Source organism: Bacteroidota bacterium, assembly GCA_016711505.1.
In the GTDB taxonomy this organism is placed as follows: Bacteria; Bacteroidota; Bacteroidia; order AKYH767-A; family 2013-40CM-41-45; genus JADKIH01.
On record JADJSV010000001.1, the window covers coordinates 634,387 to 749,729 of the forward strand.

The following is a 115,343-nucleotide window of genomic DNA, read 5'->3' on the forward strand; positions in this document are numbered from 1 at the left end:
GGTCCCCAGGTAAAAGTATCATGTGCTGCACAATTCATGATGGCACTTTTAAAATCTGCCCAGGTTGCTGTCGGATTCTGTTGTAGAAATAATGCAGCAATGCCGGCCACAACAGGAGCAGATGCAGATGTGCCGCCACCTGTCTGATGCAATCCTCCCGGAGCAACTTTATAAGGCTGTGCTCCAATTAATCCTGGCATTAAAGTCATCACACCGGTTGAAACAATATGATGTCCGGGACCTGCAATCTCAGGTTTGATACGATTATCCCGTGTCGGACCTCTGCTGCTGTTCTCTGCAAGATCTCTTGGCCTGTCAGTAGGTGTGATCTGCACGGTATTGTTATAATCCAAATGTCTGTCAGTGTTATAATAATTTCCAACAGTAACAACATTATCCAGACAAGCCATACCACTCACGATGGATTGATTCGTATCCGGTGCCCAGTAATTTACAATATCAGGAAAGGTTGCAACATTAGGTACGTTTTGCCATTCATAATCGAAAGACCAGCTATCATATCTTCCATTTCCTGTAGTTGTAAACCGCCAGTTGTAAGCAGTTGAATCGGGTATAACATATATTTCAAGTTGGTACACTCCTTCATTTACGGATGTATACATCTGAACTACTCCCAGTCTTTTTGTATTTACAATCAGACTTCTTGTTAAAAGTGTATTGATCGTTGGAGTAACACTTATAAAAGGAAGAGCACCTCTGTGTTCGAAGTATGGTGAAATTTTATCAGCTCCAACTGTGAATTGGATCTGATTGAACTGAGCTGAATCTGCATAAATAGAAACGTAAGCCCCGGGAATTCCTGAATTATATCTGAACCAGGTAAAGACCGTATCACTTGCAACGGAATTTCTACCTACATGAAATGGATAAACAATTCCAACATTTCCGGCAGCAGCTACAAGTATTCTTCCACTTTGTGCATCGATCAGATTACTGATATATTGAGCTTCCAGGTCTTGTCCGTCATGTGATCCTTCATACGATCCCAACGAAGCATTGATCACACATGGTTTCCCTAATTGCTGTGCTTTGTCAAAAATATATTCTACTGCATGCGCAAGTCGGGGAACATTATCATTTGCTGCAAAATCATAACCTACAATTATCAGATCAGATTTTGGGGCAACTCCTTGAAAGTGTCCGACAGCACTTCCATTTCCTGCTGCAATTCCTGTAACATAAGTTCCGTGACCATACTGATCTTCTCCTGTATGTGAAGCAGCAAGTCCGCCCATAATATCAACATCATTCCACTCTTGTCCGTATGCATATGGCTGCGGAGTATTAGGTGCAGTGGGTTTTGTCATGTCCCACAAATATTTGATGCGTGTATATCCGGTGCTGTCTTTGAAATCAAGATGATTGATATCAATTCCTGAATCGATAATTCCCATGATCACACCTGTTCCATCATACGCTTGCGGTAAAGGCGTTTGTCCGTTATGAACCTCATCAACTCTTGACAACATCCTCATTGTATCATTCATCACTTTTACACGATTCAAATTTCCCTGAATGATCTTTACAAATGGCTTGTCAATTAACTCAGCAATTGTATTTAGTGAAAGACGTGCTGAAATAATTTTTCCGGAAGTTCCGATGATCTTTTCATTTCTTGATGAAATAAAATTTGAAATCTCATTGACATCTCCTTTTATCAATACATCGGTTATAGATGTTCTAGATAATTTCGTTGAATTGATTTTCTCCCGTAAAGCCATATTTACCGATGTCTGTGCAAAAGACAAAGTAGTTGTTACAAAAAGCAGAATTGTGAATAGGTAGTTCTTATTCATTAAATTTAATTTAAATTCGGAAATAAAGGTCGGATCCGGTTGAAACCTGGCATCCAAACTTTTCAGGGTTAAATCCTAACCAAAGATGCCACTCCTTCCTTTCTTATCTACAAAAGTCACGAAAAATTATAAAATATGTGTTGTGAATAAGTAATTTAATGAATTCGGCCTGTTTTTCCTGATGAATCTACAGAGCAGGTATGTTATTTTTATTGTTTTCCAGGATTAAATTAAGTGGTAAATAAATTTTTAATCCAAAATTTCATATATTTGAGAAACAGAAGTCGAAAAGTCAATTCAATTTTTGTTCTCCCAAAAAATCTTTCTTATCCACCCCACCTCTGGATTTGTTAAAACAATAAGCCGATGCAAAGCTCAGTGTTTCAATATCCATATGAAAAAGTTCTTCGCAGAACTCACGGTGTTTTGTCCAAACTTGGATTGAAAGTTACCGACTTTGATAAAAAGAAAGGAAGTATAAAAGCACGTTCTAATTTTTCTTTCTCCCGTCCTACTGTAAATGTTGATCTGATCATTGAAGAAATGGAGAATCACAATACAAAAGTGACAGTAACAGGACTTCAGGTAAAGCGACATTTTTTCAACGTAAATACGATGCACAAGTCAGAGAGTCGGAGATTCTGGATGCTATTACGACGGTAATTTAGTGAGTGGTAAGTGATGAGTAGCAATACATAGTATTGTAAGAGCTTACATTTTTGAATTTTGTCTTGAACTTGCTTTACTTCGGTAGTGCTACTCACTACTTACTACTTACCACTTACCTCTTATTACTTTCCAAAAAATCACTACTTTCGCTCCTATATGTACACCCGACGACAACAATTCCTCCAACACGTTGCTCAAACCAGTCCTAGTCCGCCGGGGTTGGATATTGAAAGTGCAAAAGGAGTTTATCTTTTCGATCATAATGGGAAGAAATATCTTGATCTTATCTCCGGAATTTCTGTTTCAAGTCTCGGGCATGGACATCCTGAAATACTTGCCGCTGCAAAAAATCAGATCGATAAACATATGCATCTGATGGTATATGGCGAATATGTAATATCACCACAAGTTGCTTTAGCAAAACGATTAAGTGAATTGCTTCCTGAAAATTTATCGACAACCTATTTTACGAATAGCGGCACTGAAGCTGTTGAAGGTGCAATGAAACTTGCAAAACGTTTTACAGGAAGAACTAATTTTGTTTCGTTCAAAAATTCGTACCACGGAAGTACACAAGGTGCTTTAAGTTTAAGCGGAAATGAATGGCTGAAAAATGCTTATCGTCCGCTTTTGAATGGTACAACAATTATAAATTTCAATGATGAATCGCAATTCGATTCTATCGATCAGAATACTGCAGCAGTTTTTGTTGAACCAATTCAGGCAGAAGCAGGAATTCTGATTCCTGAAAATGATTTCCTGAAAAAACTTTCAGTGCATTGCAAAAAAGTCGGAGCACTGCTGGTCTTTGATGAGATCCAGACAGGAATGGGACGCACAGGAAAATTATTTTCATTCCAACATTTTAATGTAGTACCTGACATCTTGCTTTTAGGGAAAGCACTTGGCGGTGGAATGCCATTAGGTGCATTTATTTCTTCTCAGGAAATTATGCAGACGCTTTCTTATGAACCGATCCTTGGACATCTCACTACTTTCGGCGGACATCCGGTTTGTTGTGCTACTGCAAGTGCAGCATTGGAAATTATAGTTCGTGATAAACTAGCTGAAAATGTCATAGAAAAGGAAAAATTGTTCAGAAAACTGCTTGTTCATGAAAACATCAGAATTATTAGAGGAAAAGGTTTGTTACTTTGCATTCAATTTCAAAGTGAAAAATTCAATCAGGATGTGATCTCAAAATGTTATGATAAAGGCTTGATAAGTGACTGGTTTTTATTTGCAGCCGATTGTCTGAGAATTGCACCGCCATTGATCATCAGTGAAGAAGAAATCAGAGAATCATGTAGCATTATCCTGAATTCAATAGAAGAAGTAAAAAGTAAAAATTGATCTTGTAATAAAACTAAAATATGAATGTACTGATTGTAGAAGACGAAAGACAATCATCGCATGAAATTGAAATCTTTCTTACCAAGCAAGGATATCATTGCGATGTCGCTTTCAATGGCAAAAGTGCTTCAGAAAAGATCTTCGTTAACTCATACGATTTTGTTTTACTTGATATCGGATTACCTGAACACAATGGATTTCAATTGCTGAAAGAAGCGAAAGAGGCCGGGAAAGACGGAGCTTTTATAATACTTACTGCACGAGGATCAATTGATGACAGGATTACAGGACTGGATCTTGGAGCAGATGATTATCTGGCGAAACCATTTTCACTTCTTGAACTTCAGGCAAGGATGCAAGCCATCTTAAGAAGAAAACACGGATTGAAAAATAATATGATTCAGATCCATGAATATTCTATGGACATTCAGAATCGTACTGTTTACTTCGAAAAAAATGCAATCAGTCTGACAAAAAAGGAATTTGATATTCTCCATTACATGGCACTCCACAAGAACCGTGTGATCACAAGAATGCAACTTACAGAACATATCTGGGGCGATGTCCTGGAAGAAGATTATGAATCGAATTACATCGACGTGCACATGAAAAATCTCCGGAAAAAATTATCTGCATATGGTAATTCTGATTTTATAGAAACGGTTCGTGGAATCGGTTACAGGTTGAATATGGCATAACTTAGTTTAAGGTTGCAGGTTAAAAGTTCCAGGTTAACCTCGTAGTCGACTACAATGCTAACCTGCAACCTTAAACCTGCAACCTGTTACTCACTAACCACTCCTTACTTAAAAAGTGAAGATCCAAGTCAAACTTTCTTTATACAATGCCATCTCCAAAGTAGTCATCATTTTGGCCTTTGGCGCTATTATACCAATTCTGATTCAGAAGGTAGCTTATAATCATCTGGATCGAAGACTTGTTGCACGTCTTGAGAAGACTATGCGAATGGTGGCTGTGGGCGGATTGGATGAGATTGCTCTTGATCAGGATTGTAGTTTTGACAGTTACAATATCTTCAAAGAAGAATTTGTTTCCATTGCACCGATTGCTGTGCTTCCACCCGATTTCGGCAGATATCATATTGAAAACGCTGAAAGGAAAATTGATGATGAGATCATTAAACACCGAGTTCTGACACAGGCATTTGTTTATGACAACCAACTCTACTCTATTGATATAGGTGAAGGATTAAATGCCTACGATCAGCTGAACGTGACGATCAGGAAATTTACCATCTGGATAATGGTCGCTGTGGTCGTGATCTCTATCTTTTTCGATCTACTTTTTGCAAGATTGCTTCTACGCCCTTTCAATAAAATTGTGAATGAAAAACTAAGGGATGTACAGCATCCATCGACATTTGATCCGCTTCCTGTCAAAACAACGACGACCGAATTTTCGCATCTGGATAAAAGTATCAATGAAATGATGGTCAAGATTCGCGAGACTTTTGAGACAGAAAGACAATTCATCATGAATGTATCGCATGAGATCCTCACTCCTATTTCAATTCTGAAAAACCGGATAGAGAATATGATCTCTGATCCCGGAATTCCGGATGCAGTGGTTGAACGAATGGTTGATTCACAAAAAACGTTAAGTCGTCTTACAAAAGTCGTCAGAAATTTATTGTATATCAGTAAAATTGAGAATGCACAATATGTAAAAAATGAAAGCGCCGATCTACAGATGATCGTTCGCGAGATCTTCGAAGAACTCGAAGAGCTGACTCAGGGAAAAGGGATCACAATTGTAAATGAATGGAAGGATGATTTTGTTTTCTCACCGTGTAATTTATCGCTCATTCATACGATGCTTTTCAATCTTATCACGAATGCGATAAAATATAACTGCGAAGAAGGAAAGATAACAGTTACCGGAATGTGGGAAGGAGAACATTATGTTGTAAAAGTTTACGATACCGGCGATGGAATTTCATCAAACCAATTACCGTATATCTTCGACCGCTTCAAACGTTTCCGTCCGGAAGACGATATGAGCTATGGACTCGGCCTACCAATAGTAAAAACCATTGCCGATTTCCACGGGATCAAAGTCAGCGCCGAATCGACCTTAAATCAAGGAAGTTGTTTTACGTTGAGGTTTCCGGGGAGTGGGGTTGGGTGAGGTTGTAGGTAGTAAGTAGTAGGGCAAGGGTCTAAGGTCAATGGTTATAGGTCAAAGGTCATAGGTCACGCCGCTTGCCTGTAAACAGCGTGACCTTTGACCTTTGACCTTTGACCCTTGACATCGGTTGACAATACTCAGTTTAAGTGCCAACGACCATGACAAAGAATTACTAATTAAGACCCGATTGTTCAAAAAACATCGAATTTTATCCTCCAATAAGTATTTGTAAATAAAAAGATTCTTATATATTTGTGCACCAAGCAAAATTTTGACAAAAACAGCTAAAGTTTATAGTGGGAATGCCTAACGAATTGACTATCAGGCAGGTAATTCTTGTATAAAAAACTGAAAATGAGTAACACCCAATATCCTAAATTTACCCTCGGCAATAAACTGACTGAGGAGCAAATTTCGTTTTTCGATAAAAACGGATTTATCCATTTTAGCGGAGCTGCTACACCTGAAGAGGTGAAAAGCATTATCGCTTCAACTGAGGACCTTCAAAAGAAGTGGATCTCAAGTGGAATCAAGAAGATCAACGGCGTGCCTATTAAATTCGGTCACGACGAAAACGGCACTCCAATCGTTCACCGCTTTCCTTTTACAAGCCAATACAGCGAAACTGTACATGGTTTTGTGACTAGCGAAAGAATTCAAAGCCTGAAGGTATTAATGCCAAAAGGTTCCAGAATTGCAGAAAACGAAAAAGATGGCGTGATCGTAAATCATTACGTGAATACTTCAAACAGTAACTTCCGTCAGATGGGCTGGCATACAGACAGTATGCGCGACATTTTCTACGGAAAGAAAGTTATGCCAATGTTGAATGTTGGTCTTTACCTTGATGATTCATCATCAGATAAAGGCGGACTTCGTATTATTCCCGGAACTCATAAGCAAAACATGTTCTCCATGTTGTTCAAGAAAGCATATTTCATGAATAATGATGAAGACAAAAATGAAATGCTTGTTGATGCAAAAGCCGGAGATGTTGTAGTACATGATGGCCGTATCTGGCATCGCGTGGCTATGTCACCGCTTACAGGTGCAGCAAGTCGTCGTCGTGTAATGTACATTCCGGTTATCATCGGAAAATACATGCCGAAATCAGAAGAGAGTACTACTCCATTCTATCACCATTTCCAAAAACTGGTAAAATAATTATTTTACTAAAATCACATTTAAATGGAATCAGACCTCTGATTCCATTTTTTATTTAATCCCATTCCCAAATGAATTACGCTTTGATCACCGGTGCAAGTAAAGGCATTGGAAAAGAAATGGCACTGGAATTAGCATCACGTAAATGCAATTTAGTGCTTGTAGCGCGCTCGGAAGATGCGCTCAACAAACTTTCAACCGAGATTAAATCATTGCATGGTGTTGAATGTAGTTACGTTTTAGCTGACTTGACTGATCAGCAAGGTATCGACAAGGTTGTCCAATTTATTGAAGAGAAAAAACTGCCAGTCAATATTCTGATCAACAATGCCGGGTATGGACTTTGGGGAAGTCTGGAGCAAACTGCATTGAAGAAAACGAAGGATATGATGCAGATCAATATGATGACTCCGGTCGAAATGACTTACCGGATGATCCCAATTTTGAAAAGCTCCGGACAACAAGCTTATATCATGAATGTAGCCAGTACTGCCGCTTACCAGGCTGTTCCAACTTTATCTGTGTATGCAGCTTCGAAAGCGTTCATGGTACTTTTCACTCGCGGACTACGTTTAGAATTAAAGAAAGAAAACATTTCTGTCACTTGTTTAAGTCCGGGTACAACTGAAACTAATTTCATGAATGCAGCCGGTATGACTGCTTCGCCTTCTATAATTAAAAAAGCATCGAAGGTAATTATGAAAGCAGATGTTGTAGCAAAGTTTGCAATAGACGGAATGTTTGCGAAAAAGAATGAGATCATTCCGGGTTGGCTCAATAAAATTTCTGTTGCAATGACTTACTTTGTTCCAAAGGCATTGACGGAGAAGATTGCCGGGGACATTTATAAATAATGAAGTGAAATGAAGTGGAATGAAGTGGAATGAAGTGGAATGAAGTGGAATGAAGTGAAATGAAGTGAAAAGTGAAAAGTGAAATGAAGCTTCGTAGTCAATTGGTCGGCTTTCTTTTTTCTTTTTTCTTTTTTCTTTTTTCTTTTTTTTCATATTTTCATTAATAAAAGAACCTCCTTTTAATGGTTGTACTTCCCTTGCTGGTCTTCCGATATTTGCAGGATGAAACAACTATTTGCTTTTACATTATTAATTCTTGGATGTATCAATTCATTTGGATGGGGTTTCTACGGCCACCGCGCTGTAAACAAATTCGCCTGCTTCGCTTTGCCAAAAGAAATGTTTGGGTTCTATAAATCGAATATCGATTATCTCATCAATCATTCTATAGACCCCGACAAACGCCGGCATTCCGATCCGGCTGAAGCACCACGGCATTTTATTGATGCAGATCATTATGGAGAAAATCCTTTCGACACTTTGCCTATCTATTGGAAGGATGCTGTAGAAAAATTCACAGAAGATACATTACAGGCATATGGAATTGGTCCGTGGTACATCAATAAAATGTTTTACCGGCTTGTGGAAGCGTTCAGAAAAAATGAACCTGATGCAATACTCTACTACTCTGCCAACATTGGACATTACATTGCAGATTCGCATGTGCCACTTCATTGCACAGAAAATTACAATGGCCAAATGACCAATCAGCATGGTATCCATGGTTTGTGGGAATCGCGATTACCTGAACTGTTTGCTTCTAACTATGATTACTTCATGGGAAGATGTCAGTACATCGAAAAGATCCAGCCGTTCATATGGTTGGCTGTTCATGATAGTTACGCAGCTTTGGATTCAGTGCTTGCATTTGAAAAACTTCTTACTGAAAATTCAGAAAGCGATAAAAAATACTCTTTTGAGCAAAGAGGTTCAACAACTATTCAAGTGTACAGTTATTATTTTTCAGAACAATTTCATCATATGCTCAATGGACAAGTTGAACGACGATTGCAGGCTTCGATCATTGATGTAGCTTCGATATGGTATACCGCTTGGGTTGAAGCAGGAATGCCGGAGTTAATTCCCGTTATGATCGAAGATGAGAAAAAAGAAGAAATTCAGGATGGAGATTATCATTGAATAAAAAGTTGTCTGTAAATAAACGCTTTGAAAACAATTCTCAAAGCAGCTCATAAAAACGTTTTTTGTACGTTTCGGAGACAGGAATATATATTCCATCGATCTTGATCTCATCTTTTTCAATGGATTCTATTTTATCTATTGCTACCATATAAGATTTGTGGACCCGACAAATAATATTCTCTGGAATTTCAATCTCAAGATCTTTAAAAGTCTGCAAAGTCATGATTCGTTTATTTGTAGTGTGAATACGTCTATAATCACGCATACCTTCTATAAATAATATCTCATTCAACATGATCTTTTCAAGCCTGTATTCAGTCTTGATAAAAATATATCGAATATCTGTCTTGTTCATTTGTCTGTCCACTTCATCCTGCACCTTACTGACAGCCTGAAAAAATCTTTCAAAAGAAAAAGGTTTCAGTAAATAATCTGTTACATTTAATTCATAACCTTTCAAAGCATATTCTTCATAAGCAGTGGTAACAATAACTTTGCTTTTGATTTTACCGGCTTCCAGAAACTGGATACCGGAAATTTCACCCAAATTAATATCAAGAAAGATCAGATCGACCTGAGCTGTTTTAAGAAATACCAATGCGTCAATACCTGTTTCAAAACACGCCAGCAAATTCAGGAACGGAAGTTTTTCAACATACGTTTTGATACGTTCCATTGCCAGTGGTTCATTTTCCACTATTATGCAGCTAATTTTCATCCAGATCAATTTTTAACAGAACGTGAAAAATTTCATTTGCATCACTGATCACTAACTCATGTTTTCCGGGAAATAATAAATTCATTCTTTTCTTTATCAATTCATTTCCCAAACCACTGAATTCATCTTTCATCCCGGTGTCAGGAAGGTAACTATTTTTACAACTGAATTCAATCGATTTTTCACTACCTGAAATTTCTATTTCGATAACATTTCCTTCCCGCTTATTTTCTGCATGCTTGAAAGCATTTTCTATGAATGGCATCAATAACATTGGTTCAACCAATACACCATTAAATGTACCTTTTAAATCCAGTTTAACAAAATCCCTGTTTGATGTCCTGATCTTCTGAAGGTCTATGTACTTTTTGATATAATGAATTTCTTTTTCAAAAAACACTTTTCCTTTCTTAGCCTCATAAAGCATGTACCTCATAATATCAGATAACTCCAGCAAATACAGTGATGCACGATCAGGATCACGACGAATGAGTACGTCAATATTATTCAATGTATTGAATAAAAAGTGTGGACTTAACTGTGACTTGATAAGGGACAGTTCCACTTCCAGATTTTTACGTTTCAATTCCTCCTTGATCTTTATATCCTCATAAGAAGTAATAAATCCTTTCAGAATTAAACCCATTCCGCCATTCAGAACTGCAACTAATGCCATAATCAGGACCAAAATAAAAATTCCGAATAAATCAGCCTTAAACATGTTGAATTCTTTAAAAGCAACTTGCATAACAAATAATCCAAAAATTCCTGTCAGCAGCGAAATGAAAATACCAAGAATGAAAAGCATTGCGATCTTCTTCTTTCTGAGAAAATCAGGGAACAAATAGGTATAGAAAGAATAGAAACCAATTAATCCCGGAACTACTGTGAAAGAAAAAATCTGAGTTACAAAATCAAATAGTTCGATCTTATCGAAAAAATTTTTACCATTAGCAGAACTCATTACCATGAAAAGGGACATTAAAAAAAGCAGAAAAAGATACAAAAGCCAGTAGCCGATATGAATGAGTATAATTACAGATTTTTTCATTAGTTATTATCCTTTTTCACTCTTAGAAACAAATACGATGTAGCTGCAGACAGTAATCAGTATGAAATACACTACTGACAAAAGATGAATATCAATAGCATCTTTGATCCTGTCCTTACCGATCATCCGCATGAAATCATAAGTTATATAAGAATATGGAAACAGATATCCATACTCCCAGAACAGAGCGAAGATCGATGCGACAACAAGTCCTAACCCGACTCCTACTGAGATCATGAAATTCTTGAAATGCAAACTTAAAAAAAACTGCAATGCAATAATTGGCAAACAATCAATAAAGAACTTAAAGTTTGCTTTCAGATAAGTAAATACCGGGAAGGAATCTACAGGAGAATTAACCTTTTCATAAACAATAGAAGGAATTACCGCTGCCAGGAAAATCCCTGCATTTAGAAGAATAAAAAACCTGAGTGCCAGAAGGAATACTACAAACAATTTTACAAAAAATACTCTAGTTAAACTCTGAGGTGTACTGAGTGTTTGTTTCCATGCATTATTCTTAAACTCGATCTGGGCAATCAGACTGGTTGCCAAAACAATTCCCATTGGTAAAAGGAAGAATGACATCATTTCCCAACTCTTGAGGAATAATCGTACCCAATATCCACTTGCAGCATTTTGTAACGGGTCTTTCGCAGAAATAATTAACTGATTGATGAGCATGATAACCGGTATCAATGCTGCACCACTAGTGATAATCCATGAGGCAGAGCTTCTTCTTGTTTTTAAGAGCTCACTTTGCAAACTGTTTTTTATTGAAACGTTCATATCGGTTTAGTTTGAAACCAGGTTCATAAATATTTTTTCGAGATCATTGTTTATAGGTGATATCTCATGCACCTCTATTCCATCTTCCATCAGCTTCCTGTTCAACAATGAAATTTGTTTAGGTTCAAAAGCTGGAATAATTAAACTATCATCAGAAATCTGAGTGTCAATTCCATTTTCTTTCAGGATCATCTGGGATCTTATCGCATCGTTGGTCTTAAATAGTACTCCTGAAGCCTGTAGTTTCTGTCTTTTAAGTTCTGATAGTGTACCTTGAAATAACATTGCCCCATTATTGATTATACCAACGTGACTTACCAGTTTTTCAATTTCTGATAAGAGATGACTCGATATAACTATAGCAATTCCTGATTCAGCATTTATTCTTTTTAGCAATTCCCTGATCTCAAGAATTCCATTTGGGTCAAGTCCGTTGGTCGGTTCATCAAGAATAAGTAAAGCCGGATTATTCAACAAGGCTATTGCAATGCCCAACCGCTGTTTCATTCCAAGTGAAAACAGCCCACTCTTCTTCTTTCCAGTGTTACTTAATCCAACAAGTTCCAGTACATCATTGATCCTTGATTCAGGACATTGATATATTTTTCTCAGAACATTCAGATTCTCGTAGGCAGTTAGATGGCTGTACAACGACGGACTTTCAATCAATGAACCTGTCTGATTCAGGATCTCAATTCTGTTCTCATCGAAAGGAACATTAAAAACATTTATTGATCCTGTCTGACGCTTCAACAAACCCAGGATCAACCGCAAGGTTGTTGTTTTACCGGCGCCATTTGGACCCAGAAAACCATAAATGGATCCTTTGGGAACCATTAAATTGATCTTCCTGAGTACGGGTTCGTTTCCCCGAAAACAATGACTGACCTCTTTCAATTCGATACAACTCATAGCAGAACTTTTAGATGTTAGCAGTAAAATGTGTTACTTATGATTCAAATGTAAACACGGAAAAGCAAATAAAATTATAAGTTATGCAATGAAAAGGAGTTTGTCTGCAAGTTGGGTGAATTGGTCGATGAAATGATGATTAGTAAATCGTCCATCGAAGTACTTCCTCATTTCGAATCACGAATTACGATTCATGATTACTTAAAAAACTATTTCCTGCAATAGATCTCCGATTCATTAACAGGATATTTTTTATTCAGGTCAACATCGTTTTTACTTTTTCTTCCCCAGGAAAACACTTTTTCAAAAATGGGAAGCATTTTACTGTTTTCAATCTTACTAAGAAAATAGATCTCATGTTCCTTTTCCTTTATTCCCATTTCGTAAAGAATTTCATCGTGTTCTGTTATACCAATTTCATGAAAATAATGCATCATACGAAAATACTCGCAGACATTTCCACTCTCAAGACTTCCGGCAAAATAAAAAGGCATGAACCAACCGATCACATAACAACTTCCTGAAATGACTTTACCAATAATGTGAAACTTGAATTCATTGAAACGGGAAACAGGAATATCATACTTCTGCATGATCAGCAGAACTTCCTTTCTGTGATTCCATTCATCAATTTCAATTTGACGAATGGCTTTTTTCTGTTCCGGATCCTTAACTGAACCGGCGTGACCTTGATATGCAAATGCTGCTGCTTTCTCTGCCGAATAAGCTTGTTGTAACAGTTTTCGTAAAGCTTTATGTTCTATCTGCACAAATTCTTTTTCTGGAAAAATCTGAATAAAATCACTACCAATTAGTCAACCTCAAAACCTGAAACTTAAACGGTAAGTTAAACCTCAAACTTCGCCATCACCACATTCTCTTTCATCAACTTCACCAAAGCCCCATCCTTCAAAATCGGAATCACCTGCGTTTGATTTGGTGTCAGACAGTACTTAATATCCTTTTTCAGATTCAGTCTTGCCAGACGCTCTTTATGTGAAGCATGAGCAAGAAACTTTATCGGATCCTGTTCGGCTTGCTGATAGAGGAATTTCAAAGCCAGACAAGCATCGCCTAATTTGAATTCATCACTTAGTTGTGTGAGGAGTTCTGTTGCTGCTCCTGCGAAAAGTGCATCTTCCAGATTGAATTTATTTTTCCAGCCGGAACAAAGCAATAGAATATTTTTCTTTTCACTTACAAGCCATTCACAAAGTGCATTGATGTTGAGGAATGATCCGACAACAACTTTATGCGCATTCTTTGCTGCTTCAATTGCTTGAGTTCCGTTTGTTGTAGTGATGACGATAGTTTTACCTTTCACGTCATCGCCCATATAACTGTATGGAGAATTTCCAAAGTCAAAACCTTCGACAGGAATTGCATCCCGTTCTGCTCCTACCAGATAACCTTTTGCTTTCCACTGGCGAGCTTCATCGACCGTTGCAACAGGAATCATTTTTTCAACTCCAAATTCAAAGGCAGTACAAATTGCTGATGTAGCCCGGAATATATCTATGATCACTACAATACTATCAGGAGTTTCATACACCGGATAGAGATGCGGAGAAAAGCAAGCGTCAATTGATAACTTCGTCATTGTAATAATTCAAGAGTGAAAATAAAAATTATTTCTTATAAAAAGGCGCTTTCACCACTTTTGCCTTTATTGCCTTATCACGGATATTGATAAAGATCTCACTACCCTCTTTTGAAAATTCAGGTTTTACATAAGCCATTCCAATTGCTTTTTGTAATGAAGGAGATTGCGTTCCGCTGGTAACCTTTCCTATTGTATTTCCTGTTGCATCCTGTACAACATAGTCATGACGAGGAATTCCACGATCGATCATTTCGAATCCAACAAGTTTTCGGGTTACTCCTTGCTCCTTCTGTTGTTTTAACAAGTTGCTATCCGTAAATTCCTTTGTGAACTTTGTGATCCATCCTAAGCCGGCTTCTATCGGAGATGTTGTATCATCGATATCGTTTCCATAAAGACAGAAACCCATTTCAAGACGTAAAGTATCACGTGCCCCTAAACCAATTGGTTGTATATTGAATTCTTTACCTGCTTTAAAAATTGCATTCCAGATCTTTTCAGCCTGATCATTTTCACAATAAATTTCAAATCCACCTGCGCCTGTATAACCTGTTGCTGATACAAGAACATTTTTTTCACCTGCAAATACACCTTTACTGAATGTATAATACTCCATCCCTGCAAGATCCATATCCGTAAGTGATTGCAAAGCTTTCACCGCTAAGGGACCCTGAACAGCAAACAAGGATGTCTTGTCTGAAATATTATGCATCTCAACATCCTTTGTATTATTTTTCTGAAGCCAGTTCCAGTCTTTATCGATGTTAGAAGCGTTGACGACAAGCATGTAGGTTTTTTCATCAATACGATAAACCAAAAGATCATCTACGATTCCGCCTTTTCCATTTGGAAAACAACTGTATTGAACTTTTCCATCAACAAGTTTCGATGCATCGTTACTGGTTACACGCTGGATCAGATCAAGCGCATTTTCACCTTTCAAAATGAATTCACCCATGTGAGAAACATCAAAAACACCAACTCCGGTACGTACAGTTTCGTGTTCAACATTGATCCCTGCATAAGAAACCGGCATTAAATAGCCTGCAAATGGGACCATTTTAGCACCCAAACCCACATGAATATCGGTTAATGCAATGTTTTTTACTTGATTTTCAGTCATTTCCATAATATAGCTTTCTTGAGGTCAAGGTAATAAAAGTTCTTTTGATGGCGATAGAAATATCCACAATTTAGCAATCATGAATTTATGATTTTCGACTCTTTCCATTTTCAATAATTTCATTGAAATATTTCAAATAATTTTTTTCCTGAGAAGTCACAGAATAATTTTCTTCAACCGTTTTCCTTCCGGATTTTCCAATTTGTTTGCGCAATTCTTCAGATTCAATAAGCGACGATAATTTGTTTATCCAGTCTTCAGTAGTTTCCGCAAGAAATCCATTCGTTCCATCTTTTATAATCTCAACATTGACACCAACCGGTGACATGATAGTTGGAATTTCCAGCGCCATATACTGCAGACCTTTCAGTCCACATTTCCCTTTCGCCCATTCATCATGAGGCAAAGGCATGATGCCGATATCAAAAGTAGAAAGTTCTCTTATCTCCTCTTCTTTTTTCCAGCCAATGCCTTTGATACCAAGCTCTTCATTTTTATAACCGGAATCACCGATCACTTTAAAATAAACTCTGTTACCATATTTTCTTTTTATCTCAATCAAAAAAGGTATAGCATATTCAAAATGCTTGATGGTAGTCATACTTCCACTCCATCCGATACATACTGCCTGATGATTGTTCAGGTTTAAATTTTTATATTCATTTGTATCTATAGTAGTCGGTATGATAACTACTGCCGAATTAAATTTCTTTGCATAATCAGCGAGGTATTGATTTCCAGCAAAGATCAGATCAGCCATTTCAATGATCTTTCCTGTTTTCTCGGGCGACTTTAACCAGCTTAATTTTTTATTCGCATCGGATACATTATGGATCCAGATTGAATCATCAAAATCAAAAATTAATTTAGCTTTTGTTCTTTTATATAATCGTTCGAATATGGTCGTTCCTGTCATGAACGCTTCCCTGTGAACAAAAATTATATCGTAGTTATAATACCTTATAAATTCGAAGAGTCGCTTTGCAAAACTTCTGAGAAATATATAGGCTTTAAACGGAAAGCTTCCAGGATTATAAAAATGCTTTTCGTCTCTTTCGTTAATTATACATGACTCCTTACAGTGATATCCGTTTTTTTCTAAAAACTCAATGTATTGCTCAAAGCGAAAGCGTTGACTTGGCGATCGATCCGGGCGATGTGCGGCAATAAACAATATTCGTTTCATCGTTAATCTTCAAGCCAGACAGAAGGAAGGTTCTTTACTATTTCAATGTTCTCAAATTTTTTGCTTTTTCTACTACCGGCATTCTTCGCCCAGTCAGCCATTTTAAATAAGCCATCTCTTAAAGAAACTGTAGAATCAATTTTAAAAATCTCTTTCGCTTTATCATGATTAGCATATGCATGAACAACTTCATTTCTTGGTGGCAGATGATTCAACTTACTTCGCAATCCCATTGCTTCCATAACTGTTTCAGCAAGTTCACGAACTGTAAATTCTGTATCAGCACCTATATTGAAAGTCTGATTGATCGCTTGAGGTATATGTACAGATTTCGCAATATGCGGAGCCACATCACCAACATATGAAAACGCTCTGGTCTGCTCTCCATCGCCAAAAACAGTCAATGGCTTTTCCTGAAGTAACTGATTCATAAAAATCCCCACAACGTTTCTATACTTGTCGCCCATGTTCTGATATTCTCCATAAACATTATGTGGACGGAAAATAATATAATCAAGCCCAAACATTTCATGTGTTGCTTTCAGATCCTGCTCTACAGCCAGTTTAGCAATACCATATGGATCTTCAGGTAATGGAATGGTTGTTTCTTTCATCGGTGGTAATGCAGCACCATAAACTGCAATTGAAGAAGTAAAAACAAAACACTTTACTTCATTTTTTACCGATTCATTTATTAAATTTATACTTCCAATGAGATTATTCTCATAGTTGAATCGCTTTATGAAATGACTTAAACCTTCTGCAGCATACGCAGCCAGATGATAAACATAATCAAACTTGTTATCGGAAAATAACTTTTCAACCAGTTTTGAATCTGTAATACTACCCTTTACAAACTTTGCTTTGGGGTTAATATTTTCAATAAAACCGCCACTTAAATCATCCAGAACCCATACTTCGTGCCCAAGAGCAACTAATTCATTTACAACATGCGCACCAATAAAACCGGCCCCACCGGTCACCAAAGATTTAGGATTCATTTTTTGTGTTTATGAGTGCAAAATAGGAAAAAGTTTGAGTACTAAATACTATATGTTTTGTAATGTTATTAAACATATATTTGAATGCTAGGAAACTAAACAGGATGGCTTTTCAATTCTCAGACAGAAATACACCAAGGTGGATCATTTTCGCAATTGATCTTTGTATATGTTTGGGTTCGTTAATGTTAGCTTACCAGCTTCGCTTTAATTTCCGGGTTCCGGAAACGGAGATCTCGCTTTGGAAGTATGCATTTACTACTGTTATTGTTACCAGGATAATCAGTTTTCTCATATCGAGAATTTATCAGGGAATCATTCGCTATACAAGTACCAGGGATGCATTGCGGGTCTTTTACACGATTACGATTGGAAGTATTTCAATGGGTTTGATGAATGTCATTTCATTCTATGCTATTGGAATTTATCTCGTACCATTTTCAGTTTTAATAATCGATTACTTTGCTTCTGTATTCTCAATTACGGCTTTCAGAATTTTGGTAAAAACAATTTATCAGGAACTGAAAAATCCGACACGTGATAAACAACTCGTCATTATATATGGTGCCGGTGAATCTGGATTGATCACAAAGCGCGCTATTGACAGAGATGCAAACACACGATTTAAAGTTACTGCTTTCATTGACGATGATGAGGCCAAAGAAGGTAAAACCGTTGAAGGGATAAGGATTTTTCATACTTCAGAACTCGATCAGCTACTGATGGCAAATAATATCGCTCATCTCATCATCAGTATTCAGAATGTTGCTGCTGAAAAAAAACAGATCATAATTGAAAAATGTCTGGCACATGATGTTCATATTTTAAATGTTCCACCTGTTACTTCCTGGATCAATGGTGAATTGAGTTTTAAACAGATAAAGAAAGTAAAAATTGAAGACCTTCTCGAAAGGGATCCTATTCGTCTTGACCTGGATATTCCAGGCTGAATCCCCTCTATACGACCTGGAATTAGAGTTGAATGAAAGTTATCACTGGAAAAATTTTGAAACTGTAATTGCAGATATTCGTCAATACGACCGGATGGAACGAGTATTCAATTTCTTCAGGCCGGATGTAGTATTTCATGCTGCAGCATACAAACATGTTCCGGTCATGGAATCAAATCCTTCGGAAGCAATTCTTACAAATGTTCAGGGAACAAAAATTCTTGCCGATCTTTCAGGGAAATATAATGTAGAAAAATTTGTAATGGTCAGTACCGACAAGGCTGTCAACCCCACTTCTATTATGGGAGCAACCAAGCGGATTGCCGAGATCTATTGTCAGTCGCTGAATAAAGTCGGACAAACCAAATTCATTACAACCAGGTTCGGAAATGTACTGGACTCGAATGGTTCTGTTATTCCCCGCTTCAAACGGCAGGTCGATGAAGGTGGACCAATTACAGTTACTCATCCTGACATTGAACGGTTCTTCATGACAATACCTGAAGCTTGTCAGCTGGTTCTTGAGGCAGGTGCAATGGGAAATGGTGGAGAGATCTTTATATTTGATATGGGTAAGAGTATCCGTATCGTTGATCTGGCAAAAAAGATGATTAAACTTTCAGGACTTACTTTAGGTAAAGACATACAAATTATTTATACAGGACTTCGTCCGGGTGAAAAGATCTTCGAAGAACTTTTAGCAAATAAAGAAACTACACTTCCAACACATCACTCGAAAATCATGATCGCAAAAGTGCGAGAGTATGATTTCCCGACTATAGAAAAAGAAATTTCTGATCTGATCGATCTGTTCAAATTACAAAACAATGAGGTCATCGTAAGGAAAATGAAAGATATTGTTCCGGAATATATTTCCGCGAATTCACAATTTGAAAAACTCGACAGCTGATATGTTAAACTCAAAAGAAAAAACTTCAAAGGTAAATATCCGTTTTTCAGATCTGGATCTGTTCGGACATGTGAACAACGCTGTGTACTTAACTTATTACGAAGAAGCGCGTGTTGCCTATTTCAACGAAGTGGTAGGTTATGATTATGACTGGTCAACTGAGGGAGTAATCCTTGCCCGGGTTGAAATTGACTTTGTGATTCCTGTTCACTTCAAAGACGAAGTTTTCATCCGTACAAAATGTTGTCGCATGGGAAGTAAAAGTTTTGATCTTGCCTATGAAATGTTCATTGTCAAAGAAGAAAAGGAAATTATGCTTTCATCTGCTACCAGCGTAATGGTAATGTACAATTATAAAGAGAAGAAATCGATTTTGGTTTCGGAGGAATGGAAAGTGAAATTGGTAAGTAGTAAGTAGCACTACTTACTTGTAACAAGTGCAATATTTCAATGTAATTCGATTATTAGTAACTGGTGAATACCATTACTCTATATAGCAATAGCAACAATTCAACTAAAGCATTGTAATGTTCATTTAGAATAAAAGTAAGCACTTTCAAGTTAGAAAATAGTGCTACTCACTACTTACCACTTACCACTTACCATTTACCATCATCCGTGAATCGTTTCCCGCTGCCCATACTTTTTAATGATCTCCGCTTCGAACAGAAGAAATTCCTGCCACCTTGCTTCAACATCAATTCCGTTTGCATATTGTCTGGCGAACTTTAAGAAAGTTGTATAATGTCCGGCTTCGCTGACCATTAATCGGTGATAAAATTCTCTCAGATCTGCATCATTTATATTTTCTGAAAGAACTTTAAAACGTTCGCAACTCCTCGCTTCTACCAATGCTGAAAAAAGTAATTTGTCGACGAGCACATAATTTTTTGTATAACCTTTTCTTATAAAAGAATTCAGTTCAAATACATATTCATCACGCCGCTCACGACCTAGTTCATAACCACGGGCCTTGATCTTTTCGTGAACTTCCTGAAAATGCTCCAACTCTTCCTTAGCCAGGTCCAGCATTGCATCAACAAGTTCAGTACATTCCGGAAAGTGAACAATCAGATTGATTGCATTGGTGCATGCCTTTTGCTCACAATATGCATGATCAGTGAGGATCTCTGCAATATTTTTCTCAACTATATTGACCCACCTTGGATCAGTGGGTAATTTTAATCCTAGCATATCTGGTGTGTTCTAAAAACGCTCACAAAGATAGAAAGAAATCAAGATTTGTTAACGTCGTTCACCCCGTAAAAAGTGAATTTTATCATTAAATGCAAGGATTTTAGCAGCATTGTTATGCTTTAAAGAATTACAATCGTACATTTGTATATATCAAAATGTCAGCATTAGTAGTATACGGAAACAGACTTAGTATTCAAGTTACTAAGGAATTCAAGCAATTGGTCAACATATCGATTGCTGCAGGTAAGTTTATATTGATCCATCCTCATTATGAACTCATCCGTGAAGCTATGCGTTTGGATATGCTCGAAGATGGTTTTCTTGAAGATTTCGAAGTACACAACTGGCAATATGAAGTCGGCGAAATGATCACTTTCGAATTTGAAGAAGTTTTATTTTTCTATGCACTACTGGATGTCAGCTGTCGCATTTTCCTTTGCGAGATCGGAGACGATCTGAAAAGTATGGCTATCGAAAGTGGCGAAACAAACGATGAAGAATTTGTTCGTGTAAGAAGTTTTTACTTAGTTCAAGCTGAAGAATTCATTCAGAAGATCAGAGATGCTTTTAAAAATAATCCTGATTTTAAGGAGTTGCAGGGGAAAGTTGAGCAGTTGAATAGCTTGGCTTAATTATTCATTATACAATCACCTCACTCGGATGCGGCATCGTTCCAAATTTTTTCAGTGCTGAAAGATGCGATTTCATTGCTTTGAAAAACGTTTCATTGACCATGTATGGTACGCCATATTCTTTAGCTGTTTGTTCGACAATCTTAGCAATTTGCGGATAATGCACATGGCAGATTCGTGGGAACAAATGATGTTCGATCTGGAAATTCAGACCACCCACATACCATGAAATAATTTTACTTTTTGGCGAGAAATCTACAGTCGTATTCATCTGATGTACTGCCCAGTCATTTTCGATTGTATTCTCGTTATTAGGCATTGGATGTGTTGTGCCTTCAACTGTATGAGCCATCTGAAATACAAAACTCAGAATAACTCCTTCAAGGAAATGCATCAGGAAAAATCCGATCAACACCTGGTACAGTGGAATACTAAAAAACAGTGAGGGTACTACAAGAAGGGTAAAAATATATGCAATCTTAAAAAGACTGATCTTCAAAACTGCAAGTATTGTTTCACTTTTGGTTAACGGACTTACACCATTTTTTGAAAACTGGAAAATCTGGATCAGGTCTTTCAGAAATACCCAATAGGCAGTCAACAATCCGTAGAAAAAGAAAACATAAAATGGTTGAAATTTGTGATACCATTTCACTTTTGAATGTGGTGAGAATTTCAATACAAGACGATCTGCAATGTCTTCGTCCATACCGGATATATTGGTATAGGTATGATGTAAAATATTGTGCTGAAGTTTCCAGTTATGCACTGAACCACCTGCAAGATTCAACGTATGTCCGACAAGATAATTTACGGTATCATTCGATGAATATGCGCCATGATTTGCATCATGCATGACACTCATGCCAATTCCTGCAACAGAAATTCCCATGATCGTCCATAAGATCAGACTTGCCGGAAAAGAGAAATGAAAAACCAATAGAGCAATGAATGGTAAAATGTATCCTGCAAGCAGAATGAAAGTTTTTATTACCATCGATGCATTGGCATGCTTCGATAAATTATTCTGTTCAAAATATTCGTCTACTCTTTGTTTTAAGGTAGGAAAGAATTTTGTTTTGTCCTGACTTATAAATTTTACTTTTCCTTTGATTTTCATTCAGAAATTTTAATGGTGCCGGAATGAGTGACGCAACACTAATTCAGAAACAACCTGTATAGTAAATTAACCGGTTAAAGTTAATCAAATAAGATGGAGCAACTTTCGAGCCGCAATTTAATTATTAACTTTATTGATTAAGTGCAATATTTACTTTGTATCGATCATTTCCATCCATTAAGTAAGACAATTGCCATACAATAAAGTTTTAACACTGTCAGAAAATTTCTTCTTCTTCAACCAAAATAGTATCATTTGGCATAATTAAGTCTCTTGCACGACCTGTCACCTGAACATTTGGGAATAAATTGTCACGTTCCTGCTCAGTGATCATTTGCTTTCTTAACATAAAATTTGAAACATTTTTATAGTAATTAGCAAGGTAGGGCTTTAAATTTCCTGATGGATCGAAACTATATCTGAACCATTTTGGATGAGGCAATAAACTTGCAAGAAAAATACTTTCCGGCAATGTAAGTGCTGCAGGAGTTTTCTTGAAATAAAATTCACTAGCCTCTCCAATTCCATAAATATTGGGTCCTAATTCTATAATGTTAAAATAAACCTCCAGCATTCTTTCCTTACTGTAAAGTCGGTTGCTTTCAATAAGCCAGACAATTAATGCCTCTTCTGCTTTTCTTGCAATCGTTTTCTTTCTATTCAGGTAAATATTTTTTACTAACTGCATGCTGATCGTGCTTCCGCCTCTGAGAAATTTTTTGCTTTGTAATTCGTTGCAATGGATTTCCTGAATGCATCTTCATTGAATCCATAATGATAAAAAAAGTTTCCGTCTTCCGATGTAAGAACAGAATTTCTGAAATAGGGAGAAACACCTTCATATGGGGTATAATACGGATTCGATGGACCGACAATAAATGACCGGACATATCTTCCATAATCATATACCGACTGTGTAAATTCTCCGGACATTTTCATCAGATCACTGTTATTGAATTTACGAATCCTGAATTTATTCTTTTTCATTGAGCAATCAAAAGTGACATTATCAGGATTTGCAGAGTCGAGAAAAAAATTCAATTTGAACTTCAGGGAGCCATCGGCTTCGATACTTCGAACCTCATCAAACATTCCTTGCGGAAGCGAGTTAAAAAAATCAGTTGCCGGAATGGTGTCTGTTTCTACTCTTAATGCATACTTCTTTGAACCTGAGGTTTCGAATCGTAAATATGGCTTAAAGACTATACCTGACAGTCTGGCGACAGATGAACTGTCAAGCATCAATGAATTTTCATTAGTTGTAACGGTATAAGATATTGAAGCATTCTCAACTTTGATACTATCTTCAGAGATCCTGTTATGATGAAATGAAAACCCGGAAACAGAAGCTAATCCAAAAACTTTTAATTCTTTATTGGAATAACGGTAGCCATCAAGTTCAATATGTACAGTATCAAAACTTATTGTTGCACCTGTTAGTTCAGTAACAAGCGGAAGATTGCTCTTTTTTTCTGTAGTTGGGAAAAGAAACAGATCCAGTTTTCGTGACGACTGATGAAATGAACCACTACACTCCCATTTTCTTTCTGAATTCAAATCTTCAAATTCTCCTTTCAATGAATTTACATCAGAATGAAAACGATTCATTCGAATCAATCTTTCAAGAGTATCGTTTTTATATTTTAAGATCGCATTAGTAATCTCTGCCTTTTGTGGTGCAAAGTTGAAGCTCCTGTCCAGAACTCTTGCCAGTAAACCTGAATACCCGTTTGAGCCTTTTGAAACAGTTTTCTCTGCTTTTTTTTCATCAGAGGCGAACTTGTAATTCGTGCTATTTTTTTTATGTACCAATTGCAATAGAATTCCACTCCCTTCAACTTGATTCAGTCGGATTGTTCCTGTAAGCAATGCTGCAATAGACGGTTGGACCCTGAGAGTATCTGCATGCAGAAGTGTATCACCGGATTGTGGAATTATTGAAACACTTCCTAAGGCCACAGTAAAAAGTCCGGAAAATGAGGATGAACCTATAACCATAGTCAATCCCTTTTCCTCCTTCATCTTAGCCCCAACTTTCTCTGTAATGTAGTGTAGAAGCGGGTTTCGGAAAATAAAGAAGATCAAAAGAAGGCCAACAAAAAATGCAATTGCGACTTTCAGTATCCTTTTTAAATATTTTTTCCATACATGTTTCAGAGGTGTAATTTGGTCAATCTTTAGTTACCAATCAAGCCCAATTTCATACACATTTCAACGTTAATAATTTCGGAATTTAATTCACTGGAATTACAAACAGACTCAGTACTTTAGAAACTTGTTAAATACAGTATGAAATTTACAATTCAAACCACCTTGATAAGATTAGGAATCACAGCTTCATTACTTTTTGTCACCGCATTATTCGCGTATAGTCAAAGAGTTGCTCCTGTTCACAAACCTGAAAACAAAGTCGCTCTTGAAAATCATGATAGCAGAGCGGAATCTTTTGTTTTAAAAAACCTGAACCGTTTTGGCCTCGACAAATTAAAGGATTACGATAAAACACTTGGCGAGTCATTTTCTTCCGAATTGAAAGATACTTTGGAAATGATGGAAAAGACTTATCTTAATAACAGCTCAACGTTACAAAAGAGTTTAACAGAAAAGAAAAGTAAGATCACAGAACTCACAGCACAAAAAGCGGAGTTAAGTACAAAGTATTCCAAGCTTTTAAGAACCGCCGCCTTTGCATTTGGGATCTGGTTATTAATGATAATAGTATTCCTTCAATTTCAGAAGAGAAAGATCAAAAAGAAAAATGATGAACTTGAAATTACAACCGCTCAGTTAAAATATAACAGAGATCATTCAACATTAGCAAAAAGTGCTATTGATAAAGTCAGACATCTTAAAAATTCCATCCTTAAACTTTCAGAGGGAACTCAACAATTGAATGAACTTTCAAAAACACTCGATGAAAACAATGGTATTGAAAGCAAGTGGACAACTGAGATTTCTACTTCTATTCAAAAAGTTAATACTTCAGCCCAATTTGAATTAAGACTTGCCAATGCTTTTATCACTCAGGAAGGAGATTTAAATTCTGAAAAAGAAAGTACAAATATCAATCTGCTTTGCGAAGAATATCTGACAATTGCCTCAAGAGGTCTAATGTCAACAGGAAATGAATCGGAATGATCGATTCAGTTTTACAAAATGCCTCTACTCCATTTTATACCACTAAACAAAATGGTAAAGGTGCTGGATTAGGACTTTCAGATTCACAAAAGATCATGACAGAATTTCACAAAGGTGAAATAAAAATTGAAAGCGAAAATGGTAACAGTACCGATGTTTATATTAAATTCTTCCTGTAAAATGAAAAAAATCTCTCTATATATATTATTCGTCTTTTTCTGCTCATCGGTTTTCGGACAAGATGTTGCAACACTGCAATCATTGAATGCCAGAGCAAAAACAATTTACATAAAAGCTGAAGCATTAGATCAGATCATGATCGCTCTCCGTCCTTTTGAAGGTAAACATGGAGCCGGAATCGATACGCTTTTGATGGAGACATATAAAATTATCTCCCAGGGTTATGCAGACAACAATCACTTCAAGCAAGGTTATCAGGTATACGACAAATATATTAACTACAGAATTGAATCTTTACAGTTGTATAAAACTGCAACAATTACTGCAGCAGCCGCATCTATTGATTCCAGAAAACAAAAGGATGACGCTGCACAAGTAGATCTACAGAATACTATTTTACAACTTCAGATCGACATCGATCAACTTGGCAGCAAACGTTCAGGGTTTAAGAAATATTTCAGCTTTGGTGTTATCCTTTTATCTTTGGTCTTCGCAGGACTACTCGTAAATTATGGAGTTAAATTCAGCAATCTTAAAAATCAGATCAAGGAAAATAAAGATTCAATGCTGGCAAGCCACAGACTGGCGACTGTCGGCAGTTTTGCATCCGGCTACCAGTCAGAAACCGGAAAATCTTTTGTGAATATTGAAAATACCATTGCTCAGATCAAATCAGAAATAAAAGGTTCGACAGACGCTAACCTTAAACAGGCTGACCAGCTTTGTTCGGGGATACTTAAAGCGACGGCTGAGGTGAAAACAATTAATAATTAATATGAAGCAAGAGTTGCCCGAATAATCTCAACACACTCCGACAACTGTTGGTCCGTAATAATCAATGGTGGAGCAAACCGGATGATATCACCGTGAGTAGGTTTTGCTAAAAGGCCGTTTTCTTTTAATGCCAGGCAAACATCCCATGCATCCTTACCGTCTTTAGGTTTTATGACCATCGCGCAGAATAAACCTTTATCTCTTACCAAAGTAATGTGATCGTGTTTGATAGATTTCAATTCACTTAATAAAATATTTCCTAATCGTTCAGCTTTTTCAGCAAGGTTCTCATCTTTCAAAACTCTCAATGCAGCGATTGCAACTTTAGCCGCCAGTGGATTTCCTCCATATGTACTTCCATGCTCTCCGGGCTTTACACATAGCATAATTTCATCAGAAGCAAGTACAGCAGATACAGGAAGTAATCCGCCACTTAATGCCTTTCCTAAAATTAAAATATCGGGATGCACATTCTCGTGATCACATGCCAGCATCTTTCCTGTACGACATAATCCTGTCTGAATTTCATCGCCGATAAAAAGTACATTATTCTTTTTACAAAGTTCAGATGCTGCTTTCAGATAACCATCATCAGGTATTACTACTCCTGCTTCACCTTGTATCGGTTCAACTAAAAATCCGGCAACCAATGGGTCCTGCAATGCTTTTTCCAGGGCAGGAAGATTGTTGTAAGGGATCTTTATAAAACCGGGTGTAAAAGGACCAAATTTTCCGTAGGAATCAGGATCTGTAGACGCTGAAATAATAGTTATCGTTCGTCCGTGAAAATTACCTTCACAAACGATGATCTTCGCATTATTTTCCGGAATCCCTTTCTTTACATATGACCATCTTCTGGCAAGTTTCATTGCAGTCTCAACACCTTCTGCTCCGGAATTCATTGGCAGAACCTTGTCGTAGCCGAAATAGTTCGTGATATACTCTTCGTATTCACCAAGTACATTATTATGAAAGGCTCTGGAAGTCAAAGCAAGTTTCTGAACCTGGTCAATTAATGCTTTGACGATCATCGGATGGTTATGACCTTGATTCAAAGCTGAATAAGCCGACAAAAAATCGAAATATTTTTTCCCTTCTACATCCCACACATAGACACCTTCTCCACGTTCAAGCACAACAGGCAATGGATGATAATTATGAGCCCCAAAACGCTCTTCTCGTTCAATTGCCTGTTCTGTTAATGTCTTCTCGATAACCATCGTTTTCATAATGCGGGGAATAAAATAAAATAACTTATATGATGCAAAAATAAGCTTTTCCCGGAGGTAATTCAAGTTAATTGGGCAATTTCCTTCGCAAATCTTGAGATCCAAACTCATTCACGATAAGCAAGTGAAATCTGATGAACATTCTTTACTTTCGCCAATATGGAAAATGTGAAAAAGGGTGAAATAACTGAAAATCTCAATATTTCAGAGGCGGGTTCTGAGGGAAATGCTTTAGCCCGAATCGATAATTTTGTGGTTTTTGCTGAAGGTGCTGTTCCGGGTGATGTAGCTGATGTAATGATCTACAGAAAAAAGAAAAATTATGCTGAAGGTCGTGTTGTAAACATCATCTCACCATCGGCCGACAGAGTTCAGCCTTTTTGTACACACTTCGGAACATGTGGTGGCTGCAAATGGCAGCATATGTCTTATGAAAAACAGATCTTTTACAAACAGAAACACGTGACGGATGTTCTTGAGCGGGTTGGAAAAGTTGAATTGCCAACTGCTATACCGATTAAGGCATCGGCAAACACAAAATATTACCGCAACAAACTTGAATATACTTTTTCAAATAAAGCCTGGTTAACAAAAGCAGATCTTGATGCAGGAGCAGATGTTTTACAGAGTGCTTTGGGGTTTCATGTTCTCGGTAGATTCGATAAGATCCTTGATGTAAAAGAATGCTTTCTCCAGGAAGATCTGAGTAATAAAATTCGATTAGCAGTAAAAGATTTTGCAGTAAAAAATAATTTCGAATTCTTTGATCCAAGAAGTCAGGAAGGTTATCTCAGAAACCTTATCATCCGCTCAACCTCTACCGGAGAATGGATGGTTGTCGTTGTATTTAGTCGTGATCACAAAGAAAGCAGAACTCTCATGATGGATCATCTGAAGAATTCATTTCCGGAAATTACTTCATTGCAATACATCATCAATTCAAAACGTAACGATACTATTTTTGATCTTAATGTTGAACTCTATAATGGACGTTCATACATAGAAGAAAAAATGGAAGATCTGACTTTCCGCATTTCTGCAAAATCCTTTTATCAGACTAACTCACTCCAGGCATATGAGCTATATAAAATTGTACGCGACTATGCAGGCTTAACCGGGAATGAAAATGTTTACGACCTTTATACAGGGACAGGAACAATTGCTTCTTTCGTTGCTGCAAAAGCAAAACACGTAACCGGAATCGATTATATTGCTGATGCTATCAATGACGCCGGAGAAAATGCTGCTTACAACAAAATCAAAAATGTTTCGTTCTTTGCAGGAGATATCAAAGATACACTGACACCCGGAATTTATTGAACTTCATGGTAAACCGGATGTGATCATAACTGATCCACCAAGATCGGGAATGCATGAAGATGTTGTCAGAGCAATTGTAAAAGCAGCACCTGACAGGATTGTCTATGTAAGTTGTAATCCCGCTTCACAAGCAAGAGATCTGCAAATTCTTGATGAAGCCTATTCAGTCGTAAAATATCAGCCTGTTGATATGTTCCCGCATACAACACATGTGGAAAATGTAATGTTGCTTCAAAGAAAAAGTCTTTAACAAAAATTGAAATGAGATCAATTGTCTTTTTTCTGATTTTTAGTTTCTCTGTCAGGTTTACTTCCGGACAGGATTCTTCGCTTGCAATTGACTACGAACAGGAACAACTTGGATTATGTTTTAAGTACTCGAATGAACTGGGTTTTAATATTGAATCAATTACAAATCCATATTTGTACGATTATGTGAATGAATGGCTTGGAACTCCCTATCGATACAGCGGAGAAAATAAAAATGGAATCGATTGTTCAGGATTGGTGTGTGAATTATATAAATCGGCCTACCAGAAAATTCTTACCGGTTCGGCTAAAGAAATTTATGAGAAATCAGATCCTGTTAAAAAGAAAATCTGAAAGAGGGTGATCTGGTATTTTTTAAGATAAAAAAAGGAAGAATTTCACATGTAGGAATCTATCTTGGCTCGAATAAATTTGCACATGCCAGCACTTCACGTGGTGTTATTATCAGTGATCTCGATGAACCTTACTATAAAAGATACTATTATAAAGGTGGCCGGTTAAATGATTTGAACGAAAAATAAAATGGAAAAAGACAAAACTCTCCTTCTTACAAATAAACAGATCGAACAAAAATTAAATCGTCTGGCATTTCAGATCTTTGAAGATAATTCTGATGCAAAAGAAATTGTATTGGCAGGTATTGTAAAAAGTGGTTATGAAGTTGCTGAAAAAATTGCAGCTATACTCAAAACCATTGCTCCATTCAAGGTCATTCTCACAGAAGTGAAATTCATCAAACATGGAAAGCTGGATCAGAAAATCGATATTAATCTTTCCAAAGAAGACTTGAATAATAAGATTGTGATTTTAGTTGATGACGTTATGAATTCCGGCAAGACAATGCTGAATGCCATGAAACCTTTTCTTGATGCCGAAATTAAAAAACTGAGAACAGTTGTTTTGGTCGACCGGAATCATAAGCGCTATCCTGTTTCTTCTGACTTCGTTGGACTGTCTTTAGCTACTACTCTGCAGGAGCATGTTAGTGTGGAGATTGGAGACTCGAAGATTGAGGCGTGGATTCAATAGCAAAATATTAATATTTAATAATTAATATTCACTACTACTATTCGATAAAAATAAAACATTTTAATTTAGGTTGAAAATATATTTTAAATCAACTGTTCGCAGAATAAATTTCTAGCAAGCCCCCACATTTTATTGACATACTTTTTTGGACGGTAAAGGTTCGGGGGGGGGGGGCGTTTGAAAAGTTGAATCGAGATGAACCAATAATCGAAGATTTCAATGATGGGGGGGGGTTTCTTTTGGGCGCCAGATGCGGGAAATTACTTTCATATGAAAATATTTATATCGGGCAGTATTTACTTTTAATCATTCATATTCATTATTAATTTAGAAAGGCTTTTCCGCTTTTTAAAAGGAGATCGGACTGCAAGTTGTCCGGAAATCTGTTCCATTAACTCAACATCATTGAGGTTTTCAATGAGCGGTCTGCCGGTTTTGTTATTGGAGAGACGATGAAATAATAATCCGGGATTAGCTTCAAGATAAACAGTTACACCCACTGCATTCATGTACTCCATATTATCGAAGTAACATGGTAATCCACCGCCGGTAGAGACAACAACATTATTATTCTCTGCAAGCGAATGCAGTGCTTTTTTTTCCAAATCCCGAAAATGTTCCTGACCGGAGGTTTTAAAAATTTCTGAAATGCTTTTCCCTTCGGCTTCTTCTACCAGTTCATCTGTATGAACTACGGGCAAATCCATTATTTTTCCAAGAGCTTCTGCAACCTTTGATTTTCCACTACCCATATACCCTATCAAAAATACTTTCATCAATTTCTACTCCTCAATTAACCTTGAGTGAATGATCAATAAGTTGCATGGTAATTTTGGCAAGATGGTATCAATATGATTCTGTGCTATTCTTTCGAAAATCTGCAAATGGTGATCTATAGAATTTACTATGACCAGATCAGCATTCACTTTTTGTGCATATTCTGTAATGTCCTCAAAATTTTCATTCGATGCGGATTCGATCCTTACATTGAGAGCCATATTTTCAATTGACTGATTGAATTTGGAATCAGAAAATATTTCTGAAGTATAATCGGCAGACTGCGAAGAATCTGCAGCAGCAAATTGCTCAGCAACATCCAATACTATAACTTCTTCTGCTTTCTCTCTTTCACTGAAATAGAATGCAGTCATGAGTGCATGTTCTGTCTTTCTGTGATTGTTTGCTTCTATTACAATCCGTTTCATGGATCTTGATGGAGAAGCATATACCAAAACCGAACATTTCGCTTTCGTAGCAATTTCCTGCGTTAATTTTCCAAATGGTTGTGCGAAATTTTTATTCTGAGAAAGACCCATGAGCAGCAAGTCTACTACTTCATGCTTGCAAATTTGAAGAATTGCAGAAACTGCATTCGCCTGTTCCCAATAGATACGCGAATTTCCATCATGAAATCCATATCGTGTCAGGATCTTAGAAAGCTGAATGAATTTGTCACCGGTTTTTTTTCCGTAATGAATAAAAACTGCTAAACTTCCATGATTCTCACAATGACGCTTCATTTCACTAACCATGAAATCAAGTTCGTCATTAAAAGCAACTCCAAGCGCAATGGTGTTGAATGGAAAGGACGGTTTTCCTTTTATCATTTGCTGATCTTTAGCTGCAAGATAATCAAAAAGCCGAATAACCAAAGGCTGTACTAAATCAATTGATCAACAAGACTTGTCAATTTAATTCGATTTATGCTGAATTTTCCGCAACCTTATATTCAGCATTTCAACGATCAATGAGAAGGCCATACCGAAATAGACATATGATTTCTCAACGTGAACATGCATACCTTCCAGCATCAGCAACACTCCGATAGCAACTAAAAATACAAGTGCAAGGATCTTCATCGTAGGATACTTGTTGATAAAATCACTTACATACGGAGCGAATAACAACATGACAAACATTGACACAACAACAGCAGAGATCATAACAGGCAAATCACGGCTTAAGCCTACTGCTGTTAATATTGAATCGAATGAAAAGATGATATCGATGATTGTAATTTGTAAAATCGCCTGAGAAATAGTAAGCTTTTTCTTCGTGCCCTCTTCAGCAGCCTTTTCATGACCCTTTAGTTTCTCATAAAGTTCCTTGAAAGTTTTATAAACAAGAAATACACCGCCGGAAAATAAAATCAGATCCCTTCCACTCACTCCTAAAGTCCCTATAAAGAATAGCGGTTGAACAAGATGTACTAACCAGGAAATTCCAAGGAGCAATAGTATTCTGAAAACCATTGCCAGCATTAAACCTATCGTTCTTGCCCTCTGCTGATCAACTTTTGGCAGATAGCTACAAATAATGGCAATGAAAATTATGTTATCGATCCCTAAGATTATTTCCAGAAATATAAGAGTGACTAGACTTAATATTCCTTCCGGAGAAAACAGAGTTAGTAACATAAATTTGAAGTGTTTAGCTTTTTACGAGTAGAGGCGCAAAACTAAATAAAAAAACATACCCTTTAACGCACGTTGTAGAACTTATTGAGTTGATTTTGAGACTTTGTTCTCTCAAGAACATAATTACGAATTACGCTTTATCATTATAAACCTTCAACACCCGAGCAGACGGTTCAGAAAGATTTCCTGACCATCGCGGTAACCAGTAATGTGGAATCACCTGCCACTGATCGCCATTTTGATTTTGAAAAGCACGCATGAAATAAAAAGATTCTTTTGAAGGAGCAACTATTGACGGATGTAGTTTATCTTTTTTCATTTCAAATTCCTGATCAGAAACTTTTTCATTCAAAAATTCCTGTACCCATTGAAACCATGATTTTTCTTTTCCGGAAACGCCATCGGAGAACGCTTCCTTTTTTCTCCACAAAACTTCTTCAGGTAATGTTTTTCCGAATTTACTTTTTGCAAATGCTGTACGAAAGAAATTCTTTTCGATACTATCTTTAGTTGGTACTTTCCAGCTTGCAGGAAGTCCTCTGAAAAAATCAACAAACTCTCTGTCTAAGAATGGAACACGCGCCTCCAATCCATGACAAGAAATAGCTCTGTCAACACGAAGTCCATCGAAGAGATGAATTTCATCCAGTAACCGGTAATGATCTTCCTGTGCCGATTTAAGATCGGGATGATTATAAAAATATAAATATCCCATCTGGCACTCATCAGCTCCATCACCATTAAGCACAACTTTTATATCAGTGTTTGCAGAAATATATTTCCCCAGTAAATACTGACCAACACTTGCTCTGATAGTTGTAATATCATATGTTTCCGTATTCTGTAAAACAGTATCGATTGCATCTAAACCTTCCTGAGGAGTAAAATAAATTATTTCATGTTCAATGTTACCATATAATTTATTCAAATGCTCTGCTACACTTTTTGCATAAACTATATCGGTACCTTCTTTCATTCCAATGCTGAACGATTTTAGTTTTTTCCCCGGGTATTCTTCCGCCATGATCTTTGCAGCTACAGCACAGACGACGCTGGAATCCAGTCCACCGGAAAGCAAACAACCAATTGGACGGTCAGAGATCAACCGGTGCCGGACAGCATTTTCAAATATTGAAATTGCTTTTGCATAATCGCTTTCAGCCGGCTTTGAATTCGTATTGTAATCAGCATTTACTACAGAAGGCCAGTATTGTTTTTTTGCAGGAGTTTTTCCAGGAGTCCAGTTCAGAATTGTTTTTTGACCAAACCGTTCAACATTCTGAAAGAATGGCGCCAATCCGGAAAGTAAACTACTGAATCCAAAACTTTTCAGATCCTGACTAAAACCAATAAACATTGGACGCACACTTAAAGGATCAGTTGAAAGGAAAAGCTGCTTTAATTTATGTTGATGATATTCAACAATTGCAAAACTGTATTCACCAACAAGTACTTTGTTTAATTTTTCAAGATCATAATTGAATAATTTCAATAGAGGAAGAATAACAGCACAATCAGAGCCGTGAAGGGAAACATCGAGTTTAAATTCAGCGATCAATTCCCTGAAATTATAGATCTCTCCATTACATACTAAATAGAATGTTCTCTCACCATCTACCATATAAAAAGGCTGATCACCATCGACATCAAGGCCATTGATTGCAAGACGGTGAAAACCTAAAAATGAGTCTGGGTTTAAAATTGTCAGACTTCTATCCGGACCGCGTTTCCTTAATGTATTAAAAGAAGCATAAATTTTTGACGAATCGCCCTTTTCTACTATTTCGCCTAAAAGGCCATAAATACTGCACATATATTTAAATTATTATGGGGAAAAGATACAGTTTTATGCAAGAAGTCAAAAATCAGAAGAGAATAATTTCCCGCAGAATACGCAGAATAGCCGCAGATTTTTATTCATTAAAATGCATTGAACTTAGCTTTTATCCCAAAGGGATCTCTGCGGATTTTCTGCGTATTCTGCGTACTCTGCGGGAAATAAAATGTCATCTAATGCACACTAACAACTCTGAGAAGTGACAAATTCCGGAAAGTTAGACCGTAAAATGAAATTGATCTCATGTAAAAAATGCATGAAAATTACCTGTAAAAAATTTGTTTCATTCTTCTTAAACAAGTTTGGTTTATTTCTTACAACAATTTTTTTTTATTTGACGAACAACATAACTGAAATTATTCTGAATTACGATTTCATTCTATAAAAATCTTTTCATCCTGCAACAAATCTTACAAAGTCCTCAAATGCCTTGAATTGGTAAATGCTCCCTTCCCTGCTGATGTACTTTTAAGAAATGAAAATAGCAGCAAGTCATTTTAAAAATGCGGCTATTATAAAGGTAAAAGGTATGAATCGAAATTTACCCATTAAAAAAGTACTGGTCTTCATATGTGCTTTTCTGCTTTTCGTAAGCGGAAAAGTATCGGCAAGTCATACGATGGGAGCCGACTTAACATACGAGTGCCTCGGGGGGAATACTTACAAAGTAACTGTTTCCTTCTATCGTGATTGTATCGGAATTGCTGCGCCGGCAAATCCTTTGGTTACAGTTACATCGACATCGTGCGGTCAATCTCTTAGTGTTACCTGTTACAAACGACCAGGTACCGGTCAGGAAGTAACTCCTGCCTGTTCAAGTTCAGTTACAACTTGTAATGGCGGACCTTTTACCGGAATTCAGGAGTGGGTATATGATGGTATCATCACCTTACCAGCTGCTTGCGCCGACTGGACATTTGGTTATTCACTTTGTTGCAGAAATGCTGCAATCACTACGATCAATACTCCCAGTGGAAGTACATTCTATATCTATGCTACTTTGAATAACCTTGTTTCAACTTGTAATTCATCACCAACTTTTTCTAACAAACCTGTTCCATTCCTTTGTTTAGGTCAGCAATATTGTTTCAACCACGGTGCTTATGATGCCGATGGTGATTCACTTGTTTATGAACTGATCACTCCAATGCAAACCTCTTCATCAACTGTTACATATCATGCTCCTTACAATGCTTCTAATCCGCTTAATTCGTCGCCATCGACATCGTTTAACTCGGCGACGGGTGACATCTGTTTAAATCCACAGGCACTTGAAGTTACCGTTATGGCTGTTCTTGTAAAAGAATACAGAAACGGAGATTTGATTGGTACTGTTGAACGTGACTTGCAGTTAACAGTAATGAACTGTGCAAATACACTTCCTACTTTAACAGGTATCAATGGAACAAATAATTTCAGTATTACAATTTGTGCCAATGAGCCGACATGCTTCGACATCTTTTCAAATGATGTGGATGCAGGTCAGCAATTGTTAGTGGACTGGAATTTCGGAATTCCCGGAGCTACATTTAATACCGGAACCGGATTACATCCAACAGGAACATTTTGCTGGACACCGGGTGCATCTGACATTGGAAATAGTTATTCGTTTACAGTCAGAGTACAAGATGACGCTTGTCCGTATTACGGAAGTCAGATCTATTCTTATACTGTCAACGTAATTGGTATAACAGCCAGTGCAGGTCCTGATCAACAAATTGCATGTAGTGACCTTGCTACACTTACTGCACATGGTTACGGCGGAAGCGGTACATACACTTACTTATGGAGTACCGGTTCTACAATGCAAGCCATTACTGTCGGAGAAGGGTCATACAGCGTCACTGTTAATGATGGTTCATGTACAGCAACAGATACAGTGAATGTAACATTGCCTTTCATTCCAACAGCTGCCTTTACTAACTCTCCTGTATTGTGTTTAAATAACCCGATACAATTTACTGACCAGTCAACTACTCCTGCCGGAGTATTTACTGATTACCATTGGGATTTTGATGATGGAACTACTTCTACATTGCAAAATCCATCGCATCAGTTTCCCGGAGCAGGTTCATATGATGTTACATTAATTGTAACCAATAATCTTGGTTGTGTTGATTCAGTAACTCATACAATTGTAATTGCAACACCACCGGTTTCACAATTTACTGCATCGAATTCCTGCATCAACTCAGTAGTATCATTTACCGATCAGACTACAGGTAACGATAATTACTGGCACTGGTATTTTGGTGATGGTGCTACTTCATTTGCTCATAACCCTACTCATACATATACTTCATCAGGTACATTTAATGTCATGCTGATCAGCGGTGACACTCTTGGTTGTCTTGATACAGTTTCTCATCCGATTACAATATTCCCTTTACCTGTAGCTTCTGCAGGTACTAATCAGAATGTTTGTGCAGGTGGTTCTGTAACATTAACAGCAACTGGAGGAGTTACTTATGTTTGGCATCCTTCAGGTTCTACCGGATCTTCAATTGTATTGACTCCCGGTAGTAGTACAAACGTATCGGTAACTGTTACCGATGCGAATGGTTGTTCTGCTGTAGATACAGTAAGTATTGCAGTCAACCCTTTGCCAAATATCAATGCGGGAACAGATGGTTTTATTTGTTCAGGCGGTTCAGTGACTTTGAATGCTACAGGTGGTATTTCATATGTATGGATGCCTGGTGGTCATTCAGGTCCTTCTTATACAGTGGATCCTGCTACTACTACTTCTTATACTGTTATTGGTACCGGTGCGAATGGTTGTACTTCATCTGACATAGTTAATGTAAATGTTGGAGCTCTGCCTGTAGTAACTATTAGTCCTGACGTGAATATATGTGCTGGTCAGAGTACTACTCTTACTGCAAGTGGTGGATTAACTTATTCATGGAATCCTATTGGTGCTACTACGGGTACTGTTACTGTTACTCCCGGTACATCAACTCAATATGAAGTAATAGCAACAGATGCGGCAGGTTGTACATCGAATGCATATGTTATGGTCGATGTCAATCCACTTCCTGTTGTTAACCTGCAATCGTTTTTCCTTTGTTCAGGTTCTACAACAACTCTGAATGCAGGAAATCCAGGATCAACTTATAGCTGGAGTACCGGAGAAACAACACAAACTATCTCAATCAACGCCGGAGGAAATTATAACGTTACTGTTACTTCTCCTTTTGGTTGTGTCGCAAGCTCTGCATGTACAATTGTCAGCGGAACAGCTCTTACAATAAATCTTGCTAACGTTGCTTTTTGCCAGGGTGATTCTGCAACTCTTGATGCAGGATATCCGGGTATGACTTATAACTGGACAACAGGTGCTACTTCACAAGCTATTACAGTTCATTCAGCTGGAAATTATGGTGTAACTGTAACTGATAGTCTTGGTTGTAGTGGCTCTATAAATGTTAGTGCAGTAATGAATACCTTGCCTGTAACTAACTTCTCTGCAACTTCTGTTTGTCAGGGTGCTACTACTGCTTTCACCGATGGATCTTCCACTACATCCGGTTCCATTACTAACTGGGCCTGGGATTTTGGTGATGCCGGTAATTCAGTGGCACAAAATCCAACACATACTTATTCAACTGCCGGAACTTACATTGTTACTCTCACAACAACAACATCAAATGGTTGTTCGAGTACAATTACAAGATCGATAACTGTAAATCCATTGCCGGTTGCAGCCTTTACTACTGCAAATGGTTGCGCAGGAAGTAATATTTCATTCACAAATACTTCGACAGTAAGTACAGGTTTCATAAATACATTTGCATGGAATTTCGGAGATGCTACAACTTCTTCAAGTTCTAATCCTACACATACTTATGCTAGTGCAGGAAACTATGTAGTAAATCTGCAGGTAACAACAGCAGGTGGTTGTTCGGCAAACGTAAATGGAAACTTAACTGTTCATCCGATTCCTGTTGCTACATTCTCTGCTCCTGCAGCTTGTTTAGGAAATGCAACTGTATTCAATAATACATCGAGTATTTCCACAGGTTCAATTACTACTACCAACTGGAATTTTAATGACTCATATACGTCTACACAAAATTCTCCTTCCCATACATTTACTACCTCAGGTACACATAGTGTTAACCTGATCGTAAGTTCTGCATTTGGTTGTACTGATACAGTAATTCAGAATATTACCATCAATGCTCTTCCTGTTCCAAATGCGGGAGCTGATCAGACAGTTTGTAACGGTACTACAGTAAGTCTTACTGCAACCGGTGGAACAACCTATAACTGGATGCCGGGAAATCATACTGGTTCAACTTATTCAGTTTCGCCTTCAGCAACTACGACTTATTCAGTTCAGGTCACTGATGCTAATGGATGCTCTGCTTCAGACAATGTTGTTGTTAATATCAATTCATTGCCAACTGCAAATGCAGGTGCTAACAGAGCGATCTGTACAGGTGGATCTGTTACACTAAATGGATCCGGTGGATCTACATACAACTGGATGCCCGGTAATTTAACTACTGCGAACATCGCGGTAAACCCGACAGCAAATACAACATTTATACTCACGGTAACTGATGCTAACGGATGTCAGGATACTGATCAGGTAGCAGTTACTGTAAATGCTTTACCTGTTGTGTCTGCCGGTCCTGATCAGGCGATCTGTAATGGTTCTATCGTCAACTTTACTGCAACCGGTGCAACTACTTACCAATGGAATCCTATTGGAAGCACAGCATCAAGTATTTTTGTTACTCCTTCTGTCAATTCAACATATACTTTGATCGGTACTGATGCCAATGGATGTATTTCCAGTGATACAGTAAGCGTCACAGTTCATGCTGTTCCAGTAGTCAACTTAAATCCAACATTTATTTGTTTAGGATATAGTTCGACTCTTGATGCAGGAAATGCAGGAAGTTCATATGACTGGTCTACGGGTGAAACAACTCAAACTATTTCAGTTTCGGACTCAGGTTCTTATACTGTTGTAGTAACAAGTGCAAACGGTTGTGCGGCTCTTGGACAAACTGTTGTTACGGTTGGTGGAAACATCACTGCAAATCCTACCACAATAAATATTTGTTCCGGAAATTCAACAACATTGAATGCCGGTAATCCCGGAAGTACATATGCTTGGTCAACGGGTCAAACAACTCAAACGATCACAACAAGTATATCCGGAAATTATTATGTAACAATTACAGACCTGAATGGTTGTGCTGCTACAAAACTCAACGTGGTTAATGTTGACCCATTACCTGTCGCATCCTTTGCAGTTAGTCCAACCTGCCTTGGAAACTCAACAATGTTTACAAACAACAGTACTATATCAAGTGGAACTATTGCAAATTCATTGTGGTCATTCGGTGATTCATTTTCTTCGAGCTCATTAAATCCTTCCCACTCTTATTCAGGAGCCGGTTCGTATTCAGTTACTCTCACTATCACTTCAGCAGCCGGTTGTACTTCTACAACGAATCAAAACGTAGTAATAAATCCATTACCTACAGCTGATTTTTCTACTACTACTGTTTGTCTTGGTTCTTCGAACCAGTTCACTGATAATTCTACTGTGAGTTCAGGATTTATTTCTGAATGGATCTGGAATTTTGGTGATGGAACTACAGGAACATCGGCTTCAACAAGTCATGCTTATTCAACTGCAGGAAATTATACTGCTACTTTAATTGCAGTAACAAATAATAATTGCTCTGATACTATTTCTCATCAGGTTGTAGTAAATGGTTTACCTGTATCAGCCTTTACTGCCGGCAACGGTTGTGCTGAATCGCTGATTAATTTCACAAATACTTCAAACTCTGCTTATGGTTCCATAACTGCTTATGCATGGAATTTCAATAATGGAAACACTTCAACATTAACGGATCCATCGATTCAATTTACAAACCCGGGAACGTACAATGTTTCATTGATAGCAACAACAGTTTCAGGTTGTGTTGACACATCAAAACAGGCAATTACAATTTATCCGGTTCCTGTTGCAGCAATCAATGTAACTTCTGCCTGTACGAATTCTAATATTGGTCTTGTAAATAATTCTACGATTACTTCAGGAACTATACAAAATCATTACTGGACTTTTGGCGACAATACAACATCAAATGCAATTACTCCTTCACATACTTATGCTTCAGCTGGAACATACACTGTGAATCTGGTTGTAACCTCTGACCGTGGTTGTCGTGATACTGTCTCAGTAACCACAAATTCTCATCCACTTCCTGTAGTCAGCATGACAACAGAAAGCGTATGTCTTGGAATTGATGTTGATTTCTTAAACTCTACCTCTTCTGCTTCCGGTGGAATAACAACATGGAACTGGTCATTTGGTGATGGAACAACTTCAACATCATTCCAGCCTTCACATAATTATCCTGCACCGGGAAATTACACTGTTCAACTCACAGCTACATCTAATTACGGATGTAATGCTACTTCAAGTTCTTCATTAAACATATATCCAAATCCGGTCGCTGCCTTCGCAGTATCGAATGTCTGCTTAGGCGGAGCAAATCAGCTTGTCAACCTTTCATCGGTTGATGGTGGTATCAGCTTCACAAGTACATGGACATTTGATGATGGAACGCACGATCAATCAACAAATCCTTCCCATACATTTGCCGCTGCCGGTGGTTACAATATTTCATTGGCAGTTTCCACACCCAACGGTTGTACATCTCAGGTTACCCACAACCTGAGTGTGTATAATCCTCCGGTTGCACGGTTCCTTGGAAATGATGTATGCGATGGTGTATCAACCCACTTCATAGATCAGTCGTATTCTCAGGACGGAAACATTGTTGGCTGGTTATGGAACTTCGGTGACAATGGTGCATCGATTGAAGGTAACCCTGCTCATCTTTATGGTGATCCGAATACTTACAATGTATCATTAACTGTTACTTCGATTTATGGATGTTATGATACTTACAACGATTCTGTTCAGATCTTTGCACGTCCATTTACTGCTATACATGCAACCTCTGCATGTCAGAATGCACCGGTTCAGTTCATGAACATGTCGAATAGTTCAGGTCAGGTTAATTACAACTGGGATCTTGGCAATGGATTTACTACGACGGATTCTTCATTCAGTTATACATTTGGTACAGCAGGATTCTATGATGTGACTCTTGTTGCAACTGATTCAAATAATTGTTCAACAACAGAACTTGCCCGTGTAGAAGTTTATCCTTTACCGGTACCAAATTTTGTTACAACAGAAGCTTGTCTTAATTCACCTACACAATTCACAAATCAATCTTATGTGAATTCAGGAAGTACAATTTCTGCATACATCTGGAATTTTGGTGATCAGTCAACTGCTAACCAAACTAATCCGAATCACACCTATGCTCAGGTTGGAACTTATAATATCACACTCGAAGCAGTTACAAATTACGGTTGTCGTGAGACAACAGTTGTACAGGCGCGTGTGAATCCAAATCCTGTTGCAATATTTGCTTCAAGTGGTTCAGGTTGCGGACCGATAACTTCAACTTTCACTGAAGGGTCATCTGTCAGTGAAGGAAGTGTAACGGGTTGGTTATGGACATTTGGAGATGGAGATATTTCTACGGATCGTTATCCGACTCACATCTTTACAAATCCGGGTAACTATGATGTTAACCTGACTGTCGTTTCTGATCGTGGATGTTATGCTTCTTATACCGGCTCAAATGTGATCCAGGTGTATCCATCACCTACTGCTGATTTTACTGCCAGTACTTATATAACTGATATCATGAATCCAACGATCGATTTCCAGAATCTTTCTACGAATTATTCAGCTTATCAGTGGGTATTTGGTGATGGTGCTTCAACTACAACAGTTCTTAATCCGACACATACGTTCAGTGATACAGGTTCTTATTCTGCTTTGCTGATCACAACAAATGCTTATGGTTGTCGTGATACGATCTTCAAATCAATTGAGATCCGTCCGAAATCAACATTGTTTGTTCCGAATTGTTTTACACCTAACGGTGACGGTAAAAATGAGGTCTTCAGACCATACCATACGAATATGGAACACTTACAAGTGTGGGTATTCGACAGATGGGGATTGTTACTTAAAACCTGGGATACTCTTGACGGTTCATGGGATGGTTTCTATGATGGTAAAAAGTGTCAACAGGATACATATGTATATAAAATTATTGGTGAGGGTATTGACGGACAACATTCCGAATGGGTGGGTCACGTGAGTATTGTTTACTAAAAATAGTGCGTTTGGTTTTTCATGGTGTGTTTCTGAACTCCCGGAGTGCGTCCGGGAGTTCTTCTTTATAACCATTCCCGTAAATTCTTATCTGAACTTCCAGCCCGGAGGATACACCGAACGGACATTAGGACGTGTTCTCACCAAAGATCGCAAGTAAGCGAACTTATGCGGCGTCCCGAATACTGCACGCAATTTTTTGAAGTCTTCAAAGATCATAATTTGACGGTCATCTTTCGGATGAAAGCCAAATGAATAATTATCGTAGTTGTTCATATTTGTTTTATTGATGAATCAAAAATACGATTGCGATGAAGGGAGTTCAATTATTATTGGTGGATGGGGGTTTCGGGAGGGCGAGTAAATTGGAATGTCTTCTTAAGTAAAAACAATTGATGTTACAGAAAAGATAAAAATTCCAACCAGAATAAAAGTATCGGACTTTGCTTTTTTATTTTTGACAAAACATCAAAGGGATAAAAAACTACTCTTATATTGGTAAAAAATAATTTATACTGATTTGAAGAAGATTCTGTACTTTATTGCATTCTTGACTTTTCCTGCAATGGTTTATTCCCAGTTACCGGGAGAAATTGATACTACATTTGGAACACCAATTAAAGAGAATTTTTATACAAGTGGAATAGCATATTCACTTCATAGTAAGGTATTGGTTCAACCTGATGGAAAGTTAATTCTTGGAAGTGATCTTTTTGAATTCAACAGTGGACATATAGTTTTAAATGTAACAAGATTGAATGAAAATGACACTTTTGATTCTTTAGGTTTTGACAATAATAATCCAGGTCTTGATGAAGGGTATTTTCACGATCTTGCATTACAAAGCGATGGTAAGATCCTAGTAGCAGGTCAAGATTTTGATACCTCATTATCAAATCATAACCTAATAAGATTAAATTCTGATCGCACAATCGACACGTCTTTTCATCATGCAGTGTACCAAGGACCCGTATGGACAATGGTTCCACAACAGAATGGAAAAATTCTGGTGGGTGGAAATTTTGCAACTGTGGATGGAATTATGCAGGAGAATATGGTAAGAGTGAATTTTGATGGAACGAGAGATTCTACCTTCGATATTAGAGGATTGAATTATTCCGTTAAAGTTATCACTGATGATACCATAAATGACAGGATTTTTGCCGCAGGACCATTTACCCAATGTCATGGAGAATTTTACAATGGTTTGGTTGCACTGAAATACGATGGATCTCTTGATACTTCCTGGCATAATCCCGGAATTACAAATATTGTTGATTTGTCGGTAGATGGTACCGGCAAATTATTGGTAGCAACAAAAGGTGGAATCAGACGCCTCAATATTGATGGGACAAATGACACTTCTTTTGATATTGGGACAGTAACAGGATTAGGTTATATATATGATATTGCACTGGATCAGAATGGTAAGATACTTGTTGCTGGAACTTTTTCTGAATTTAAAGGGATCAATCAGCACACCATTTGTCGATTGTTAAGCGATGGTAATATTGACACTACATTCTGGTCTAATTACAGATATCCTAATACAGGTGGACAAGGGATCTATTCCATTGCAATAGAAAGTACAGGTAATATAGTTTGTAGAGGTTCGTTTTATACCTATGAAAACTTTGAGAGGTGGGGTATTATGAGACTTGAACCTGATGGTTATCTTCATTATTCTTTTATTCCAAAATATGGTCTCAATAAAGGATGTTCGTCTTGTTATGCAAATGCTTCAGATATTGCAGTTCAACAAGATGGAAAAATACTTGTGGGTGGCGACTTTGCAGGTTATGACGGATATAGCCAGGAAGCGTTGATAAGACTTGAAACCAATGGTAGAGTTGATACTTCATTTAATACACAATTGTTTTATTCAGGAAGACCGTCGGTAAGCCAAATTGTAATTGATCAAGCAATACAGAAAATATATCTTTTGGGATCTTTTTCCGGAACAGGAAGTTTTAATCAATCTTACATTTTAAGATTGAATTTTGATGGTTCTCCTGACACAACATTTGTATTGGATTCAACAATTGTTAATAATGGATTTCACAGGATGGCTTTACAGCCTGATGGAAAGTTGATCCTTACTGGTAATTTTTTAACTTTTGGTTCTCCAACTTCTAAGTATATTTTGCGAATAGATGCAACAGGGGCGATAGATCCAACATTTAATCCAGGTGTTGGCTTTAATCCAGCATTTCTGCCGGCTATAGTTCTACAACCGGATGGTAAAATTGTCGTTGGAGGAGATTTCAGTTCTTATGATGGTCATAGCGTAAATAATATTGTAAGAATAAATACAGATGGATCTTACGATAGTACATTTGTTACAGGGACAGGTTTTAGTAACAGATTGACGAATTTGATTCTCGGGTCTAATGGAAATATAATTGCCGGAGGGTATTTTAGCTTATATAATGGAAACTCATCCAACTTAATTGCTTCTATCAGATCCAATGGAGATTTTGATTCTACCTTTATGTCAACTCTTAATTCTGGCTCGGGACATTATATTTCTGCTATGCTTCTGCAATCAGATGGAAAGATAGTAACAGGTGGATTTTTTAATGCAGGTAATTATAGTGGCTTAGCAAGATTGAACCTTGACGGTACAATTGACAGCAGCATCTTTATTCAGAGTTATCCGGGTGCAGGTGGAGGATGTTTTTCATCTGATGCAAGTGGCAGACTACTAATGGGTGGTGCGTTCAATAAATATGATGGTTACCTGATAAACTGCCTTACAAGAATTTACATGGATAATTTACCAGAAGCTAATCGTAACGCTTGATCTTTCAAAAGTAAGATCTGTCAGTGAAATTCGAATCATAGATATGAACGGTAGAATTTTGAAAAATATTAAAATGAGAAATCAGTTCCGGGAGAATTTAAATATTGATTTGAGCGAAATTCCTTCTGGATTATATATTCTAACCCGGGTCTTTGACGACAAAAGAAGAAGTGTGAGATTTAATGTTGTGAAATAATATTGCAAACTTCAAAGTTGAGTGATATTTAAACAGCGTATTATTTTCATTTGCAGAACTAAGAATATAGATTTGGTTGCTGATTTTAATAATACATTCTCCACTCGGTCGTAATTGAATAAAAAATTCACAGGTTTTTGTGTGAGTTTGAGTGTGGAGAGTGGCGAACTAACGAAGAACTTTCTTGGGTGAGACTTTGTTCTCTTTTTTTTGGATTTTTTTTAAAACAAAAACGCCACAGGGGAAGCTGTGGCGCTTGAATTGACTATTCACCTAAACAATACCTAAATTTTATTTTCATGAGGCAGGAAAAAAGTAACGGTCGTTTAAAATACCGGTTTGGAAACACGAGATCCGGTAACGGCCGTTACTTGAATTTCAATCGCGCCGGCTGAGATTTGGGGGAATGCCGACTGAGAAAACCTGCAACTATTTTTACTGGCAGTTTCAATTAAATTTACTCCTGCTGTTACTAAAGAACGATTTAATGACGCTAAACTATTGGGATTTTTAGTTCAAAAACGGGCTTTTTTGTCAACTGCCGAAAAACTCAGGTGAACGATGCCTTATCGTAGGCGAATATTTCCGCATCACCTGAAGTAGTTTAAAATTAACAAATCAACCTCAACTGATTTTCAGCTTGTTAAGGATAGTTAACAGATTTTTATTCTAAGCACTTTCTATTAGCTTCGCTTTCCATTACAACCAAAAAAATATGAGAAAATCATTACTTCTTTGCATCGCTGTCTTTATAGCCGGAACAGCTCAATCACAATTCAAATATCCTCCTACTGCCAAACAAGATCAAAAAGATACTTACTTCGGTACTGAGATCAGCGACCCTTATCGCTGGCTGGAAGATGATCGCTCTGCTGAAACGGGACAATGGGTCAAAGAACAAAATATCGTTACCGAAAATTATCTCAAAACAATTCCTTTCAGAGACAATTTAAAAAAACGACTTACACAACTTTGGAATTTTCCGAAATCTGCTTCTCCTTTTAAAGCAGGGAAAAACTATTTCGTTTATACAAATAACGGTCTGCAAAATCAATTCGTATTGAACATACTCAGAGGTTCCATCTCTGCAAAACCGGAAGTATTTCTCGACCCGAATACAATGTCATCTGATGGCACAACAAACATCGGCACAATCTCCGTTTCAAACGACGGAAAATATATGGCCTATGCATTCTCAAAAGCCGGGAGCGACTGGCAGGAAATCAACATAAAAAATACTATCGATGGCGGTATGCTGACTGATAAAGTTGAATGGGTGAAATTCTCCGGAATTGCATGGAGAGCAGGCGGATTTTTCTATTCGCGATACGACAAACCTGATGAGAAAAATGTACTCAAAGGTCAGAATGAATTTCAAAAGATCTACTTCCATATTGCAGGAACTCCTCAGAGTGTTGATCAGTTGATCTATGAAGACAAAGCTCATCCGCAAAGAAATTTCGGTGCGGGAACTACTGATGATGAAAACTGGTTGATCATCTCCGGCTCGGAAGGTACCAGTGGAAATAATGTGATCGTTAAAGATCTTGAAACACCGGATACAAAATTCGTGACTTTAGTTTCTGATTTTGAATATGACAATGCAGTTGTAGATAATGAAGGAAGTAACTTTTTCATTCTTACAAATAAAGATGCATCCCGCTATAAACTCATTTCTGTGGATGCTAAAAATCCAGCAGCTCCACCGGTTGTAATAATCCCTGAATCAAAAGATGTTCTCATCTCTGTCAGCGCCGGAAAAAATTTCCTTATTGCACAATATATGCACAATGCAACAGGCTTACTAAAAGTTTTCTCGAGAAAAGGTGAGTTCCTCTATGATATTCCACTTGCTTCAATCGGTGCAGTTGATCAGATCACTGCAAGTAAGAAAGATTCTAAAATGTTTTACTCACTTGACTCCTACACTGCCCCATCAACTATCTATCAATTTGATTTGGACTCAAAATTACAGACCGTTTTTTTCAAACCAAAAATGGACCTGAATCTTGATGAATATGAAACGAAGCAAGTATTTTATCCAAGTAAGGATGGCACTTCGATCTCTATGTTCATCTTCCACAAAAAAGGAATTGAATTGAACGGAAATAATCCGACAATGATATTTGGCTACGGCGGATTCAATATTCCTATGACGCCACAATTCAAGATCGAAAGAATGTTGTTTCTTGAAAATGGCGGCATCTATGCCATTGCAAACTTACGCGGTGGCGGAGAATATGGCGAAGAATGGCACGAAGCCGGAACAAAATTAAAGAAGCAAAATACATTCGACGATTGTATTGCTGCTGCTGAATATCTGATCAAAGAAAAATATACCAATCCTTCAAAACTTGCACTTAGCGGCAGATCAAATGGCGGATTACTTGTTGGTGCAGTCATGACTCAACGTCCCGACCTTTTCAAAGTTGCTATTCCAACAGTTGGAGTACTAGACATGCTACGCTACCACAAATTTACAATCGGCTGGGCATGGAAAAGTGATTATGGCTCCAGTGAAGACGAACCGAATTTCAAAAACCTGCTTTCTTTCTCACCACTTCATAACATCAAAGAAAGAACAAATTATCCTGCAACTCTTGTTATCACCGGCGATCATGACGACAGAGTTGTTCCGGCACATTCATTCAAATTCATTGCTACCCTTCAGGAAAAATACAAAGGCGATGATCCTGTAATGGTAAGAATTGATGTCAACTCAGGACATGCTTCTACTACTGCATTAGGCTCCAGCAAACCGGTAAGTAAACAGATCGATGAGCAGACGGATATATTTAGTTTCTTGATGTATAATCTGGGGATGACGGTGAAGTAATCCTGGGACTTTGGAGGTCAAAAAAGGAAGGTCAGAGGTCAAAGGTCAGAGGTCACGCTACTTACTTGTAAGATGCGTGACCTCTGACTTTTGACCTCTGACCTAGTTCCTCTGACCAAATAACAAAGCTCTTACTTTTGAACATCCCACTCTGAAAAGTCAAAACACTGCTGCAACAAACCGAGGCAGAATTTCCTACTTTTGTACAAAAGGAATTCATTCATGAAATTAAAAGTAGGTATCGTTTTTGGCGGATTTTTCGAGGGAAAGGGAAATTTCATTTGCAGGTGGACGAACTGTTTACGACAATTTAAATAAATCACTATTTGATGCCGTGCCGATTTTTGTGGACAGCTTTGGAAATTTTGTTCTTCTGGATTGGCAATATATTTACAAAGGTAGCATCAGAGATTTTTATCCACCTGTCGATAAACTTCCGGGATCATCGAATGAATTTCAGATCTACGCAGAAAGTTTAGGTGAATTAAAACCATATGAACAGGAAGCTTTAATTTCTTCGATCGGAAAAAAAATTCAGCTCTCTGATCTGTCAAACATAATTGATTTTGCTTTCTTATGTCTGCACGGTCCATATGGTGAAGATGGCCGCATACAAGGCTTGTTTGAATATTTGGGAATTCCTTATTCAGGTTCAGGAATTTTATCTTCTGCAATCGGTATCAATAAAGCCGTTCAGAAAAAATTAATGGTCGCATCAGGTTTTGAAAGTCCGGCATTCTTTTCTGTGATGAAAGAAGATTTCAGTTCCGATAAGATCTACACACTGTTCGACAGAGTAAAGCGCGAGATCGGTTTTCCTTGCGTCGTTAAACCGGCGAATCAAGGTTCTTCAATCGGAGTTTCTATTCTCAATAATGAATCAAAAGAAGAATTTGAAAAAGCACTACTCAATGCATTTTTTGTTAAGACTCTGAATGCTGATGAATGGAATGCCGTAAAAAATCAAACTGAATATATCCGCACGCTTACTGATATCCGTGAAGGTGTCGGAATACCACTTACAATTATTGTTGGAAGTAAAAAAGAAACAGTCCATCATCCGGAAGTATTGCTTGCGAAAATTGATGATGCTTTTAAAACAGGTGCTCAATCCATTTCACTTGAAAGTCTGGATTCTGAAAGCGAAGTTCTGATCGAAGGATTTATCGATGGCAAAGAATTTTCTGTTATCGTCATTCGTAACGAAGACTTTTCTCCCGTTGCCTTACCTCCTACTGAGATCAGAAAAGGAAAAGAACTTTTTGATTACAGAAGTAAATATTTACCCGGATTGTCGAGGAAAATTACTCCGATCAATTTGCCATATGAAAACATTCAGGAGATCAGAAAAGAATGTGAACGATTATTTTCTGCATTGAACTTTAATGTCTATGCACGGATTGATGGCTTCATTACTGCAGAGGGAAAAGTTTTTCTGAACGATCCAAATACAACTTCAGGAATGATGCCGTCATCATTCTTCTTTCATCAGGCTGCTGAGATCGGATTGAATCCATCTCAATTTCTGACGTATATCATTCGTACATCTTTGCTTGAACGAACGCATGATATGCGTGACAGGAAATCAATTGCAACGCTACTGAAAGATCTTGACAAAGCAATTCTCTCTCTGAAATCTGCTGAATCAACTAAGATCAGAGCTGCAGTTATAATGGGCGGCTATTCTTAGATGAAGTTTTCATCGCTTTACATGGTCGTCCGGGTGAAGATGGTGCTATACAAAAAGAACTTGAGAAAGTCGGACTGCCTTATAATGGTTCAGGAATTGAATCATCAAAGATCACTATCAACAAGTACGAGACAAACGAAATTCTACATCAAAACGGATTACTTGTAGCACAACATGCACTTGTAAACATTTCAGATTACAATAAAGATGCGGATCAATTCATAAAAGAAATTCTGAAAAAATTCCGTTTCCCTTTTATTGCAAAACCTGTAGATGATGGATGTTCAAGTGCTGTGAAAAAAGTTAAGAACGAAGAAGAACTTCGCTCCTTTGCAGCTCTGATCTTTCGTCAGCAGGAAGAATTGAGTGAACGCGAAGCCGCAATTCTTAATCTTAAACTGAAAGAAGAATTTCCTCAAAAGAACCAGTTTCTCATAGAAGAATTGATTGAGAAAAAAGATGCTGCACATTTCCTCGAAATAACAGGCGGAATGCTTACAACTTTAGATGAAAACGGAAATTGCGTCTATCAAATTTTCGAAGCATCGGAAGCGTTATCGGAAGGCGATGTGCTTTCACTGGAAGAGAAATTTCTTGCCGGACAAGGACAGAACATCACTCCTGCCCGGTATGCTAAAGACCCGAAAGAACGTCAGCGCATTTCTGAAATTGTAAAAGCAGAATTTAAAAAAGCAGCAGAGCTATTAAAGATAGAAGGCTATTCCCGTATCGATGCATTCGTGAGAATTTATAAGGATGGAAAAGTTGAAGTGATATTTATAGAAGTAAATTCTTTACCGGGAATGACACCGGCAACTTGTATCTTCCATCAATCGGCAATTGCCGGGTTAAAACCTTACGAATTCATAGATAAAATTCTTGAATACGGTCGTGAGAAAAAAAACAGAACAGTAGAACTCAATCAATAATATGTCAAATTTAGGAAGCTTTCTTAAAAGCAGAACTTTCGTTATCAATCTCGTAATTTTATTGGTTTTCCTGCTGATCGTATTTGGTGGAGTCTCTTCATGGATGTCGAGTTTCACTCATCATGGTGAAAGTATTTCTGTTCCTGATCTTCGTGGACAAAAGATGGAAAGAATGCCGGCATTTCTTGCAGACAAACATTTACAATTTAAAGTTATCGATTCATTATTCGATCTGGAAAAAAATCCGGGAACTGTTTTAGAACAGGACCCTGCTCCGAATAGTAAAGTTAAGGAAGGTCGTACTATTTATCTTACAGTTAACGCTCAGCATCCGCCTGACGTAAAAATGCCGAATCTTATCGATGTTTCTTATCGCCAGGCAGAAGCTATCCTGGTATCGTTCGGACTTCGCGTCGGTCAGCTTACTTATCGGCCGGATCTGGCGAAAAACGCTGTCCTCGATCAGCGCTTTAAAGGAAGCAGTATTTCTCCCGGAAAAAATATTCCGAAAGGTTCAAAAATTGACCTGACATTGGGAGATGGTTTAGGGAGCGTCGAAGTTCCCGTTCCCGATCTGACAGGTTCACCGCTCGATGAAGCATTATTCGTTCTGAAAGGATCTTCGTTGAATGTAGGCACCATTTATTACGATAAGGGCGTTCGTGACTCTACAAAGGCTATAATCTACCGACAAGAGCCGGCTGCAGGTGGAAATTCGACAATGAATCAGGGCGAAGCGATCGATATTTACCTCAGATAAAGGCAATAAATCAGTTCATTTTTCGTATTTTTGTAACTAATCAGTTCTCCCTAAGAACCAAATCATTACTATGCATAAATTGAACTTCAGGAATAGTTTATTCCAACTTTGCATTATTGCGCTTCTTCAATTAATCACTTCAGAAAATATCTCAGCACAGGAACAAATTATTCCCCTTGGAAATAATCCTGTTTTGATGAATGCTGCAAAAGAAATAAACCAACAATCCGGTTTAAGAAGAACAGCAGTCGTTGACACTATAGTTCTTCCTTTTGAAGATGATTTTTCAAGACCCGGAATGTATCCTTATGATGGACTCTGGCTTGACAGCAGTGTTTTTGTCAATACAAACTATCCTGACAATCCTTATACAATTGGCGTAGCCACATTCGATGGATTGAATCAATACGGAGTGCCGCACAATCCGGCTGCAACGCAGGACTCTATTGGCGATAACCTGACTTCAAAACCAATTGACCTGGGGGTTTTAGTTGGTGACACTAGTGTATGGATCAGTTTCTTCTATCAGGCCGGTGGTTTAGGAGATGTTCCTGAAACAGCAGATTCTATAGTTCTGCAATTCCGGGATACAGGCGGAGTCTGGAATACTGTCTGGGCAATGCCGGGCAGATCTGATACTGCTTTTCAAAGAGCTAACATCCGGATTCTTGATGCAAAATATTTTTATCGCGGGTTTCAATTTCGTTTTTACAACATAGCAACTATAAATGGCAATCGTGATCACTGGCATATTGATTATGTAATTCTAAAAAATGGAACTACTGCAAATTCTGCTATCAATGACAATGCACATGTTTATCCACATTTATCTTTGTTGAATGAATTTACATCAATGCCCTATCCGCATTATAAGTCATTGGGTGCACAAATGTCAAGTGCAATGAAAACTTCTTTAGCGGATAGTATTTACACTCTTGATTATGGAGTAACTTCAATTACACCTGAGTTAACCATCAGTCAATTTGGATCTTCAATTTTCAGCACAAATTTAGGTGGCCCAATCACAACAAATGGTTCAAACTTATATACACCTTATTCTTTCCCTTCAAATTTCACTTTCCCTGTTCAGAGTACCGATTCAGTTGATTTTCTGGTAAAATCTTTTTTCCCATTTACCGGAGCATTTTCTAACAGATTCAATGATACAAGTTATTTCACGCAGCATTTAAATAATTATTATGCCTATGATGATGGAACTGCAGAAGTTGGTTATGGTCTTACAGGAAATACAGATGTCCAGATCGCTTATAAGTTCGATGTAAAAATGCGCGATACACTTGTTGGAGCTCAGATCTATTTCAATCCTGTTGGCATTGATGTTTCAAATACATTATTTCAACTTATCGCCTGGAGTTCAGTGGATGTTGCAGGGAATTCTGATACAAGAATTCATTCAACATATGATCTTAAACCTGGTGTTAATACCAGTATCAATGGCTTTAAAACATTTATTTTCGATGCACCACTTGTTGTTGATCCGGGAACTATCTTCATCGGTATTGAACAAAACGAACCTGCAACGCAATATGGAATTGGATTAGACAGAAATACAGATTCACGAAGTAAAATGTATTATCATCTGGATGGTTTCTGGCGTCAATCGAATATTCAGGGGTCATGGATGATCAGACCGATCTTCGGAGCAAGATATCCGTTTACTGTTGGAGTAAGTGAAGCTAGCTACAGTTTTGATTTCAGTATCTATCCAAATCCTGCATCTGAAAAAATTACAATCGAACTTCCATTTAACAAAAAATCAAAAGTTCAGATCATCAATGTAGTCGGTGAAGTTATTCTGGAAGAAGAGATCACGTCTTCGAAAACAATTTCCATAGAAAATATTGCTGCCGGAATTTATTTTGCAAGAATTACAAATGACAATAATTTCAGTTCGGTTCGCAAATTTGTGATCAACTAGAGAATGATTTCGGAATTCGGATTGCAGAATTAGATAGATTCTGGAAATTACTTTCATTATTTAGGAATGCGGATTGCGGATTGCGGAATGAGCCAGATTAAAGAGATTACTTGCAGCAACGCCATACGAATGAAAAATCTCGAATTACGATAAAATAAAAAAAATGACCAACCAAGAGAAGGAGAACAGCGGGACGGATAATAACGAACTACCAGGTACAGACATTGAGAATATGGATTCAGGTATTGACAACGATGGCAGTGAACAGGACGAACTCTTTGAACACCATCGTTTCGATGTAGAGAAAGGTCACATGATGCTACGCATCGACAAATTCCTGATGAACAGGATGGCGAATGTGAGCAGAAATAAAATTCAACATGCCTGCGAAGCCGGAAATATTTTAGTCAATGGAAAAGTAGTTAAGTCAAGTTACAAAGTAAAACCACTCGATCAGATCCAGATCGTTTTGCCGGAGCCTGTACGCATCCATGAATTAATTCCTCAGGATCTTCCGATCAACATTACATACGAAGACGATGAATTTGTGATCATCAATAAAAATCCGGGAATGGTGGTGCATCCTGCTTTTGGAAATTATACAGGAACTTTGATGAATGCTTTGATGTTTCATTTTAAAAATCTTCCTGCAAGCGCCGGGAATATGGATCGTCCGGGATTAGTTCATCGTATCGATAAAAATACTTCAGGATTGATGGTCATTGCCAAAACAGAACGAGCAATGGCAACTCTTGCAAAAGAATTCTTCGAACGTACAATTGAAAGAAAATATCTTGCGCTTGTCTGGGGTGATTTCAAAGAAGAAGAAGGCACGATCATCGGTCACGTTGGCCGTAATCTGAAAGACAGAAAGATCATGGATGTGTTCCCAAGTGGTGAACATGGAAAGCATGCTGTGACGCATTACAAAGTCGTTGAACGATTCGGATATGTAACGCTGATAGAATGTAAACTTGAAACCGGTAGAACTCATCAGATCCGGGTCCATATGAAATACGCCGGACATCCGCTTTTCAATGATGAAACTTATGGTGGTGATCAGATCCTGAAAGGAACAACGTTTACAAAATACCGTCAGTTTATCGACAACTGTTTTAAACTTATGCCAAGACATGCGCTGCATGCAAAGACTTTAGGTTTTATCCATCCGAAGACAAAAGAAAATGTGTTCTTCGACTCTACTCTACCGGAAGATTTTTCATCGGTGCTGGATAAGTGGCGGCATTATGTGAAGTTTAATGAATCTGAATAAGAGTTTTTTTTAACACAGAGAAAGAAGAGGAAAAAAGGGAGAAAAAAAGATCTCTTATTTCTCCTTTTTTCCTCTTCTTTCTCTATGTTAAAATAATAATTATTATTAATCATTGAAATAATTTTCTTTAGAAAAAGCAAAATTATAATGACACCCACCCCTCCCGGAAAATGAAAGTTTATATGTAAATAATATGTTTTCTCATTTGGCGGAAAGGTCATGTATCTGTTTATTGAGGTCGTAATGGCACCTTCCAATTGAGTGAGCATTCCTGTAACAAGGGAAAAATTCTGTGCCTTTCCTTTTTCATTTGTTTCAAACTGAATTGAAAATTTTGAATCAAAAACACTCTCAGAATTTAAATTGCCACTGGCAAAATCTTTCTTTATTAAATCATTAATTTTAATTTTGACTTCGGCTCCAAATTTTTCCATTCCGGAGAATTCAATTCTCTCTTTCATGACAATTTTATCCCGGCACTTTTCTACTTTGAATTCTTCAAGTGTATTGAAATATGTCCCTGAAAAAAAAGTCTTTAAAAATGACCTGTGCGTATATGCTTTTTCCTTTGATTTGCTAACAGCTGGAAAATTGCCTTCAATAAATTTACCCTTCTCAAATTCTTCTTTACAATACGTCTGGTCTCCCATGCTGGATGTCCACTTGCCATCAGGTTTACCTTCAATTATATTACCTTCTGCAAGAACTTCATTCGTTTCAATAGAAGCTCCGGAAACATAGCCCTTGAAGTTCCCAAAACCATTGATAATTTTCTTATCACCATTCTTTTCTGCAAATTCAATTAAAAGTGTGTCAGTTTCAGTTACTCTTACTATTTTTTCCAAAGCCTCGTTGTCGTAATAATAATACCAGTCTCCAACCGGGAATCCATTTATATATCTTCCTTTTGACTTTAATTTACCATTTGGAAAGTATTGTTCGAAAAGTCCATTTTTTACACCGTGCTCATATCGCCCTTGTCCAAGCTTTTCATTTACATTTAATTTATGATCTTCGAAAAAACCATTAAAATATCCTTCAGAATCTATTCTCGTTCTCCGGATAAAATCACAGCATTTTTTTTCACTGAATTTATAATGTTCATTGAAAAACAACATTACACTATCTCCTGTGATAACTTCGAAAAATTCAAGTGAACTTTCCTGAGCAATTGAAGATCGTCCTCCAAGACACGTTATAAATAAAATTAAAACTAGAACTTTAAATTTCATTTTTTCTTGAAAAGTATAAAATAAATTTTAAAATACAATCTTTAATAGTAAAATAATAAGGTCTAATAAACTGAATTAAAATTACATCAGGAGACCATAAAATCACTTCACAGCGACCCCGTAACAAATATATTTCCATTTATCCGGACTGATACGATTCAAAACGATCTCGTCTATTCTTGAAAGAAAATTCCGCTGTGCTTCTGTTCTTCCAAATGTTGCTGATATACCGGTCATCTTCATTTCATACGATGAAAACCCTGACAACAATACATTCATTTCTTCAATCGACAAATATCGCCACGACTCACCCCAGTTTGTAAAACGCTTTCTTAATTTTCTGTGAATAGGTGATGCAATTAAATTCTCCGCAAACAATAATTTTCCGCCCGGCTTCAAAGCTTTATAGATCTCATCAATTACTTTTTTCTGAATTGCGAAATTGTCATCACGACCTATTCCTCCCAAAATTGATTTGAAAACAATAATATCAAAATGGTTTTCATAAGGGATCTGCGTAGCATCAATGTCCTGATATCTGATCCTGTCCGAAACTTTGTACTGTACATGTAATTTCTCTGCAGACTGTTTTACATTTTCAAGATCTGAACAGATCACTGTCATTCCTTTCAATGCCATCCAGAGCGAAAGTCCACCTTCTCTTCCACCTAATTCCAATCCGCTTGTCACATTCTTCCAGTCGACATGCGCTTCCCAATACCGAAGTGCTTTCGACCATGAACGAACATCCCATTGGATAATGTCTTTTAGTTTGATTTCAGACATAACTGTTAAATGTAAACTTTTAATCCTGACGTGTAACCAAAACTTTATCTATTCTATGACCATCTTTATCGATGACTTCAAGTTCATAGCCTTCAAACACTACCCTATCGCCAATTGCAGGTAAGACGGAATTTATGTGAATGATTAATCCCGCTACAGTTGTAAAACGTGAACTGAGTTCATACTCCGGTTTGATGTCAAAATATTTCATAAAGTCAATTACGGAATATTGTCCATCGACCAGCCAGCTATTTTCATTCCTCTGAACGATCTGATATTCGTCCTGATCCATCTCTGTAACATTTCCAACCAATGCATCCACTACATCATCCATTGTGATCATGCCTTGTGTAGTTCCGTATTCATCAATCACAATCCCATAGTGCATTCTTTCCTGCTTAAATCGCTCCAGGACTTTATACGCAAAAATGTTTTCATTGAGATAAAGTGGCTCTTTGACATAATCTTTTATTGAAAAATCTTTTTCTGTTTCCGGGGAAAAGAGATCTTTCAAAAGTACTATTCCTAAAATATTGTCTATGTTATTATTTTCACAGACAGGATAAGCAGAATGTTTTTCTGAATTGATCTTTGCACTTATTTCTTCCCAACTGTCATTGGTATCGAAATACACCATCTGACTTCTGTGTGTAAAAAGAGTATTTACTTTTCTATCGCCCAATTCAAAGACACGTTCAACAATACTATGTTCTATATCCTGAATTTCGCCTCCATCAGCACTCTCTTTTATGATTGATTTGATCTCTTCTTCTGAAACCTTACTTTCTGTTGTCTTTTTTATACCCATAAGTTTTAGTAACAGATCATTCGTTACAGTAAGAAGCCAAACGAATGGTGCAGTGATATAAGAAAGGATCTGCATTGGTTTAGCAAGGATCATCGCAATCGGTTCAGGAAAAGTCATACCCAGTCTTTTTGGCAACAACTCACCGAGTACAATTGAAAGATAAGTAACGAATACAACCACAGACCCTACAGCCAGATTATGTGCATACGGCTTCAATGATTCAAACTTCGTAAAAAACAAAGTAACATCATTTGTAAGATTCTCGCCACTGTAAACACCCAGCAAAATACCGATAAGTGTTATCCCGATCTGAACAGTAGAAAAAAACCCGTGTCGGATTTCTCTGAAAGCTCAAGTGCTGTTTTTGCTCCTTTACTTCCCTTCTTCTTTGCATTCTCCAGTTTAAACTTCCGGGAAGATACCAATGACATTTCTGACATTGAGAAAATCCCGTTTAGAAGCACTAAGGCAATTATAATGACTATCTCCAACTCTTAAGTAATAAATAATGAAAAATTAATTAAAGCTATTAACGACATTATAAAGCGTATCTCGCTCAATCGGTTGTCTACCTGAATCCTTAATAAGAGCGACAAGTTGTTCTGTAGTTAGTGCCGGATTCTTTTCTTCAGCTCCTGCCATTGAGTAGATCTTTGTAGTATCATCAATTGTTCCATCAAGATCATCGACTCCAAATGCTTGTGATAACTGCGCTGTACTACGACCGATCATCGGCCAGTAAGCTTTTACGTGATTGAAATTATCAAGATAAATTCTGGATACTGCATAAGTTTTCAGATCTTCAATTACAGAAACTTCAGGAGTTGACGACATTTCATTGTCACCATTTCTGAATTTCAGTGGAATGAATGTATTGAATCCGCCGGTTCTGTCCTGAAGTTGCCTTAAGCGTTCCATGTGGTCAATACGATGAGTATAATTTTCAATGTGTCCGTATAACATCGTTGCATTGGAATGCATACCAAGTTTGTGTGCAGTCTCATGGATCTTCAACCAGATGTCAGATGAACATTTATCAGCACAAATAATATTGCGGATCTCTTCGTCGAAAATCTCCGCTCCACCGCCAGGAAGTGAATCCAGTCCGGCTTCATTCATCATTTTCATTCCTTCTTCTATACTCACTTTTGCTTTGCGGAACATGTAATCCAGTTCCACAGCAGTAAAACCTTTGATGTGCAAGTCATGACGATGAATTTTTATCTGTATGAGAATGTCATTAAAATAATGCAGATCCATTTTCGGATGAACACCGCCAACAATATGCACTTCTGTTACAGGCTTACCATCGTACTCTTTTACTTTTTTCAGAATATCTTCTGCACTTAACTCCCAGCCTTCTTCTCTGTTCTTTAATGTACGTGAGTACGAACAAAACTTACAAGAGAAAACACAAATGTTTGTCGGTTCAATATGAAAATTACGATTGAAAAAAGTTTTGTTTCCATTTTTGCTTTCACGAACATGATTTGCAAGCATACCCAAAAAACCAAGTTCACCTTTTTCAAAAAGAGTAACGCCTTCATCGAAAGAGATTCGTACCCCATTAATTACATTTTCACCTATTGACTTCAGGGATTTATCAAGATTAGCATCTTCCAGAAGAGACTGTATATTCATATTTAAAATTTAGTGGTGCAAAGGTAAGGTATTCCTTCATTTTAATGATTTTCACCTCAACAAAAAGTTATCTTGCCGATGCTCATTCTGCTGAAAAAAGCGATAAAAATCCTAAAAACCTGACTTTCGGCTGACATTTCAGGCTCTATTACGTGATATTTTCATCTAATATTGTATGACACTAAATTGATGAATTTATGATCCGTATATTATTAGTAGAAGATGAAGAGCATTTACAAGAAGCTATCAAACTTAATCTTGAATTAGAAGGCTACAAAGTAGTGGCTGTAGGAAATGGAATTGATGCAGTAAAAGTATTTAAGCAGGAAAGATTCAATCTTGTTGTGCTCGATGTAATGCTACCTGAGCTCGATGGATTTGGAGTCTGTGAAGCGATCCGTTTACACAATTCTTCTGTGCCTATTCTCTTTCTTTCTGCAAAGAACACAAGTGAAGACAAGATACTCGGTTTAAAACGTGGTGCAGATGATTATATGACCAAGCCATTCAATCTGGAAGAATTCTTATTGCGTGTGCATGCTCTTGTGAAGAGAGGACTTTCTCTTGAAGAGAAAAAAGAAATGAATGATGTGTTCAGATTTGAAGGTAATGAAGTCAACTTTCTGACCTTTGAAATTTTAGGTAAAGACAAAAAACAAATCCGCTTGACAAAAAAAGAAATTGCATTACTTAAATTATTGATTGAACGGAGAAATGAAGTTGTGTCGAGAGAACAAATTCTGGAAACTGTTTGGGGATATGACATTTATCCTTCCACCCGCACCGTCGATAACTTTATATTAGCCTTTCGGAAATACTTCGAGGTTGACCCTAAGATCCCACAGTACTTCTTTTCTGTAAGGGGTGTTGGTTACAAATTTGTCTGCAAATAAGCTGAATATTGAGGTAAAAAAACCATTATCAGAAGGAAACTTCATATTTTCCTCAAGAATTGCTTTTACCATTGTCATACTAATAAATTCACCTAAACAACTATATAAACAATGATGAAAAATCTACTAGCGATCTGTCTTGGATTCCTGATTTCCATGCAGATCATTGCAAGTAATCCAACCCACCGAAATTGTGGTTCGATGGAAAATCTTGACAGATTAAAAACGGAAGATCCGGGTCTGGCTGCAAGAATGCAACAAATTGAAAGTGCGACTAACGCATATCTTGTCAATCACAAAAATCAGAATTCAACAAATGCGGTAATTACTATTCCTGTTGTATTCCATATTGTGTACAATGGAACTGCACAGAATATTTCTGATGCACAATGTATTGCTCAGTTGAACCAACTGAATTTAGATTTTGCAAGAATGAATGCTGATGCTGCGAATACACCATCAGTATGGCAGGGAATTTCTGCAAATACTAACATTCAATTCTGTCTTGCACAAAGAACTCCAACAGGAGCTGCAACAACAGGTATTGAACGTCGTTCAACTACTTTAACTTCATTCTCTACGAATGATAATGTAAAGAGAACTGCCAATGGTGGAATGGATGCCTGGCCTTCGTCAAGCTATCTGAACATCTGGTCTTGTAATATCAGTGGTGGTGTATTGGGTTATGCTCAGTTTCCCGGAGGACCGGCTGCTACAGACGGCGTAGTTCTGCTTTACTCTTCAATTGGTTCAGTTGCTCAACCGGGCACTGCTACTCCATATAACTTAGGACGTACTGCTACTCACGAGGTCGGTCACTGGTTAAACCTTTATCATATCTGGGGTGATGACGGTACTGCATGTTCAGGAACTGATAATTGTTCAGACACTCCTAATCAGGCTGATGAAAATTACGGAGCGCCTACTTTCCCATTGACAGATGCATGTGCAACTGCATCACCGGGTGTGATGTTCATGAACTACATGGATTACACGGATGACCGCGCTATGAACATGTTCACTGCAGGCCAATCAACCCGTATGAATGCTCTGTTCGCTACTGGCGGGTCACGTGTCGGACTTGTTACATCTCTTGGTTGTCAGGCACCATCTGTAACTTGTGGAACTCCAACAGGAAATACTACATCTTCTATTACAACTACAGGTGCAACATTAAGTTGGTCTGCAGTTTCAGGAGCAACAAGCTATAATGTACAATACAAATTAGCAAGTGGTTCAACATATACAAGTGTAAATACTGCTTCGACATCATATGCTTTATCAGGACTTGCAAGCGGAACGGCTTACAACTGGATGGTAAATGCAGTTTGTGCAAGCGGAACAAGTGCAAATTCAGCAGTAAATAATTTTACAACTACTGCAGTTGCTACTTGCGGAACTCCAACAGGAAATACTACTTCTTCAATTACTACAACAGGGGCTACTCTTAGCTGGACAGCAGTTTCAGGAGCAACAAGCTATAATGTTCAATACAAATTAGCGAGCTCTTCTACTTATACAAGTGTTTCAACAGCTTCTACTTCTTATGCTCTATCGGGTCTTGCAAGCGGAACAGCTTATAACTGGAGAGTGAATGCAGTTTGTCCAAGCGGTACAAGTGCAAATTCAACGGTACTAAACTTTACAACTACAGCAGTAGTTTCTTGTGGAACACCTTCGGGATTGACATCGTCAAGTATTACAACTACAGGTGTTACTCTTGGCTGGACTGCAGTAAGCGGTGCAACAAGTTATAATGTACAATATCGTTTGAGTTCATCCGGTACATGGACAACAACAACTTCAACTACAAATACAAAAAACCTTATCGGATTGACAAGTGCATCTGCATATACATTCCAGATCCAGGCAGTTTGTGCAAGTGGTTCTAGTGCTTATTCTGCAACTGCTACCTTCACTACCCTGACACCAACAACGACATGTTCAGATATTTATGAGTCGAATAACACTTCAGGAACAGCGAAAACTATTTCCACAAACACAGACATCACTGCTATGATCGGTTCATCTTCAGATAACGATTATTTCAAGTTCACGACTACATCACCGAATACTAAGATCAAGATCGTTCTTTCTAATCTTCCATTTGATTATGATGTTCGTTTGTATAATTCAAGTATGACTCAGCTAAGCATTTCACAAAATGGTGGAACAACTGCTGAAACTATCATCCGTAACACTACTACTGCTGCAACATATTATATCAGAGTGTATGGTTACAATGGTGTTTACAGTACTACTAGCTGCTATAACCTACGTGTGAATGTTGGCAGCACAAACTTCCGTACGATGGATGATCTGGCCGAAGAAACAGTTACTCCGGTATTCAATGATTTCACTGTTTATCCAAATCCTTCACATGGAGATGTAAATGTTTCATTCAATTCTCCCGAAAGTCAGAATGTTTCTGTAAGGATTTTTGACATGGTTGGAAAAACAATTCTTACCAGAGAAATCACAGTTGATGAAGGAACAAACAAATTCAACCTCGACTTAGCAGACCTCACAAAAGGAATCTACTTTGTAGAGTTAAACAGCACATCAGAACGATTAGTTAAAAAACTGATCCTGGAAAAATAAATCTGTTTAGTTTAAAATTAAAAAGCCATTCTCGGGAGAGAGTGGCTTTTTTTTTAGTTACAAGTATGATTGTAATTTAAGATGTACGGCTTTGATTTTTTTAAAACACTGAGAACACTAATTTTAACACTAAGAGCACAAGAGTGTACGGCTTAACGCTTCGGCACCACAAAATCAATCGGCAATATATACTGAACCTTCACAGGCTTGCCCGATGCTGTACCGGGTTTCCATGTTGGCATTGCATTTACTACTCTTAAGGCTTCATTATCGAGTTCTGTGCTTACGCCACTGATCACCTTGGCGTCTATGATCTCTCCGGTTTCAGATACGTTAAAACTAACGTACACTTTCCCTGAGACTTTATCGGTTTTGGCTTTTTCAGGGTAAGACAAATTCTTTTGCAAAAAGGATTGCAGACTATCACTGCCACCGGGAAATTCGGCTTGCTCCTGAACGACTGTCAGGCCGAAACCGGCTTTTACTTTTTGCTTCGGTTCAGCTTTAGTTTCCTGTGCTGAAACAAATCCGGATGTTGAAAACATCAATGCAATTGCTAGTAGTGATTTCTTCATATTGCTAAGATAAGAAATAATCTAAACTGAGTCAATTGGCGTAGGGAGGGCAAATTTGCCTGTAAACTTTAGGCGTTTTTCGAAGAGACATTCGTTAAGCCCTGTTTAACCACTCTGTCGAACATATTCTCCACAACATACATCGTTATCGGACAATATTCAATGTTCTGGATGTGGGTATCGGGAATGAACTGCTTGAAATTTTTACTCTGTGTATGCGGAAATCCACTGCAATCTTTTGGTCGGACAGGATAGATAGCACATTTGTTGTCCTTCTTTAAAAACTGACACGGTTGCTTCACATTCATGTAATCACCGGTCTTGTCTTTCTCAAGATACTTCTCGTGATACTGATGAACGCTCATACCAAGATGCTTTGAAATTCTTTTAACATCAGTTTTTGTGTATGTAGGAGTCATCGTTTTACAGCAATTGGCACACTTCAAGCAATCGATCGTATTAAATGCTTTCTCATTCAAGCCTGATGCCAGACTATCGAGTCCTCTTACACTCAACTTACCTTTATCAATATTCTTCAAAAATTTGACATACTCTTTCTTGTTCTTCTTGAACGATTTTTTCATGTATGCAATCGGATCTTTGATCTTCGGTTGCAGGTACATTGGTAAATCGTACTTTTTTTGTTTAATGATCTTATTCTTGAGAGCTGTCGTTGCCATGTATAATTTTGATGTTAATCGTGCGCAAATATAAATTTACTTTCTTATGATTTGTAATATATTATGAATTTCATTGACTTCTCGATGAAATCTATCGTGATATATTTAATTTGGAGCCTACCATTATCCCGAAGTTACCGCGTTTTCCATCATTCAGAGAAGTATAAACCTCAAATCGTAAAAGTCCGATCTTCTCTACCCCGGCGCTAAATTCCATGTAATTATTTAGCAAATCGGTTTTCAGATAATGAAAGCCTATGATCTCTTTCAACTTTATCTTTCTGATCAATGGTATCTTGTTCAGGAAAAATCCACCGAAATTCTGTTCTGCATGAATCTCCATGCCGTAATTGTTAGTGCTGAAAGTGTAATACGGAAGGTTCTTGAACTCATCGAGGTTGAAATTCGATAGCGCTGTTTTATTTCCATTGAAGTGCAGGTAATCAGCAACAAAAGTCTGATCAACATTAAACATTTTACGATAAACAGCTTTGTAAAACAAACGGCCTAACATACCTACACTTACCTGATCATCGATCTGCAGCCTAACCATATCGTACTTCACATCACCACCTGCAAAATCAAATGCTTTTTCTATAGGCAATCCGGAACGTCGGGAATTTAGTTCCTAGATTATACTTTGAATCGGGCCGACTGATATATTTTTGTCCGATCCTGATCCTTGTTTCCAGTTCTACTACAAAAGCTTCATGAACCGGAAAACCTGTTGTACCAGTTAAAACATCAGGAACATTTAAAGTATATTCCCTGCCTTCAATATCACGGACTTTATAATCAGATGTATTCGAAAGTCTTTCTCTTTGCGAATATTCAATGTTCCATTTCCAGTCGAGCCCATTCGTAATTTCACTGCGGTAAGTCAGATCAGCATATCTTCTTTCATACAACTTCATGAAATTCTTTTCTCCAAATAAAGTATAGATCGAATTGATCAAAGGAGAAATTGGTTCTGCCGGATTAAATTGCTGAACATCGGTTCCGGCATCAAGAGTAACCGAAGCATTTTTGATCTTACTGTATCTGTAGGTTATAAGTGTGTTGGCATTCCAATGTGTGTTTGAAAAACCGTAACGCAAGGTTGAATTGATTGAAAATTCTTTCGCTTCATCTTCACCATACGACTGATAAAAAGTTCCGTCAATTCTGGAATTCCATCCTTCAACAGTATTGAAACCGGTTTCCAGAAGTGGTGAAGTAATGCCATATGATCTTTTCTTAAAGGAATTGTCCCAATAATAACCTTTCAGAAGTGCTCCAGCTGTGAATTTATTATTGACACGATCGAGTGAATCCAAATATGGTTTCGATTCTTTAATTACCTGAGCACTGTCGCGACGATGATAGTCTACTGCTTCATCATTCGTAAGTGGAATCGGACGAACAGTTTCCCAATAAAGAGAATCTTTTTTATTCGAACCTGCATTTACTTTCATGATCTCACCTTTTGCAAATCCTTCGGGCTTTGCTCCATTTAAAAGATAATTATTGAAAACGCCAATAACTACTCCATCACCTTTAAATCCAACGAAACTGAAACTATAACTCAACTGGTGGTTAAAAGGAAGAATCTTGTCACCATCAATAGTCATGAATGTTTCCCGCATCCTGAATGTATCAATGAATTCCATCTGCTGATCTTTTGTAATGAAAAGATCCGCACTATTGATATACCAGTCATCATCTGCTATGTAGATTGTTCCCGTAAATACAGGATCAGATCTTCGTTTCGGAATAACAGAGATCTTGTTGATCGTCTTTCCATTTTCAATGAAAGTTCCTTCCAGCCTGTACTTGTAGGAGAAAAATGCATTGGCACTAATTGGCGAAATAATTCCTCTGGGTGTTATGCCTGAAAGATTGACAATATTATCGTACAGATTGATCAGCACGTCAGCCGATTGATTAAAGCTATAGGTCCGGGCAGATCCGCTTACTTTGCTGCTGATCATTTCCTCCTTGAAATCATTTGGTTGTTTATAAAACAAATGTGAAACCGATTCACTCAGATAAAACATCTTTGTTGTTGTATCCATGAATTCATTAGCATCAATTTTTTCACCCATAAATGATTTCGGATGATCCGTCAGTCGTTGGGTCGATTTCACATATGCATCACATGCAAATTCCTTGATCTGGTCTCTGTAAAATTTTCTTTTATTCTGGGCATTTCTGATCACTTCATAAGCAGGATCTTCGGCATCGGCTCTGATCACAACTGCTTTCAAATTAACCGTTTCCTGATTCAATTGCATATTCAGAGTGACCGTTGAATTCTGCACTACAACTTTTTCTACTTTGGCAGTATAACCGATCATTTTATAGGTCAGTTCATGAGTTCCCTGATTCAGATCCAGCCGGTATTCACCTTCAACATTTGCAGTTGTTCCAATGCTTGTTCCGGCAATGAAAACACTGACAAATGGCAATGGCTGGTTTTTTTCATCAACAACATGGCCTGTAACTACTATGCCTTTGGCATTGACAGAAATTAAAATAAATAGTAAAATGTATAATTTACGTAGCGCTGATCTCATTGTTTAGTTCTAGTATTCCGTTTGTAAATGCTTTCCATGAAAATTTCTCACTATCAACTGATGCGTTTTTAGCAAATTCATTTTCCCTGTTGTGATTGTAAAAGTCAGAAATTGCATGTGCTATTGATTGCGCATTTCTTTCTGTAACATACCCTACTCTTTTATCTGCAACGATCTCTGCCAATCCGCCAACTTTGGTAACCAGCATAGGCCGGCCAAAGTAGTAAGCGATCTGAGTAATTCCGCTTTGTGTTGCACTTTTGTATGGCTGTACGACCAGATCTGCCGCACAAAAGTAATTCTTAACTTCATCTTTACCTATAAAAGAAGTATGCAGGATAAATCTGTTCTCTGCATTCAACTCATTGATGCGATCAAGATATGGTTTGTTGTCCTCGTAAAATTCACCTGCAATGAGTAGCCTGACATTCTGCTGCTTTACTTCCGGCTCATTCATCGCTTCAATCAAAAGATCAAGTCCTTTATACGAACGTATGAATCCAAAGAAAAGAATCAGTTTATCGTTTTCCGGAATTGACAACTTCTTTCTGGCTTCACTCTTTGAAATTGCTTCACCAAAGATATTATAGACCGGATGCGGAATGAATTTCTTTTTCCTTGTTGATGTAAATTTTGTCAGATCGCTAAGAACGGATTTTGACATTGTAATAAATGCATCACAATTATTTACAAAATACTTTGTGAACATACTATCACCGGGCCGTTTTTCATGGGGAATCACATTATCAGTAATTGCAATAACATGAATGGATTTTCTTCGTAACAATTTAGCAATTGTCCCTAATGCCGGCGCCATAAACGGTAACCAATATCTAATGATTACGAGATCAGGTTTTTCATTTGCAATTTTATTTGCAGTACTAAACCATGACATAGGATTCACAGAACTTATCGTTGAAGAAATCTTCAGTTCAGGATTTGCTTCTCCAATTGCATTTTGTGTTTTACCAGGAAACAGAAATTTAGGATATTGAAAATAGAATGAATACAACGAAGCCGGAATCCCTTCTTTTTGAAAAGCAATTGCAAGCGCTTCATTGAAATCAGCGATGCCGCCACGAAGAGGATATGCCGGTCCGACTATAACTACTTTCAAATTTTCTTGCTTTAAGTCCTCAGAGATTACACTTCTTTTCGATCAGATATTTATTTCTTTCAGGCGATGAACGGGAAACCAATTCACCGATAAATCCTGCCAGAAATAATTGTGTTCCTATGATCATCGAAGTAAGAGCTATATAAAATGAAGGTCTATCCGTAATTAACCTTGCTGCATAATTATGATAAACACTGTATAATTTGCTTGCACCTAAATAAACAGAAGCAATAAATCCAATTACAAACATCAATGTTCCGAGTAATCCGAAGAGATGCATTGGCTTCTTTCCGAAACGTGAAACAAAAGTAATCGACAACAAGTCAAGGAACCCATTGATAAATCGTTCGAGACCGAATTTGGTTACACCATATTTGCGCGCTCTGTGTTCAACTACCTTCTCTCCTATTTTTGAAAATCCGGCCCATTTGGCTATGACAGGAATGTACCGATGCATTTCACCATACACTTCAATACTTTTTGCAACTTCTCTTCTGTATGATTTCAGTCCACAGTTGAAGTCATGCAAATTATTTATACCGGACATTTTTCTTGTCGCCCAGTTGAAAAATTTAGTAGGAATTGTTTTTGAAAGCGGATCATATCGTTTCTTTTTCCATCCGGAAATAAGATCATACCCATCTTTCACGATCATGTCGTAAAGCCCGGGAATTTCATCCGGACTATCCTGAAGATCGGCATCCATAGTGATCAGAACTCTTCCCTGTGAAGCGATAAAACCTTCATTCAAAGCTGCAGATTTACCATAGTTTCTGCGAAAGCGGATTGCTTTGATCGAACGATTCTGTTCTGAAAGTTTTTCGATTACCTCCCAAGACTTATCCTTACTGCCATCGTCGATCAGGATTATTTCATACGAATAATTATTCGCATTCATAACCCTTACGATCCAGTCGCAAAGTTCAGGCAACGATTCTTCTTCGTTGTAAAGTGGGATGACAACCGATATATCCACTGATTTCTTAACCTTGAGTTGAATTAAATGGAGTATCTTCTTTTTTCAGGAAGACAGCAATTAATAATGAAAACACAAATCCCAAAAACACATTTGTAATTACCGAAAAGACGAATAACCACGATGGTTGCATGAATTTTCTAGTCCAGTCGATTCCCATTTGCATTTGCTCTTCTGACAATCCTTGCTTAACCATGTTCTCTTGTGCGGCAGCGATGATCTGATCGATCATATCCGGTGCTATGTACATAAAAAACACTACTGAAAAAGCGGCACTGATCAAACCACTGTACAAGGCGATCAAGGTTCCGGTACCAAGTGCTTTGGAATAACTGATATAGCCACCAAGATCCTGATCACGGTACGATTTGATTCCCAGAATGATCACAATTGCAAGTACTGCATAACTTAAATATTGCGGCGCTTTGCTTTGAATGTCGGTTCCCATAAAATAAAACAGGAGAAAAAGCACAATACTGATAAGGCCACAAATGGCCCCATACGTAAAGGAGATTTTGTTCTGAGTACGATTGTTTTCCATTCTATATGATGTTTGTTGCAAACCTACATGAAATCCTTTAATAGACAAAAGAAACAGTCTACGGTAATAGCCTACTTTTGAACAACATAGGAAGCAGTTGTTTTACATGGTAAGCAGCATCAATAAATCATTCTTTTTTTTCCTAAAATAATCACTTTCTCTGGTATGAATTAATGATTTTCTTACTTTTGCAGCGGGTAAGTCCTATACGACCAGCTCCTGCTAACCTCCCCAGGCCGGGAACGGAGCAAGGATCTGCGGTTGAGCGGTGCGATATAGTAAGCTTACCCATTTTTTGTTTCTTTTTTTTAAGTGTACTGCGTTTGTCTCGTAATTCGAGATCCGAAAATCGATCGGTTCATTTTTCAGCAGTTTGAATCTGGCTGCCGGTTTGCCAATCCGAAATCCGCATTCCGAAATCCGAAATCAAACACTATCTTCGCAGGCAAAATTCAACTACATGAAATTCTTTATTGATACAGCCAATTTAGCACAGATCAAAGAAGCCGAAGATCTTGGGGTTCTTGATGGTGTTACTACAAATCCTTCTTTAATGGCTAAGGAAGGTATCACCGGACAAAATAATATTCTAAAGCATTATGTTGATATCTGTAACATTGTTTCAGGTGATGTGAGTGCTGAAGTTATTTCCACTGACTTCAAAGGAATGGTTGACGAAGGTGAAATGCTTGCTTCCCTTCATCCACAGATCGTCGTGAAAATTCCGATGATCAAAGATGGTGTGAAGGCATTGAAATATTTTTCCGACAAAGGAATTAAAACAAATTGCACACTGGTATTTTCTGCCGGACAAGCATTGCTTGCTGCAAAAGCAGGTGCAACATATGTTTCTCCTTTCCTTGGTCGCCTTGATGATATTAACCAGGATGGAATCGAACTGATCGAACAGATCGTTTTCATCTATCAGAACTACGATTTCGAAACACAAGTACTTGCTGCATCTATTCGCAGTCCGTTACACATCGTTCGCTGCGCAGAAGCCGGTGCTGATGTTGCAACGTGCCCGTTGAATGCAATCCTTGACCTGCTAAAACATCCTTTGACTGATTCAGGTTTGGCGAAGTTTTTGGCGGATGCTAAAGGGGTTAAATAAGGATTTCGGAATGCGGAATGCGGATTTCGGATTTCGGATTTCGGAATGGGGACCTGGCAAGTGTATTCGAATTTTTTAGTACACAATTATTAAATTTAGATATAAAATTGCCTACAACGCACCAATTCCGAAATCCGCATTCCGAAATAATACATCATTCTAAATAATAGCTTAAAATGCTCCTTAGGTTCCAAGGCAAAACGGTCAATGAAAAATACATCGACCAGATAGTGCAGACTTTAAAGTCGGGTGGAATAATTATCATTCCGACCGATACTGTCTATGCACTTGCCGGCGATATTCATAGTTCAAAAGCCATGGAAAGGATCTGTCGATTCAAGAATATCAAACCTGAGAAAGCGAACTTTTCTTTTTTGTGTTCCGGGCTAAGTAACATTTCAGAATTCACAAAGCCATTCAATACTGAGATTTTCCGGTTGATGAAAAATTCTCTTCCGGGTCCATTCACATTTATCCTGAATGCCAACAATAATGTGCCGGCAATTTTTAAATCGAATAAGAAAACTATCGGTATCAGAGTACCGGATAATATTATTTCGCAAGCTATCATTGAAGCATTAGGAAATCCGTTAATGGTAACTTCTGTACATGATGACGATCAGTTTTACGATTATGTTACCGATCCTGAAGTGATCGACGAACGGTTCGGTGCACAAGTTGATATTGTTGTTGATGGTGGAATGAGTGAATTCGAACCTTCAACAGTAATTGATTGTACGGGAAATGAACCATTGCTGATTCGTCAGGGTAAAGGTGAAATCCCAATGCAAGGGACTGAGAACAACAATAAATTTTTATAAGATCTCCACTGAAATTTTTGAATCGCTTAAATGCTGTTTGAGAAAAGTTCCATCACCATGTACAGTATAAATTTTCGATGGATTACATTGTCTGATCATTTCCAATAAACCATTCCAATCGGCATGATCACTGATTGGCAGAACCCGATCACATTCATAATATGATTGCTTCCACCCTGTGGCGAAAACTTTCAGTACATTTTTATTTCTTGAAAATCGTCTGAACTGAGATGGTGAAACGATATAAAAGCTACGCTCCTGTTCTTTGAATTCAGTCCGTCGATATGGCTTCCAGGTACCAAGATCAAATCCGAAAGATGAATAAATATCATTGAATGGAATAATCTCAGGATGTACATAAACCGGAATCTCAGGAAATTTTTCTGTTATAAGCTTACTTATTCTTTGCGCTTTACCAATGGCATAAGCACCGATCACAACATTGACATTTTCCGCTGCCAGCTCTTCAAGAACTTTTACAGGATCAGGATGTTCGTATTCTGGCGAAGCAAAAGTAGTTTCAGTGATGAGATGATCGCATTTAATATATTCAAACGATTCACAACTCGTATCTGCCTGTGTCTTGAAATCTCCGGTATATAAATAACGTTCACCGGCATATTCCATCAGGATCTGCGCACTTCCTAGCATGTGTCCTGCAGGATAAAATGTTATGCTGACATCATTAAGAAAAAATGGTTTGCCATATTCTACAACATTAAACTGAGTAAATAATCTCAAACCATGCCGATGATCCATGGCTTCGTAGTTAGCTACGAAGCCAACTTTGAACATTGAACTTTGAACATTGAACTATTTAGACATTATCTCCCCATGTATCTTGAGCACCTGCGGTACCACCATCTGCACTTCATCATTATAAATCACAAAATCCGATCGCTTGATCAGTTCTTCGTCGCTTAGTTGAGATGTAATTATCTTCTCGATCTCTGCTTTTGATTTTTTATCGCGTTGACGGATGCGTTCTATGCGGAGTTCGAGTGGTGAAATTACTGCTATTACCAGATCGCATTGCTTGTTTGCTCCGCTTTCAAATAAGATCGCTGCTTCTTTCAGGACATATGGATAACTTTTATGACTCTCGACCCAGTTTTCAAAATCTCGTTTTACGAGTGGATGAACCAGTTTATTTAATATTTCTAGTTTTTCTTCATCGTTAAAAACGATCTCTGCAAGTTTCTTGCGATTTATATTTCCATTTTTGTCAATTGCATCTTCAGAGACTAATTCCCTTACACTTTGTTTTAATTCTGGATACTTGTTGTACAAAAGTTTAGCCGCAGAATCTGCTTCGTAGACAGGAATCTTCAGTTGTTCAAATATCTTGCACACAACCGATTTTCCGCTGCCAATACCTCCGGTGATCCCGATAATTTTCATTGCTTGCGGAGTATATAATCGACACGTTCAGGATCTGCAGTTGCAGTCCTTACAAAAGATGGCCGGGTAATAAGTTGAATGGAGATCTTATCGGGATGTGTATTCTCAAGATTTGTTGCATCAACAATTGCATCAAACATTGCCGGAGAAACCTTATTGAAATCACTTAACGATGTTACATATCTGACTTTTACTTTTTCAGGAAAGGTCTTCAGTGTAAATCCACGGGAAACATTGACCGGATTAATTGGAATCTCAACAGTTCCTTCTGTAAATTTTTCTACAGGAACAATAATTGTCACTTCTGAAATATCATATGTCAGGAGTTTATTTTTGACCAGGTTAACTTTACGTTTTAAAGTCGATCTTAATTCACCTGTCTCAACAAGTTCAGTCTTTATGAATTTCAGTTTAGATAAAACTGCCGGCGGACCTGATACTTCTACAAAGGCCGGTGAAGCAAACGGAGTTCCACTCGTATCAAATTGTCTTGCAAAACTTGCTTTCAGATCGATGAAGACCGGTACTGATTGCGTAACCCTATCCCTGAAATTAAAGATGATAGAATCAGGTTCAAAACCGGAAACAGTTACATCTTTTCCGAGTTGCTGATTGAAGTCCGGCAAAAAAGCTTTTGTTGCCAACGACATGAATCCGGAAGAAACCGAAGTAGATTTCATCTTTGAAGCCACATCGATTTCAATTGGATCCTGCTTTTTATCGAAGCCAAATGCAATGATTCTGAAACCACTTGTTCTGACAACCACAGAGATCTCCTTCGGAAGATCATTGATCACCACTTTTTTCCCGGGAATGTTTACATACGTTACCGGAATGCTGATCCGCGTATTGTAATCATTGGAAAGCGCAATCAGACACCAGAATAATGATGCAATACCAAAGCATACGAGCACAACTGAAAATCTTCTGTTCAGCATGAGCCTTTTCTTCGGCTGATTGGTTAAAAGGTTTTGATTTACGTCTTTCACGATAAAAACTCCACCTTCAATATTACGAAATAATTATGACTTGGCAGGTGTAGTTACAGCCGGATTAAGTGTGCGTGTGGCATCGGCAGAAATTGCAGATTTCTCCAGACGTACTTTCACATTGGTATCAATTTCAACCATGAAAGTTGTTTCATTCACCTCCAGAATCCGACCATGAATTCCACCGATGGTAACGATCTTCGCACCTTTCTGGATGGATTCACGAAATTCTTTTTCCTGCTTTTGTTTTTTCATCTGTGGGCGGATCATGAAAAAGTAGAATACTACTATGATGGCAACTAAAAAAACCAGTTGCATTGCACCACCACCTTGTTGTGATTGTAATAAAATTGAATTTAATGTATTCATGTGTCTGGGAGAGATTGATTTTTATATTTATTGTTTAACAACATTTCCTTTTATTGTAAGGACATGTGTATTTGGAATTGTATTGGCTATTAACGTTACTGTTTTTGTCTGCAACCCTTCTCTGCCTTCGCTGTTGAATGTTACATTGATGATTCCTGATTCACCCGGCTTAACAGGATCTTTTGGAAACTCAGGCACTGTACATCCACAACTTCCGTTGGCTGAACGGATCACAAGATCACCTTTACCAGTGTTCTTAAATTTAAAAGCAAATGATACACTTTCGCCCTGAATGATCTCACCAAAATCATGTTCTTCCGATACAAACTCATATACCGGAACATTGTCTTTTGGATCTACACTTTTGATGCAGTTGCAGGATTATTTATAACATCCGTATTGATTGCATTTTCCGGAACTTCGGAACTGTTTTTTGACGAGCAAGATGCGAGAATCAGTACACATAATACTACTGCATATTGCCTGAACATTGTTTTCATCATTTATAAATTTTGTTTTTATGTTATTAACCTAATAATCCCCGACCGGTTTTATTGATCTTACCTTGCTCCTTGTAATCGATTGCAAGTTTATCCAAAACACCGTTTACAAATTGCTTGCTCTTAGGGGTACTGAAATCTTTTGAAATATCTATGAATTCATTGATCGTAACTTTTACCGGAATATTCGGGAATGTTACCAGTTCTGTTAAGGCCATTTTAAGAATCAGAATATCCATCAATGCAATTCTGTCCACTTCCCAGTTCTTTGTACGTTCGCTGATCGCTTCTTCAAACTCTTTATTGTTCAGGATCGTCTGATTGAAAAGTTTTCTTGCGAATTCCTTATCGTCTTCTTCATCTTTATATAAAGGCAACAATTCAAATTTATCTGTGTCGTAAAAATTCTTCATCGTACGACCGATTATGTGCATGATAAAATCGAAATCTTCATTCCAGAAAATATTCTCTTCTTCAATGTGATGCTGAATTGCTTCAGACTTTTCAATGAACTTTTTGAAAACTGTTGTCAGGAAATCTCTTTCCGATGCGTCATCATTTTCAAGAAAACTTCTATACTCATCCGATTTCTTTATTTCCAGAAAGATCTTTCTGATCAGATCCTGTTCTTTCTGCCAGCTCATCTTAGTACGATTCAGCTGACGGATAAATTCCGGATCTTTCTCCATTTCAAGAATGAAACGCAGATTGAACATTCTGTGCTTTGCAGCAAGTTCGGTCTTATTGGGAAAAAATTTTGTATGCAGATCATCAGCGTCGTTCTGATCTGAATCTGCCAGTTCTTTTACAAAAAGCAATAGGTAGATATATAATTCGTAAACCTTATCTACACTCCTTATCATTTCGCGCTCCGCAATAGCAAGATCATTCTTCTCCGCCTGAAAAAAAGCGTAAAGGGCTTGGAGGACTTTTATTCGGAGTTGGCGGCGGCTGAGCATTTTGTTGGCAGGTACTTTGTTGAAATTGTAAGTGGTAAATAGTGATTGGTAATTAGCACTACTTACTATACTGAAAGTGGATAATTCTATTTAGAAATGAAACAAGAGTGAATTGTTGTAAATAATTGCAGTAGTAACTAGTGCTATTCACCACTTACTACTCACCACTTACTGCCGGGAACCGGCAATGCGTTCTTCTGCAATTTTCTTCGCTGCTTCGATCGTAGAAATTTTTTCCGTCGTTGCTTTTCTGAAAACTTCTAACGTCGTTTCATAAATAGCTTCTGTATGCTGAATAGCAACTTTTCTATCGTAGCCGTGCAATTCAGAATAAACATTTATTAAACCACCGGCATTGATTAAGAAATCGGGAGCATAAAGAATCCCTTTGCTTTCAAGCATTGGTCCGTGAACAAATTCATCAGCAAGCTGATTGTTTGCAGCTCCTGATACAACACCACATTTCAATCGGGCGATATTCTCTGTATTCAATGTTGCACCTAAAGCGCATGGAGCGTAAATGTCCATATCAACATCATAAATTCCGTCTAAAGAAACTACTTCTGCATTGTATTTAGCAGAGATCGTTTTAAGTGTATCCTGATTGATGTCCGTTATAAATACTTTTGCTCCTTCTTCAGAAACAAGTCGTACCAGATTTTCTCCAACATGTCCGATTCCCTGAATGGCAATTTTCTTTCCACTTAATGAATCAGTTCCCCACTTCTGTTTCGCAGAAGCTTTCATTCCCATAAAAACACCATAAGCAGTAACCGGAGAAGGATCTCCACCACCACCCATTGTTTCAGGTAAACCTGTAACGTGTTTAGTAGATTTAGAAACATTTACCATGTCGCCTGTTGATGTTCCAACATCTTCAGCCGTAATATATTTTCCATTCAACGACTCAATGAATTGTCCGAATTTAATGAACATCTCAGGAGTCTTATCAGTTTTTGAATCACCAATGATCACTGCCTTTCCACCGCCCAATTTCAATCCTGAAATAGCTGCTTTATAAGTCATACCGCGCGATAAACGAAGTACATCATTCAATGCTTCTGCTTCTGTTTTATAATTCCACATTCTCGTCCCGCCTAATGCCGGACCTAAAGTTGTATTATGAATTGCAATTATTGCCTTTAAACCGGTACCTTTATCGTGACAAAAAACGATCTGTTCGTGGTCTGAAAAAGAAGGGTTGCCAAATACAAAGCCGGTTGCATTTGCGACCTCTTTCACATCTTTTACTTCAATCATAGGATAGCTTTATTAATTTTGTTGCGCATTTAAGCGGCAAAGGTAGGGTTATTTTCGAGGCAGCAAAAAGACCCGTTGTATATTGATTATGAAAGCATTAAAACACTTAAACAAGTACTTTTTAAAATATAAAAGGCATCTCATTCTGGGACTGTTCTTTGTCATCGGACAAACTGTCCTGGCCATCTATTCCGTCCAGATCCTGGGCCATTCGCTGGATTCCGTCATCACCATGATGAAAGACCTCGAATCCGGGGTTGCAAATTATGGACAAAGCGAGATCAGAAAGAAAGTTTTTACTTTTCTAGTTTTGATCATTTCCGTAGCACTTGCAAGAGGTCTTGTCATGTTCATGATGCGACAAACGATCATCGTTATGTCGAGGTTAGTTGAATACGATTTGAAAAATGAGATCTACAATCAATACCAACGACTCTCTTTAGCATTCTACAGAAGAAATAATACCGGTGACCTTATGAACCGCATCAGCGAAGACGTTGGTCGTGTGAGAATGTATGTCGGTCCGGCGATAATGTATACAAGTACGCTTGCAGGATTATTAGTCGGAGTTACATTCATCATGTTTACCATTAATACAAAGATGGCATTCTATGTATTGGCTCCTCTACCCTTACTCTCAATTTCTATTTACTACGTAAGTGACCTGATGAATAAAAAAAGCGAAGAAGTGCAACGGCAGCAAAGTCGGTTAAGCACATTCGTTCAGGAAACGTTTTCAGGCATTCGCATTCTAAAATCTTTTGTCAAAGAAAATTCTGTCTCCGATGAATTCTCAAAAGAAAGCGAATTGTATCTGAAGAAAAACATGAGTCTGGTGAAAGTAAATGCATTCTTTTTTCCATTGATGTTGTTGCTTGTCGGTATCAGTACATTGCTTGTTGTTTATATCGGCGGACAGGAAGTCATTGCCGGAAGAGCAACTTTTGGGAACATTGCGCAATTTATCATATATGTAAACATGCTGACATGGCCGGTTGCAATGCTCGGTTGGGTTACCTCCATCATTCAGCGAGCTGCAGCATCTCAGGAACGCATCAATGAATTTTTACATCTGGAACCCGAGATCATATCAGGCAATAATGAACCGATAGAAATTTCAGGCAAGATCGAATTCCGGAATGTAAGTTTTGTTTATCCTGATTCCGGAATCAAAGCTTTAGAAGATGTATCCTTCACCGTTACTCCGGGAAAATCACTTGCCATTTTAGGAAAGACAGGCAGCGGTAAATCTACAATTGCTAACTTGTTGCTACGAATGTATGATACAACAAGTGGAAACATTCTGGTCGACGACACCGACATCAAAAACGTTTCTCTTACCTCACTCCGCAAGCAAACAGGATATGTCCCGCAGGATGTATTTCTGTTCAGCGATTCAATTGGCAACAACATTGCCTTCGGCTTAACCGATCAGGTTGACTCAAAAGCAAAAACAGAGCTCATCTATACAGCAGCTAAACAAGCCGTGATCTACGACAACATAGACGAATTCCCGAAAAAATTTGAAACAATGATCGGCGAAAGAGGTATCACTTTATCCGGCGGACAAAAACAAAGACTTTCCATTGCCCGTGCAATCATCAAGCAACCGAAGATCCTTATCTTCGATGATTCATTGAGTGCTGTCGATACAGGAACAGAAAGAAAGATCTTAGACAATCTCGAATTGATCATGAAAGGTAAAACGTCTTTGATCATTTCGCATCGCATATCTAGTGTGAAGCATGCGGATGAGATTATTTTTTTGGATGGGGGGAGAATAATTGAACGAGGGAATCACAACTCTCTTATGGAAAAGGGTGGTGAGTATGCTGAGTTGTTTGATAAGCAGATGTTGGAAGAGGAAGAGGTTTAGTTTTTTATCTGATAAAGAAGAAAAAGAAATCAAGTACGCTTAAAAAATAAAACACTAAGATCACTGAGTTTTTAGCACAAGAACACAAGTGATACATTTTTCATTAGTGCTCTTGTGACAAATTTTAGTGAACTTAGTGTTTTATATTTTTCAATCATATGAAATCACTAAATTGTCAAAAGAACTCGGTTGCTTCTATTGCTGAAAATCACAAATATTAAAGTTTGCAAAAGAAAATACAACACTGAATAAGCATAGCGTGCCACTCTCCTATTATCTAAAACGGCGTATCCTCATTCATATCATTCATCCTCGACCCTACTATCATCCTGTTATTCGGGAATGTAGTTACGCTGCCAGATGGTGCGTCAAGGTCTGCTTCGCTGGCGTCAAGGTCAGTGAATTTTGCAAGGTGGTTGATGAACTTTAAACGCACTGTATCCAAGGCACCATTTCTGTGCTTGGCAATGATGATCTCTGCTGTGCCTTTTGTCGGATTGTTATCTTCATCGAATTCGATTCCGTAGTATTCGGGACGGTAGATGAATGTAACCATATCTGCATCCTGCTCGATCGCTCCTGATTCACGTAAGTCACTTAGCTGCGGACGTTTTGAACCACCGCGCGATTCTACTGCACGACTTAACTGCGATAATGCAATCACAGGAACATTCAATTCTTTTGCCAATGCTTTCAGTGAACGCGAGATCGTACTGATCTCCTGCTCACGATTACCACTTTTCGCATCAACATCTGAACGCATCAACTGTAAATAATCGACAACGATCATTTCTATGTTGTACATCGCTTTCAGACGACGAGAAACCAGTTTCTGCCACTCTGTATTGTCAAGTGTTCCTTTACGAAGTTTGTCGGATGGAATTCCTGTCTCTGAAGAGATCATACGTTGTACCAATTGTACAGACGACATCTCCAATGAGAACACTGCAATCGGTCTGTTAAAACCTATAGCAGCATTTCTTGCAAGCGATAATACGAAGGCAGTCTTACCCATACCCGGACGAGCCGCAATGATGATAAGATCTGATTTCTGCCAGCCGGATGTGATCCGATCAAGATCGGTGAATCCGCTTTGTACTCCTGTTACACCGGTACCATGTAAACGTGCAGCCTCAATTTGCTTATACGCTTCACTGACCATCGTACTCATCTCCTGATAATTTCTGCGGATATTTCCCTGAGCAACTTCGAAGAGATTTTTTTCTGCTTTATCTAAAAGCATGAATACATCGGACGTATCTTCATACGCATCTTTGATCGTTTCAGCAGAAATACGGATCAACTCGCGTTGAATGTGTTTCTGTAAAATGATCCTGGAGTGATATTCAATGTTTGCAGCGGAAGCAACACGATTTGTCAATTGTGTGATCGCATACGGACCACCAACAATATCCAACTCGCCGCTTTTCTTTAATTCATTTGTAACCGTTAAAATATCTATAGGCTCTGATCGCTCAAACAATCTTCTGATAGCCTGAAAAATGAGACGATGTGAATCTTTATAAAACGAATCAGGGTGAAGAATGTCGATCACTTTCGTAAGCGCATCTTTCTCCAGCATCAAAGCACCCAGACAAGCTTCCTCAAGGTCTAATGCTTGCGGGGGAAGTTTGCCGAATTGCTGAGCCTGAAAAGTATTCATTGCAGTCTTGCTGCTTGGAACACGTTTTTTGGCAAGTGATTCGTTATAATTTGGTTGACCTTGATCTGACATTTTTGAATTTACTGAACCGTAGAACTTATACGTTTTTGGGTGATAAAAATTTTGGTAAAAGGGATGCGAAGCTAGTTAAAACCGACGTCTGAAGTCTGCTTTGTTAATAACTTTAGTATCTTTGAAAAAAGGTATTTAAATGTACAAAATTAGAGGAAAGAACCACTCTTTTTTTTTGAATGTATTGAAAATCTTGCGAATAGATTTTTGCACTTTTTTACTATTTCTGTCAGTCTTGATTTCCTGCAAAAAAGAGCAATCTGCAATACCCGTAGTTTCCGGTGGAATTACAAATCCCCAGAACGGTTTTATTTGCAATTTCGGCGATACTATTTCTGTGGCAGGAAATTTATCGAGCGACTACCCTATTCAATCTGCTTTCATTTCTCTTTGTGATGAAAATTTCAATACTATCGTTTCCGGAAAAATGATCGGTGAAAATCTGGGAACAAATTATCAGTTTACTACCCAATTCATTCTCGAAAATCCTGATGCTTCTTCCGGAAATTACCGACTAAAAATTTCTATCCGTTCGGAAGACCAGACATTCAATTTAGATAATACAATTCAGATTCAGGTAAATTCTGTTCCACGAACTACCCTGAAAACATTTTGTGTGACAGGAAATAATTCCAATTTCACTTTGTATGAATTGAGTGGAACATCTCCGGTGATCATAAATAGTTACAACTCTACATTTTTAAATTTACATGTAGAGAGTCGTTACAAAAAGATCTTTTTGTGCAGTAAAGAAAAAGTTATCGGTATGCATGCTGAAACTTTTGCGGAGCAATTTCAACTTTCTCCGGTTTCACTAAATTCTGATTCATTTATTACATCAGAATTGTACTCGCATAATCTTATTGTAGGGAAAAATGACGGAAATATAATTCAGTACAATCCCGCAGGACAACGGCAATCCGAAACGGGCGAAAACTTATACTTCCGGACATTGCTGACAACAACTTCACCCGGATATTTGTATGCTTCAATTCTAAAAAATAACGACCGGAAAATTTCCGTCTTTTTCTTTCCCGGTGGTGGAGCCCGACAAGAACTTCTGGTTGACTTTGAAATCGTCAACTTTCATCCGATTTCGGCAAATGAAATTCTGGTCGTTGGAAACAGAAATGGTCATATGCTGATCTGCAAATATTTCCTTAACACCAATGCAATCCAGGTCCTGACTGATGTCCCAACTACATTTTGCAATTCGACATTATCATATAATGGTATCATTCTCCTTTTGACCAATTCAGGTCTGATCAAATATGAGTACCCGGCCAATTCATTACAAACAAGAAACGCAGGCATTTTCAGTGGCGCTAATTATGATGAAGTAAATGATATATTATACTGTTTTTCAGGGAGTAATATCAAACAACTAAATGGAACTTCATATACCGATCTGGGGGATATTTCGTTACCAGATAGCGTTATGGGAATTGGGGTTTTATATTCGAAATAAAATTTAACACAGAGAAAAAGGAGGAAAAAAGGGAGAAAAAAGAGATCTCTTATTCCTCCCTTTTTTTCTCCTTTTTCTCCGTGTTAAAAAAACCAGAAAATCAGAAATCCTGAATTCCAAGTCAGATTTAACTATATTGCAACCCTAAATCAACAAAATAAAGAATGAATTTTCTTGACTTCGAAAAACCGATTGCAGACTTATTGGAGCAGATTGAAAAGCAGAAAACGATCGGAGAAAAAAGTAAAGTTGATGTGAGTGTGGCCGTTCGTCAGTTGGAATTAAAACTTGCTGAAACTCGGAAAAACCTCTACTCAGACTTAACTCCTTGGCAAAGGGTTCAGCTTTCACGTCATCCTGATCGTCCCTATACTCTATCTTATATTGATGCCATCACTGATAAAAACTTTGTCGAGCTCTTTGGAGATCGCACTGTAAAAGATGATAAGGCAATTGTCGGCGGACTCGGTTCTGTTGACGGGCAAACGATCATGTTTATCGGACAGCAGAAAGGAACGACAACAAAGCAGCGCCAATACAGAAATTTTGGAATGGCTAACCCTGAAGGTTATCGCAAGGCACTTCGCTTGATGAAAATGGCAGAGAAGTTTAACAAACCTGTCGTTACATTGATCGATACTCCGGGAGCGTTTCCAGGTCTTGAAGCTGAAGAGCGCGGACAAGGTGAAGCGATTGCAAGGAACTTGTTTGAAATGGCAAAACTGAAAGTTCCTATCATCTGCATTATCATTGGTGAAGGTGCATCCGGTGGAGCTTTAGGAATTGGAATCGGTGACAAAGTTTTGATGCTTGAAAATACCTGGTATTCTGTGATCTCTCCTGAATCGTGTTCTTCAATTTTATGGAGAAGCTGGGACTATAAAGAAAAAGCTGCAGAAGTTTTGAAACTTACAGCAGACGATATGCTCAAGCAAAAGCTGATCGATGGAATTATCAAAGAACCAATCGGTGGCGCTCACACTCAACCTGAGCAAATGTTCAAGATCGTCAAGAATGAGATCCTGAAACATCTCAAAGAATTAAGAAAAGATACTCCAACCGAATTAGTCAATAAACGAATTGACAAATTCAGTTCAATGGGTGTTGTCAACGAATAATTTTTTTCCTTTAAAATACTACAACTGTGTCTGAAGAATCACACATGAATGAGGCCATTCGCCTTTCATTCGAAACCATGCGCAACAATACCGGCGGTCCCTTTGGAGCTGTCGTTGTAAAAGATGGCAAAGTCATCGCCCGTGGCTACAATAAAGTAATTTCATCAAACGACCCGACAGCACATGCTGAAGTAGTTGCTATACGTGAAGCATGTAAAGCATTGAATACGTTTCAACTTGATGGCTGCGAGATCTACACCAGTTGCGAACCTTGTCCTATGTGTATGAGTGCGATCTACTGGGCACGTCCTTCAAAAGTATATTATGCAAATTCTAAAACAGATGCAGCAAACATCGGCTTTGACGATAATTTTATCTATGAAGAACTGGCATTGCCGTATGAGAAAAGAAAAATTCCACTCATTCGAATGATGGACAAAGAAGCGCTTGAAGCTTTTAAAGAATGGACGAGCAAGAACGATAAAACTCTCTACTGATTTTTACAAATTGAAATTCTCTGCACTGTGATTTCTTTTCCAAATTGTAAGATCAACATCGGTTTGCACATCACTGAAAAGCGTGCAGATGGATTTCACAATCTGGAGTCAATCATGACGCCTGTTTTCTGGAATGATATTCTTGAAATTGTAAAAAGTGAAGATGCAAATTCTGAAGTCGAATTCAAATCAACAGGCATCAGGATCTTTGGAAATAAAGAAAACAATTTGTGTTCCAAAGCTTACCAGCTTTTAGCAAAAGATTTTTCGTTGCCACCTGTCAAAATACATTTGCATAAGATCATTCCTATCGGTGCCGGACTGGGCGGTGGTTCATCTGATGCAGCATTTACTCTATCAATCCTTAATTCTCTTTTCAAATTAAATATCAGTGATGAGCAGTTGGAAAATTACGCTTCTCAGCTGGGAAGTGATTGCCCATTCTTTCTGCGAAACAAAACACTTTTTGCCTATGAAAAAGGTGACAAATTTGAAAATGTAAAAACATCCGGCAAAGAATACACTGTTGTTCTGATCAAACCAAAGGTTCATGTCAATACAACTGAAGCCTATTCGTGGATTAAGCCTGTCAAAAGAAAATCTTCGTTGAAAGATCTTATCCACCAACCCATCGAAACCTGGAAAGAAACAATTTTCAACGATTTCGAAAATCCTGTCTTCGAAAAATATCCCGCAATAAAAAACATCAAAGCCCGTCTCTACAAACTCGGAGCTCTTTATGCAAGTATGAGCGGCAGCGGCTCAACCGTATTCGGAATCTTCAACGACGAGAAACATCTGGATACTTATTTCAGGTCGTGTACGATATATCAGGGGAAAATTACAATCTAATTCTGCGGTTTTTCTGCGTATTCTGCGCAATTCTGTTGGAAATGTTAAACTGATTTTTCCTCCCGCAGAATTGCGCAGAATACGCAGAAAAACCGCAGAGTTTTAATTTTCCTCCCCTTGATTAAACACCGAACTAAACAGATCCTTAAACCTCAACCCTGAAGTCAAACTGTTTTTACTCAGTAATGAAAACTCAGACAAACCATGCAGAAGAAATTCCATTAGCATCAATTTATCCTGCGGATTCGATTTTGGGAAATATTTTTTTACAAGATCGGCAAGTCCGGGGACATCATTCAACGCTTTTGTATAATCTTTTTCTGAAGCGTCATTAAGAATATCAATTTCATTTCCATTACTGAACCATTCTATGATCTCCAGATATGGATTCGCTTCTTTTTTACGTTTCAGTTTTTCGGGATCAGGGAAATAATTCTTGAACTGAAAACGAATCGATTTACTGATAAGATTCTGCGCAACGATCATCGCTCCCTCCTGCTCACCTTCGTATACCAATTCAATCTTTCCAGTGATCGAAGGAATAATTCCCCAGAAATCTGAAATACGGATATGAGTTTTCGATTCACCATTGATGATCATACGTCTTTCTGCTGCAGAAAAAATTGTTTCGTATGCTGATATAGTTAAACGCGCAGATACTCCACTCTTCGGATCAACGAACTCATTACTCCGTGCTTCAAAGGCAATCTGCTCCAGTAAATTTTCAATCAACTCATGTCCGGTCACATTTTTCTTCTGCGAATCACTCAATTGTGCTTCCTGCAATGTGATTTCCTTCGAAGTAACAATATCTTTCGGATAATGTGTCAGGATCTGACTTTCAATTCTGTCTTTCAATGGTGTTACGATCGAACCACGATTTGTATAGTCTTCCGGATTTGCCGTGAATACAAACTGAATATCCAACGGCAATCTTAATTTAAAACCACGAATCTGGATATCGCCTTCTTGTAAAATATTAAAGAGCGATACCTGAATTCTTGCTTGCAGATCCGGTAATTCGTTAATTACAAATATTCCTCTGTGCGCTCTTGGAATCAAGCCAAAATGAATCACGCGTTCATCAGAATAAGGCAACTTCATTGCTGCAGCTTTGATCGGATCAACATCACCAATCAGATCGGCAACAGAAACATCAGGCGTTGCAAGCTTTTCAGTATAACGATCACTTCTGTGCATCCATTCAATCTCTGTATCGTCGCCATGCTTTTCGAGTATATCAATCGCTTGTCTTGATAATGGATTCATCGGGTCATCATTCAACTCTGTTCCTTTGATATAAGGAATATATTCATCCAGCAAATTTGTCATCAGTCTGGCAATTCTTGTTTTCGCCTGTCCACGAAGTCCAAGCAACAAAATATTGTGTCTGGAAAGAATCGCTCTTTCAATATCAGGAATTACTGTTTCATCAAATGCTTTAATCGAATCAAAGATCTTCTCCTTCTTCGCTAATTTCACGATCAGATTGGCACGCAACTCTTCTTTGATCGGCTTACTTACATAACCTGAAGCCTTCAACTGACCAAGTGTTTTTATTTTCAAATATTTTTCCATGTCTTATTGATAACTATTTAACTCAAACTCTTTTTCTTCTGTTCTTTTCGAAATCTTCCAAAACAAATTCTCCTAATCCTTTCAAGGATGAATAAAATGCTTTGCCGCCATTCGCTTCACTGAATTCTCTGATAAATGCCCGCAGATATTCATCTTCTGCAACCATAAATGTTGTAATAGGAATTTTTAATTTCCTGCAAGCTGAAGCCAGATTCAGACATTTGTTCACGATCTTTCTGTCAAGCCCGAAACTATTTTTATAAAGATTCGCACCTTCTTTCATTGCAGACGGTTTTCCATCTGTGATCATGAAGATCTGCTTATTGGGATTCTTTCTTCTTCTTAAAATATTCATTCCTAATTCCAAGTCCGGCAACTGTGTTCGTATGATATGGTCCAACCTGAAGATAAGGCAAATCCTTCACTTCTATCTGCCAGGCTTCATCACCAAATACAATCACATCCAGAGTGTCTTTCGGATATCTGGTACGAATTAATTCAGCCAAAGCCATTGCTACTTTTTTTGCAGGAGTGATTCTGTCTTCACCATACAAGATCATCGAATGTGAAATGTCAATCATTAATACAGTCGATGTCTGAGTCTTGAATTCTTTTTCATTCACTTCCAGATCACCTTCCATAATATGAAAATCAGAAACACCATGATTGATCTGTGCGTTACGAATTGAATCGGTCATTGAGATCTGATCAGCAGTATCACCAAAGCGATACTCACGATGATCACTGGTCATCTCATCGCCATTCCCCATAAATTTCGTCCTGTGATTTCCCGGTCCGGCTTTCTTCAATTTCCCAAACACTTCTTCCAAAGCATTTTTACGAATAGTCTGTTCTGTTTTCGGTGTGATGATATAATTTCCCTCACCACCTTCTTCCTTTATATATCCTTTACTTTTAAGGTCATTGATGAAGTCAGCCATTGTGTAATTGTCATCAGTCAGTTTATGCTCTCTGTCAATTTCATTCAACCAATTCAATGCTTCATAAACATCGCCACTGGTATAATTCAACAATTGCATAAACAATCCAAACAATCTTTCGAATGGATCCTGATTTTCGTCGCCCGGTAAAAATTTACTGAATCTGTGTCCTAACATAGTTTCTTTCCTCACATCAAAGGTAGATAAATGCTTTTATCAAAAGCAACACTTTCATCGAGTATCCTGAATAACAAATTCCTTAATAAAAAGTTCATTTTGGCCCTCATTTTACCCTCTTAATTCTTTATCTTTCACCAATGAATGCTTTAAAGATCTTTAAGTCATCAGCCGGCTCCGGAAAAACCTTCACTTTGGTAAAGGAATACCTCAAACTGGTACTTGCCCATCCGGAAGATTATCGCTCGATACTTGCTATTACCTTCACCAACAAGGCTGCTGAAGAAATGAAAAGCCGTATTGTTGAAGCGCTGGTTGAACTTTCTTCCGGAAATAAAAGCTTTTTGCTCACAATGCTCGAAGAGGATCTTCCCGGTATAAATATTCGCGTGCGTGCAGAAAAATCGTTAAAGAATATTCTCCACGACTACTCTTCTTTTTCAGTCAGCACAATCGATAGTTTTTTTCAGAGAATTCTTCGCGCGCTTGCAAGAGAAATTCATCTGCCTTTGAAAATGGAAGTTGAAGTGAGCGCTGATGATGCAATTCTGGCTGTTACCGATTCAATATTAAGAGAAGTTGGTTCTGATAAAGATCTTACTGAATGGCTTACTGATCTTGCCCTACAAAAAATGAGTGAAGATAAAGGCTGGAATATTGAAAATGATATTGCATTGGTAGCCGGTGAATTATTCAAAGAAGATCATCACAATAAAAAAATTCTTTCGAGAGATGACATCAAACGAATTTACAAAGATCTAAGTAACATCCGACGAACTTTTACTTCGAAATTAAAAAAGATCGGAGAAGAAGGTTTAAATATTATTTCAGGTGCCGGATTTTCATTAGACGATTTCTCTTACAAAGAAGCAGGTGTGGCCGGATATTTTTCAAAAATTGCTAATCCAAAAAACGCCGCTTCATTTCTGGTTACTCCACGGATAGAAAAAGGATTACAAGACCCTTCAGGTTGGACTTCCAAGAAAAGTGAATTTAAAAAATCAATCGACGATCTTGTCATTTCAAGTCTGCACCCACTATTGCAGAAAGCTGCAACAATCGTTGAAAATGAATACAAAGAATATATTACTGCAAACGAAGTTTTAAAAAAGATCTATCTCTTCGGACTTGTAAACGATCTTCAGGACAAATTCCGTGAGTACAGAAAAGAAAATAATGTCATCCTGCTTTCTGATACAACAAAGTTGTTGGGTGATATGATAGAAGGAAATGACACACCTTTTATCTATGAAAAAACGGGAAACCGGTTCAAGCATCTGCTTATCGATGAATTCCAGGATACCGGACTTTTACAATGGAAAAACCTCCTCCCGCTTGTGATGAATGCTCTTGGTAGCGGGTTCATGACACTGATTGTAGGTGACGCGAAGCAATCCATCTACCGCTGGCGTGGTGGCAATATGAATTTACTGATCCGCGACATTTTTACAGACCTTAACAATTTTAAAAGTATTTTCGAGAGAAATGTTCTCGATATGAACTATCGTAGCAAATATGAGATCGTTCATTTCAACAATCAGTTTTTTCTGAATGCGACAGAAATTGCGAACGTTCAATTGAACATGAATGATCATCCTGTTCTTGCGCTTGCATATGGTAGCGACCTTGAACAAAAAGTTGCACCAAAAAATAATGAAAGTGGATATGTTCAAATCAATTATCTTGAATCAGCAGAAAACGAAGAGGATAATGAAGAAGAATTAAAATGGAAAGATGTTGCTCTGAAAAATCTTCTAACAGAAATACGACAACAACTTCTCAAAGGATTTTCCTATAGAGACATTGCTATTCTGGTTAGAAAAAATACAGAAGGAAGTGAGATCGCAACTTTTCTTCTGGCAAATGAAATCGATAAGATCATCAGTCCTGATTCATTGCTGATCACAAGTTCTCCTCGAATAAATTTTGTAGTGAATACACTCCGCTTTCTTGCTGACCAGAAAAATGCCATTGCCAGAGCAGAAGTCCTTTATTATTATGCAATGAATATTGCAAATCTGAGTTTCGACAAACACACTTATTTCTCCGATCATAAAAATTTCAAATATAATGGTAAGACAGGTAAACACAACACTACTCTCTTCCCACCTGAAAGTCTGAAAGAGTCGAACTTCAATTCAATACTGCCTGAAAGTTTTACAGCACACCTCACTTACTTAGCCAACCTTCCGATTTACGAGATCAGCGAACAACTTGTAAAGATCTTTGGACTCAATAAAAATCCTGACGCTTTCATTCAGCGGTTTCAGGATCTCGTTCTTGAATATAATACGGGATTCGATAGCTCACTTGAAGGATTTATCAAATGGTGGGATTCGAGCAAGAAAGTCCGGAACGCTTCTGTTATCACTCCACAGAATGAAGATGCCATTCAGATAATGACCATTCACAGGTCAAAAGGTTTGCAGTTTCCAATTGTGTTCATGCCATTTTGCGACTGGAAACTTACGCCGAAAGCAAATGAATTGATCTGGCTTCAGACCGATCAGCAACCTTTCGATGAACTTGGTAAAACAGCATTATCGTCAACGAAAACTCTTGAACTGACTCATTACTCAGAAAATTATTACGAAGAAGTCAACCAGACTGCAATTGACAATCTGAATATGCTTTATGTCGCTTTTACCAGAGCAGAAGACAAACTGTTTATTTATTGTCCAAAAGACAATCAGAAAGAGTTGACAAGTGTTTCAAAACTGATCAGCCGGACTTGTCATCAGTTAGATCCGAATCAAATTGAATCTTTTATTCAAGGCGAAAATTTCATAAAACCGGAAAGAAAACCTTCTGAATCTGAAACTTCATCAAATGAATTAAAAATTTATCCGTCTAATCGTTGGCAAGACAAACTTTCTCTCTCTTCACATGGCAATGATCTCATTGAAATGATAGAAAAGAAAGATATGTCTAAAGTAAATTATGGAATACTTATTCATGCCATTCTAGCGGAAGTAAAAGATACAACAGAATTCAAGCACCTGGCAGAAAAATTTGTTTTCGACGGACTGATTACTGAAAATCAAAAATCAACCTTACTTGATGAAGTGAACGACATATTAAAAAGCAGCGAGATTGCAGAATTATTCTCCGATCAATTTCAAGTGAAGGCAGAGAAAGAAATCATCTTGCCTTCAGGTGAAGTTCTTCGTCCCGACCGGGTCATTATTAAAGAAAATGAAGCCATCGTAATTGATTTTAAGAGTGGACAGCCGCACAAAAAACATGAAAATCAAGTGACTCAATATGCCGACATTCTGAGAAAAATGGGCTATCAGCCGGTTTCGTCCAAGTTGGTTTATCTCACGAACCGAACTGTTGTCAATGTTTAGGTTTATCTCAGAATTTGCTATTTCCATGATTATAACTTACGTTTGAGCAGTATTTAAGCACTATGTACACCAACCGCCCACTACAGATAATATTGATCGACGACGATCCTCAGATGAGAGAAATGTTGAACGATTTCTTTACAGGAAAATATGCTCATTCACATGTCAAAACATTTGCAACAGGTGAAGAAGCTCTCAATACAATTGTCATAGAACCGAATCTTATTGTTCTTGATTACCATCTTGATTCTTCAGATGCAATGGCGATGAACGGACTTCAGGTTCTGAAAAAACTTAAGGAAAAATATCCGCTGGTGCCTGTGATCTTTTTATCAGGACAAGAAAAAGCTGAGGTGGCTGCAAACACTATGAAGTATGGCGCATACGATTATATTGTAAAGAATGAAAGTGCCTTTCATCGTCTGGAAATTTTATTCAACAACATTTTAGGACATGTTGAACTAAAAAAGAATCTGGGCACTCAGAAATTCTTCAACGGAATTTTAGTTGCTCTTGTTGTTGCAATGATCATAGCTTTCATCGTTTCTAAAATGTCTTAACGACAAATACAATTTGTCCGAAAATCACAGATATAATTTTCTGGATAGTAGCCGCGGTTTAGCTGCATTTGTAGTCTTATTAGCGCACACGATCAAGACATTTTTACCGGATCACTTTTCTTCTTCATTCGATTTTTTGTGGGACTCAGAAGCAGCAGTATTGTACTTCTTTATTCTTAGCGGTTTCGTCCTGACAGAATCGGTCAGTAAAATTAAACTGACACCACTCTCCTATTTCAATTTTATTTGCAAAAGAATTCTGCGAATTTATCCGGTATTTTTAGTCGTTCTTCTGATTACCTTTTTTCTTTTTCCTCTGATCAGTTCACAAAATCACAACTGGCTTTCTGAGTACTGGAAAAAATCTCCTGATCTATATGACTTGTTCAAACAAGCAATTCTGATCTTCCGGATTCCAAACGATCCTGCTTTACGATTGCTTCCACATGACTGGACGCTGTCGATAGAAATTCTGATCTCGCTTGCATTACCATTCCTTGCATGGATTTCAAGGAAAAATTCTTTGTTTCTGATAGTGATAATTATTGCTGCCGTAAAACTACTTCCAATTGACAATTTCATTTTCGATTTCAGTCTGGGTTGTATAATCTCAACTCAAAAAGAAAAATTGATATCCGGATGGAAAAAGATTAACTTTTTGGGACACGGTTTTCTGCTTTTTTTGAGTTTGACGATTATTAACCTCGATGCTTTTTTACCGATCGGTCCACAAAATTTGGATGCATTTATGATTCATTTCAAAAGCTGGGGTCTGGCAATTTTGCTGATTGCAGTAATTTCTTCAACCGGATTTCAGAATTTGCTTAACAATAAATTTTTGATTTTCCAGGGAAAAATAAGCTACAGTTTTTACCTGATACATTTTATTCTCATTGCAATTTTATCTCAATTCAACCCGGAAATAAGTTTCCCTTTTGCACTGACAATCATTTTTTTGACAACTATAATACTTTCAGCAACAACCTATTATATCATTGAAAAGCCTTGTATTCAAGTTGGTAAAAAGTACTTTACGGGTCAAAAAGGACAATAAAATCGCTACCTTTGCAGTCAAAATTTTAAAAAAGTATGTCAAACGGTATTTATCAAGTCCCAGTAGCTATTAACGAACCTGTTTTAAACTATGCTCCGGGAAGTCCGGAACGTGCTTCAATCAAAGCTGCATTGAAAAAATGCGCAGCGAAGTTCGCGACATTCCAATGTATATAGATGGTAAGGCTGTCCGCTCCGAAAAGCAAGGACAGATCCGCCCGCCCCACGATCACCAGGCAGTAGTTGGAAATTATCACGTCGGAAATAAATCACACGTTGAAGCTGCGATCAAAGCTGCTCTTGCAGCAAGAGGAAATTGGGCAGCAATGGACTGGGAGCACCGTGCAAGTATCTTTTTAAAAGCTGCTGAATTGTTAGCAGGACCATACCGTGCATTGATAAATGCTGCAACGATGGTCGGACAAAGCAAAAGTATTTATCAGGCTGAGATCGATGCTGCATGTGAAATGATCGACTTCCTTCGCTTCAATGTGCAATACATGCGTGAGATCTATACTCAACAACCGATCTCTTCAAAGGGTGTTTACAACAGACTTGAACAACGTCCGCTCGAAGGTTTTGTATTCGCGCTGACTCCATTCAACTTTACTGCTATCAGTGGAAATCTTCCGTCTTCTGCAGCGATGATGGGAAATACAGTTGTATGGAAACCTGCAAATACGCAGATCCTTGCTGCCAGTATTCTGATGGAAGTATTTATGGAAGCCGGAGTTCCTCCGGGAGTGATCAATCTTGTTTACGTTTCCGGACCGGATGCCGGTGAAGTGATCTTCAATCATCCTGAATTTGCAGGAATAGATTTTACAGGTTCTACTGCTGTCTTGCAGGATATCGGGAAAACGATTGGAAACAATATTCATAAGTACAAAAGATATCCGCGTATTGTTGGTGAAACAGGTGGAAAAGATTTCATCCTCGGACATCCATCTGCTGATGTTGATGCTTTAATTACTGGATTGACACGTGGTGCCTTCGAATATCAGGGACAAAAATGTTCTGCTGCTTCACGTGCATACATTCCGAAAAGTTTGTGGCCGAAAGTGAAAGAAGGTTTGATCCGTGATGTGAATTCATTCAAAGTCGGACCGACAGAAGATCTTGGAAATTTCTTCACTGCAGTGATCGATGAAAAATCATTCGATAAACTTGCTAAGTATATCGACGATGCTAAAAAGAATCCTGATGTAAATGTAGTTGTCGGTGGAACTTATGATAAATCAAAAGGCTGGTACATTCATCCAACTGTTCTGGAAGTAAAAGATCCGTTCTATGTCACTATGTGTGAAGAATTATTCGGACCGGTACTTACGATCTATGTTTACGATGATAATAAGTTTGATGAAGTTTTAGATACAGTAGACAAAACCGGAACTTATGCTTTAACAGGTGCAGTCTTTTCCCAGGACAGATATGCTGTCGACAAAGCCATGAAAAAGCTCGTCAATGCAGCCGGAAATTTCTATATCAACGATAAATGTACAGGCGCAGTAGTCGGCCAGCAACCTTTCGGTGGTGGTCGTGCCAGTGGTACTAATGATAAAGCCGGTTCAGCTTATAACCTGCTTCGTTGGGTTACACCGCGTACAATTAAAGGAGACTTTTGATCCGGCGAAGGATTACAGATATCCGTTTTTGAATCCGGAAATTTAAATGAGTTCAAAGTTCAATGTTCAATGTTCAAAGTTCAAAGTTGGCTTCGTAGGCACCTTGAAGTCAACTTTGAACATTGAACTTGATAATGAACAAACCCCTGTTACTAACCCTTTAATTACTAAATTGAAAATACAGTAACTTTCCCTTACCTTCATAGTCATGAAAGCCCCCAAATACCCAATTCTACAAAAGATCTGGCCATACGTAAACAACCGTTACTTCCTGACTTTTTTTGGCTTTCTGATATGGTTAAGTTTTTTTGACCGGAATGACTTTATCACCACTTAGACTTACAGCCAAAAACTGAAGACAGTTAAAAAAGAAAAAGTTCATTAATATCTTATGAAGAAAGATAATGAAGACGTGTTTCTAATTGTAGACGGAGAAAATAATTAATTTAAAACTCCCCGAATACTTTCCTCATCGCATCAGCAATTTCCCCAAGCGTAGCGTAGTTCTCAACTGCATCAATGATCGGTGGCATTAAATTACCTGTACCTTTCGCAGTTTCGGAAACGGTCTTCAGACAAGCCTGAACTTTCACTTCATCTCTTTCTGCACGCAATTTTTTTAGCTTATCAATTTGCAATTGTCTGATTGAATCATCAATTGAAAAGACTTTATCGAATGGCGGCTCTTCCATTGTGAATTGATTCACACCGATGATGATCCTTGTATTTTGTTCGATCGATTGCTGATACTCATATGACGCACGCGCAATTTCATTCTGAATGTACTGCGCTTCAATGGCATCAACCGATCCACCCATGGCATCGATCTTATTGATGTAATCCCAGGCCTTTGCTTCCATTTCATCAGTCATCGATTCGATGAAATAAGAACCTGCCAATGGATCAACTGTATCAACTACTCCACTTTCATAGGCTATCACTTGTTGCGTACGTAAAGCAATTCTTGCTGCTTCTTCTGTAGGAAGACTGATCGCTTCATCGTAACCATTTGTATGTAGTGATTGAGTTCCACCTAACACAGCAGATAGTGCTTGCAAAGTAACACGCATGATGTTATTCATCGGCTGTTGTGCCGTTAATGTAGACCCGCCTGTTTGAGTATGGAAACGCAACATCATCGAACGCGCATCTTTTGCACCGAGATCTTTCATGATCTTTGCCCACATTCTTCGTGCGGCTCTGAACTTTGCTACTTCCTGAAAAACATTATTGTGAGCATTGAAGAAAAACGACAATCGTTTTCCGAATACATCAATATCTAATCCTTTTTCGATAGCTGCTTTCACATATGCTTTACCATTTGCTAATGTAAATGCCAATTCCTGTACTGCAGTTGAACCTGCTTCACGAATGTGATAACCTGAAATTGAAATGGTATTCCATTTTGGAACTTCCTTCGAACAGTATTCAAAAATATCTGTGATGATTCGCATCGAAGGTTTCGGAGGATAAATATACGTTCCTCTTGCTGCGTATTCTTTTAAAATATCATTCTGAATTGTTCCGGAAATTTTTGTCAGATCAGCGCCTTGCTTTCTTGCAAGGGCAATGTAAAAGGCAAGTAAAATCGATGCTGTCGAATTGATCGTCATCGAAGTACTGATAGTTTCGAGTTTGATTCCGTCAAACAAAATCTCAATGTCTTTCAAAGAATCAATTGCTACTCCGGCTTTGCCAACTTCTCCATCAGAAAGATCATGATCAGAATCGTAACCGATCTGTGTCGGAAGATCAAAAGCAACGGATAATCCTGTAGTACCTTGTCCGAGTAAATAGTGATACCGCTTGTTCGATTCTTCAGCAGTACTGAAACCTGCATACTGACGCATTGTCCATAATTTGGAACGATACATATCCGGTTGTACCCCTCTTGTGAAAGGAAATTCTCCGGGAAGATCTTTTATTCCTGCATGCTCAGTATAAACCTGCTTTATTTCAATTCCACTTTCGGTAACGATCTTTTTCTCTGACACTTAATTTTATTTTTGCATTCATTAAATCAATCAACAACTTCAATCAATTGATGAGTCGCTTTGCTTCTGTTTTCAGAAAATCAATTGCTTTTTGTGTAGGTAGATTTTCAAGTTTCAGTACTTGTTCGAAAACATTTGAACTCATCTGAATTCCTGTTGCATTTCCACCAACATGATTAAAGGCATTATTCACAATGCGGATCATATCTTCCTTAGCATTTTTCACTTCGTCCCATGCATTTTCAGAAACATAGATCTGCTGTGATAAGTTATGTTCGAATTCAGCGCGAATTGTTGAAACAAGATCAGCCTGCAATTGCTGCGCAGACATACCACCACGATGAACTCTTACCAAAACAGAATTCGGTCCGATCCGTTCAAGAAAAAGTACCAGCCTTTCATAGGCCTGAAGTTTCAGAGGAAGCGATTCTTTCTGCTTAGCAGTCTTATCTTCCATCATCCGCATCTGAACATCCTTTTCAATGAATTTTCTTGTCAGACTGCTTTGAGAATCCAATGCACGTTTTGATACAAGAAACATTCCCATCAGTACAAGTACTGCGGGAATAAAATAAAGCAAAACATCAGTCATAGTTTTTGTAGTTTCCATTTTAATTACCAGGCACGATATTTAGTTGTATCGTCAAACAGATGACGAAGTAAACTTTGTTCTTTTTTTCCGAATTCCAAATGTCTTCTCTCATACACTCTGCTTGCAACCTCAATTGCATCTTCCAGTCTGTAAGAAGTAAATCCTTCCGAGCCACCCCATGAAAATGATGGAACGAATTTCGGCGGAAAACCATTTCCGAAAATATTTGCACTTACACCAACAACTGTTCCTGTATTGAACATTGTATTGATCGAACATTTTGAGTGATCACCCATGATCAGTCCGCAGAACTGCAAACCCGTATTGATATAATCGTGGTTTTCGTAGTTCCAAACTTTTACTTTAGAATAATTATTTTTCAGATTCGAATTATTCGTATCCGCTCCAAGATTACACCATTCTCCTAAAACTGAATTTCCTAAAAATCCGTCGTGAGCTTTATTTGAATAACCAAAGATGACAGAATTACTGATCTCTCCTGCTACTTTACAATGCGGACCAACTGTAGTCGCTCCATAGATCTTTGCGCCCATTTTCACAGCTGAATGCTCACAAATTGCGAACGGTCCGCGGATCATTGCACCTTCCATGATCTCGGCATCCTTTCCAACATAAATATAACCGGCTGAAGCGTTCAGATTTGCACATTCAACAATGGCACCTTCTTCAAGAAAAATATTTTCCGGTTTCAATACACGATTCGTAACACTTATCGCCTGAGATTTTCTTCCTTTTGTCAGCAATTCAAAATCTGCTTTTAACTCTTTTTCATTCTGTGAAAACACATCCCAGGAGAATACTAATCTCTCAAATTTTGTCAGTACTGTTTTTGGTTGTTCAAATACTACTTGTGCAATTTCTGTAACCTTCTCATTGGAGGAAGTTCTAACTGCAATGATGAGATGATCCTGAATTAATCCTTCTCCTATCTTTAACGATTTTATTTCTGCGATCAATTCTTCAGTTGGTAAAAGTGAACCGTTAATGAAATAATTGTGGTCTGAAACTTCAATTGGAAACATATCCTGCAGGTAAGGATCAGTCAGAAAAGAACATTTAGCAGAACAACGCTTTTCCCATTTCTCACTGATCTTCAAAATCCCAATCCTGATATCAGCAATAGGTCTGGTATAAGTTAACGGAAGCAATGTGCTCCTTGTTTTATCGTCGAATAAAATAATATTCATCGGGTTGTGAAATTAGAGTTCAAAAATAAGATTTGTGGATAATAAAAAAAGGCTTCCTGTATAAACAAGAAGCCTTTTTATTAAATATTTGTATAAAGAAGGAATACTTATTTAGTTACTTCTTTCTTTTTAGCATAACGAGTACGGAATTTATCCACACGACCCGCTGTATCGATAAGTTTCATCTTACCGGTATAGAATGGATGCGACATGTGACTGATCTCCAATTTTACAAGTGGATATTCGTTACCATCCGTCCATTTAACGGTTTCTTTGGTTTCGATAGTTGAACGTGTTATGAATGAGTAGTCGCAAGAGGTGTCCTTGAAAACAACTAATCTATAGTTCTTTGGATGAATGTCTTTCTTCATGATTAATCAAAATTGAGGGTGCAAAAATAAGCTTTTTTATTGTTTATGCAAATCATTTTACTACTTTTTTAGCTCAATTTCTTGCATTTTCGAATAAAACTGACCTTAAAACAGGACAATTCCACTGAAAGGTCAAATTTACAAGAAATTATCATTAAAAAGACGAATATTCTTGACATTCTGCCATTCCCGTTTTATCTTGAACTCTTATTTGAAAATGGAATGTCGGGTTTAATGAAATTCATCCGGATCATCGGGTCTGAAATTTCCTTTAACATTGTATTTCCCAGTAACCGGCAAGAATCAATCAATTCAATCGCGAAAAAAAGAACGCAAACAATCACTGTACATTTATTATGAAGGAAGAACTTATCCTCAAGCTCGAAGAGCTTTTGAAGGAAGACGCATCAGACGACACAATCACACGCGCTAATGAAATCAAAAACGATTATCTGAAAGCGTGTGAAACGGTTACGCAAGATCAATTACAAAAATTTTTAGAAGACGGCGGTAACAGCGACGACTTTGAACCTAAGAAAGATCCGCTGGATACAAGGTTCAATGAACTGCTGGTTATTTTTTCTGACCGCGATCAGAAACAAAAGAAAGTTCTGCAGAGTGAAACTTCAAGCAAATTAAAAGCAAAAGAAGAAATTGTAGCCAATATAGAAAAGCTCATCGCCGAAGAAGCCAATATCGGAAAAGCTTTTCATGCCTTTAAAGAATTACAGACGAAATGGAATGAGATCGGAAATGTAAGCTCTAAAGAATATAAAAATCTTCAAAGTATCTATCACCGTCATTCACACAATTTCTATTACAATATGAAATTGAGTAAGGATCTGCGTGAACTTGATTTCAAAAGAAATCTTGAACAAAGAACTCAGTTACTTACTAAAATTGAATCTTTACTTCCAATGGAATCTATCCGGGGTATTGAACGAATGATCGCTCTTTACAGAATGGAATGGTCAGAGCTTGGACCTACTCCACCGGAAACAATTGAACCTCTTCGTACAAAATACAGAGAACTCATTGGACAAGTCTATCAGAAAGTCCGTGCATTTTATCAGGAACGTCAGAAAGACGAAGAAGTACACATTGAAGCAAAAAGAAAATTGCTTGAGCGTGCCAAAGGAATTGCTGCTGAGACCTTCGAAAATGGAAAGCAATGGCAAACAATGACTGAAACGCTGAATGGTATTTTAGAAGAATGGAAAAAGATCGGTTTCGGTCCGAAGGTAGAAAACGAAAAAGTCTGGGAAGATCTCCGGGCAGCAATGAATACGTTCTACAATAAAAAACGTGATTACTTCGCCGGAATTAAAAAAGTTCAGAAAGAAGGCCGTGATAAGAAGACTGCCATAATTGAAAAAGCAGAAAAAATTGCAACCACAGTCCACGAATCATTTGAAGAAGCAACTAAAGAGATCTTAAACCTGCAACAGGAATGGAAAACTGCCGGACATGTTGAACAGTGGGAAGAAAATAAACTGTGGAAACGTTTCCGTGAGGCTTGCGATAAATTCTTTACTGCAAAAAGAGAGAAGTTTTCTGAAAGAGATAACGAACAATTAAAAAATCTTCAACTAAAAGAAGATCTTGTAAAAAAAGTTGAAGCATTTGAGCCAACGGGAAATACAGAAGAAGATCTTGCAACCCTTCGCTCCTTCTCTGAAGAATGGAAAGCTATTTCATTTGTTCCATTCAAAGAGAAACAAAGGATCTGGGAAAAGTTCAAGAACATGCTCGACAGTAAATACGACAAATTAAAACTTGAATCTTCTCAAAGACATTTACTGAAATTTAAAAATAGTGTCGATTCACTTTCCAACAGTGAAGATTCAGGAACAATGCTTCGTAAAGAACAAAGCATTATAAAAGAGAAGATCAACAAACTTCAGCAAACTATAAATCAATACGAAAACAACTTAGGCTTTTTCCGCAATTCCAAAAACATGGGCGGCCTGCTTGCAGAAGTTGAAAGCAACCTTTCCCGCGCCCGCGAAGAAATGGAAATGCTGAAGAAGAAGTTGAAGATGTTTAATGAGGTACCGGCTAAGTAGAAAAGCCGCATTGATATTACTACTGTAGGTTAAAAAGGTCAAAGGTCAGAGGTCAAAGGTCAAGGAGTTAAACACCATGACCTTTGACCTTTGACCTTTTTTCAGTTTCGAAGGCAGACTATACACACCAAAAAAAGCCCGCAACAACAACGCTGCGGGCCTGGATTAGGGAAAAAAGAAACAACGAACTATTTCTGAAGGGTTACTTTTTTGGAAACTGATGTTCCATTTACATTCAATCTTAGAATATAGAATCCTGATGCAAGATCGTTTGTATTGATTTCAAAACGATGTGTTCCTGCATTGAATTTATTTTCTACTGATTGTAATACTACATTTCCTGCTAGTCCAATTAACTGAACTGATACACTTGCATTTTGCTCAAGTGCGAATTCTGCATTTAATGCTGAAGAGAATGGATTCGGATAAGCTGTTAAATGAAGATTTGCTAATTCAAGATCATTCAATCCTGATGTTAATCTGAATGCTACGATCGTGTCGCAGAAACAAATTGTATCACCCATTATATCTACTTCACAGATACATACATTGTAAGTTCCTGCAGCAGCATAAGTATATTGAATTGTTCCCGGAGCACCTGATTGTACTGTTCCATCACCAAAATCAATTGTAACTACACCGGATGTTCCGCATGGAGAAACTATATTGAAGTTCATTGGAACACCTGCAGGATTATTTGGATCCGGAACTGTTGAGAATACAGGATTACAAGCATTTGCAAAAGATGCGCTAGTACAGAATGTATCTGTACAACCTGTGATAGTATCTGTAACTGTCAGACAAACCGTATGTGGACCAACCTGGTTATAAAGGTGAACAGGATTCTCATCTGTACTTCCTGTTCCGTCACCGAAGCTCCAGAAATAAACGTTAGCTCCTGAAGTTGTTGTAGATTGATTTGAGAACGTGAATCCCGTGCCCATTGAATCAACAGTGTAAGTATACAATGCAGCACATGCTGAGCTCGCTCCTATTGTAATAGTTGCACATGATGAATCAGAACACAATGAATCCTGAACCAGCAAACAAACTAAATATGTTCCCGGTGCAGTATACGTATGTGTTACAGATGAACCACCTATCTGTGAAGAAGTTGTTCCATCACCAAAGACCCAGAAGTAATTTGCTGATGAGTTAATATACGTACTGTAAAATGCTGTTACTCCTGCCGGTGTAACCTGAGAAGAAAATACAGCACTGCAATTCTGAGGGCCTGATGATGTTACTGTACTACAATATGTATCTGTACATCCATTCGCAGTCGTAATTGTTAAGCACACCTGATATGTACCGGGAACGACATAAAGATGTGATGGATTGGTTGCCAACGATGTTGTTCCGTCACCAAGTGTCCACTCAAAACGAATAATAGAATCATTTGAGAAAGATGTGTTGTTGAAATCAATTTCATTCGTTGCCGGATTAAATGATGAATTAAAACCTGCTGTGCAAGTGTTCGCTCCACCTACATTCACTTGCGAACAATAAGTATCTGTACAACCTGAACTTGTTTGAATCGTTAAACATGCATAGTAAATTCCAACACCAGGATATGTATGAGTTGGATTAGCTACGGTTGATATTGCACTTGAATCTCCAAAATCCCATGAGTAACTTGTGATCACAGCACCTGAATCAGCATTTGAAATTTCATTGAAGTCAACATTCAGAGTTCCAAGTACAGGAGTATTATTAAAATTAGCATTGCAGGAAGTTGCACTCTGAATTGAAACAGTTGAACAATGGGTATCACTGCATCCGTTAACAGTTGTAATAACTAAACAAACAGTATAATTTCCATTTGATGAATAACCGTGAAATGCATTCGGACCGGTGCCAACTGTGCCATCACCGAAATCCCATGTCCATGAATTGATTGAATCGGAAGAAGTACTCTGATCAGTAAAGGAAATCCCTGCAGGTGTTGGTTGAACTAAAAAGTCTGCCGTGCAATTTTGAGTACCACCCTGACGTGTCAATACACTGTCGCAATAAGTTGTGGAGCAACTATCGGTAAATGTAATTGTCAGACACACCACCGCATATCCTGTGAAATTATAACTGTGTGTTGGCTGCTGAACAGGTGATGAAGTTCCATCTCCGAAACTCCATGTAAAACCTACAACGTTGGCAGAACTGGAGTAAGTTGGATGAAACTCCAATACTGTTCCTGTTGAATCGTATGTTACCGTATAGGACGATGAACATTGTGCCTTCGACGAAACCTGTCCGCCGAGTACGAAGAGCATTATTGCAAATGCTATCCGCTTTAAATTGTTTAGTTGATTTTTTCTCATAGTGATTAACTTTTTTGGGGGTTAGGAAAATGTTTTATTGAAATTATAGTACAAATGTATATCTCCTCTCTGTTGATGAAAACTAAAATCCAAGAAATTTAACCTATTCAAAGTCCATTTTTTATAATTAAAACGCAAATTCAGTGCTTTTTTAGCATTTTTTTTCACTTTTAGCCCTTTTCACTAAAGCAAATTCATACCCATTCAAAGAATATGATTTCAGCAAAAATTTTACGTTTGGATTCTAAATTTATCTTTGCACCTCTATGATTAGAAAACTCCTTCCCTTCGTTCTGTTTTTTGGAATAATCAGTACAATTCTGTTTTCATGTAAGAAAGATGATTTTGAAAATTCAGGAAATGTACAATTATCCTTTTCTGAAGACACTGTTATGTTTGATACAGTATTTACTTCTGTTGGAAGTGCAACGGAAGTCTTTACAGTTTACAATACCGAAGACAAAGCGATCCTTATTTCGTCTCTTCGATTAGCAAACGGACAAGCTTCTGATTTTCGTTTGAATGTTGACGGAATGCCGGGGAAATCTTTTACTGATGTAGAGATCGGTGCTAATGACAGTATCTTTATTTTTGTAGAAGTAACAGTTGATCCGAATAATCAGAATACTCCTTTAGTAATTACCGATTCAATTATTTTTGAAACCAATGGAAATGTTCAGGATCTTGATCTGGTTGCGTGGGGACAGGATGCTTACTTCCATCGACCAGATCCAAATGATCCAAATTTTCCTTTTTTCACAATACCTTGTAATGAAGTCTGGAACAATGATAAACCACATGTAATATATGGCTATCTGATTGTTGATTCTCTTTGCAATCTAACAATCAATCAAGGAACAAAAGTTCATTTCCATGCAGGTGCTGCAATGATCGTTTATACTTCTGCAAGTCTTTTTGTAAATGGCACTATACAAGAACCGGTTATTATTCAAGGCGATCGTTTACATCAGGATTTTCAGGACGTACCCGGACAATGGGATAGAATCTGGCTTTATCCCGGATCAAAAAACTCTTACATAAGAAACGCAATAATAAAAAATGGAAATGTAGGATTGCAAGTTGATACAGTAGCCGGACCCGGCGATTCAACATTGTATCTGGAAAATACTATTATAAAGACAATGTCTTCGAATGCCTTGTTACTTCAAGGCAGCAAGGTGTCTGCATATAATTGTGTCTTTGCAAATTGCGGTGGATCAGTATTAAACATACTTTACGGAGGTAATTATAAATTTTACCAAAGTACATTTGCTAATTTCTGGGACAATGGAACCCGACAGGACCCAATTATTTTCATGAATAATTATTACACTGCTGTCCGGCCACTAAATTCATATTTTGGAAATTGTATTGTTTACGGAAATAATGATCAGGAGATCGGTCTCGATTCTATCGCCATGAGTAATCAATTCAATTTCTATTTCGACAACGCCTTGCTAAAAGTAGAAAATGCATTCTCAACTACTTCGCCTTTCCATTATAATGGTATCGTACGCGCAACATCAAATTTCAATAGTCCCGGCTTTGCTGATATCGGAAATAATATATACGAATTAGATTCTATAAACAGTTCTGCTCTTGATAAAGGAACAATGTCTGTTGTGAATGCTTTCCCATCTGTTTTGAATTTTGACATCAAAGGAATTGCCCGTCCGCAACGTGCATTACCTGATCTTGGTGCATACGAAAGGCAATAAAAAATGTCTTTGCTTTTTTCAACTGCCTACCTTCCGCCGGTAAAATATATTTTGCTCGCCATTCAAAATGGAAGCATTTTACTAGATGCACATGAACATTTTGTAAAACAATCGTATCGCAGTCGCAGCACTATTTATGGACCAAATGGGAAACAAGATCTTATCATTCCTGTGGTTCATACAGATCTTTTTACAATTCCGATCAAAGAAGTTAAAATCCACAATGAATCCCGCTGGCAAAAAATTCACTGGCGTTCTCTCGAAGCAGCTTACAAAAATTCTCCGTTCTTTGAATTTTACGAGGATGACTTACGACCATTCTATGAAAAAAAATACGAATACCTTTTCGATTTCAATCTTGACTTACTTCAAACGATCTTTAGAATAAAAAAAGCAAAGGTTGAGATTACACTAACTGAAAAATACGATGCTTCATATCCGGAATTGAAAGACTTGCGAAATTATTTTCATCCTAAGAACAACTTCGAATCAGTTGGAATTTATCACCAGGTGTTTGCAGACAAACATGGGTTCATTGACCGACTTTCCTACCTTGACTACTTGTTCAACGGGGGCGAGTCTAAAGGGACTCTATCCCGGTAGAAAAATCTGGTCCTACCAGGTCAGAGACCTGGTGGGCTCACAGCGACAACACCTCTGCAATCTTCAACAACTGATAAGGAAACTCCTTTTTTCCATTCACCACATCTGAATACGAAGTAAAAGTGATCTGATCATTGATCACACCTACCATTTGATTCGATCTTCCTTCGAGTAAACCTTCAACTGCTGAAACACCTAATCGACTTGCAAGAACTCTATCAGCACAAGTTGGCGTTCCACCTCTTTGCATGTGACCCAAAACACTCACACGTGTATCGTACTGATTGAATCTGGCCTTCACTTCTTTTGCAATCTCATAAGCGCCACCGGCAACATCGCCTTCGGCAACGATTACGATCATAGACGATTTCTTCCTTTCCCAACCACGATCTAAAATTTTTACGATCTGCTCGATCTTGGTATCCGTCTCCGGAATTAAAACCGCTTCTGCTCCGCTTGCTATGCCACTGTAGATAGCGATCATTCCGGCATCTCTTCCCATCACTTCAATAAAAAATAAACGGTTGTGTGATGCTGCGGTATCTCTGATCTTGTCGACAACTTCAACAACTGTATTCAAAGCTGTATCAAAACCTATTGCTGAATCTGTTCCGAATATATCGTTGTCAATCGTCTTTGGAATTCCAATTGAAGGAATTGAAAATTCTCTGCTGAAAATTTCTATACCTCTAAAAGATCCATCACCACCAATAACAACTAATGCTTCTATTCCTTCCTTCGACATATTCTCATATGCTTTCTTTCTTCCTTCAGGAGTCTTAAACCCTTCACTTCTCGCCGTCTTTAAGATCGTACCACCTCTCTGCAAAATATTACTCACACTATGAGAAACCAAAGGCATAAATTCACCTTTGATCATCCCTTCATATCCTTGCATAATTCCTGTAACCTCTACTCCATGATAAATCGCTGTCCTCACTACTGCTCTGATAGCAGCATTTAATCCCGGACAATCACCACCGGTCGTTACTACGCCAATTTTTTTATACTCCTTCATTGCTATCATCCTTGATCTTGTGAATTTTTTTTGTGCCTCGATATAATTCATACTTCAGCATTCTGCATTCAAGCGCGCCATTGTATAACTGAATCTTTGCAGTTGAATGCAATCCGATGTTCTTCGCAGCGTCTTTGTTTGCTGTTAATACCCATGCAGTACTTCCTGAATATTTTGACTTCAACTGATCACCGATATTTTTATATAATCTGAACAGATCATCATCAGTGATCCTTCCACCATAAGGTGGATTAGTAACTATTGTTTGAACCGGTTCCTTTGGAGTGTAATCTTCGAAAGGCATTGCATGAAAGTCAATATCATTCAATACACCGGCTTCTTTAGCATTTTCAGTTGCATTCCGAATTGCCTGATGCGACTTATCAATTCCGGTAATTGTAAAATCAATTTTGGGTTTTTCATTTTGCTTTGCTTCGTCGAGCAACGACTTCCATAATTCAGCATTGTAATCGTTCCATCTCTCAAAACCAAATTCGTTTCTGAAAATTCCGGGAGCAATATTTCTTGCCATCATAGCAGCTTCGATTACAAGTGTTCCGCTACCACACATCAGGTCAGTGAAATTACTTGCTCTGTCCCATTTGCTCAGCATGATCATTCCGGCTCCCAGTGTTTCATTCAATGGCGCTTCACCTTGCTGTGAACGGTAACCTCTTTTATGCAAAGAGTCACCTGAACTGTCAAGTGATACGGATGCAACATTCTGATGAATGTGAATATTGATCCTTACTTTTGGAAATCGCAGATCGACATTCGGTCTCTCTCCCGTTTTATCACGGAACTGATCGACGATTGCATCTTTCGTTTTCAGGGAAATGTATAAAGTATGTGTCAACGTTGAATAAGATGTGACTGCATCAACAGCAAGCGAATCTTTCTCCGTCAGATATTCACTCCAGTCGATCTTTTTTATTTCATCGTAAAGCTGCTGTTCATTACCTGCCGGAAATGTTTTTATCGGCTTAAGAATTCTTAAAGCAAGTCTGCTATACAGATTTGCCCGATACATCGTTTCTAAGTTTCCTTCGAAATGAACAATCCGTGTACCCTTTTTTAAATTCGTTGCTCCAACATTGTTTAGTTCTTCAACTAATAAGTCTTCAAAACCAAAAGAGGTTTTTGCTGACATTGGAAATTTGTCGTTTTGATTTGTCATTAAATTAGCCCTTTGTCAGCCATCCCTTTTTATAAAAGAATATGATCTGACCTATTACAATTAATACCATTATTCCGCATACTATTATGTATCCATGCGGTGAATACAATTCCGGCATATTCAAAGGAAAAAATTTTCCTGTCTCCGGATCTACACGTGAAAAATTCATTCCATATAATCCTACAATAAAAGTTAATGGAATGAATATTGTCGAAATAATTGTCAATACTTTCATTACCTGATTCAACTTAAAACTAACTGACGAATGATAAACATCCATCAACGATGCTGTGATCTCTTTGTAACTTTCGATAAGATCCAGCAACTGAATGCAATGATCGTATGAATCCCTGAAATACACTTTTGTCGGATCAGAAATTTCTATGAAAGATGAACGGATGATATCATTCATCTTATCACGCTCACTCCAGATTATTCTCCTTAAGATAACAAGCTCACGTTTTGTATCAAGGACTCGGTTCAAAGAATCGCGTGAAGGATTCGCTAATAATTCGTCCTGTAATTCATCAAGACGGTCACCGATCTTTTCAAGGACAGGATAAAAATTATCAATTGCAATATCCATTAAGGAGTATGTCAGATAATCAGAGCCTGAGCGTCGCATATTTCCTTTTCCATGACGGATTCTGTCGCGAACCGGTTCCAGAACATCTTCATATTTATCCTGAATTGTGATCACAAAATTTTTACCAAGAAACAAACTCAACTGATCATTGATCAGAAAACCTTGCTTCTCAGAAATTATTCTGGATATAAAAAAAAGGTGCCCACTAAATTCTTCTGATTTGGGGCGCTGATAAACATTCACAACATCCTCCATCTGTAAACGGTGGATGCCAAAACAATCCGCTAATTGCTCGAGAAAATGTTTGTTTCCAAACCCTTTAATATCGAACCAATGATAGTGCTCAGGGAACGATTTCAACTGATTCCTTATGTCGGTTATTCCTGACAATTCCTTTTCAAAATACTCATTCTGATTATAGTAAAAAGATTTTAATTTCAGATCAAGAGCATCAGACGGTATTACAATTGCACCCGGTGCTGTTCCCGGAGGTGAATGACGGACTCTTTTTGCCTTGATTCTATGATTAGGTCTCTTCATTTTGTGCTGATGTTCTTGCGAAGGCTAAAAGTAAAACATAGTTTTGGATAATTCCCTTCCCGGCTAAAGAGTTATCAAATACTTCATACAATCAGAAATTTAGCTAAATTAGCCCCTGAATATGAGTGATAGCATTACCAAAGCCAAGCCTGTCGTTGTTGAAACCAATGAGGTCAAAGAATGGTTCGAAACCTGGTTCGATTCACCCTATTATCATATTTTATATAAAGACCGCGATGATAAGGAAGCTGAACTTTTCCTCGATAAACTGATCGCATTTCTTTCCCCAGTTCCGGATTCTAGAATTCTGGATGTAGCTTGTGGTAAAGGCAGGCATTCTATCTATCTCAATAAAAAAGGGTACAAAGTTACCGGATACGATCTTTCTGAAGAAAGCATTTCTTACGATAAGCAATTTGAAAACGACAGATTGGAATTTTATCTACACGACATGCGGGAAATATTTCGTTCAAATTATTATGATATCGTTGTCAACTTATTCAGCAGTTTTGGATATTTTGAGAAAGAACGTGACAATATCAGATGTCTTATCTCGCACGCTACTGCACTAAAACCCGATGGTATTTTAATTTTTGATTATTTCAACTGCAGTAAAATTGTTTCTAACGGTGAAGTAACACTTGATAAGACAGTTGATGGAATTAATTTTCAGATCAAAAAAACTTTTGCTGGAAATACTGTCCATAAGAATATCGATTTTAATGACAAAGGAATTCAATATCATTTTGAAGAACGATTAATGCTATTCAGTAAAACAGATCTGGTTCGCTTTTTCGACATAGCAGGATTACAGATCATTAATACGTTTGGTAATTATGATCTGGTTCCATTCGATCATGATAATTCTGACAGACTGATCTTAATAGCGAAAAAAAAATCAAGATAGTATGCCATTGTACGCCTACCTCCTGCTCTTCGGTACGATCGTTTTAAGTGGTCTTTCTTTTTTTGCTTTCAAAACTGTTGGCGCAAAACAATTAAAGCTACTTCTTTCTTTCAGCGGATCTTATCTTTTCGCACTTACTGTTCTCCATTTAATTCCTGACGTCTATCACAATGGAGATCATTCCATAGGTATATTTATTTTCATAGGTTTCTTTCTGCAGATTTGTCTGGAGTTTTTCTCTGAAGGAATTGAGCATGGACATATCCATGTTCACAAACATCAGAATGCAGCTTTCCCATTGGGGATGATGCTGGGACTTTGCTTGCACAGTTTTCTCGAAGGAATGCCCTTGATCCAGAAATTTCAGGAATCAAGCACACAACGATCTTTACTGACAGGAATTATTTTACATCATATTCCGGTTGCTGTTGCTTTGATGAGTATGCTGATGCAATCAGGCGTTAAAAAACTCACTGCTATTTCTTTTCTCTTAATATTTGCTGCAATGGCTCCTGCAGGTGCACTTAGCAGTTATCTGATCAGCACCGGTGACATTGAAAATCTGCCACGTTTTTTCAATCAGATGATGGCTGTTGTAATCGGGATCTTTTTACACATCTCTACTACAATCTTATTTGAAACGTATGAACAACATCGGTTCAATTATTTGAAGCTACTTATCATTTTGCTTGGTGGATTGCTGGCATTTCTTTCTTGAAATTTGTAAGTAGTGAGTGGTAAGTGGTGAGTGGCACTACATACTTTAAATTATAATGCAGTTCATCTAATTGATACTTACCAAAATAAATATTTCATCGTTCATTTTTTCTATTTTATGCTGTTTATCATTCTTTTTTGAGGTACTGTTTCAGTACCTTTGCAAAAAATCTGAATACAAATCACAAAAAATATGTCATTAGTAGGAAAAAAAGCCCCATCATTTAAAGCCAAAGCGGTTGCTTTCGGCGATCAATTCATTAACGACTTTACGTTGGATTCTTATCTTGGAAAAAAAGATGTAATATTCTTTTTCTATCCAAAAGATTTCACTTTCGTTTGTCCAACAGAACTTCATGCTTTCCAGGAAAAATTAGCTGAGTTCGAAAAAAGAAATGTAGCTGTTGTTGCATGTTCTACAGATACTGAACAATCACATTGGGGCTGGTTACAGGTTCCGAAAAATCAAGGCGGTATTAAAGGTGTTACATATCCAATCGTTGCTGATACTACAAAAACAATTGCTATCAACTACGGTGTTCTTTCAGGAGAATACGAATATAACGACGAAGGACAACTTACTGCAACCGGTCCGATGATCGCTTTCCGCGGATTATTCCTCATCGACAAAACCGGAAAAGTTCGTCATGAGTTGATCAACGATCTGCCACTAGGAAGAAATGTCGACGAAGCATTACGTATGGTCGATGCCCTGCAATTCTTCGAAGAAAACGGCGAAGTCTGTCCTGCAAACTGGACCAAAGGACACGAGGGTATGAAAGAGTCGCATGATGGAGTTGCCGCGTACCTATCTAAAAACTAAAACTGCGTTGAAAGAAATGAAATGAAATGAAGTGAAATAAATGAAGTAGAATGAAGAGAAATGAAGTGAAATACCTCCCGACCTCTTTCATTTCACTTCTTTTCACTTCTTTTCACTTCTTTTCACTTCATTTCACTTCATTTCACTTCATTTCACTTCATTATACTTCATTATACTTCATTATACTTCATTTCACTTCATTTTCTAAGTTTCATTTCTTTTTGGCTTCATTCCAGTACACATCCATTTCCTCAAGTGTCATATCACTGAGGCTTTTTCCGTTTTTCTTTGCGGCTTCTTCTAAATATTGAAAACGGTAGATGAATTTTTTATTTGTTCTTTCTAACGCTTCATCGGGATTGATGTTTTTAAAACGACCGAAGTTGATCAGACTGAATAACAGATCACCGAATTCTTCTTCCATGTGTTTCTGATCACCGGCATCAGCAGCTTGTTTAAATTCGCCTAACTCCTCTTCTACTTTTTCCCAAACCTGATGTGGTTCGTCCCAGTCGAACCCTACTCCTCTTGCTTTTTCCTGAATACGCATAGCTTTGACCATTGCCGGAAGTGAACGTGGTACTCCTGAGAGAACAGATTTATTTCCTTCTTTCAGTTTCAATTGCTCCCAGTTGCGTTTTACATCTTCTTCATTCTCCACTTTCACATCGCCATAAATATGCGGATGACGATAGATCAGTTTCTCGCATTGTGCATTGATCACTTCTGCTATATCAAACACTTTCTGTTCTTCAGCGATCTTTGCATAAAATACAAGATGCAGCATCAGGTCACCAAGTTCTTTCTTGATGGATTGCATATCGTTTTCAATGATTGAATCCGCTAACTCATAGGTCTCTTCAATCGTCAAATGGCGCAAACTATCTATTGTCTGTTTCATGTCCCATGGACACTTCGCTCTCAACTCATCCATAATCGTTGACAATCTTTCAAACGCTGCTGCTCTATCTGTCATATTCTTATTTTAGTGTATCAAAAATGCATATTTAATTTCGCATTTGCTGCAACAAAACAACCTGCTTCTTGTTATTAATGAACGAACTAATCAACATGAGTGTTAAAAACCTTGAATTCAAACATCACCTCCCGATCGACATTAAAACCGCGTGGACTTTCTTCAGCGATCCGGCAAATCTTTCAAAGATCACTCCGCCGGAAATGAATTTTATCATTCATACCGACACGAAAAATAAACCTACCTACGCCGGACAAATGATCGTTTACACTGTCTCTCCGGTATTCAATATTCCTATGAAATGGGTCACCGAGATCACTCATGTCCATGAACCACATTTCTTCGTCGACGAACAAAGAAAAGGTCCCTACAAAATGTGGCATCATCAACATCACTTCAAAGAAGTCGATGGTGGCGTAGAGATGACAGATATTTTACATTACGAAATTCCTTTCGGCTTTATCGGAAATTTTCTGAATACACTTTTCATCGAAAAAAAAATAAAAGCAATTTTTGAATTCAGAACAACCGCTTTAGAAAAACTTTTAGGAAAATAATAGGTAATCGTTTATAAAGAAAGGTACAAAACAAAAAAAGTGACAACCAATAGTCATCACTCTTAATTTATATCTCTATGAAATGAGAAAGAGTTTGTGATAGTAACCTGTGCTAATCACTACTTACTACTCACTACTCACAATATTTTAATTCAACTTATAAGGTACCACCAGCTGAAACTCCGGTATCCTCACATAAAACTGTTTACTGTCGATCAGTCTTTCCATCAGATAACTTCCATACATTTTTCCGATCTCTGAATCCAGATTACATCCTGAAATATATTGATATGCTTCACCGGTTCCGATGATTGGTTTTTCACCGATCACTCCTTCACCTTCTACCTGACGATTTGTTGCATTTGAATCGATGATGAACCAGTTGCGTCGACAAAGTCGTATGGAGTATTCACTGTTATTAGTGATTGTTATTCTGTATGCAAAAATGTGTTGACTTTGATCGGCATTACTTTGATCCGGTCTGTAGTATACTTCTACACTTACTTTAACGCCTGATGTTACCTGAGTAATCATATATCCTTGAATTATGAATCAAATATATAAAACGTAAAAAATTAAACGTAAGATTTTTGACAAACTATCGGATTTGGGAGGTAAATCGATGTTAATTGACGAGGAGATGGACCGGGATTTTAAAAATTTTAAGGATTTGATTTTGGGGTGGGGGAAGATTTGGTTTAATTGGAAAAAAAAACCCCAGAAGGTCATTTGTGACCTGAAAAAAACCAGATATTGCCGGATTACCGGGATTTTAAAGATGAAGATTTCAGAATTGATTAGTCAAGGAAATCTTAAAAGGAAAATGAATTAAATAAAATAAAAAACAAAAAATACGACGACAGAAACAAAAATCAATAACTCGATAAACGCTGCGAATCTGGTGTTTCTCAACGTTCGTCGGTTCGATTTTTTACGGCTGAGGTAGACCTCAAGTGTATTGTGCGCAGTGACCATTAATAGTGCAATATAAAAAACTATTCCATTGCGGTCAACTGTTCGAAGACCTCTTCCCACTCTTTCGTGATTTCTTTCAGGATTGTTTCGTGATGATTGAAATTTTCCATCGCTTTCTGGAATTTATCGGCATTTTGGTAGATTTCAGGGTCTCCGAGGTGCTTTTCCAGGTCTTCTTTCGTTTTTTTAGCCTTTTGAAGATTTTCTTCTAAAGTCTTAAAACGGGTATCTAACTTCTTTTTTAACTTCTTCTGGTCGTCACTTTGCTCGACTTTCTGCTCAGCTTTCTTCTTTTCTTTCTCTTTCTTTACTGTGTCAGATTTGGTCTTATCAATTGCTTTCTGCTCTTTTTGACGTTGCTCTGCCCAGTATTCATATTCATCATAAGGCCCCAGATATTCTTTTACTTCCTGATTCTCTATCCACCAGATCTTATTTGCAACCTGCGACAAAAAGAACCGGTCATGAGATACAATAATAAATGAACCTTCATATTCTGCAAGTACCTGAATTAATATTCCGACCGATTGCATGTCAAGGTGATTCGTTGGCTCATCGAGAATTAAAAAATTCGCTTTACTCAACATCGTCTTCGCCAAAGCAACGCGTGACTTCTCGCCTCCTGATAATACTTTGATCTTTTTAAATACTTCATCACCTGAAAATAAAAATGCTCCAAGAATAGAGCGAAGCTCTACATCTTTTTTTGTCGGTGCAAACTCTGCTAATTCCGTGATCAGATCATTATTCAGATTCAAACTTTCAAGCTGATGCTGAGCGAAAAAAGATGTCACAACATTATGTGTCGGTTCATGTTTTCCAACAAAAGGTTCCGAACCGAAGATCATTCGCAACAACGTCGACTTACCTCTACCGTTTGCACCGATCAATGCGATCTTATCGCCTCGGAGTATTTTCGTTTCTGTATTGTGTAAAATTTTCAGATCGCCATAACTCTTGTCCTTGATATGCAAATGAGAAATTATTTTTCCCGGTTGCTTATCCATTTCAAAACGAACATTGATCTCTCCTCCTGCTGAATCTACATCATCAATACGCTCCATTCTGTCGAGCATCTTGATCCGCGACTGAGCCATTTTTGCTTTCGATGCTTTTGCACGAAAACGATCTATCAGCTTTTCCTGCTCTTTAATATATTTCTCCTGATTCTTGAATTGTGAACGCTGTAACTCCTCACGCTCACTTTTCTCTTCCAGATAGAAGGAATAATTACCATTATACAGAGTGATCTTCTGTGAAGAGATCTCTGCAATTTTATTTACAACCTTGTCAAGAAAATATCTATCGTGAGAAACAATGACAACTGTGCCTGAATAATCTTTCAAATAACCTTCGATCCATAAGATAGATGGAAGATCCAGGTGATTCGTTGGCTCATCTAATAATAACAGATCAGGTTGTTGCAACATCATCTGCGCTAACATTACCCGCATTCTCCAGCCTCCGGAAAATGTATCCAATGGTCTGGTCAATTCTGCAGTTGAAAATCCTAATCCTTCTAACAGATCTTCTGCTCTAGGACGTAAATTATAACCGTCTGCCGCTTCAAAAGCAACTTGCTTATCATGTAAGGCATGCAAAACCTCATCGCTGTGATCCGTTTCCAACTTAACCAGTAATTCATTGATCTCTTTCTCCAGTTTCAAAGTTGAGGCAAAAGCCTGCATAGCTACTTCAAGGATCGTTTCACCGCTTGAATAACTGAGAAGATCCTGGTTCAGGAATCCAATTGACAAGTTGCGGATCTTGCTGATCTCGCCACTTTCCAAAGCATATTCGCCATTGATGATCCTTAAAAGCGTGGACTTTCCGGTACCGTTTAATCCGACTAAACCAATTTTTTCACCCGGATTGATCTGCCAGGTGGCATCTTTATACAAATAACGACTACCAAATTCGAAAGAAATATTATTTAAGCTAAGCATGGCGCGAAAGTCGGAATTTTCAGTCAAATGAGCGTTATCAATTCCCACATTTCAAATAAATATTATATTGCACGAATTCTTAAAAAACGATTGAAAAGCCACAAAAAACAAAATTTATGAACAAAAAGTATCTATTATTCATCTTAGCATGTATGTTCTCTTCTGCGTATGGACAAACTGCCGAGAAAGACACCAGCTGGAAATCAGGTGGTTTTATCGGAATTAACTTCACACAAGTTAATTTATCGCAATGGTCTGCCGGGGGCGAAAACTCTTTGAGTCTTGCTGCCAGCGCCAGCCTCTTCTCTAATTATCTTAAAGGCAAAAACGACTGGCAAAACTCACTTGACCTTGGTTATGCGATTCTAAAATCCGGACAGGATGGAGTTCGTAAAAGTGATGACAAA

93 protein-coding genes, 1 other RNA gene and 6 pseudogenes (2 of these 100 only partly in view) are annotated in these 115,343 nt (G+C 37.8%); 47 read left to right on the plus strand and 53 right to left on the minus strand.

Features of this window, described 5'->3' with window-relative positions:
• Nucleotides 1-1,817: the 5' portion of a S8 family peptidase gene (locus IPL24_02720; protein ID MBK8362612.1), read on the minus strand. 331 nt of this gene lie to the left of the window's left edge; 1,817 of the gene's 2,148 nt are visible here — the first part of the coding sequence; it begins with the start codon at nt 1,815-1,817; its stop codon lies off the left edge, out of view.
• Nucleotides 1,818-2,183: 366 nt separating this feature from the next.
• Between IPL24_02720 and IPL24_02725 the strand changes: the two genes are divergently transcribed.
• The 7 genes from IPL24_02725 (at nt 2,184) to IPL24_02755 (ending at nt 9,145) form a co-directional block, all read left to right on the plus strand.
• Entirely contained in the window at nt 2,184-2,480 is a 297-nt protein-coding gene (locus IPL24_02725) for a hypothetical protein (protein MBK8362613.1), read from the plus strand.
• A 162-nt stretch (nt 2,481-2,642) separates the two neighbouring features.
• Nucleotides 2,643-3,839, plus strand: a complete 1,197-nt coding sequence (locus tag IPL24_02730; protein ID MBK8362614.1) for an aspartate aminotransferase family protein — start codon at nt 2,643-2,645, stop codon at nt 3,837-3,839.
• Nucleotides 3,840-3,859: 20 nt separating this feature from the next.
• Entirely contained in the window at nt 3,860-4,537 is a 678-nt protein-coding gene (locus IPL24_02735) for a response regulator transcription factor (protein MBK8362615.1), read from the plus strand.
• A gap of 115 nt (nt 4,538-4,652) precedes the next feature.
• The gene (locus tag IPL24_02740) at nt 4,653-5,987 is read left to right on the plus strand and encodes a HAMP domain-containing histidine kinase (protein ID MBK8362616.1); all 1,335 of its coding nucleotides are present in this window, start codon (nt 4,653-4,655) and stop codon (nt 5,985-5,987) included.
• A gap of 354 nt (nt 5,988-6,341) precedes the next feature.
• Nucleotides 6,342-7,151 (plus strand): phytanoyl-CoA dioxygenase family protein, encoded by an 810-nt coding sequence (locus IPL24_02745; GenBank protein MBK8362617.1) that lies wholly within the window; start codon nt 6,342-6,344, stop codon nt 7,149-7,151.
• A 71-nt stretch (nt 7,152-7,222) separates the two neighbouring features.
• A complete protein-coding gene (locus tag IPL24_02750; GenBank protein ID MBK8362618.1) occupies nt 7,223-8,005 on the plus strand; it encodes an SDR family oxidoreductase in 783 nt (260 codons plus the stop codon).
• A 222-nt stretch (nt 8,006-8,227) separates the two neighbouring features.
• Complete coding sequence (locus IPL24_02755) at nt 8,228-9,145, plus strand: S1/P1 Nuclease (protein ID MBK8362619.1); 918 nt, start codon at nt 8,228-8,230, stop codon at nt 9,143-9,145.
• A gap of 40 nt (nt 9,146-9,185) precedes the next feature.
• Here IPL24_02755 and IPL24_02760 read toward each other — a convergent pair whose 3' ends face one another.
• From IPL24_02760 to IPL24_02800, 9 genes are all read right to left on the minus strand, one after another.
• The gene (locus IPL24_02760) at nt 9,186-9,866 is read right to left on the minus strand and encodes a response regulator transcription factor (GenBank protein MBK8362620.1); all 681 of its coding nucleotides are present in this window, start codon (nt 9,864-9,866) and stop codon (nt 9,186-9,188) included.
• Nucleotides 9,856-10,917, minus strand: a complete 1,062-nt coding sequence (locus IPL24_02765) for a histidine kinase (protein MBK8362621.1) — start codon at nt 10,915-10,917, stop codon at nt 9,856-9,858. The genes IPL24_02760 and IPL24_02765 overlap by 11 nt, the downstream gene beginning before the upstream one ends.
• A gap of 6 nt (nt 10,918-10,923) precedes the next feature.
• Entirely contained in the window at nt 10,924-11,706 is a 783-nt protein-coding gene (locus tag IPL24_02770) for an ABC transporter permease (GenBank protein MBK8362622.1), read from the minus strand.
• Nucleotides 11,707-11,712: 6 nt separating this feature from the next.
• The gene (locus IPL24_02775; protein MBK8362623.1) at nt 11,713-12,618 is read right to left on the minus strand and encodes an ATP-binding cassette domain-containing protein; all 906 of its coding nucleotides are present in this window, start codon (nt 12,616-12,618) and stop codon (nt 11,713-11,715) included.
• Nucleotides 12,619-12,827: 209 nt separating this feature from the next.
• Nucleotides 12,828-13,388 (minus strand): ferritin-like domain-containing protein, encoded by a 561-nt coding sequence (locus IPL24_02780; protein MBK8362624.1) that lies wholly within the window; start codon nt 13,386-13,388, stop codon nt 12,828-12,830.
• A gap of 77 nt (nt 13,389-13,465) precedes the next feature.
• The gene (locus IPL24_02785; protein ID MBK8362625.1) at nt 13,466-14,218 is read right to left on the minus strand and encodes a 2-phosphosulfolactate phosphatase; all 753 of its coding nucleotides are present in this window, start codon (nt 14,216-14,218) and stop codon (nt 13,466-13,468) included.
• Between the two features lie 28 nt (nt 14,219-14,246).
• Nucleotides 14,247-15,344, minus strand: a complete 1,098-nt coding sequence (gene gcvT / locus IPL24_02790; protein MBK8362626.1) for a glycine cleavage system aminomethyltransferase GcvT — start codon at nt 15,342-15,344, stop codon at nt 14,247-14,249.
• An 85-nt stretch (nt 15,345-15,429) separates the two neighbouring features.
• Nucleotides 15,430-16,530 (minus strand): glycosyltransferase family 4 protein, encoded by a 1,101-nt coding sequence (locus tag IPL24_02795; protein ID MBK8362627.1) that lies wholly within the window; start codon nt 16,528-16,530, stop codon nt 15,430-15,432.
• A 2-nt stretch (nt 16,531-16,532) separates the two neighbouring features.
• On the minus strand, nt 16,533-17,531 hold the full coding sequence (locus IPL24_02800) for an NAD-dependent epimerase/dehydratase family protein (GenBank protein MBK8362628.1): 999 nt from the start codon (nt 17,529-17,531) through the stop codon (nt 16,533-16,535).
• 104 nt (nt 17,532-17,635) lie between these two features.
• On the opposite strand from IPL24_02800, the pseudogene IPL24_02805 reads away from it, so the two are divergent.
• Both IPL24_02805 and IPL24_02810 read left to right on the plus strand, forming a co-directional pair.
• Nucleotides 17,636-19,391 (plus strand): annotated as a pseudogene (locus IPL24_02805) (polysaccharide biosynthesis protein).
• Complete coding sequence (locus tag IPL24_02810; GenBank protein ID MBK8362629.1) at nt 19,372-19,809, plus strand: acyl-CoA thioesterase; 438 nt, start codon at nt 19,372-19,374, stop codon at nt 19,807-19,809. Before IPL24_02805 ends, IPL24_02810 begins: the two are co-directional and overlap by 20 nt.
• A 194-nt stretch (nt 19,810-20,003) precedes the next feature.
• Here the strand turns inward: IPL24_02810 and IPL24_02815 are convergent, their stop codons facing one another.
• On the minus strand, nt 20,004-20,585 hold the full coding sequence (locus IPL24_02815) for a tRNA-(ms[2]io[6]A)-hydroxylase (protein ID MBK8362630.1): 582 nt from the start codon (nt 20,583-20,585) through the stop codon (nt 20,004-20,006).
• A gap of 158 nt (nt 20,586-20,743) precedes the next feature.
• On the opposite strand from IPL24_02815, the gene IPL24_02820 reads away from it, so the two are divergent.
• A complete protein-coding gene (locus IPL24_02820; protein ID MBK8362631.1) occupies nt 20,744-21,220 on the plus strand; it encodes a hypothetical protein in 477 nt (158 codons plus the stop codon).
• 7 nt (nt 21,221-21,227) lie between these two features.
• On the opposite strand, the gene IPL24_02825 is transcribed toward IPL24_02820, so the two are convergent.
• The 3 genes from IPL24_02825 to IPL24_02835 all read right to left on the minus strand — a co-directional run bounded on the left by IPL24_02825 (nt 21,228) and on the right by IPL24_02835 (nt 24,362).
• A complete protein-coding gene (locus tag IPL24_02825; GenBank protein ID MBK8362632.1) occupies nt 21,228-22,340 on the minus strand; it encodes an acyl-CoA desaturase in 1,113 nt (370 codons plus the stop codon).
• Between the two features lie 217 nt (nt 22,341-22,557).
• Nucleotides 22,558-23,094, minus strand: coding sequence for a transglycosylase domain-containing protein (locus IPL24_02830; GenBank protein MBK8362633.1), 537 nt, complete (start codon nt 23,092-23,094; stop codon nt 22,558-22,560).
• Complete coding sequence (locus tag IPL24_02835; protein ID MBK8362634.1) at nt 23,019-24,362, minus strand: transglycosylase domain-containing protein; 1,344 nt, start codon at nt 24,360-24,362, stop codon at nt 23,019-23,021. Before IPL24_02835 ends, IPL24_02830 begins: the two co-directional genes overlap by 76 nt.
• A gap of 267 nt (nt 24,363-24,629) precedes the next feature.
• On the opposite strand from IPL24_02835, the gene IPL24_02840 reads away from it, so the two are divergent.
• Genes IPL24_02840 through IPL24_02850 form a run of 3 tightly spaced genes read left to right on the plus strand, consistent with a single transcriptional unit; the run spans nt 24,630 to nt 26,432 of the window.
• Nucleotides 24,630-25,478, plus strand: a complete 849-nt coding sequence (locus IPL24_02840) for a hypothetical protein (GenBank protein MBK8362635.1) — start codon at nt 24,630-24,632, stop codon at nt 25,476-25,478.
• On the plus strand, nt 25,475-25,657 hold the full coding sequence (locus IPL24_02845; protein MBK8362636.1) for a hypothetical protein: 183 nt from the start codon (nt 25,475-25,477) through the stop codon (nt 25,655-25,657). The genes IPL24_02840 and IPL24_02845 overlap by 4 nt, the downstream gene beginning before the upstream one ends.
• Before the next feature lies 1 nt (nt 25,658).
• A complete protein-coding gene (locus tag IPL24_02850; GenBank protein ID MBK8362637.1) occupies nt 25,659-26,432 on the plus strand; it encodes a hypothetical protein in 774 nt (257 codons plus the stop codon).
• Here IPL24_02850 and rocD read toward each other — a convergent pair.
• Complete coding sequence (gene rocD / locus IPL24_02855) at nt 26,429-27,652, minus strand: ornithine--oxo-acid transaminase (protein MBK8362638.1); 1,224 nt, start codon at nt 27,650-27,652, stop codon at nt 26,429-26,431. The genes IPL24_02850 and rocD overlap by 4 nt on opposite strands.
• Before the next feature lie 168 nt (nt 27,653-27,820).
• Between rocD and rlmD the strand changes: the two are divergent.
• The 4 genes and pseudogenes from rlmD (at nt 27,821) to IPL24_02875 (ending at nt 30,280) form a co-directional block, all read left to right on the plus strand.
• Nucleotides 27,821-29,231 (plus strand): annotated as a pseudogene (gene rlmD / locus IPL24_02860) (23S rRNA (uracil(1939)-C(5))-methyltransferase RlmD).
• An 11-nt stretch (nt 29,232-29,242) separates the two neighbouring features.
• A complete protein-coding gene (locus IPL24_02865; protein MBK8362639.1) occupies nt 29,243-29,584 on the plus strand; it encodes a C40 family peptidase in 342 nt (113 codons plus the stop codon).
• Nucleotides 29,581-29,772, plus strand: coding sequence for a C40 family peptidase (locus tag IPL24_02870; protein MBK8362640.1), 192 nt, complete (start codon nt 29,581-29,583; stop codon nt 29,770-29,772). The genes IPL24_02865 and IPL24_02870 overlap by 4 nt, the downstream gene beginning before the upstream one ends.
• A gap of 1 nt (nt 29,773) precedes the next feature.
• A complete protein-coding gene (locus tag IPL24_02875) occupies nt 29,774-30,280 on the plus strand; it encodes a phosphoribosyltransferase (protein ID MBK8362641.1) in 507 nt (168 codons plus the stop codon).
• Nucleotides 30,281-30,582: 302 nt separating this feature from the next.
• Here the strand turns inward: IPL24_02875 and IPL24_02880 are convergent, their stop codons facing one another.
• The 4 genes from IPL24_02880 to IPL24_02895 form a co-directional block, all read right to left on the minus strand.
• Nucleotides 30,583-31,056 (minus strand): AAA family ATPase, encoded by a 474-nt coding sequence (locus IPL24_02880; GenBank protein MBK8362642.1) that lies wholly within the window; start codon nt 31,054-31,056, stop codon nt 30,583-30,585.
• 6 nt (nt 31,057-31,062) lie between these two features.
• Complete coding sequence (locus tag IPL24_02885) at nt 31,063-31,887, minus strand: universal stress protein (protein MBK8362643.1); 825 nt, start codon at nt 31,885-31,887, stop codon at nt 31,063-31,065.
• A gap of 84 nt (nt 31,888-31,971) precedes the next feature.
• Complete coding sequence (locus tag IPL24_02890) at nt 31,972-32,697, minus strand: TerC family protein (GenBank protein ID MBK8362644.1); 726 nt, start codon at nt 32,695-32,697, stop codon at nt 31,972-31,974.
• A gap of 130 nt (nt 32,698-32,827) precedes the next feature.
• A complete protein-coding gene (locus IPL24_02895) occupies nt 32,828-34,510 on the minus strand; it encodes a hypothetical protein (protein MBK8362645.1) in 1,683 nt (560 codons plus the stop codon).
• Between the two features lie 499 nt (nt 34,511-35,009).
• On the opposite strand from IPL24_02895, the gene IPL24_02900 reads away from it, so the two are divergent.
• Nucleotides 35,010-42,770: a PKD domain-containing protein gene (locus IPL24_02900; GenBank protein ID MBK8362646.1), complete on the plus strand. Its 7,761-nt coding sequence runs from the start codon at nt 35,010-35,012 to the stop codon at nt 42,768-42,770.
• An 87-nt stretch (nt 42,771-42,857) separates the two neighbouring features.
• On the opposite strand, the gene IPL24_02905 is transcribed toward IPL24_02900, so the two are convergent.
• Nucleotides 42,858-43,046: a hypothetical protein gene (locus tag IPL24_02905; protein MBK8362647.1), complete on the minus strand. Its 189-nt coding sequence runs from the start codon at nt 43,044-43,046 to the stop codon at nt 42,858-42,860.
• A 244-nt stretch (nt 43,047-43,290) separates the two neighbouring features.
• On the opposite strand from IPL24_02905, the gene IPL24_02910 reads away from it, so the two are divergent.
• The 7 genes and pseudogenes from IPL24_02910 (at nt 43,291) to IPL24_02940 (ending at nt 55,196) form a co-directional block, all read left to right on the plus strand.
• Nucleotides 43,291-45,573 (plus strand): hypothetical protein, encoded by a 2,283-nt coding sequence (locus IPL24_02910; protein ID MBK8362648.1) that lies wholly within the window; start codon nt 43,291-43,293, stop codon nt 45,571-45,573.
• A gap of 43 nt (nt 45,574-45,616) precedes the next feature.
• Nucleotides 45,617-45,769 (plus strand): hypothetical protein, encoded by a 153-nt coding sequence (locus IPL24_02915; protein ID MBK8362649.1) that lies wholly within the window; start codon nt 45,617-45,619, stop codon nt 45,767-45,769.
• Nucleotides 45,770-46,484: 715 nt separating this feature from the next.
• Nucleotides 46,485-48,605 (plus strand): S9 family peptidase, encoded by a 2,121-nt coding sequence (locus tag IPL24_02920; protein MBK8362650.1) that lies wholly within the window; start codon nt 46,485-46,487, stop codon nt 48,603-48,605.
• A 222-nt stretch (nt 48,606-48,827) separates the two neighbouring features.
• Nucleotides 48,828-51,224: pseudogene (locus IPL24_02925) on the plus strand (hypothetical protein).
• 1 nt (nt 51,225) lies between these two features.
• Nucleotides 51,226-51,984, plus strand: a complete 759-nt coding sequence (locus IPL24_02930; GenBank protein MBK8362651.1) for a PASTA domain-containing protein — start codon at nt 51,226-51,228, stop codon at nt 51,982-51,984.
• Nucleotides 51,985-52,054: 70 nt separating this feature from the next.
• Entirely contained in the window at nt 52,055-53,923 is a 1,869-nt protein-coding gene (locus IPL24_02935; GenBank protein MBK8362652.1) for a T9SS type A sorting domain-containing protein, read from the plus strand.
• Nucleotides 53,924-54,155: 232 nt separating this feature from the next.
• Complete coding sequence (locus IPL24_02940) at nt 54,156-55,196, plus strand: RluA family pseudouridine synthase (GenBank protein ID MBK8362653.1); 1,041 nt, start codon at nt 54,156-54,158, stop codon at nt 55,194-55,196.
• On the opposite strand, the gene IPL24_02945 is transcribed toward IPL24_02940, so the two are convergent.
• From IPL24_02945 to mqnE, 4 genes and pseudogenes are all read right to left on the minus strand, one after another.
• Nucleotides 55,169-56,041: a hypothetical protein gene (locus IPL24_02945; protein ID MBK8362654.1), complete on the minus strand. Its 873-nt coding sequence runs from the start codon at nt 56,039-56,041 to the stop codon at nt 55,169-55,171. The two genes, IPL24_02940 and IPL24_02945, sit on opposite strands and share 28 nt — an antisense overlap.
• 489 nt (nt 56,042-56,530) lie before the next feature.
• The gene (locus IPL24_02950) at nt 56,531-57,214 is read right to left on the minus strand and encodes a class I SAM-dependent methyltransferase (GenBank protein MBK8362655.1); all 684 of its coding nucleotides are present in this window, start codon (nt 57,212-57,214) and stop codon (nt 56,531-56,533) included.
• Between the two features lie 19 nt (nt 57,215-57,233).
• Nucleotides 57,234-58,513, minus strand: a pseudogene (locus tag IPL24_02955) (HlyC/CorC family transporter).
• Between the two features lie 25 nt (nt 58,514-58,538).
• On the minus strand, nt 58,539-59,663 hold the full coding sequence (gene mqnE, locus IPL24_02960; GenBank protein MBK8362656.1) for an aminofutalosine synthase MqnE: 1,125 nt from the start codon (nt 59,661-59,663) through the stop codon (nt 58,539-58,541).
• A gap of 197 nt (nt 59,664-59,860) precedes the next feature.
• Here mqnE and IPL24_02965 point away from each other — a divergent pair, with 197 nt between their 5' ends.
• Together IPL24_02965 and IPL24_02970 are read left to right on the plus strand one after the other, a co-directional pair.
• Nucleotides 59,861-60,556 carry a response regulator transcription factor gene (locus IPL24_02965; GenBank protein MBK8362657.1) on the plus strand — a complete coding sequence of 232 codons (696 nt, stop codon included), beginning with the start codon at nt 59,861-59,863 and terminating at the stop codon, nt 60,554-60,556.
• Nucleotides 60,557-60,667: 111 nt separating this feature from the next.
• Complete coding sequence (locus IPL24_02970) at nt 60,668-63,157, plus strand: fibronectin type III domain-containing protein (protein ID MBK8362658.1); 2,490 nt, start codon at nt 60,668-60,670, stop codon at nt 63,155-63,157.
• Nucleotides 63,158-63,309: 152 nt separating this feature from the next.
• Here the strand turns inward: IPL24_02970 and IPL24_02975 are convergent, their stop codons facing one another.
• The 7 genes from IPL24_02975 to IPL24_03005 all read right to left on the minus strand — a co-directional run bounded on the left by IPL24_02975 (nt 63,310) and on the right by IPL24_03005 (nt 69,601).
• A complete protein-coding gene (locus IPL24_02975) occupies nt 63,310-63,732 on the minus strand; it encodes an energy transducer TonB (GenBank protein ID MBK8362659.1) in 423 nt (140 codons plus the stop codon).
• A 68-nt stretch (nt 63,733-63,800) separates the two neighbouring features.
• Nucleotides 63,801-64,412: a YkgJ family cysteine cluster protein gene (locus tag IPL24_02980; protein MBK8362660.1), complete on the minus strand. Its 612-nt coding sequence runs from the start codon at nt 64,410-64,412 to the stop codon at nt 63,801-63,803.
• 91 nt (nt 64,413-64,503) lie between these two features.
• A complete protein-coding gene (locus IPL24_02985) occupies nt 64,504-65,016 on the minus strand; it encodes a hypothetical protein (GenBank protein MBK8362661.1) in 513 nt (170 codons plus the stop codon).
• Complete coding sequence (locus IPL24_02990; GenBank protein MBK8362662.1) at nt 64,994-66,967, minus strand: carboxypeptidase-like regulatory domain-containing protein; 1,974 nt, start codon at nt 66,965-66,967, stop codon at nt 64,994-64,996. Before IPL24_02990 ends, IPL24_02985 begins: the two co-directional genes overlap by 23 nt.
• Nucleotides 66,948-68,084, minus strand: a complete 1,137-nt coding sequence (locus IPL24_02995) for a glycosyltransferase (protein MBK8362663.1) — start codon at nt 68,082-68,084, stop codon at nt 66,948-66,950. The genes IPL24_02990 and IPL24_02995 overlap by 20 nt, the downstream gene beginning before the upstream one ends.
• Before the next feature lie 19 nt (nt 68,085-68,103).
• A complete protein-coding gene (locus IPL24_03000) occupies nt 68,104-69,060 on the minus strand; it encodes a glycosyltransferase family 2 protein (protein MBK8362664.1) in 957 nt (318 codons plus the stop codon).
• A gap of 7 nt (nt 69,061-69,067) precedes the next feature.
• On the minus strand, nt 69,068-69,601 hold the full coding sequence (locus IPL24_03005) for a DUF4199 domain-containing protein (protein MBK8362665.1): 534 nt from the start codon (nt 69,599-69,601) through the stop codon (nt 69,068-69,070).
• Between the two features lie 195 nt (nt 69,602-69,796).
• Here IPL24_03005 and ffs point away from each other — a divergent pair.
• The 3 genes from ffs to IPL24_03020 all read left to right on the plus strand — a co-directional run bounded on the left by ffs (nt 69,797) and on the right by IPL24_03020 (nt 71,536).
• Nucleotides 69,797-69,894: signal recognition particle sRNA small type (gene ffs / locus IPL24_03010), an RNA gene on the plus strand.
• 167 nt (nt 69,895-70,061) lie between these two features.
• Complete coding sequence (gene fsa / locus IPL24_03015) at nt 70,062-70,715, plus strand: fructose-6-phosphate aldolase (GenBank protein MBK8362666.1); 654 nt, start codon at nt 70,062-70,064, stop codon at nt 70,713-70,715.
• 176 nt (nt 70,716-70,891) lie between these two features.
• On the plus strand, nt 70,892-71,536 hold the full coding sequence (locus tag IPL24_03020) for a threonylcarbamoyl-AMP synthase (protein MBK8362667.1): 645 nt from the start codon (nt 70,892-70,894) through the stop codon (nt 71,534-71,536).
• Here the strand turns inward: IPL24_03020 and IPL24_03025 are convergent.
• The 8 genes from IPL24_03025 to IPL24_03060 all read right to left on the minus strand — a co-directional run bounded on the left by IPL24_03025 (nt 71,531) and on the right by IPL24_03060 (nt 77,014).
• The gene (locus IPL24_03025; GenBank protein MBK8362668.1) at nt 71,531-72,331 is read right to left on the minus strand and encodes an exonuclease; all 801 of its coding nucleotides are present in this window, start codon (nt 72,329-72,331) and stop codon (nt 71,531-71,533) included. The genes IPL24_03020 and IPL24_03025 overlap by 6 nt on opposite strands.
• Before the next feature lie 18 nt (nt 72,332-72,349).
• A complete protein-coding gene (locus IPL24_03030) occupies nt 72,350-72,937 on the minus strand; it encodes a dephospho-CoA kinase (GenBank protein MBK8362669.1) in 588 nt (195 codons plus the stop codon).
• Entirely contained in the window at nt 72,934-73,875 is a 942-nt protein-coding gene (locus IPL24_03035; GenBank protein ID MBK8362670.1) for a hypothetical protein, read from the minus strand. Before IPL24_03035 ends, IPL24_03030 begins: the two co-directional genes overlap by 4 nt.
• A gap of 84 nt (nt 73,876-73,959) precedes the next feature.
• Nucleotides 73,960-74,295: a preprotein translocase subunit YajC gene (gene yajC, locus IPL24_03040; protein MBK8362671.1), complete on the minus strand. Its 336-nt coding sequence runs from the start codon at nt 74,293-74,295 to the stop codon at nt 73,960-73,962.
• A gap of 27 nt (nt 74,296-74,322) precedes the next feature.
• Entirely contained in the window at nt 74,323-74,664 is a 342-nt protein-coding gene (locus IPL24_03045; protein MBK8362672.1) for a DUF1573 domain-containing protein, read from the minus strand.
• On the minus strand, nt 74,652-74,798 hold the full coding sequence (locus IPL24_03050) for a hypothetical protein (GenBank protein MBK8362673.1): 147 nt from the start codon (nt 74,796-74,798) through the stop codon (nt 74,652-74,654). The genes IPL24_03045 and IPL24_03050 overlap by 13 nt, the downstream gene beginning before the upstream one ends.
• A 23-nt stretch (nt 74,799-74,821) precedes the next feature.
• On the minus strand, nt 74,822-75,754 hold the full coding sequence (gene nusB, locus IPL24_03055; protein ID MBK8362674.1) for a transcription antitermination factor NusB: 933 nt from the start codon (nt 75,752-75,754) through the stop codon (nt 74,822-74,824).
• Nucleotides 75,755-75,922: 168 nt separating this feature from the next.
• Nucleotides 75,923-77,014 (minus strand): Glu/Leu/Phe/Val dehydrogenase, encoded by a 1,092-nt coding sequence (locus IPL24_03060; protein ID MBK8362675.1) that lies wholly within the window; start codon nt 77,012-77,014, stop codon nt 75,923-75,925.
• 88 nt (nt 77,015-77,102) lie between these two features.
• Here IPL24_03060 and IPL24_03065 point away from each other — a divergent pair, with 88 nt between their 5' ends.
• A complete protein-coding gene (locus IPL24_03065) occupies nt 77,103-78,890 on the plus strand; it encodes an ABC transporter ATP-binding protein (GenBank protein ID MBK8362676.1) in 1,788 nt (595 codons plus the stop codon).
• Between the two features lie 277 nt (nt 78,891-79,167).
• Here IPL24_03065 and IPL24_03070 read toward each other — a convergent pair whose 3' ends face one another.
• Nucleotides 79,168-80,553: a replicative DNA helicase gene (locus tag IPL24_03070; GenBank protein MBK8362677.1), complete on the minus strand. Its 1,386-nt coding sequence runs from the start codon at nt 80,551-80,553 to the stop codon at nt 79,168-79,170.
• 307 nt (nt 80,554-80,860) lie between these two features.
• On the opposite strand from IPL24_03070, the gene IPL24_03075 reads away from it, so the two are divergent.
• The 4 genes from IPL24_03075 to IPL24_03090 all read left to right on the plus strand — a co-directional run bounded on the left by IPL24_03075 (nt 80,861) and on the right by IPL24_03090 (nt 84,560).
• Entirely contained in the window at nt 80,861-82,093 is a 1,233-nt protein-coding gene (locus tag IPL24_03075; protein ID MBK8362678.1) for a hypothetical protein, read from the plus strand.
• A 164-nt stretch (nt 82,094-82,257) separates the two neighbouring features.
• Nucleotides 82,258-83,211, plus strand: coding sequence for an acetyl-CoA carboxylase carboxyltransferase subunit alpha (locus IPL24_03080; GenBank protein ID MBK8362679.1), 954 nt, complete (start codon nt 82,258-82,260; stop codon nt 83,209-83,211).
• 44 nt (nt 83,212-83,255) lie between these two features.
• Entirely contained in the window at nt 83,256-83,708 is a 453-nt protein-coding gene (locus IPL24_03085) for a nucleoside deaminase (GenBank protein ID MBK8362680.1), read from the plus strand.
• A gap of 27 nt (nt 83,709-83,735) precedes the next feature.
• The gene (locus tag IPL24_03090) at nt 83,736-84,560 is read left to right on the plus strand and encodes a 4-(cytidine 5'-diphospho)-2-C-methyl-D-erythritol kinase (protein ID MBK8362681.1); all 825 of its coding nucleotides are present in this window, start codon (nt 83,736-83,738) and stop codon (nt 84,558-84,560) included.
• Between the two features lie 102 nt (nt 84,561-84,662).
• Here the strand turns inward: IPL24_03090 and IPL24_03095 are convergent, their stop codons facing one another.
• Together IPL24_03095 and IPL24_03100 are read right to left on the minus strand one after the other, a co-directional pair.
• Entirely contained in the window at nt 84,663-86,138 is a 1,476-nt protein-coding gene (locus IPL24_03095; GenBank protein MBK8362682.1) for a sigma 54-interacting transcriptional regulator, read from the minus strand.
• Between the two features lie 22 nt (nt 86,139-86,160).
• Nucleotides 86,161-87,256 (minus strand): annotated as a pseudogene (locus IPL24_03100) (hypothetical protein).
• Between the two features lie 140 nt (nt 87,257-87,396).
• Here IPL24_03100 and IPL24_03105 point away from each other — a divergent pair.
• From IPL24_03105 to pruA, 4 genes and pseudogenes are all read left to right on the plus strand, one after another.
• A complete protein-coding gene (locus IPL24_03105; protein MBK8362683.1) occupies nt 87,397-90,606 on the plus strand; it encodes a UvrD-helicase domain-containing protein in 3,210 nt (1,069 codons plus the stop codon).
• Nucleotides 90,607-90,668: 62 nt separating this feature from the next.
• Nucleotides 90,669-91,166: a response regulator gene (locus IPL24_03110; protein ID MBK8362684.1), complete on the plus strand. Its 498-nt coding sequence runs from the start codon at nt 90,669-90,671 to the stop codon at nt 91,164-91,166.
• A 13-nt stretch (nt 91,167-91,179) separates the two neighbouring features.
• Entirely contained in the window at nt 91,180-92,220 is a 1,041-nt protein-coding gene (locus tag IPL24_03115) for an acyltransferase (protein ID MBK8362685.1), read from the plus strand.
• Between the two features lie 35 nt (nt 92,221-92,255).
• Nucleotides 92,256-93,890, plus strand: a pseudogene (gene pruA, locus IPL24_03120) (L-glutamate gamma-semialdehyde dehydrogenase).
• A 400-nt stretch (nt 93,891-94,290) separates the two neighbouring features.
• On the opposite strand, the gene IPL24_03125 reads toward pruA, so the two are convergent.
• The 4 genes from IPL24_03125 to IPL24_03140 all read right to left on the minus strand — a co-directional run bounded on the left by IPL24_03125 (nt 94,291) and on the right by IPL24_03140 (nt 98,009).
• Nucleotides 94,291-95,838: a methylmalonyl-CoA mutase family protein gene (locus IPL24_03125; GenBank protein ID MBK8362686.1), complete on the minus strand. Its 1,548-nt coding sequence runs from the start codon at nt 95,836-95,838 to the stop codon at nt 94,291-94,293.
• A 43-nt stretch (nt 95,839-95,881) separates the two neighbouring features.
• Nucleotides 95,882-96,448: a hypothetical protein gene (locus IPL24_03130; GenBank protein ID MBK8362687.1), complete on the minus strand. Its 567-nt coding sequence runs from the start codon at nt 96,446-96,448 to the stop codon at nt 95,882-95,884.
• Between the two features lie 5 nt (nt 96,449-96,453).
• Nucleotides 96,454-97,638, minus strand: coding sequence for a GlmU family protein (locus IPL24_03135; GenBank protein MBK8362688.1), 1,185 nt, complete (start codon nt 97,636-97,638; stop codon nt 96,454-96,456).
• 107 nt (nt 97,639-97,745) lie between these two features.
• Nucleotides 97,746-98,009: a type B 50S ribosomal protein L31 gene (locus tag IPL24_03140; GenBank protein MBK8362689.1), complete on the minus strand. Its 264-nt coding sequence runs from the start codon at nt 98,007-98,009 to the stop codon at nt 97,746-97,748.
• Nucleotides 98,010-98,365: 356 nt separating this feature from the next.
• On the opposite strand from IPL24_03140, the gene IPL24_03145 reads away from it, so the two are divergent.
• Nucleotides 98,366-100,075, plus strand: coding sequence for a DUF349 domain-containing protein (locus IPL24_03145; protein MBK8362690.1), 1,710 nt, complete (start codon nt 98,366-98,368; stop codon nt 100,073-100,075).
• A 188-nt stretch (nt 100,076-100,263) separates the two neighbouring features.
• Here the strand turns inward: IPL24_03145 and IPL24_03150 are convergent, their stop codons facing one another.
• Nucleotides 100,264-102,393 carry a PKD domain-containing protein gene (locus IPL24_03150; GenBank protein MBK8362691.1) on the minus strand — a complete coding sequence of 710 codons (2,130 nt, stop codon included), beginning with the start codon at nt 102,391-102,393 and terminating at the stop codon, nt 100,264-100,266.
• Nucleotides 102,394-102,659: 266 nt separating this feature from the next.
• Between IPL24_03150 and IPL24_03155 the strand changes: the two genes are divergently transcribed.
• The gene (locus IPL24_03155; protein MBK8362692.1) at nt 102,660-104,111 is read left to right on the plus strand and encodes a hypothetical protein; all 1,452 of its coding nucleotides are present in this window, start codon (nt 102,660-102,662) and stop codon (nt 104,109-104,111) included.
• Nucleotides 104,112-104,114: 3 nt separating this feature from the next.
• On the plus strand, nt 104,115-104,714 hold the full coding sequence (locus IPL24_03160; GenBank protein MBK8362693.1) for a WbqC family protein: 600 nt from the start codon (nt 104,115-104,117) through the stop codon (nt 104,712-104,714).
• A gap of 37 nt (nt 104,715-104,751) precedes the next feature.
• Here the strand turns inward: IPL24_03160 and pfkA are convergent, their stop codons facing one another.
• Genes pfkA through corA form a run of 3 tightly spaced genes read right to left on the minus strand, consistent with a single transcriptional unit; the run spans nt 104,752 to nt 108,035 of the window.
• Nucleotides 104,752-105,732 carry a 6-phosphofructokinase gene (gene pfkA, locus IPL24_03165; GenBank protein ID MBK8362694.1) on the minus strand — a complete coding sequence of 327 codons (981 nt, stop codon included), beginning with the start codon at nt 105,730-105,732 and terminating at the stop codon, nt 104,752-104,754.
• Nucleotides 105,719-106,882 (minus strand): hypothetical protein, encoded by a 1,164-nt coding sequence (locus tag IPL24_03170; GenBank protein MBK8362695.1) that lies wholly within the window; start codon nt 106,880-106,882, stop codon nt 105,719-105,721. The genes pfkA and IPL24_03170 overlap by 14 nt, the downstream gene beginning before the upstream one ends.
• A 31-nt stretch (nt 106,883-106,913) precedes the next feature.
• Entirely contained in the window at nt 106,914-108,035 is a 1,122-nt protein-coding gene (corA, locus tag IPL24_03175) for a magnesium/cobalt transporter CorA (GenBank protein ID MBK8362696.1), read from the minus strand.
• A gap of 121 nt (nt 108,036-108,156) precedes the next feature.
• Between corA and IPL24_03180 the strand changes: the two genes are divergently transcribed.
• The 3 genes from IPL24_03180 (at nt 108,157) to IPL24_03190 (ending at nt 110,482) form a co-directional block, all read left to right on the plus strand.
• Nucleotides 108,157-108,942, plus strand: coding sequence for a class I SAM-dependent methyltransferase (locus IPL24_03180; GenBank protein MBK8362697.1), 786 nt, complete (start codon nt 108,157-108,159; stop codon nt 108,940-108,942).
• 1 nt (nt 108,943) lies between these two features.
• Nucleotides 108,944-109,660, plus strand: a complete 717-nt coding sequence (locus IPL24_03185; protein MBK8362698.1) for a ZIP family metal transporter — start codon at nt 108,944-108,946, stop codon at nt 109,658-109,660.
• Nucleotides 109,661-109,852: 192 nt separating this feature from the next.
• The gene (locus tag IPL24_03190) at nt 109,853-110,482 is read left to right on the plus strand and encodes a peroxiredoxin (protein ID MBK8362699.1); all 630 of its coding nucleotides are present in this window, start codon (nt 109,853-109,855) and stop codon (nt 110,480-110,482) included.
• A gap of 211 nt (nt 110,483-110,693) precedes the next feature.
• Here IPL24_03190 and mazG read toward each other — a convergent pair whose 3' ends face one another.
• Nucleotides 110,694-111,458, minus strand: coding sequence for a nucleoside triphosphate pyrophosphohydrolase (gene mazG / locus IPL24_03195; GenBank protein ID MBK8362700.1), 765 nt, complete (start codon nt 111,456-111,458; stop codon nt 110,694-110,696).
• A gap of 95 nt (nt 111,459-111,553) precedes the next feature.
• Between mazG and IPL24_03200 the strand changes: the two genes are divergently transcribed.
• Nucleotides 111,554-112,015, plus strand: a complete 462-nt coding sequence (locus IPL24_03200) for an SRPBCC family protein (GenBank protein MBK8362701.1) — start codon at nt 111,554-111,556, stop codon at nt 112,013-112,015.
• 147 nt (nt 112,016-112,162) lie between these two features.
• Here the strand turns inward: IPL24_03200 and apaG are convergent, their stop codons facing one another.
• Nucleotides 112,163-112,549 carry a Co2+/Mg2+ efflux protein ApaG gene (gene apaG / locus IPL24_03205; protein ID MBK8362702.1) on the minus strand — a complete coding sequence of 129 codons (387 nt, stop codon included), beginning with the start codon at nt 112,547-112,549 and terminating at the stop codon, nt 112,163-112,165.
• Between the two features lie 461 nt (nt 112,550-113,010).
• Nucleotides 113,011-114,936, minus strand: coding sequence for an ABC-F family ATP-binding cassette domain-containing protein (locus IPL24_03210; protein MBK8362703.1), 1,926 nt, complete (start codon nt 114,934-114,936; stop codon nt 113,011-113,013).
• Nucleotides 114,937-115,052: 116 nt separating this feature from the next.
• Here IPL24_03210 and IPL24_03215 point away from each other — a divergent pair, with 116 nt between their 5' ends.
• Nucleotides 115,053-115,343 carry the start of a DUF3078 domain-containing protein gene (locus IPL24_03215; GenBank protein MBK8362704.1) on the plus strand. Its footprint extends 573 nt past the window's final position, so the window shows 291 of its 864 coding nt (coding positions 1-291); the start codon lies at nt 115,053-115,055; its stop codon lies off the right edge, out of view.

Excerpts from the sequence above, each read along its gene's own strand:
- IPL24_03180 (MBK8362697.1), top strand. The coding sequence starts at position 108,157 with ATGAGTGATAGCATTACCAAAGCCAAGCCTGTCGTTGTTGAAACCAAT.
- IPL24_02845 (MBK8362636.1), top strand. The coding sequence starts at position 25,475 with ATGATCGATTCAGTTTTACAAAATGCCTCTACTCCATTTTATACCACT.
- IPL24_02835 (MBK8362634.1), bottom strand. The coding sequence starts at position 24,362 with ATGAAGGAGGAAAAGGGATTGACTATGGTTATAGGTTCATCCTCATTT.
- IPL24_02815 (MBK8362630.1), bottom strand. The coding sequence starts at position 20,585 with ATGCTAGGATTAAAATTACCCACTGATCCAAGGTGGGTCAATATAGTT.
- mqnE (MBK8362656.1), bottom strand. The coding sequence starts at position 59,663 with ATGAATATACAGTCTCTTCTGGAAGATGCTAATCTTGATAAATCCCTG.
- IPL24_02730 (MBK8362614.1), top strand. The coding sequence starts at position 2,643 with ATGTACACCCGACGACAACAATTCCTCCAACACGTTGCTCAAACCAGT.
- IPL24_02930 (MBK8362651.1), top strand. The coding sequence starts at position 51,226 with ATGTCAAATTTAGGAAGCTTTCTTAAAAGCAGAACTTTCGTTATCAAT.
- IPL24_02895 (MBK8362645.1), bottom strand. The coding sequence starts at position 34,510 with ATGTGCAGTATTTATGGCCTTTTAGGCGAAATAGTAGAAAAGGGCGAT.
- IPL24_02965 (MBK8362657.1), top strand. The coding sequence starts at position 59,861 with ATGATCCGTATATTATTAGTAGAAGATGAAGAGCATTTACAAGAAGCT.
- IPL24_03130 (MBK8362687.1), bottom strand. The coding sequence starts at position 96,448 with ATGGAAACTACAAAAACTATGACTGATGTTTTGCTTTATTTTATTCCC.
- IPL24_03080 (MBK8362679.1), top strand. The coding sequence starts at position 82,258 with ATGAATTTTCTTGACTTCGAAAAACCGATTGCAGACTTATTGGAGCAG.
- IPL24_03150 (MBK8362691.1), bottom strand. The coding sequence starts at position 102,393 with ATGAGAAAAAATCAACTAAACAATTTAAAGCGGATAGCATTTGCAATA.
- IPL24_02770 (MBK8362622.1), bottom strand. The coding sequence starts at position 11,706 with ATGAACGTTTCAATAAAAAACAGTTTGCAAAGTGAGCTCTTAAAAACA.
- IPL24_02885 (MBK8362643.1), bottom strand. The coding sequence starts at position 31,887 with ATGATAAAAGGAAAACCGTCCTTTCCATTCAACACCATTGCGCTTGGA.
- IPL24_02785 (MBK8362625.1), bottom strand. The coding sequence starts at position 14,218 with ATGACGAAGTTATCAATTGACGCTTGCTTTTCTCCGCATCTCTATCCG.
- IPL24_03085 (MBK8362680.1), top strand. The coding sequence starts at position 83,256 with ATGAATGAGGCCATTCGCCTTTCATTCGAAACCATGCGCAACAATACC.
- mazG (MBK8362700.1), bottom strand. The coding sequence starts at position 111,458 with ATGACAGATAGAGCAGCAGCGTTTGAAAGATTGTCAACGATTATGGAT.
- IPL24_02800 (MBK8362628.1), bottom strand. The coding sequence starts at position 17,531 with ATGAATCCTAAATCTTTGGTGACCGGTGGGGCCGGTTTTATTGGTGCG.
- IPL24_02775 (MBK8362623.1), bottom strand. The coding sequence starts at position 12,618 with ATGAGTTGTATCGAATTGAAAGAGGTCAGTCATTGTTTTCGGGGAAAC.
- IPL24_03190 (MBK8362699.1), top strand. The coding sequence starts at position 109,853 with ATGTCATTAGTAGGAAAAAAAGCCCCATCATTTAAAGCCAAAGCGGTT.
- IPL24_02765 (MBK8362621.1), bottom strand. The coding sequence starts at position 10,917 with ATGAAAAAATCTGTAATTATACTCATTCATATCGGCTACTGGCTTTTG.
- IPL24_02725 (MBK8362613.1), top strand. The coding sequence starts at position 2,184 with ATGCAAAGCTCAGTGTTTCAATATCCATATGAAAAAGTTCTTCGCAGA.
- IPL24_02890 (MBK8362644.1), bottom strand. The coding sequence starts at position 32,697 with ATGTTACTAACTCTGTTTTCTCCGGAAGGAATATTAAGTCTAGTCACT.
- IPL24_02820 (MBK8362631.1), top strand. The coding sequence starts at position 20,744 with ATGTCAGCATTAGTAGTATACGGAAACAGACTTAGTATTCAAGTTACT.
- IPL24_03105 (MBK8362683.1), top strand. The coding sequence starts at position 87,397 with ATGAATGCTTTAAAGATCTTTAAGTCATCAGCCGGCTCCGGAAAAACC.
- IPL24_03200 (MBK8362701.1), top strand. The coding sequence starts at position 111,554 with ATGAGTGTTAAAAACCTTGAATTCAAACATCACCTCCCGATCGACATT.
- IPL24_03160 (MBK8362693.1), top strand. The coding sequence starts at position 104,115 with ATGTCTTTGCTTTTTTCAACTGCCTACCTTCCGCCGGTAAAATATATT.
- IPL24_02935 (MBK8362652.1), top strand. The coding sequence starts at position 52,055 with ATGCATAAATTGAACTTCAGGAATAGTTTATTCCAACTTTGCATTATT.
- IPL24_02905 (MBK8362647.1), bottom strand. The coding sequence starts at position 43,046 with ATGAACAACTACGATAATTATTCATTTGGCTTTCATCCGAAAGATGAC.
- IPL24_03070 (MBK8362677.1), bottom strand. The coding sequence starts at position 80,553 with ATGAATACTTTTCAGGCTCAGCAATTCGGCAAACTTCCCCCGCAAGCA.
- rocD (MBK8362638.1), bottom strand. The coding sequence starts at position 27,652 with ATGGTTATCGAGAAGACATTAACAGAACAGGCAATTGAACGAGAAGAG.
- IPL24_02735 (MBK8362615.1), top strand. The coding sequence starts at position 3,860 with ATGAATGTACTGATTGTAGAAGACGAAAGACAATCATCGCATGAAATT.
- fsa (MBK8362666.1), top strand. The coding sequence starts at position 70,062 with ATGAAATTCTTTATTGATACAGCCAATTTAGCACAGATCAAAGAAGCC.
- IPL24_02980 (MBK8362660.1), bottom strand. The coding sequence starts at position 64,412 with ATGGCAACGACAGCTCTCAAGAATAAGATCATTAAACAAAAAAAGTAC.
- IPL24_02750 (MBK8362618.1), top strand. The coding sequence starts at position 7,223 with ATGAATTACGCTTTGATCACCGGTGCAAGTAAAGGCATTGGAAAAGAA.
- IPL24_03065 (MBK8362676.1), top strand. The coding sequence starts at position 77,103 with ATGAAAGCATTAAAACACTTAAACAAGTACTTTTTAAAATATAAAAGG.
- IPL24_03110 (MBK8362684.1), top strand. The coding sequence starts at position 90,669 with ATGTACACCAACCGCCCACTACAGATAATATTGATCGACGACGATCCT.
- IPL24_02990 (MBK8362662.1), bottom strand. The coding sequence starts at position 66,967 with ATGAGATCAGCGCTACGTAAATTATACATTTTACTATTTATTTTAATT.
- IPL24_03020 (MBK8362667.1), top strand. The coding sequence starts at position 70,892 with ATGCTCCTTAGGTTCCAAGGCAAAACGGTCAATGAAAAATACATCGAC.
- IPL24_03095 (MBK8362682.1), bottom strand. The coding sequence starts at position 86,138 with ATGGAAAAATATTTGAAAATAAAAACACTTGGTCAGTTGAAGGCTTCA.
- gcvT (MBK8362626.1), bottom strand. The coding sequence starts at position 15,344 with ATGACTGAAAATCAAGTAAAAAACATTGCATTAACCGATATTCATGTG.
- IPL24_02900 (MBK8362646.1), top strand. The coding sequence starts at position 35,010 with ATGAAAATAGCAGCAAGTCATTTTAAAAATGCGGCTATTATAAAGGTA.
- IPL24_03140 (MBK8362689.1), bottom strand. The coding sequence starts at position 98,009 with ATGAAGAAAGACATTCATCCAAAGAACTATAGATTAGTTGTTTTCAAG.
- IPL24_02850 (MBK8362637.1), top strand. The coding sequence starts at position 25,659 with ATGAAAAAAATCTCTCTATATATATTATTCGTCTTTTTCTGCTCATCG.
- IPL24_03060 (MBK8362675.1), bottom strand. The coding sequence starts at position 77,014 with ATGATTGAAGTAAAAGATGTGAAAGAGGTCGCAAATGCAACCGGCTTT.
- IPL24_03025 (MBK8362668.1), bottom strand. The coding sequence starts at position 72,331 with ATGTTCAAAGTTGGCTTCGTAGCTAACTACGAAGCCATGGATCATCGG.
- IPL24_02825 (MBK8362632.1), bottom strand. The coding sequence starts at position 22,340 with ATGAAAATCAAAGGAAAAGTAAAATTTATAAGTCAGGACAAAACAAAA.
- IPL24_02865 (MBK8362639.1), top strand. The coding sequence starts at position 29,243 with ATGAGATCAATTGTCTTTTTTCTGATTTTTAGTTTCTCTGTCAGGTTT.
- IPL24_02760 (MBK8362620.1), bottom strand. The coding sequence starts at position 9,866 with ATGAAAATTAGCTGCATAATAGTGGAAAATGAACCACTGGCAATGGAA.
- IPL24_03030 (MBK8362669.1), bottom strand. The coding sequence starts at position 72,937 with ATGAAAATTATCGGGATCACCGGAGGTATTGGCAGCGGAAAATCGGTT.
- IPL24_02975 (MBK8362659.1), bottom strand. The coding sequence starts at position 63,732 with ATGAAGAAATCACTACTAGCAATTGCATTGATGTTTTCAACATCCGGA.
- IPL24_02940 (MBK8362653.1), top strand. The coding sequence starts at position 54,156 with ATGGATTCAGGTATTGACAACGATGGCAGTGAACAGGACGAACTCTTT.
- IPL24_02795 (MBK8362627.1), bottom strand. The coding sequence starts at position 16,530 with ATGAAACGAATATTGTTTATTGCCGCACATCGCCCGGATCGATCGCCA.
- corA (MBK8362696.1), bottom strand. The coding sequence starts at position 108,035 with ATGAAGAGACCTAATCATAGAATCAAGGCAAAAAGAGTCCGTCATTCA.
- IPL24_03005 (MBK8362665.1), bottom strand. The coding sequence starts at position 69,601 with ATGGAAAACAATCGTACTCAGAACAAAATCTCCTTTACGTATGGGGCC.
- IPL24_03135 (MBK8362688.1), bottom strand. The coding sequence starts at position 97,638 with ATGAATATTATTTTATTCGACGATAAAACAAGGAGCACATTGCTTCCG.
- IPL24_02970 (MBK8362658.1), top strand. The coding sequence starts at position 60,668 with ATGATGAAAAATCTACTAGCGATCTGTCTTGGATTCCTGATTTCCATG.
- IPL24_03035 (MBK8362670.1), bottom strand. The coding sequence starts at position 73,875 with ATGCTGAACAGAAGATTTTCAGTTGTGCTCGTATGCTTTGGTATTGCA.
- IPL24_03210 (MBK8362703.1), bottom strand. The coding sequence starts at position 114,936 with ATGCTTAGCTTAAATAATATTTCTTTCGAATTTGGTAGTCGTTATTTG.
- IPL24_02880 (MBK8362642.1), bottom strand. The coding sequence starts at position 31,056 with ATGAAAGTATTTTTGATAGGGTATATGGGTAGTGGAAAATCAAAGGTT.
- IPL24_03050 (MBK8362673.1), bottom strand. The coding sequence starts at position 74,798 with ATGATGAAAACAATGTTCAGGCAATATGCAGTAGTATTATGTGTACTG.
- IPL24_02755 (MBK8362619.1), top strand. The coding sequence starts at position 8,228 with ATGAAACAACTATTTGCTTTTACATTATTAATTCTTGGATGTATCAAT.
- IPL24_03145 (MBK8362690.1), top strand. The coding sequence starts at position 98,366 with ATGAAGGAAGAACTTATCCTCAAGCTCGAAGAGCTTTTGAAGGAAGAC.
- IPL24_02920 (MBK8362650.1), top strand. The coding sequence starts at position 46,485 with ATGAGAAAATCATTACTTCTTTGCATCGCTGTCTTTATAGCCGGAACA.
- apaG (MBK8362702.1), bottom strand. The coding sequence starts at position 112,549 with ATGATTACTCAGGTAACATCAGGCGTTAAAGTAAGTGTAGAAGTATAC.
- IPL24_02745 (MBK8362617.1), top strand. The coding sequence starts at position 6,342 with ATGAGTAACACCCAATATCCTAAATTTACCCTCGGCAATAAACTGACT.
- IPL24_02915 (MBK8362649.1), top strand. The coding sequence starts at position 45,617 with ATGAACGGTAGAATTTTGAAAAATATTAAAATGAGAAATCAGTTCCGG.
- IPL24_02950 (MBK8362655.1), bottom strand. The coding sequence starts at position 57,214 with ATGTCTGAAATCAAACTAAAAGACATTATCCAATGGGATGTTCGTTCA.
- IPL24_03185 (MBK8362698.1), top strand. The coding sequence starts at position 108,944 with ATGCCATTGTACGCCTACCTCCTGCTCTTCGGTACGATCGTTTTAAGT.
- nusB (MBK8362674.1), bottom strand. The coding sequence starts at position 75,754 with ATGCTCAGCCGCCGCCAACTCCGAATAAAAGTCCTCCAAGCCCTTTAC.
- IPL24_02875 (MBK8362641.1), top strand. The coding sequence starts at position 29,774 with ATGGAAAAAGACAAAACTCTCCTTCTTACAAATAAACAGATCGAACAA.
- yajC (MBK8362671.1), bottom strand. The coding sequence starts at position 74,295 with ATGAATACATTAAATTCAATTTTATTACAATCACAACAAGGTGGTGGT.
- IPL24_03170 (MBK8362695.1), bottom strand. The coding sequence starts at position 106,882 with ATGTCAGCAAAAACCTCTTTTGGTTTTGAAGACTTATTAGTTGAAGAA.
- pfkA (MBK8362694.1), bottom strand. The coding sequence starts at position 105,732 with ATGAAGGAGTATAAAAAAATTGGCGTAGTAACGACCGGTGGTGATTGT.
- IPL24_02840 (MBK8362635.1), top strand. The coding sequence starts at position 24,630 with ATGAAATTTACAATTCAAACCACCTTGATAAGATTAGGAATCACAGCT.
- IPL24_03155 (MBK8362692.1), top strand. The coding sequence starts at position 102,660 with ATGATTAGAAAACTCCTTCCCTTCGTTCTGTTTTTTGGAATAATCAGT.